Origin of the sequence: Streptomyces sp. NPDC006476 (assembly GCF_040612015.1) — a bacterium.
GTDB classification, from domain to species: Bacteria; Actinomycetota; Actinomycetes; order Streptomycetales; family Streptomycetaceae; genus Streptomyces; species Streptomyces griseorubiginosus_B.
Genome location: NZ_JBEXPK010000002.1, coordinates 224,291 through 337,381, shown reverse-complemented (window position 1 = coordinate 337,381; position 113,091 = coordinate 224,291). Strand labels below are relative to the sequence as shown.

At 70.9% G+C, this 113,091-nt stretch carries 102 protein-coding genes, 1 tRNA gene and 5 pseudogenes (2 of these 108 only partly in view); 63 read left to right on the top strand and 45 right to left on the bottom strand.

Features of this window, described 5'->3' with window-relative positions; genetic code table 11:
* Together ABZZ74_RS03640 and ABZZ74_RS03635 are read left to right on the top strand one after the other, a co-directional pair.
* A protein-coding gene (locus tag ABZZ74_RS03640; protein ID WP_133042783.1) for a TetR/AcrR family transcriptional regulator crosses the window boundary here: on the top strand, positions 1–438 show its 3' portion. 174 nt of this gene lie to the left of the window's left edge; 438 of the gene's 612 nt are visible here — the last part of the coding sequence; its start codon lies off the left edge, out of view; its stop codon occupies positions 436–438.
* Between the two features lie 17 nt (positions 439–455).
* Complete coding sequence (locus ABZZ74_RS03635; RefSeq protein ID WP_356761553.1) at positions 456–1,613, top strand: acetyl-CoA C-acetyltransferase; 1,158 nt, start codon at positions 456–458, stop codon at positions 1,611–1,613.
* Positions 1,614–1,913: 300 nt separating this feature from the next.
* Here the strand turns inward: ABZZ74_RS03635 and ABZZ74_RS03630 are convergent, their stop codons facing one another.
* From ABZZ74_RS03630 to ABZZ74_RS03610, 5 genes are read right to left on the bottom strand one after another with little or no spacing between them, the layout of a single operon-like run.
* A complete protein-coding gene (locus ABZZ74_RS03630; protein WP_356761552.1) occupies positions 1,914–2,555 on the bottom strand; it encodes an SIMPL domain-containing protein in 642 nt (213 codons plus the stop codon).
* Positions 2,552–3,616, bottom strand: coding sequence for a nitronate monooxygenase (locus tag ABZZ74_RS03625; RefSeq protein WP_356761715.1), 1,065 nt, complete (start codon positions 3,614–3,616; stop codon positions 2,552–2,554). Before ABZZ74_RS03625 ends, ABZZ74_RS03630 begins: the two co-directional genes overlap by 4 nt.
* Complete coding sequence (locus ABZZ74_RS03620) at positions 3,616–4,371, bottom strand: CoA-transferase (protein ID WP_356761550.1); 756 nt, start codon at positions 4,369–4,371, stop codon at positions 3,616–3,618. Before ABZZ74_RS03620 ends, ABZZ74_RS03625 begins: the two co-directional genes overlap by 1 nt.
* A complete protein-coding gene (locus ABZZ74_RS03615; RefSeq protein WP_356761548.1) occupies positions 4,368–5,204 on the bottom strand; it encodes a CoA-transferase in 837 nt (278 codons plus the stop codon). Before ABZZ74_RS03615 ends, ABZZ74_RS03620 begins: the two co-directional genes overlap by 4 nt.
* 2 nt (positions 5,205–5,206) lie before the next feature.
* Positions 5,207–5,956 carry an enoyl-CoA hydratase family protein gene (locus ABZZ74_RS03610; protein ID WP_356761546.1) on the bottom strand — a complete coding sequence of 250 codons (750 nt, stop codon included), beginning with the start codon at positions 5,954–5,956 and terminating at the stop codon, positions 5,207–5,209.
* Positions 5,957–6,055: 99 nt separating this feature from the next.
* Here ABZZ74_RS03610 and ABZZ74_RS03605 point away from each other — a divergent pair, with 99 nt between their 5' ends.
* Positions 6,056–6,802, top strand: a complete 747-nt coding sequence (locus ABZZ74_RS03605; protein ID WP_356761544.1) for an SDR family oxidoreductase — start codon at positions 6,056–6,058, stop codon at positions 6,800–6,802.
* A gap of 1 nt (position 6,803) precedes the next feature.
* Positions 6,804–7,709 (top strand): SDR family oxidoreductase, encoded by a 906-nt coding sequence (locus tag ABZZ74_RS03600; protein ID WP_356761542.1) that lies wholly within the window; start codon positions 6,804–6,806, stop codon positions 7,707–7,709.
* Between the two features lie 508 nt (positions 7,710–8,217).
* Here the strand turns inward: ABZZ74_RS03600 and ABZZ74_RS03595 are convergent.
* Together ABZZ74_RS03595 and ABZZ74_RS03590 are read right to left on the bottom strand one after the other, a co-directional pair.
* The gene (locus ABZZ74_RS03595; protein WP_356761540.1) at positions 8,218–9,114 is read right to left on the bottom strand and encodes a hypothetical protein; all 897 of its coding nucleotides are present in this window, start codon (positions 9,112–9,114) and stop codon (positions 8,218–8,220) included.
* Positions 9,115–9,202: 88 nt separating this feature from the next.
* Complete coding sequence (locus tag ABZZ74_RS03590; RefSeq protein ID WP_356761538.1) at positions 9,203–10,951, bottom strand: beta-galactosidase family protein; 1,749 nt, start codon at positions 10,949–10,951, stop codon at positions 9,203–9,205.
* 106 nt (positions 10,952–11,057) lie between these two features.
* Here ABZZ74_RS03590 and ABZZ74_RS03585 point away from each other — a divergent pair, with 106 nt between their 5' ends.
* From ABZZ74_RS03585 to ABZZ74_RS03555, 7 genes are all read left to right on the top strand, one after another.
* Positions 11,058–11,948, top strand: a complete 891-nt coding sequence (locus ABZZ74_RS03585) for an AraC family transcriptional regulator (protein ID WP_356761536.1) — start codon at positions 11,058–11,060, stop codon at positions 11,946–11,948.
* An 11-nt stretch (positions 11,949–11,959) separates the two neighbouring features.
* Positions 11,960–12,310 carry a chorismate mutase gene (locus tag ABZZ74_RS03580; protein ID WP_356761535.1) on the top strand — a complete coding sequence of 117 codons (351 nt, stop codon included), beginning with the start codon at positions 11,960–11,962 and terminating at the stop codon, positions 12,308–12,310.
* Between the two features lie 140 nt (positions 12,311–12,450).
* Positions 12,451–12,990, top strand: a complete 540-nt coding sequence (locus tag ABZZ74_RS03575) for a response regulator (protein WP_356761534.1) — start codon at positions 12,451–12,453, stop codon at positions 12,988–12,990.
* 56 nt (positions 12,991–13,046) lie between these two features.
* A complete protein-coding gene (pepN, locus tag ABZZ74_RS03570; RefSeq protein WP_356761532.1) occupies positions 13,047–15,533 on the top strand; it encodes an aminopeptidase N in 2,487 nt (828 codons plus the stop codon).
* Positions 15,534–16,836: 1,303 nt separating this feature from the next.
* Entirely contained in the window at positions 16,837–18,246 is a 1,410-nt protein-coding gene (locus ABZZ74_RS03565) for an aminotransferase class V-fold PLP-dependent enzyme (RefSeq protein WP_356761531.1), read from the top strand.
* Positions 18,243–19,673 carry a SidA/IucD/PvdA family monooxygenase gene (locus ABZZ74_RS03560; RefSeq protein ID WP_356761530.1) on the top strand — a complete coding sequence of 477 codons (1,431 nt, stop codon included), beginning with the start codon at positions 18,243–18,245 and terminating at the stop codon, positions 19,671–19,673. Before ABZZ74_RS03565 ends, ABZZ74_RS03560 begins: the two co-directional genes overlap by 4 nt.
* 52 nt (positions 19,674–19,725) lie before the next feature.
* Positions 19,726–20,874 (top strand): GDSL-type esterase/lipase family protein, encoded by a 1,149-nt coding sequence (locus tag ABZZ74_RS03555; protein ID WP_356761529.1) that lies wholly within the window; start codon positions 19,726–19,728, stop codon positions 20,872–20,874.
* A gap of 38 nt (positions 20,875–20,912) precedes the next feature.
* Here ABZZ74_RS03555 and ABZZ74_RS03550 read toward each other — a convergent pair whose 3' ends face one another.
* Positions 20,913–22,706 carry a 5'-nucleotidase C-terminal domain-containing protein gene (locus ABZZ74_RS03550; RefSeq protein ID WP_356761527.1) on the bottom strand — a complete coding sequence of 598 codons (1,794 nt, stop codon included), beginning with the start codon at positions 22,704–22,706 and terminating at the stop codon, positions 20,913–20,915.
* Between the two features lie 149 nt (positions 22,707–22,855).
* Here ABZZ74_RS03550 and ABZZ74_RS03545 point away from each other — a divergent pair, with 149 nt between their 5' ends.
* Both ABZZ74_RS03545 and pyk read left to right on the top strand, forming a co-directional pair.
* Positions 22,856–23,575 carry an SIMPL domain-containing protein gene (locus tag ABZZ74_RS03545; protein ID WP_356761525.1) on the top strand — a complete coding sequence of 240 codons (720 nt, stop codon included), beginning with the start codon at positions 22,856–22,858 and terminating at the stop codon, positions 23,573–23,575.
* A gap of 163 nt (positions 23,576–23,738) precedes the next feature.
* Entirely contained in the window at positions 23,739–25,175 is a 1,437-nt protein-coding gene (gene pyk / locus ABZZ74_RS03540; RefSeq protein ID WP_356761523.1) for a pyruvate kinase, read from the top strand.
* Between the two features lie 8 nt (positions 25,176–25,183).
* Here the strand turns inward: pyk and ABZZ74_RS03535 are convergent, their stop codons facing one another.
* Positions 25,184–25,963: a helix-turn-helix domain-containing protein gene (locus ABZZ74_RS03535; protein WP_356761521.1), complete on the bottom strand. Its 780-nt coding sequence runs from the start codon at positions 25,961–25,963 to the stop codon at positions 25,184–25,186.
* 107 nt (positions 25,964–26,070) lie between these two features.
* A tRNA-Leu gene (locus ABZZ74_RS03530) sits at positions 26,071–26,145 on the bottom strand.
* A gap of 100 nt (positions 26,146–26,245) precedes the next feature.
* On the opposite strand from ABZZ74_RS03530, the gene ABZZ74_RS03525 reads away from it, so the two are divergent.
* Positions 26,246–26,902, top strand: a complete 657-nt coding sequence (locus ABZZ74_RS03525) for a response regulator (protein ID WP_240863162.1) — start codon at positions 26,246–26,248, stop codon at positions 26,900–26,902.
* A gap of 73 nt (positions 26,903–26,975) precedes the next feature.
* On the opposite strand, the gene ABZZ74_RS03520 is transcribed toward ABZZ74_RS03525, so the two are convergent.
* From ABZZ74_RS03520 to ABZZ74_RS03485, 8 genes are all read right to left on the bottom strand, one after another.
* Entirely contained in the window at positions 26,976–27,692 is a 717-nt protein-coding gene (locus tag ABZZ74_RS03520) for an ABC transporter ATP-binding protein (RefSeq protein ID WP_133042762.1), read from the bottom strand.
* Positions 27,689–28,507 (bottom strand): ABC transporter ATP-binding protein, encoded by an 819-nt coding sequence (locus tag ABZZ74_RS03515; RefSeq protein ID WP_356761518.1) that lies wholly within the window; start codon positions 28,505–28,507, stop codon positions 27,689–27,691. The genes ABZZ74_RS03520 and ABZZ74_RS03515 overlap by 4 nt, the downstream gene beginning before the upstream one ends.
* A gap of 6 nt (positions 28,508–28,513) precedes the next feature.
* The gene (locus tag ABZZ74_RS03510) at positions 28,514–30,322 is read right to left on the bottom strand and encodes a branched-chain amino acid ABC transporter permease (RefSeq protein WP_356761516.1); all 1,809 of its coding nucleotides are present in this window, start codon (positions 30,320–30,322) and stop codon (positions 28,514–28,516) included.
* Positions 30,323–30,326: 4 nt separating this feature from the next.
* A complete protein-coding gene (locus tag ABZZ74_RS03505) occupies positions 30,327–31,256 on the bottom strand; it encodes a branched-chain amino acid ABC transporter permease (protein WP_356761514.1) in 930 nt (309 codons plus the stop codon).
* Positions 31,257–31,397: 141 nt separating this feature from the next.
* Positions 31,398–32,618 carry a branched-chain amino acid ABC transporter substrate-binding protein gene (locus ABZZ74_RS03500; protein WP_356761713.1) on the bottom strand — a complete coding sequence of 407 codons (1,221 nt, stop codon included), beginning with the start codon at positions 32,616–32,618 and terminating at the stop codon, positions 31,398–31,400.
* A 229-nt stretch (positions 32,619–32,847) separates the two neighbouring features.
* Positions 32,848–33,522 (bottom strand): hypothetical protein, encoded by a 675-nt coding sequence (locus ABZZ74_RS03495; RefSeq protein ID WP_356761512.1) that lies wholly within the window; start codon positions 33,520–33,522, stop codon positions 32,848–32,850.
* 93 nt (positions 33,523–33,615) lie between these two features.
* A complete protein-coding gene (locus ABZZ74_RS03490) occupies positions 33,616–34,104 on the bottom strand; it encodes a hotdog fold thioesterase (protein WP_356761510.1) in 489 nt (162 codons plus the stop codon).
* Between the two features lie 52 nt (positions 34,105–34,156).
* Positions 34,157–36,436, bottom strand: a complete 2,280-nt coding sequence (locus ABZZ74_RS03485) for an FdhF/YdeP family oxidoreductase (protein WP_356761508.1) — start codon at positions 36,434–36,436, stop codon at positions 34,157–34,159.
* A gap of 197 nt (positions 36,437–36,633) precedes the next feature.
* On the opposite strand from ABZZ74_RS03485, the gene polA reads away from it, so the two are divergent.
* Together polA and ABZZ74_RS03475 are read left to right on the top strand one after the other, a co-directional pair.
* Entirely contained in the window at positions 36,634–39,360 is a 2,727-nt protein-coding gene (gene polA / locus ABZZ74_RS03480) for a DNA polymerase I (RefSeq protein WP_356761506.1), read from the top strand.
* 312 nt (positions 39,361–39,672) lie between these two features.
* A complete protein-coding gene (locus ABZZ74_RS03475; protein ID WP_356761504.1) occupies positions 39,673–40,053 on the top strand; it encodes a hypothetical protein in 381 nt (126 codons plus the stop codon).
* Positions 40,054–40,210: 157 nt separating this feature from the next.
* Here the strand turns inward: ABZZ74_RS03475 and ABZZ74_RS03470 are convergent, their stop codons facing one another.
* Entirely contained in the window at positions 40,211–41,068 is an 858-nt protein-coding gene (locus ABZZ74_RS03470) for a DUF4184 family protein (protein WP_356761502.1), read from the bottom strand.
* Between the two features lie 244 nt (positions 41,069–41,312).
* Between ABZZ74_RS03470 and ABZZ74_RS03465 the strand changes: the two genes are divergently transcribed.
* The 3 genes from ABZZ74_RS03465 (at position 41,313) to ABZZ74_RS03455 (ending at position 44,323) form a co-directional block, all read left to right on the top strand.
* Positions 41,313–43,040, top strand: a complete 1,728-nt coding sequence (locus tag ABZZ74_RS03465; RefSeq protein WP_356761500.1) for a lytic transglycosylase domain-containing protein — start codon at positions 41,313–41,315, stop codon at positions 43,038–43,040.
* Positions 43,041–43,174: 134 nt separating this feature from the next.
* Positions 43,175–43,309 carry an SPW_0924 family protein gene (locus tag ABZZ74_RS03460; protein WP_107416174.1) on the top strand — a complete coding sequence of 45 codons (135 nt, stop codon included), beginning with the start codon at positions 43,175–43,177 and terminating at the stop codon, positions 43,307–43,309.
* A gap of 21 nt (positions 43,310–43,330) precedes the next feature.
* Positions 43,331–44,323 carry a DUF3068 domain-containing protein gene (locus tag ABZZ74_RS03455; RefSeq protein ID WP_356761498.1) on the top strand — a complete coding sequence of 331 codons (993 nt, stop codon included), beginning with the start codon at positions 43,331–43,333 and terminating at the stop codon, positions 44,321–44,323.
* On the opposite strand, the gene hrpB is transcribed toward ABZZ74_RS03455, so the two are convergent.
* On the bottom strand, positions 44,313–46,829 hold the full coding sequence (hrpB, locus tag ABZZ74_RS03450) for an ATP-dependent helicase HrpB (protein WP_356761496.1): 2,517 nt from the start codon (positions 46,827–46,829) through the stop codon (positions 44,313–44,315). The two genes, ABZZ74_RS03455 and hrpB, sit on opposite strands and share 11 nt — an antisense overlap.
* Before the next feature lie 87 nt (positions 46,830–46,916).
* On the bottom strand, positions 46,917–47,738 hold the full coding sequence (locus tag ABZZ74_RS03445; protein WP_356761712.1) for a class I SAM-dependent methyltransferase: 822 nt from the start codon (positions 47,736–47,738) through the stop codon (positions 46,917–46,919).
* A gap of 377 nt (positions 47,739–48,115) precedes the next feature.
* Between ABZZ74_RS03445 and rpsA the strand changes: the two genes are divergently transcribed.
* From rpsA to ABZZ74_RS03425, 4 genes are all read left to right on the top strand, one after another.
* Positions 48,116–49,612 carry a 30S ribosomal protein S1 gene (gene rpsA / locus ABZZ74_RS03440; RefSeq protein ID WP_133042749.1) on the top strand — a complete coding sequence of 499 codons (1,497 nt, stop codon included), beginning with the start codon at positions 48,116–48,118 and terminating at the stop codon, positions 49,610–49,612.
* A gap of 190 nt (positions 49,613–49,802) precedes the next feature.
* On the top strand, positions 49,803–50,741 hold the full coding sequence (locus ABZZ74_RS03435) for a PAC2 family protein (RefSeq protein WP_356761493.1): 939 nt from the start codon (positions 49,803–49,805) through the stop codon (positions 50,739–50,741).
* Between the two features lie 45 nt (positions 50,742–50,786).
* Complete coding sequence (gene coaE, locus ABZZ74_RS03430) at positions 50,787–51,416, top strand: dephospho-CoA kinase (protein ID WP_356761491.1); 630 nt, start codon at positions 50,787–50,789, stop codon at positions 51,414–51,416.
* A gap of 50 nt (positions 51,417–51,466) precedes the next feature.
* A complete protein-coding gene (locus tag ABZZ74_RS03425; protein ID WP_133042746.1) occupies positions 51,467–51,853 on the top strand; it encodes a tetratricopeptide repeat protein in 387 nt (128 codons plus the stop codon).
* Positions 51,854–51,905: 52 nt separating this feature from the next.
* Here the strand turns inward: ABZZ74_RS03425 and ABZZ74_RS03420 are convergent, their stop codons facing one another.
* A complete protein-coding gene (locus tag ABZZ74_RS03420; RefSeq protein WP_356761488.1) occupies positions 51,906–52,172 on the bottom strand; it encodes a DUF6343 family protein in 267 nt (88 codons plus the stop codon).
* A 64-nt stretch (positions 52,173–52,236) separates the two neighbouring features.
* Between ABZZ74_RS03420 and ABZZ74_RS03415 the strand changes: the two genes are divergently transcribed.
* A complete protein-coding gene (locus tag ABZZ74_RS03415; protein ID WP_356761486.1) occupies positions 52,237–53,136 on the top strand; it encodes an acyltransferase domain-containing protein in 900 nt (299 codons plus the stop codon).
* 87 nt (positions 53,137–53,223) lie between these two features.
* Complete coding sequence (locus ABZZ74_RS03410) at positions 53,224–53,664, top strand: DoxX family protein (RefSeq protein WP_356761484.1); 441 nt, start codon at positions 53,224–53,226, stop codon at positions 53,662–53,664.
* A 58-nt stretch (positions 53,665–53,722) separates the two neighbouring features.
* Here the strand turns inward: ABZZ74_RS03410 and ABZZ74_RS03405 are convergent, their stop codons facing one another.
* Complete coding sequence (locus ABZZ74_RS03405) at positions 53,723–54,259, bottom strand: RNA-binding S4 domain-containing protein (RefSeq protein WP_356761482.1); 537 nt, start codon at positions 54,257–54,259, stop codon at positions 53,723–53,725.
* Between the two features lie 327 nt (positions 54,260–54,586).
* On the opposite strand from ABZZ74_RS03405, the gene ABZZ74_RS03400 reads away from it, so the two are divergent.
* Together ABZZ74_RS03400 and pip are read left to right on the top strand one after the other, a co-directional pair.
* On the top strand, positions 54,587–55,279 hold the full coding sequence (locus ABZZ74_RS03400) for a uracil-DNA glycosylase (RefSeq protein ID WP_356761480.1): 693 nt from the start codon (positions 54,587–54,589) through the stop codon (positions 55,277–55,279).
* A gap of 37 nt (positions 55,280–55,316) precedes the next feature.
* Positions 55,317–56,279, top strand: coding sequence for a prolyl aminopeptidase (pip, locus tag ABZZ74_RS03395; protein ID WP_356761478.1), 963 nt, complete (start codon positions 55,317–55,319; stop codon positions 56,277–56,279).
* A gap of 18 nt (positions 56,280–56,297) precedes the next feature.
* On the opposite strand, the gene ABZZ74_RS03390 is transcribed toward pip, so the two are convergent.
* Positions 56,298–56,963, bottom strand: coding sequence for a GntR family transcriptional regulator (locus ABZZ74_RS03390; RefSeq protein ID WP_356761476.1), 666 nt, complete (start codon positions 56,961–56,963; stop codon positions 56,298–56,300).
* Between the two features lie 144 nt (positions 56,964–57,107).
* Between ABZZ74_RS03390 and ABZZ74_RS03385 the strand changes: the two genes are divergently transcribed.
* The 5 genes and pseudogenes from ABZZ74_RS03385 to acs all read left to right on the top strand — a co-directional run bounded on the left by ABZZ74_RS03385 (position 57,108) and on the right by acs (position 63,308).
* On the top strand, positions 57,108–58,586 hold the full coding sequence (locus tag ABZZ74_RS03385) for an NCS1 family nucleobase:cation symporter-1 (protein ID WP_356761474.1): 1,479 nt from the start codon (positions 57,108–57,110) through the stop codon (positions 58,584–58,586).
* 5 nt (positions 58,587–58,591) lie between these two features.
* On the top strand, positions 58,592–59,308 hold the full coding sequence (locus tag ABZZ74_RS03380) for an aspartate/glutamate racemase family protein (protein ID WP_356761472.1): 717 nt from the start codon (positions 58,592–58,594) through the stop codon (positions 59,306–59,308).
* A 224-nt stretch (positions 59,309–59,532) separates the two neighbouring features.
* A complete protein-coding gene (locus ABZZ74_RS03375) occupies positions 59,533–60,492 on the top strand; it encodes an MBL fold metallo-hydrolase (protein ID WP_356761470.1) in 960 nt (319 codons plus the stop codon).
* A 6-nt stretch (positions 60,493–60,498) separates the two neighbouring features.
* Positions 60,499–61,305 (top strand): annotated as a pseudogene (locus ABZZ74_RS03370) (acetate uptake transporter).
* A complete protein-coding gene (gene acs, locus ABZZ74_RS03365; RefSeq protein WP_356761468.1) occupies positions 61,302–63,308 on the top strand; it encodes an acetate--CoA ligase in 2,007 nt (668 codons plus the stop codon). The pseudogene ABZZ74_RS03370 and the gene acs overlap by 4 nt, the downstream one beginning before the upstream one ends.
* Positions 63,309–63,357: 49 nt before the next feature.
* Here acs and ABZZ74_RS03360 read toward each other — a convergent pair whose 3' ends face one another.
* Together ABZZ74_RS03360 and ABZZ74_RS03355 are read right to left on the bottom strand one after the other, a co-directional pair.
* Positions 63,358–63,843 (bottom strand): GNAT family N-acetyltransferase, encoded by a 486-nt coding sequence (locus ABZZ74_RS03360; RefSeq protein WP_356761466.1) that lies wholly within the window; start codon positions 63,841–63,843, stop codon positions 63,358–63,360.
* The gene (locus tag ABZZ74_RS03355; protein WP_356761464.1) at positions 63,840–64,256 is read right to left on the bottom strand and encodes a RidA family protein; all 417 of its coding nucleotides are present in this window, start codon (positions 64,254–64,256) and stop codon (positions 63,840–63,842) included. The genes ABZZ74_RS03360 and ABZZ74_RS03355 overlap by 4 nt, the downstream gene beginning before the upstream one ends.
* 246 nt (positions 64,257–64,502) lie before the next feature.
* Here ABZZ74_RS03355 and ABZZ74_RS03350 point away from each other — a divergent pair, with 246 nt between their 5' ends.
* The 4 genes from ABZZ74_RS03350 (at position 64,503) to ABZZ74_RS03335 (ending at position 70,249) form a co-directional block, all read left to right on the top strand.
* Entirely contained in the window at positions 64,503–65,261 is a 759-nt protein-coding gene (locus ABZZ74_RS03350) for a nucleotidyltransferase domain-containing protein (protein ID WP_356761462.1), read from the top strand.
* A 649-nt stretch (positions 65,262–65,910) separates the two neighbouring features.
* Positions 65,911–66,642, top strand: a complete 732-nt coding sequence (locus ABZZ74_RS03345; protein ID WP_356761710.1) for a hypothetical protein — start codon at positions 65,911–65,913, stop codon at positions 66,640–66,642.
* A 577-nt stretch (positions 66,643–67,219) separates the two neighbouring features.
* Positions 67,220–69,097 carry an FUSC family protein gene (locus ABZZ74_RS03340; RefSeq protein WP_356761460.1) on the top strand — a complete coding sequence of 626 codons (1,878 nt, stop codon included), beginning with the start codon at positions 67,220–67,222 and terminating at the stop codon, positions 69,095–69,097.
* A 177-nt stretch (positions 69,098–69,274) separates the two neighbouring features.
* Positions 69,275–70,249 (top strand): hypothetical protein, encoded by a 975-nt coding sequence (locus tag ABZZ74_RS03335; protein WP_356761458.1) that lies wholly within the window; start codon positions 69,275–69,277, stop codon positions 70,247–70,249.
* Between the two features lie 26 nt (positions 70,250–70,275).
* On the opposite strand, the gene ABZZ74_RS03330 is transcribed toward ABZZ74_RS03335, so the two are convergent.
* The gene (locus ABZZ74_RS03330; RefSeq protein WP_356761456.1) at positions 70,276–71,229 is read right to left on the bottom strand and encodes an endonuclease/exonuclease/phosphatase family protein; all 954 of its coding nucleotides are present in this window, start codon (positions 71,227–71,229) and stop codon (positions 70,276–70,278) included.
* Between the two features lie 132 nt (positions 71,230–71,361).
* On the opposite strand from ABZZ74_RS03330, the gene ABZZ74_RS03325 reads away from it, so the two are divergent.
* The 4 genes from ABZZ74_RS03325 (at position 71,362) to ABZZ74_RS03310 (ending at position 75,112) form a co-directional block, all read left to right on the top strand.
* Positions 71,362–72,714, top strand: coding sequence for an amidohydrolase (locus ABZZ74_RS03325; protein ID WP_356761454.1), 1,353 nt, complete (start codon positions 71,362–71,364; stop codon positions 72,712–72,714).
* Positions 72,715–72,875: 161 nt separating this feature from the next.
* Positions 72,876–74,057, top strand: coding sequence for a cytochrome P450 (locus ABZZ74_RS03320; RefSeq protein WP_356761453.1), 1,182 nt, complete (start codon positions 72,876–72,878; stop codon positions 74,055–74,057).
* Positions 74,058–74,136: 79 nt separating this feature from the next.
* A complete protein-coding gene (locus ABZZ74_RS03315) occupies positions 74,137–74,772 on the top strand; it encodes a DUF899 domain-containing protein (protein WP_356761452.1) in 636 nt (211 codons plus the stop codon).
* A 154-nt stretch (positions 74,773–74,926) separates the two neighbouring features.
* The gene (locus tag ABZZ74_RS03310; protein WP_207929725.1) at positions 74,927–75,112 is read left to right on the top strand and encodes a hypothetical protein; all 186 of its coding nucleotides are present in this window, start codon (positions 74,927–74,929) and stop codon (positions 75,110–75,112) included.
* Positions 75,113–75,118: 6 nt separating this feature from the next.
* Here ABZZ74_RS03310 and ABZZ74_RS03305 read toward each other — a convergent pair whose 3' ends face one another.
* The 3 genes from ABZZ74_RS03305 to ABZZ74_RS03295 form a co-directional block, all read right to left on the bottom strand.
* Entirely contained in the window at positions 75,119–76,981 is a 1,863-nt protein-coding gene (locus tag ABZZ74_RS03305; RefSeq protein WP_356761708.1) for an ABC transporter ATP-binding protein, read from the bottom strand.
* Between the two features lie 235 nt (positions 76,982–77,216).
* The gene (locus tag ABZZ74_RS03300; RefSeq protein WP_356761450.1) at positions 77,217–77,657 is read right to left on the bottom strand and encodes a hypothetical protein; all 441 of its coding nucleotides are present in this window, start codon (positions 77,655–77,657) and stop codon (positions 77,217–77,219) included.
* The gene (locus tag ABZZ74_RS03295) at positions 77,648–78,313 is read right to left on the bottom strand and encodes an ATP-binding protein (RefSeq protein ID WP_356761448.1); all 666 of its coding nucleotides are present in this window, start codon (positions 78,311–78,313) and stop codon (positions 77,648–77,650) included. The genes ABZZ74_RS03300 and ABZZ74_RS03295 overlap by 10 nt, the downstream gene beginning before the upstream one ends.
* 227 nt (positions 78,314–78,540) lie before the next feature.
* On the opposite strand from ABZZ74_RS03295, the gene ABZZ74_RS03290 reads away from it, so the two are divergent.
* The gene (locus ABZZ74_RS03290) at positions 78,541–79,401 is read left to right on the top strand and encodes a helix-turn-helix transcriptional regulator (RefSeq protein ID WP_356761446.1); all 861 of its coding nucleotides are present in this window, start codon (positions 78,541–78,543) and stop codon (positions 79,399–79,401) included.
* Positions 79,402–79,656 carry a DUF397 domain-containing protein gene (locus ABZZ74_RS03285; RefSeq protein WP_266678966.1) on the top strand — a complete coding sequence of 85 codons (255 nt, stop codon included), beginning with the start codon at positions 79,402–79,404 and terminating at the stop codon, positions 79,654–79,656. It abuts the gene before it with no gap.
* A 125-nt stretch (positions 79,657–79,781) separates the two neighbouring features.
* Here the strand turns inward: ABZZ74_RS03285 and ABZZ74_RS03280 are convergent, their stop codons facing one another.
* Positions 79,782–81,359, bottom strand: a complete 1,578-nt coding sequence (locus tag ABZZ74_RS03280) for a PLP-dependent aminotransferase family protein (RefSeq protein ID WP_356761444.1) — start codon at positions 81,357–81,359, stop codon at positions 79,782–79,784.
* A gap of 47 nt (positions 81,360–81,406) precedes the next feature.
* Here ABZZ74_RS03280 and ABZZ74_RS03275 point away from each other — a divergent pair, with 47 nt between their 5' ends.
* Positions 81,407–81,907, top strand: a complete 501-nt coding sequence (locus ABZZ74_RS03275) for a carboxymuconolactone decarboxylase family protein (RefSeq protein WP_356761442.1) — start codon at positions 81,407–81,409, stop codon at positions 81,905–81,907.
* 24 nt (positions 81,908–81,931) lie between these two features.
* On the opposite strand, the gene ABZZ74_RS03270 is transcribed toward ABZZ74_RS03275, so the two are convergent.
* From ABZZ74_RS03270 to ABZZ74_RS03260, 3 genes are all read right to left on the bottom strand, one after another.
* A complete protein-coding gene (locus tag ABZZ74_RS03270; protein WP_356761440.1) occupies positions 81,932–83,419 on the bottom strand; it encodes a glutamate synthase subunit beta in 1,488 nt (495 codons plus the stop codon).
* A gap of 129 nt (positions 83,420–83,548) precedes the next feature.
* The gene (locus tag ABZZ74_RS03265) at positions 83,549–84,028 is read right to left on the bottom strand and encodes an anthrone oxygenase family protein (RefSeq protein WP_208785833.1); all 480 of its coding nucleotides are present in this window, start codon (positions 84,026–84,028) and stop codon (positions 83,549–83,551) included.
* A gap of 274 nt (positions 84,029–84,302) precedes the next feature.
* The gene (locus ABZZ74_RS03260; protein ID WP_356761438.1) at positions 84,303–85,010 is read right to left on the bottom strand and encodes a DUF2293 domain-containing protein; all 708 of its coding nucleotides are present in this window, start codon (positions 85,008–85,010) and stop codon (positions 84,303–84,305) included.
* A 141-nt stretch (positions 85,011–85,151) separates the two neighbouring features.
* On the opposite strand from ABZZ74_RS03260, the gene ABZZ74_RS03255 reads away from it, so the two are divergent.
* The 3 genes from ABZZ74_RS03255 (at position 85,152) to ABZZ74_RS03245 (ending at position 86,856) form a co-directional block, all read left to right on the top strand.
* A complete protein-coding gene (locus tag ABZZ74_RS03255; protein WP_356761437.1) occupies positions 85,152–85,793 on the top strand; it encodes a uridine kinase in 642 nt (213 codons plus the stop codon).
* Between the two features lie 67 nt (positions 85,794–85,860).
* Positions 85,861–86,274 carry a PPOX class F420-dependent oxidoreductase gene (locus ABZZ74_RS03250; RefSeq protein ID WP_356761435.1) on the top strand — a complete coding sequence of 138 codons (414 nt, stop codon included), beginning with the start codon at positions 85,861–85,863 and terminating at the stop codon, positions 86,272–86,274.
* A 153-nt stretch (positions 86,275–86,427) separates the two neighbouring features.
* Positions 86,428–86,856 carry a CBS domain-containing protein gene (locus ABZZ74_RS03245; RefSeq protein ID WP_356761433.1) on the top strand — a complete coding sequence of 143 codons (429 nt, stop codon included), beginning with the start codon at positions 86,428–86,430 and terminating at the stop codon, positions 86,854–86,856.
* 18 nt (positions 86,857–86,874) lie between these two features.
* On the opposite strand, the gene ABZZ74_RS03240 is transcribed toward ABZZ74_RS03245, so the two are convergent.
* Positions 86,875–88,002, bottom strand: a complete 1,128-nt coding sequence (locus tag ABZZ74_RS03240) for a magnesium and cobalt transport protein CorA (protein WP_133042708.1) — start codon at positions 88,000–88,002, stop codon at positions 86,875–86,877.
* A 242-nt stretch (positions 88,003–88,244) separates the two neighbouring features.
* Here ABZZ74_RS03240 and ABZZ74_RS03235 point away from each other — a divergent pair, with 242 nt between their 5' ends.
* Positions 88,245–89,039 carry a methyltransferase gene (locus tag ABZZ74_RS03235; protein ID WP_356761431.1) on the top strand — a complete coding sequence of 265 codons (795 nt, stop codon included), beginning with the start codon at positions 88,245–88,247 and terminating at the stop codon, positions 89,037–89,039.
* Positions 89,040–89,149: 110 nt separating this feature from the next.
* Here the strand turns inward: ABZZ74_RS03235 and ABZZ74_RS03230 are convergent, their stop codons facing one another.
* Together ABZZ74_RS03230 and ABZZ74_RS03225 are read right to left on the bottom strand one after the other, a co-directional pair.
* Complete coding sequence (locus tag ABZZ74_RS03230; protein WP_356761430.1) at positions 89,150–90,103, bottom strand: sugar kinase; 954 nt, start codon at positions 90,101–90,103, stop codon at positions 89,150–89,152.
* Positions 90,100–91,008 carry a pseudouridine-5'-phosphate glycosidase gene (locus ABZZ74_RS03225; RefSeq protein ID WP_356761428.1) on the bottom strand — a complete coding sequence of 303 codons (909 nt, stop codon included), beginning with the start codon at positions 91,006–91,008 and terminating at the stop codon, positions 90,100–90,102. Before ABZZ74_RS03225 ends, ABZZ74_RS03230 begins: the two co-directional genes overlap by 4 nt.
* A 99-nt stretch (positions 91,009–91,107) precedes the next feature.
* Between ABZZ74_RS03225 and ABZZ74_RS03220 the strand changes: the two genes are divergently transcribed.
* On the top strand, positions 91,108–91,536 hold the full coding sequence (locus ABZZ74_RS03220; protein ID WP_356761426.1) for a VOC family protein: 429 nt from the start codon (positions 91,108–91,110) through the stop codon (positions 91,534–91,536).
* A 45-nt stretch (positions 91,537–91,581) separates the two neighbouring features.
* On the opposite strand, the gene ABZZ74_RS03215 is transcribed toward ABZZ74_RS03220, so the two are convergent.
* The gene (locus ABZZ74_RS03215; RefSeq protein ID WP_356761425.1) at positions 91,582–92,136 is read right to left on the bottom strand and encodes a methylated-DNA--[protein]-cysteine S-methyltransferase; all 555 of its coding nucleotides are present in this window, start codon (positions 92,134–92,136) and stop codon (positions 91,582–91,584) included.
* Between the two features lie 50 nt (positions 92,137–92,186).
* On the bottom strand, positions 92,187–93,068 hold the full coding sequence (locus ABZZ74_RS03210) for a glycerophosphodiester phosphodiesterase family protein (protein ID WP_356761424.1): 882 nt from the start codon (positions 93,066–93,068) through the stop codon (positions 92,187–92,189).
* A 280-nt stretch (positions 93,069–93,348) separates the two neighbouring features.
* Between ABZZ74_RS03210 and ABZZ74_RS03205 the strand changes: the two genes are divergently transcribed.
* The 8 genes and pseudogenes from ABZZ74_RS03205 to aroQ all read left to right on the top strand — a co-directional run bounded on the left by ABZZ74_RS03205 (position 93,349) and on the right by aroQ (position 102,454).
* The gene (locus ABZZ74_RS03205) at positions 93,349–94,215 is read left to right on the top strand and encodes an MHYT domain-containing protein (RefSeq protein ID WP_356761423.1); all 867 of its coding nucleotides are present in this window, start codon (positions 93,349–93,351) and stop codon (positions 94,213–94,215) included.
* Positions 94,216–94,255: 40 nt separating this feature from the next.
* Positions 94,256–96,394, top strand: coding sequence for an excinuclease ABC subunit UvrB (gene uvrB / locus ABZZ74_RS03200; protein ID WP_356761421.1), 2,139 nt, complete (start codon positions 94,256–94,258; stop codon positions 96,392–96,394).
* A gap of 158 nt (positions 96,395–96,552) precedes the next feature.
* Positions 96,553–97,131: a TerD family protein gene (locus tag ABZZ74_RS03195; RefSeq protein ID WP_133042700.1), complete on the top strand. Its 579-nt coding sequence runs from the start codon at positions 96,553–96,555 to the stop codon at positions 97,129–97,131.
* Between the two features lie 56 nt (positions 97,132–97,187).
* Positions 97,188–99,221: a TerD family protein gene (locus ABZZ74_RS03190; protein WP_356761419.1), complete on the top strand. Its 2,034-nt coding sequence runs from the start codon at positions 97,188–97,190 to the stop codon at positions 99,219–99,221.
* Positions 99,222–99,450: 229 nt separating this feature from the next.
* Positions 99,451–100,452 carry a TerC/Alx family metal homeostasis membrane protein gene (locus ABZZ74_RS03185; protein WP_356761417.1) on the top strand — a complete coding sequence of 334 codons (1,002 nt, stop codon included), beginning with the start codon at positions 99,451–99,453 and terminating at the stop codon, positions 100,450–100,452.
* Between the two features lie 128 nt (positions 100,453–100,580).
* Positions 100,581–100,895 carry a hypothetical protein gene (locus tag ABZZ74_RS03180; protein WP_356761416.1) on the top strand — a complete coding sequence of 105 codons (315 nt, stop codon included), beginning with the start codon at positions 100,581–100,583 and terminating at the stop codon, positions 100,893–100,895.
* A gap of 62 nt (positions 100,896–100,957) precedes the next feature.
* Positions 100,958–101,925, top strand: a pseudogene (locus ABZZ74_RS03175) (ionic transporter y4hA).
* Between the two features lie 55 nt (positions 101,926–101,980).
* Positions 101,981–102,454, top strand: a complete 474-nt coding sequence (gene aroQ, locus ABZZ74_RS03170) for a type II 3-dehydroquinate dehydratase (protein WP_356761415.1) — start codon at positions 101,981–101,983, stop codon at positions 102,452–102,454.
* Between the two features lie 63 nt (positions 102,455–102,517).
* Here aroQ and ABZZ74_RS03165 read toward each other — a convergent pair whose 3' ends face one another.
* The 5 genes and pseudogenes from ABZZ74_RS03165 to ABZZ74_RS03145 all read right to left on the bottom strand — a co-directional run bounded on the left by ABZZ74_RS03165 (position 102,518) and on the right by ABZZ74_RS03145 (position 106,463).
* On the bottom strand, positions 102,518–103,270 hold the full coding sequence (locus ABZZ74_RS03165) for an amino acid ABC transporter ATP-binding protein (RefSeq protein WP_356761414.1): 753 nt from the start codon (positions 103,268–103,270) through the stop codon (positions 102,518–102,520).
* Entirely contained in the window at positions 103,267–104,169 is a 903-nt protein-coding gene (locus ABZZ74_RS03160) for an amino acid ABC transporter permease (RefSeq protein ID WP_356761413.1), read from the bottom strand. The genes ABZZ74_RS03165 and ABZZ74_RS03160 overlap by 4 nt, the downstream gene beginning before the upstream one ends.
* Complete coding sequence (locus ABZZ74_RS03155; protein WP_356761412.1) at positions 104,166–105,050, bottom strand: ABC transporter substrate-binding protein; 885 nt, start codon at positions 105,048–105,050, stop codon at positions 104,166–104,168. The genes ABZZ74_RS03160 and ABZZ74_RS03155 overlap by 4 nt, the downstream gene beginning before the upstream one ends.
* Before the next feature lie 480 nt (positions 105,051–105,530).
* Positions 105,531–105,719, bottom strand: a pseudogene (locus ABZZ74_RS03150) (MBL fold metallo-hydrolase); the annotation flags it as partial.
* Between the two features lie 120 nt (positions 105,720–105,839).
* The gene (locus ABZZ74_RS03145) at positions 105,840–106,463 is read right to left on the bottom strand and encodes a TetR/AcrR family transcriptional regulator (protein ID WP_356761411.1); all 624 of its coding nucleotides are present in this window, start codon (positions 106,461–106,463) and stop codon (positions 105,840–105,842) included.
* A gap of 200 nt (positions 106,464–106,663) precedes the next feature.
* Here ABZZ74_RS03145 and ABZZ74_RS03140 point away from each other — a divergent pair, with 200 nt between their 5' ends.
* The 5 genes and pseudogenes from ABZZ74_RS03140 to ABZZ74_RS03120 all read left to right on the top strand — a co-directional run.
* Positions 106,664–107,479, top strand: coding sequence for an oxidoreductase (locus ABZZ74_RS03140; RefSeq protein ID WP_356761409.1), 816 nt, complete (start codon positions 106,664–106,666; stop codon positions 107,477–107,479).
* A 90-nt stretch (positions 107,480–107,569) separates the two neighbouring features.
* A pseudogene (locus tag ABZZ74_RS03135) lies at positions 107,570–107,701 on the top strand (VOC family protein); the annotation flags it as partial.
* Positions 107,702–107,798: 97 nt separating this feature from the next.
* Positions 107,799–109,475 (top strand): FAD-dependent oxidoreductase, encoded by a 1,677-nt coding sequence (locus tag ABZZ74_RS03130; protein WP_356761408.1) that lies wholly within the window; start codon positions 107,799–107,801, stop codon positions 109,473–109,475.
* Positions 109,472–110,932 (top strand): ATP-binding protein, encoded by a 1,461-nt coding sequence (locus tag ABZZ74_RS03125; protein ID WP_356761407.1) that lies wholly within the window; start codon positions 109,472–109,474, stop codon positions 110,930–110,932. Before ABZZ74_RS03130 ends, ABZZ74_RS03125 begins: the two co-directional genes overlap by 4 nt.
* Positions 110,929–111,206: pseudogene (locus ABZZ74_RS03120) on the top strand (UBP-type zinc finger domain-containing protein); the annotation flags it as partial. The gene ABZZ74_RS03125 and the pseudogene ABZZ74_RS03120, both read left to right, overlap by 4 nt.
* Before the next feature lie 282 nt (positions 111,207–111,488).
* Here the strand turns inward: ABZZ74_RS03120 and ABZZ74_RS03115 are convergent.
* On the bottom strand, positions 111,489–111,701 hold the full coding sequence (locus ABZZ74_RS03115) for a hypothetical protein (protein ID WP_356761406.1): 213 nt from the start codon (positions 111,699–111,701) through the stop codon (positions 111,489–111,491).
* 105 nt (positions 111,702–111,806) lie between these two features.
* Here ABZZ74_RS03115 and ABZZ74_RS03110 point away from each other — a divergent pair, with 105 nt between their 5' ends.
* Entirely contained in the window at positions 111,807–111,971 is a 165-nt protein-coding gene (locus tag ABZZ74_RS03110) for a hypothetical protein (RefSeq protein ID WP_356761404.1), read from the top strand.
* A 479-nt stretch (positions 111,972–112,450) separates the two neighbouring features.
* Positions 112,451–113,091, top strand: partial view of an NAD(P)/FAD-dependent oxidoreductase gene (locus tag ABZZ74_RS03105; protein ID WP_356761706.1) — the 5' portion only. Its footprint extends 376 nt past the window's final position; the window shows 641 of its 1,017 coding nt (coding positions 1–641); the start codon lies at positions 112,451–112,453; the stop codon falls past the right edge of the window.

Below are 113,091 nucleotides of genomic sequence, written 5' to 3'. Positions count from 1 at the left end.
GAATCGATGCTGGAGGAAATCCTGCGCACCTTCCTCGACGAGCTGTGGAGCGGCTACGACACCGTCCTGGACGCCGAGTTGGACCCGCGCGAGACCCTGGAGGCCCTGGTCACCGAGTCGTTCCGGGAGATCGACCGGCACCGCGCCGCCGTCGCGATCTACCAGAAGGAGAGCAGGCAGCTGGTGGCGCAGGAGCGGTTCGCGTTCCTCGCCGAGTCGCAGCGCAAGTTTGAGAAGGCGTGGCTGTCCACGCTGGAGCGCGGGGTCGCCGCCCGGGTCTTCCGGGCCGACCTCGATGTCCGTCTCACCTACCGGTTCGTGCGCGACACCGTGTGGGTGGCCGCGTCCTGGTACCGGCCCGGCGGACAGCACAGCCCGGAGGAGATCGCCCGGCAGTACCTGTCGATGGTGCTGGACGGGATCGCCGTACGTACGTGACCCATTGGGGAGTCGCCATGGCCGAGGCCTACATCGTCGAAGCGGTCCGAACGCCCGTGGGGCGGCGGGGAGGTGGGCTGAGCGGGGTCCATCCGGCCGACCTGGGCGCGCATGTGCTGAAGGAGCTGGTCACGCGCGCGGGCGTCGATCCGGCCGCCGTCGAGGACGTCGTCTTCGGCTGTCTGGACGCGGTGGGACCGCAGGCCGGGGACATCGCACGCACCTGCTGGCTGGCTGCCGGACTGCCCGAGGAGGTGCCCGGAGTGACGATCGACCGGCAGTGCGGCTCCTCGCAGCAGGCCGTGCACTTCGCGGCGCAGGGAGTGCTGTCCGGCACGCAGGACCTGGTGGTCGCGGGCGGTGTGCAGAACATGTCGCAGATCCCGATCGCCTTCGCCACCCGCCAGGCCGCCGAGCCGCTGGGCTTCACGGCCGGACCCTTCGCGGGCAGCGAGGGCTGGCGGGCCCGGTACGGGGACCAGCCCGTCAACCAGTTCGTGGGCGCCGAGATGATCGCCGCGAAGTGGGGGATCAGCCGGGAGGACCAGGAGGAGTTCGCGTTGCGGTCGCACCGGCGGGCGCTGCGGGCGATCGACGAGGGCCGGTTCGAGCGGGAGATCGTGGCCCTCGGCGAGGTCGCGGTCGACGAGGGGCCGCGCCGGGACACCTCGCTGGAGAAGATGGCCGGGCTGAAACCGGTCCTCGACGGTGGCACCGTCACCGCCGCCTGCTCCTCCCAGGTCTCCGACGGGGCGGCGGCGATGCTGCTGGCCTCGGAGCGGGCGGTGCGCGAGCACGGGCTGCGGCCCCGCGCTCGCGTCCACCACCTCTCCGTACGCGGCGAGGACCCCATCCGCATGCTCTCCGCCCCCATCCCGGCCACCGCCCATGCCCTGAAGAAGACCGGCCTGACCATCGACGACATCGACCTCGTCGAGATCAACGAGGCCTTCGCCCCGGTCGTCCTCGCCTGGCTCAAGGAGACCGGCGCCGACCCCGAGAAGGTCAACGTCAACGGCGGCGCGATCGCCCTCGGCCACCCCCTCGGCGCGACCGGCGTCAAACTCATGACGACCCTGCTGCACGAACTGGAGCGCACGGCCGGCCACTTCGGCCTCCAGACGATGTGCGAGGGCGGCGGCCAGGCGAACGTGACGATCATTGAGAGGGTCTGAGGACGGTAGGTGAGTAGGGGGCGGGAGCCATGCGGTGGTGGGCGGTGGAGCGGCGGTAGGCGTGCTGCCTGGGTGGTGAGCTGCGGCGGGTAGTAGTCGGCGCGCGGCCGGCGAGCAGTGGTGGGTGACGGCGCGGTGATCGGGGGCGTGGGCGTGCGCGGTAGCCAGTGGGCCGCCAGCCGCCAGCCGCCAGCCGCCAGCCGCCACCGGCCAACGCGCGGTGATGCGCGGCGGCGGGCGGTGCGCGGGCGGCCGGTGGGGGGCGTGGCTGGGCCGGCGTGGGTAAGCGGGCCGGGTGGGTCAGTGGGTGAGGGAGAAGCCCAGGACCACGCCCGCGGACACCTCCACCATGCCGGGTGCGAGGTCGCCCGCCGAGGTGCCGCCCCCGCCGCCGTGGCCCCGGTACTGGCGGAACTCGTAGGACTCCGAGTCCACGTCCTGGATGTGCACCACCGGGCCCAGCCGCACGCCCGCCGCCTCCGCGTACACCTCGGCCTTGCGGCGGGCGGCGGCCACCGCCTTGCGCCGTGCCTCGTCCCGCAGCGCCGGCTTGTCGTGCACGTCGAACTCGACGCTGTCGATGTGGTGCGCCCCGGCGTCGACCGCGTCCACGATCAGCTGCTGGAGATCGTCGAGCACCTCGGTCTCGATGACGTACGAGGCCCGGCAGCGGTAGCCGAGGAACTTCCGTTCGCCGCCGTACCCGTCGTAGTCAGAGCTGAGCTTGAGCCGGGAGCCCGACACCGACGCGTCCGGTATCCCGTGCCCGCGCAGTACTTCACGCAGCCGCGCCACGGCAGCGCCCGCCTCCTGGAACGCCTTGTCCGGCAGGGGCTCCAGCACATCCACCGACAACCTCACCCGGACGAGCTGCGGCTCGACCCGCACGCTCCCCGCACCGAAAACACTCGATCCCCACGGCTCTCTGATCGTCTCCGTCATGTGCGCATTGAAGCACCGCCCCGCGCCAACTCGCCGATGATTTCCTCCGCTTGAGCCATCACCCCCGCCACCAGCTCCGCGCACGAGGGCAGGTCCTCGATCACCCCGGCGACCTGCCCGGACGCCATCACCCCGAGATCCGTACGGCCGTCCACCATCGCCGACTTCAGCAGCATCGGCGTGTTCGCGGCGAGCAGTACCTGGCTCCAGGACAGCTCCTTGCCGTGCTTCATCGCCAGCCCGTCGCGCGCCATCTGCCGCCAGCTCAGCCCGGACAGCCTGCGGAAGCCGGCCGCGTGGCGCAGGGCGTGCAGCAGGGCCCGCGCGCGGCCGGAGTCCTCCAGGGAGTCCACCAGCTCCGTGCGCAGCATCCGGTGCGGCAGACCGTCCACCGCCCGGGTCACGGTGACGTCCCGGACCGTCGCCGCCAGATACCGCGCCTTCACCGTGTCCGGCACCGTCGAGTCCGAGGTGAGCAGGAACCGCGTGCCCATCGCGACCCCCGCCGCCCCGTACGCCAGTGCCGCGACCAGGCCCCGTCCGTCGAAGAAGCCGCCCGCCGCCACGACCGGTATCCGCACCGCGTCGACCACCTGCGGCAGCAGCACCGTCGTCGCCACCTCGCCGGTGTGCCCGCCGCCCTCGCCGCCCTGCACGATCACGGCGTCCGCGCCCCACGCCGCGACCTTCTCCGCGTGCCGTCGCGCGCCGACGGAGGGGATGACCACCACACCCGCCCCCTTCAGCTCCGCGATCAACTCGGGGGAGGGAGCGAGGGCGAAGGAGGCGACCCGGACACCCTCCTCGATCATGATGCTCACCCGGTCGCCGGCGTCCGCCGCGTCGGCCCGCAGATTCACCCCGAACGGCGCGTCCGTACGGGACTTCACCTCCCGTATCGCCTCGCGCAGCCGGTCGGTCGGCATCGTCGCGGAGGCCAGGATGCCGAGCGCGCCCGCGTTCGCCGTCGCGGAGACGAGACGGGGGCCCGCCACCCAGCCCATGCCGGTCTGGACGATCGGGTGCCGGATGCCGATGAGGCGGGTGAGCGCCGTCTCCATCACGAACCGACCTCCCTGGCCCGGCTGCCGGTCGGGTCGAGCACCTCGCGGATCAGCCGCAGTTCCTCGGCCGTGGGCTCGCGGGTCGTCGGCACCTCGTCCGGGACCGCCGGCTCGAAGGCGGTGGCCTCGCGCACCTCCTCCACAGTGACCCCCGGGTGCAGTGAGGCCAGGCGCATCGAGTGGTCCGGGGTCGCGAAGTCGAAGACGCCCAGGTCGGAGACGACACGCGGGATGCGGTGGTAGCGAGCCGTTTCCGGGTGGGCGGCCGCGTGGTCGTAGCCCACCCCGCAGACCATGTCGACCTTCTCGACGAAGACCCGCCGTGAGTGCTTCGGGACCCAGTAACTCGTCGGGTTGTTCAGCGTGTTGACCGGTGCCCCGCGCACCCCGAGCAGCTGTCGCCGGGGCCGCTCCCAGTCGCCGATGCAGGAGATGTTCTGGTTGCCGAACCGGTCGATCTGACTCGCGCCCATCATCACGTGCCGCCGACCGCCGGTGACGAGGGCCAGGTGCTGACGGTAGGGGAGCCAGCCCTCGACCGTGCCGTCCGGGCGGACGAGCATCGCCTCGCCGTCCGTCAGCAGCAGGTCCGGTGAGAACGTGAGCCGGGCGAGCCGGGCGCCGATGGAGGGGATCAGCCCCATCGGGCTGGCGAGCACCTCGCCCTCGCCCCGCCAGGCCTCGGCGCAGGCGATCACGCAGTACTCGGCGCGGGTGACGGGAACGACGGACGTGCCGGTGACCTCGGTCATGACTCCTCCCTCACCGCCGTCTGGTACGTCTGCTCGTCCCCGGCCAGGAACCGTGCCGCGAACTCCGGCCAGGGCGTGGTCGCGTAGGTCCGCTGGAAGGCCTCGTCCCGGCCGTAGTCGGGGGCGCAGGACGTGAAGTGCGCGCCGTTCGGGGCCTCCACGACACCCGTCACCCGGTGCCGCTTGACCAGCAGCGACTGGGGGGCCGCCTCCTTCGTCAACTCGGCCGTGTCCACGATCCGTTCGCACGACACATAAGCCGTGTCCGCCGCCTCGCAGAACAGGTCGTCGAAGTAGGGGTCCGGGCCGAGGTACTGCCCGTTGCCCAGCCGGTCCGCGCGGCCCACGTGCACCAGGGCCGCGTCCATCCGCAGGGCCGGCATCGCCACGAACGTCTCCCCGTCCTCGTACGGCGAAGTGACCGTCCGCAGACCGGGGTTGATCCGCATCACGTCCGAGCCGATCCCGGCCCGCACCGGAAGGAACGGCAGCCGGTTCGCCGCCGCGCGCAGCCCCCACATGAACATCGCCTCGTCGATCTCCATCAGCTCGAAGGCACCGCGCTCCCGGGCCGCGCGGTAGTGCGGTTCCAGCGGGATGGAGTCGAGGGTGACGAACGCGGCGACCAGCCTGCGGATCCGTCCGGCCGCCGCCAGCATGCCCACGTCCGGGCCGCCGTAGGAGACGACCGTCAGGTCGGTGACGTCCGAGCGCAGCAGCGCTCTGACCAGGGCCATCGGTTTGCGGCGGGAACCCCATCCGCCGATGCCGAGGGTCATGCCGCTCTCCAGGCGGGAGACCACCTCCTCGGCGGTCATCGTCTTGTCGCCCACGCCTACGCACCCTCCTTCTGCTTGCCGAAGGTGTCCCGGACCCGGTCGGCCACCCCGACCGCGCTCGCCTCATATGTGAAGCCCTGCTCGAAGCGGTAGCTGCGGCGCACGTCGACCGGGTCGATGCCGTTGATGGCGGCCTTGGCCAGACGCAGCAGCTCTCCGTCCTTGGCGGCGATGTCGCGCGCCAACTCCAGGGCCGTTTCTCGCAGTTCGTCCCGTGGTACCACCCGCCACACCGAGCCGTAGCCGTGCAGCTCCTGCGCGGTGACCGTCTGCGAGGTGTAGTAGAGGGCACGCATCCGGTGCTGCGGGACCAGCCGGGCCAGATGCGTGGCCGCGCCCAGGGCGCCCCGGTCCAGCTCGGGCAGGCCGAAGACGGCGTCCTCGCTCGCCACGATCACGTCCGCGTTCCCCGCCAGTCCGATGCCGCCGCCCAGGCAGAAGCCGTGCACCGCCGCCACCACGGGCACCTCGCACTCGTACACCGCGGCGAACGCCTCGAAGCAGCCGCGGTTGGCGCCCACCAGCGCGCTCGAGCCCTGCGCCTGTATCTCCTTGATGTCCACGCCCGCGTTGAAGCCCCGTCCCTCGGCGGCCAGGACGACACAACGCACCCCTTGGTCGCGGCCCGCGGCACGCAGCGCGTCGGCCAGCTCGAACCAGCCGCGCACCGGCAGCGCGTTCACCGGGGGGAAGTCGACGGTGAGGAGTCGGATCCCCTTTTCCGGGGACGAGGTGGAGACACCCATGGGCGCATCAGCTACCTTTCCAACCAACGCCTTTCCACCAAACATTTGTTAGGTGTGAGGCTTCGAAGCTAGCAGTCCGCGGATCGGAGCGGGAGACCTGTGGATAACTCGCTGCGCGGCAGGACGGTCGTGGTCACCGGGGGCACCCGGGGGGTGGGAGCGGGGATCGCCAAGGCCTTCGTGGAGGCCGGGGCGCAGGTCGTCGCCTGTGCGCGACGGCCGCCCGAAGTGCCGGTCGAGGGCGTGGAGTTCAGCCCGCTCGACCTGCGCGACCCGCCCGCCGTACGTGCCTTCTTCGCCGCGCTGCCCCGGCTCGACGTCCTCGTCAACAACGCGGGCGGCGCCCCCTACCGCAAGCTGGCCGACGCGGACGCCGAGCGACACGCACGGGTCATCGAGCTCAACCTCCTCGCCCCGCTCACCGCATCCCTCGCCGCGTACGAGCACCTGCGGCGGGCCCGGGGAGCCGTCGTGATGATCGGCAGCGTCAGCGGCAGCCGGCCCTCGCCCGGCTCGGCGGCGTACGGGGCGGCCAAGGCCGGGCTGGACAACCTCGCCCGCTCGATGGCCGTGGAGTGGGCACCGGAGGTCCGGGTCAACACCCTCGTCGTCGGCATGGTCCGCACCGAGCTGTCCCATCTGCACTACGGCGGCGAGGAGGGCGTCGACGCGGTCTCCCGCACGGTGCCGCTCGGCCGCCTGGCCACCCCGGCCGACGTCGGCGCGGCCGCCGTCTTCCTCGCCTCCGACGCGGCCGCCTACATCAGCGGGGCGAGCCTGCTGGTGCACGGGGGCGGGGAGCGGCCGGCGTTCCTGGATGCCGCAACTGCCAACAAGGAGACGTGAGATGAGCGGAATCTGCGACGGACGGGTCGTCGTCGTCACCGGGGCGGGCCGGGGCCTCGGGCGGGCCCACGCGCTCGCGTTCGCGGCGGAGGGCGCGCGGGTCGTGGTGAACGACCTGGGCGTGGGGCTGGACGGGACGCCGGGCGCCGACAGTCCGGCCCGGCAGGTCGTCGAGGAGATCCGGGCGGCGGGTGGTGAGGCGGTCACCCACGGCGGCGACATCGCGAGCACCGAGGGAGCGGCCTCGCTGATCGCGGCGGCTCTGGAGACGTACGGGCGGCTCGACACGCTCGTCAACAACGCCGGGTTCCTGCGCGACCGGATGCTGGTCAACCTCGACGAGGGTGACTGGGACGCCGTGATGCGCGTGCATCTCAAGGGGCACTTCCTGCCGCTCAAGCACGCCGCCGCGCACTGGCGGGCCGAGGCCAAGGCGGGACGCACGCCGGTCGCCCGGATCGTCAACACCAGTAGCGGGGCCGGGCTGTTGGGGTCGGTCGGGCAGGGGAACTACAGCGCGGCGAAGGCCGGCATCGTCGGGCTGACGCTGGTCGCGGCGGCCGAACTGGCCCGCTACGGCGTCCAGGTCAACGCGATCGCGCCCGCGGCCCGCACGCGCATGACGGAACGGACCTTCGCGGAGACCATGGCCGCCCCGGACACCGGCTTCGACGCCATGGCCCCGGAGAACGTCTCGCCCCTCGTCGTCTGGCTCGGCTCTGCCGCGAGCGAAGGCGTGACCGGCCGCGTCTTCGAGGCGGAGGGCGGCCGGATCACCGTCATGGAGGGCTGGCGCCCGGGCCCGAGCGCCGACAAGGGGGCCCGGTGGAGCCCGACGGAGGCGGGGGACACGGCACTCAAGCTGCTGGGGGAGGCGGAGGAGCCGGGGGCGGTGTACGGCGCGTAGCCGCGTCCGGCTGGGTGTGGTCCTCGGGCAGGCTCGGCCTCGCGTCCGCATCCGGCTGGGGCCCGGAGCAGGGTGGCTTCGTGTCTGCGTCGGGCTGACTGCGGGCCTCGGACGGGGTTGGCCTCGCGCCCTCAGCCCCGGCCGGCGTGGCCCTCCGCCAGAGCCCTTGCGCCCGCGCCGCGCTGCCGGTCGCGCTCCGGCACGCTTTGCCCCGCGTCCGTGCCGCGCCGGCCCAGTCGCGCCGGCCGTGCTCCGGCAGCATTCGTCCCGCCCCCGTCTCGCTGGGGCGCCGCACTTCGGGAGGGTTGGTCTTTTGTCCGCGCCGTGTTCCCGGTCCGGAGTTCGTCAGGGGGTGGTCCTGCGTCCCCGGCGTGCCCCAGGTCGTGCTCCGGCACGGTTTGCGCGCCGTGCGCCCGGTCGTGCTCGGGCACGGTTTGACCGGCGTCCGCGCCGCGCTCCGGTGCGGCTCGTGCCGCGCTCCGGTACGGCTCGCCCGCGCCCCATCCCCCTACGTGTCGCACTCCAGTACCGTCCGGCACAGGCCGCACCTCGCTCGTACCCGTCCCTTCACCGGGACCCTGATGCGCTGGTGGCAGGTCGGGCAGGGGAAGGACACGCGGAGGGGGCCGTGGCCGTCCGGGGTGAAGGAGTACGGCGTGCCGGCGTGGGGGAGGGGCGTGTGGGTGTCCTGGGCGTGGCGGCGGTCGCGGGCGTAGCGGCGGCGGCCCGCCCAGCCGGCCGCGGTCAGCGGGGGCTGCTGCTCGTCGCGGCGGGCCTGGGCCATGCCCTCGGTGTAGGCCTCGTACGCCTGCGGGCTGGTGAACCAGATCGCGGGGTCCTCGCCGAAGACCAGGGCACGCTTGGCCAGGACGTAGCCGAACTCCTCGGGCGTGAGATAGCCGAGCTTCTGGGAGGACGCCGAGTCCTCCCGGTAGGCGTCGAGCAGCAGCCAGCCCGCGCCCAGGTACGTCGTCGCGGTGTCCGTGAGGATCTCGTTGTCCCGGGTGCCGGGGAAGGACAGCCCCAGCCGGTGCAGATAGACGTGCATGACCTCGTGGGCGAGGGCGGCGCCGATGTCCCGCCGGTGCTTGCGGAACCGGTCGTTCAGCTCCACGAAGTACTCCGGGCCCGCCGCCAGCTCGACGTTCGCCGCGTGCGTCATCTCCCGGAAGCTGACGATCAGCCGGGCGTCCGGCAGCCGGTAGTGCCGCACCAGCTCCCGGGCCACGCGCTGGGCGCCCAGATAGAGGTCGTCGGTGTCGCAGAAGGCAACGTCCGCGGGGGCCACGCTGGTGGAGAAGGTCTGGACGGTGTCGTACGACAGCCGCTTCCAGAGCGCGGTGATGGCGGCCCGCACCGTCTCCAGGTGTGGGTAGCCGTGCTCGACCGGTCCGCCGTTCGCCACGCCTGAACCCCCAAGACGCCCAGAACCCGACTCCACTCTACGGGGAGGACAGCGGATTTTCCCTGGTCGGGTTCCGGGCGCAGGACGCTCACACGGAACGCAGCCGCACGGCCTGCGGGGCCGCCTCCTCCAGCTCCAGGAGCCACACCTCGTTGTCGCCCTCACGCAGCACCGGACCGGGCACGTACAGGGAGCGCTGGGGGCCCGCAGTCCAGTAACGGCCCAGGTTGAAGCCGTTGACCCAGACGAACCCCCGGGTCCAGCCCGGCAGTTCGAGCCGTGCGTCCCCGGCGCCGCGCACCGTCGCCGTCCCCCGGTACAGCCCCGGGGCGCCGTCCTGTCCGAGCGGCTGGAAAACGACGTCCCCGATGTCGTCCAGCGCGTCCAGCCGCAGCCCACGCGCGCGTACCCCGTGCAGATACTGCCGCTCGTGCAGCAGCCCCCCGGTGATGCCCTTGGTCTCGCCGCTGCGGGGCCCGTAGTTCACCCGCCCCAGGGACTCCACCCACAGCTCCACGCGCGCGTTCCCGGCGACCGGCTTGGCCAGCTGCTCGTCGCCCTCGGTGAGCACACCGGCCCGCTCCCCGTCGACGTACACCACGGCCAGGTCCCGCAGACCGCGCGCGGTCAGCGGGTACGCCGGCCGGGGGCCCGGCACCGTCACCTCGTACCGCACCACGCCCCGGTCCACGTTCAGCTCCTCGAAGGTGGGCGGGACCGGTGCCGCGACCTCCTGGCCGCCCCGGCTCTCCAGGACGGCGTCGAGCGGCGCCCAGCCGGTCAGCCGCACCTCCGCCTCCGCGGCCAGCCGCGCGGGCGCCGGCGGCGGCTCGGGCAGCGGGCCGTCCGCATACGCGGCGAGCACCTCCCTGAAGCGCCAGAACTTGTCCGTCGGGTTGCCGGACTCGTCGATCGGGGCGTCGTAGTCGTACGACGTCACGTCCGCCTCCAGCGGCCCCGTGTGCAGCTCGCCGCCGGGGCGGTTGGCGCCCGCCCAGCCGGCGAAGTTGGTGCCGCCGTGCGCCATGTAGACGTTGACCGAGGCGCCCGCCTGAAGGATCTCGCGCAGCGCGGCCGCCGCGTCCTCGGCGTCCCGGGTGATGTGCTCGCCGCCCCAGTGGTCGAACCAGCCGCACCAGAACTCCATGCACATCAGCGGCCCCTCCGGCTGGTGCCGGCGCAGCGTCTCGAAGGCCTCGCGCGCGTGGGAGCCGAAGTTCACCGTGGCGAGCACCCCGGGGATGGAGCCGCCGGACAGCATGTGGTCCTCGGGGCCGTCCGAGGTGACCAGCGGGACCGTCACGCCCCGAGCCCGCAGCAGCTCGGCCAGCCGGCGCAGGTACTCCTCGTCCGAGCCGTAGCTGCCGTACTCGTTCTCCGCCTGCACCATGATCACCGGGCCGCCCCGGTCGATCTGCCGGTCCACGACCTGCGGCAGCAGCACCCCGAACCAGCGCTCCAGGTGCTCCATGAACCGCTCGTCACGGGTACGCGCGCGCGTGCCCAGCTCACCGGTCAGCCAGTGCGGCAGCCCGCCGTTCTCCCACTCGGCGCAGATGTACGGACCCGGCCGCACGATGGCCGGCAGCCCCGCGCGGTGGGCTGCGTCCAGGAAGCGGCCGAGGGCCGCCACGTCCTCGCACTCGCCCGGCCTCGGCTCGTGCAGGTTCCACGGGACGTACGTCTCCACGCAGTTGAGGCCCATCGCCCGCAGCATCGCCAGCCGGTGTTCCCAGTGCTCCTCGTGCACCCTGAAGTAGTGCAGCGCGCCGGACAGCAGCCGCACCGGGCGCCCGTCCAGCAGGAAGTCCTTTTCCCCCACCCTGAAATCGGTCATGCGCCCCAGCCTCACCCCTGGCGGTGATCACCGTCCATGGACAAAGATCAGCGCTGCTTGGACGAAAAAACCGGGCGGCCGGGACGACGCGGGAAGGAGCGCGCGGATGTACCACACCTGGATGCGGTTCTTCACCCCCGGACCGGCCCACCACCGGCTCGGCCTGGTCTGCCTCGGCGTCGGACTGCAGTACGGCGCGCTGCCCACCGTCGGCCCCCGCACCCTCGACCACCACGTCGCCATCGTCGTCAGCGCGGGCAGCGGCTGGTTCCTCGACGCCGAAGGCCGCCGCACCACCGTCACCGCGCCCGCCCTGCTGTGGCTCACGCCCGGAGTGCCCCACCACTACGGGGCCGGCGCCGAGGGCGGCTGGGACGAGGGGTTCGTGGTCTTCGACGGGCCCGCCACCGCCACGTACACAGAACTCGGCTACATCGAGCCGGACCGGCCCGTGGTGCCGCTCTCCGACGCCACGGGCGCGCGTGCCGTGATCGGCCGCATCGCGCGGGCCGCCCGCCGCGGCAACCCGCTGCTGGAGGTGGAGACCGGCGCCGCCGTCCACGAGCTGCTGGTCGCCCTGCGCCGTGCCCGGGCCGACCTCGCGCCCGACGGCGACCCCGTCCTCAAGGCCCTCGCCCGCGACGCCTGTCTGCCGCTGAGCGTTGCCGACCACGCCGCCCGGCACGGCATGACCCCCGCCGAACTGCGCACCGCCGTACGCCGAGGCGCCGGCTGCAGCCCCAAGGACTACCTGCTCGGCATCCGGCTGGGCCGCGCCAAGGAACTCCTCGCCGCCACCGAACTGCCCGTCGCCGCCGTCGCCCGCCGCGTCGGCTACGACGATCCGGCCTACTTCTCCCGGCTGTTCACCCGCCGCGTCGGGATGGCGCCGGTCCGCTTCCGCGCCCAGCAGTTCCGCACCGTCCCCGGGGGCTGGAGCAACCAGGTGCCCGATCCCGACGATCCGCCCATGATCGAGCACACCCCCGCCCCGTAGGCTGTGCGCCCATGACCACCAGCAACAACGCGTCCGGCGAGATCGACCCCGCCGTCCGCGAGGAACTCGCCCGGCTGCGCGACAGCATCGACAACATCGACGCGGCCGTCGTCCACATGCTCGCCGAGCGCTTCAAGTGCACCCAGCAGGTCGGCCACCTCAAGGCCGTCCACCAGCTGCCGCCCGCCGACCCGGCCCGCGAGGCCCGCCAGATCGAGCGCCTGCGCGGCCTGGCCGAAAGCGCCAAACTCGACCCGGCGTTCGCTGAGAAGTTCCTGAATTTCATCATCGCCGAGGTGATCCGCCACCACGAACGCATCGCGGAGGACACCGTGAACGGCTCCGCGAAAACGGCGAATTGACCTCGGTCGACACCGCGGGGGACGTGACAGCGGAGCCCGCAGGAGGCATGCTGCGCTGTGCACTCCTTGTCAGCTGACGGGCACACCGTGTCAGCGCTCCGGTCACAAGCTGGTTGTCCACGCGGGAGGGACGTCGGGCCATGCCGGATGCCAAGATCCTCATCGTCGACGACCACGAGGACACGCTGTACGCGCTGGAGAGCGCCCTGGCCCCGCTGGGCTATCTGCTGGGCCGCGCCACCAGCGGCGACGAGGCGCTCAAGCAGGTGCTCCGCGGGCAGGTCGGCCTCCTGCTGCTCGACGTCCGCATGCCCGGCGTCGGCGGTCTGGAAGTGGTGCGCTACATGCGCCGCGTCGAGCAGACCCAGCACATACCGGTCATCCTGCTCACCGGATTCGGGCTCGACCACGAACTGACCGCCAACGCCTTCGGCCTCGGCGTCGCCGACCTGATCACGAAGCCCATCGACCCCTGGTCGCTGCGCACCAAGGTCCGCTACCTCTACGACGCCCACCGCCGCAGCCTCGCCCTGGAACAGGAGATCCGCGACCTGCGCGCCCTGGTCAAGGGCAACGGCATGCCGGGCCCCGCCGCCCGCCCGGCCCTGCCCCACCCGGACGCCAGAGTTCCGCTGCAGCGCGACACGGGTGATGCCGCCCCGGCTCAGGAGCGGACATAGGGCGCGTACCGGCCCGCCCCTGTGCCTTGTCAGTGGCATCGGGCAGCATTACCAGCATGTCCGTACTGACGCGCGACGAAGCGCAGACCCGTGCCAGTCTCCTCGACGTCCACCGCTACACGATCGACCTCGATCTGACCGCAGGGGACGAGATCTTCGTGTCCCGTACCGTGATCCGCTTCACGGCCCGCGCGGACGCGGACACCTTCGTCGAGCTCAAGCCGGCCGAACTGCGCAAGGCGCTCCTCGACGGCCACGCCCTCGACCTGGACACCTTCGAGGGCAACCGGCTGCCCCTCACCGGCCTCGCCGCCGGCGAACACGAACTGCTCGTCGACGCCACCATGCGCTACTCCCGCACCGGCGAGGGCATGCACCGATTCACCGACCCCACCGACGGCGAGACCTACCTCTACACCCAGCTGTTCATGGACGACGTCCAGCGCGTTTTCGCCGCCTTCGACCAGCCCGACCTCAAGGCCGTCTTCGACCTCACCGTCAAGGCCCCCGACGGCTGGAGCGTCCTGGCCAACGGCATCACCGAGCACCTCGGCGAGGGCCGTTGGAAGGCCGCGTCCACCCCGCTGATCTCCACCTACCTCGTCGCCGTCGCCGCCGGCCCCTGGCACTCGGTGCGCACCGAACACCGCGGCCTTCCCTTCGGCATCCACTGCCGCCGCTCGCTCGCCCCCTACCTCGACACGGACGCCGACGAACTGTTCGAGATCACCCGGCAGTGCTACGACCGCTACCACGAGAAGTTCGCCGAGCCCTACCCCTTCGACTCCTACGACCAGGCGTTCGTCCCCGAGTTCAACGCCGGCGCCATGGAGAACCCCGGCCTCGTCACCTTCCGCGACGAGTTCGTCTACCGCTCCGCCGTCACCGACACCGAGCGCCAGACCCGTGCCATGGTCATCGCCCACGAGATGGCCCACATGTGGTTCGGCGACCTGGTCACCCTGCGCTGGTGGGACGACATCTGGCTGAACGAGTCCTTCGCCGAGTACATGGGCTACCAGACCCTCACCGAGGCGACCCGCTTCACCGACACCTGGACCGACTTCGGCGTGGCCCGCAAGGCCTGGGGCTACGACGCCGACCAGCGTCCCTCCACCCACCCCGTGGCCCCCGAGGCCGTCGAGGACACCGCCTCCGCGCTGCTCAACTTCGACGGCATCTCCTACGCCAAGGGCGCCTCCGCACTGCGCCAGCTCGTCGCCTGGCTCGGCGAGAAGGACTTCCTGGCCGGCATCAACACCCACTTCGCCCGTCACCGGTTCGCCAACGCCACCCTCGCCGACTTCATCGACTCCCTCGCCTCCGCCACCGAGCGCGACGTCCACGCCTGGGCCGACGCCTGGCTGCGCACCACCGGAGTCGACACCCTCACGCCCGTGGTCACCGCCGCGGACGACGGCACCCGCACCCTCACCGTCGAGCACAACGGCAGCCGCCCGCACCGCATCGCCGTCGGCCTCTACGACCTGGACGTCGCCGACGAGAGCCGCCACCTGGTGCTGCGCGAGCGCCTCGACCTCGACATCCCGCAGAGCGAGCCCCACCCCCTCGGCAAGCGCCCCGCCCTGCTCCTGCTGAACGACGGCGACCTCACCTACGCCAAGGTCCGCTTCGACGCCGAGTCCTTCGACACGGTCACCGCGAACCTCTGCGGCCTGCCCGAGCCGCTCACCCGCGCGGTCGTGTGGAACGCCCTGCGCGACGCGGTGCGCGACGGTGAACTCCCGCCCGCCGCCTACCTCCAGGCCGCCCGCACCCACCTCCCGCACGAGACCGACCTCGCCGTCGTCCAGGGCGTCCTCGCCTTCGCCACCGCCCAGATCGCCGGCCGCTACGTCGACCCCGAGGGCCGCGCCGCCGCCCTCGCCACCCTCACCTCCCTCTGCCGCGACCTCATCCGCCGCACCGAGGACGGTGACAACCCCGGCCTGCGCCTGGTCGCCGTGCGCCACTTCATCGACGTCGCCGCCCAGCCCGACACCATCGCCGCCTGGCTCGCCGACGGCACCGTGCCCGGGGGACCGGAACTGGACCCCGAGCTGCGCTGGCGCGTGCTGGGGCGGCTCGCCGTCCTCGGCGCCACCGACGAGGCCGCGATCGCCGCCGAACTGGAGCGGGACCCCTCCGCCGCCGGCCAGGAGGGTGCCGCCCGCTGCCGGGCCGCGCTGCCGGACCCCGAGGCCAAGGCGCGGGCCTGGGAGGGGATGTTCGGGCGCGACGACCTCTCCAACTACCTGTTCATCGCCACCGCCCAGGGCTTCTGGCAGCCCGAACAGGCCGATCTGGTACGGCAGTACGTGCCGCGCTATTACGCCGACGCGGTCGCCGTCGCCGCCCGCCGCGGCCCCGCCATGGCCGACGCCGCCGGCCGCTGGGCGTTCCCGGCCCACGCGGTCGACGAGGAAACCCTCCGCCTCGGCGAGGCCTGCCTGACCGACGCAAACCCGATCCCGGCCCTGCGCCGCAAACTGGTGGACCAACTGGACGACCTGGGACGCGCGCTGCGCGTCCGCCAGGGCTAGGGGATGCCCCCTCCGAGGTCGGGAGCGCATGCATGGTCGCGGGGCGCATCCCTTGCCGGGTGCCCGCCCCAGGTCCAGGCGACGGACGCATCGTGACCGGGGCGCCGGCAGGGCTGAGGGACGCGGACTCCGGGTCGGGGCGCGTCCAGGACCTGACGGCGCGCGCTTCGTGGCCGGAGCGCCAGCGGGGCTGAGGGAGGCGTACTCCGGGGTGGCGAGTGCATGCCGGGCCTGGCGACGGTCGCTTCGTGGCCGGGGGCCCAGGGCTGAGAGACGCATACACCCGAGCTGGAGGCCCGTCCTGGTCCGGCAACACACTTCGGGCCGAAGCGCTGGCGGGGCTGAGGGACGCATACTCCGGAGTCGGGGGCGCATCTAGGGTCAAGAGACGCGTGCTCCTGGGCCGGAGGCGCGCCCAGGGCAAGGCGACGCGCGCCTCCGGGCCGGAGCGCGTCCCGGGCTGGGTGCGCATCCAAGCCCAGGCAGCGCGCACTCCTGAGTCGAGGTGGGTTCAGGGTTAGGTGGCGCGGGGCCCTGGGCCGGAGGCGCGTTCAGGGCTGGGCGGGGTGTATCTCCGGGCCGGGGTGCGTCCTGGGCCGGGGCTCATCGCAGGCCTGGCGGCGCGCGTTCACGAGTCGAGGTGCATTCAGGGCGGGGCGGCGCGTACCTCCGGGCCGGGGCTCATCGCAGGCCTGGCGGCGCGCATTCACGAGTCGAGGTGCGTTCAGGTCAGGTGGAGCGTGTTCCGGGGCTGGGGGCGCGTCCCGGGTTAGGTGGCGCGGGGCCCGGGGGCGGAGGCGCGTTGAGGGCTGGGCGGGGTGTATCTCCGGGCCGGGGTGCGTCCTGGGCCGGGGCTCATCGCGGGCCTGGCGGCGCGCGTTCACGAGTCGAGGTGCGTTCAGGGTCAGGTGGCGCCTGTTGCGGGCCTGAGGGCGCGTCCCGGGTCAATGGCGCGGGGCCCCCGGGGCTGGGAGCGCGTCCTGGGGCAGGTGGCGCGGGGCCCGGTGCTGGGAGCGTGTCCCGGGTCAGATGGCGCGGGGACGGGGGTGGGAGCGCGTCCCGGGGCGAGTGGCGCATGGTCTGAGGATGGAGCGCATCACGGGGTGGGCGGGGTGCGTTCCGGTGTCAAGGGGGTGGCCGTGGCGGTGGGTTTCGTAGCGGGCGCCACCGCCACCCCGCGCCACCCCTCGGTCGCCTCCCGCCGGGACACCCTTTCGGGTTTCGCTCGTTGAACCTTTCGGGTACGCGCGCTCATCCAGGTACAAGCTGGAACTCCCTCTGCACGCGTGCCCGGGAGGAACCCATGAGCACACCGAGCCTCGCCTCGGGCCCGGAGGGCCCCGACGCGCTGCGGCCGTTGCTCGACACCGTGCTCGGCGCGCTCGCCGACGGCACACGGGCGCGCGGAGGACCCCTCCCCGCCGGCGGGCCCGACGCGGTCGCCGAGCGGGTGCGGGCCGCCGTGGGCGACGTACTGCCGCGGCACGGCGACCCCGACGCCCTGCGCGCCCTCGTCCACGCCCTCGCCGAAGGCTCCGCCGACCCGGCCGACCCCTTGTGCGCCGCCCACCTGCACTGCCCGCCCCTCGCGCTCGCCACCGCCGCCGACCTCGCCGCGAGCGCCCTCAACCCGTCCCTGGACTCCTGGGACCAGGCCCCGGCCGCTTCCGAACTGGAAGCGCTGGTGACCCGCGCGCTGGCAGCCGAGGTCTACGCGAAGGCGCCCGCCACCGGAACACCCACGCCACCCCCGCCCGACGCCCTGGTCACCACCGGCGGCACCGAATCCAACCAACTCGCCCTGCTGCTCGCCCGGGAGATTCTCGGCGCCGGTGTCCGGCTCGTCGTCGGGGCCAACGCCCATCACTCGCTGCCCCGCGCCGCCTGGCTGCTCGGGCTGCCCGAGCCCCTGACCGTCCCCACCCCCGCGGGCGTCCTCGACCCCGCCGCCCTGGACGCGGCCCTCGCCGCCCTCCCCGGACCGCACCTCGTCGCCGCCACCGCCGGCACCACCGACGCGGGCCTCATCGACCCCCTGCCCGAGATCGCCGACGTGTGCCGAGCCCACCGCGCCCGGCTGCACATCGACGCCGCCTACGGCGGAGGCCTGCTGTTCAGCGACCGGCACCGCGACAAGCTCACCGGCCTGGACGCCGCCCACACCGTCACCCTCGACCTGCACAAACTCGGCTGGCAGCCGGTCGCCGCCGGCTTCCTCGCCGTCCGCGAGCCCGACGACCTCGCCGCCCTGCACCAGCGCGCCGACTACCTCAACGCCGACGACGACACCGAGGCCGGCCTGCCCGACCTCCTCGGCCGCTCCCTGCGCACCAGCCGCCGCCCCGACGTCCTCAAGACCGCCGTCACGCTCAAGACCCTCGGCCGCGCGGGCCTCGGCGCGCTGGTCGACCAGGTCTGCGCCACCGCACACGAGTTCGCGGACCTCGTGGCCGACCGTCCCGGCTTCGAGCTGTACGACCGGCCCGTCATCAGCACGGTCCTGTTCCGGCCCGCACACGCAACCGACGCCGCCGTCGCCGCCGTACGCCGAGAACTCCTCCACCGCGGCCGCGCGGTCCTCGGCCGGGCGCGTCCCGACGACGGCCGGCTGTGGCTCAAAGCGACGGTCCTCAACCCCCACACCCGGCCCACCGATCTGGCCGACCTGCTCAAAGCCGTCGAAGAACTCGTGGAAGGACGCCCCCACCGATGAGCAGCACCCCCCACCCCCACCCCCCACACCGCGAGCCCGACGCCCCCCGCGACCTGGTCGGCATCGGCATCGGCCCCTTCAACCTCTCCCTCGCCGCCCTCGCCCACCCCCTCGCCGAACTCGACACCGTCTTCTACGAACAGCGCCCCGGCTTCGACTGGCACCCCGGTCTCCTCATCGACGGCGCCCGCATCCAGGTCCCCTTCCTCGCCGACCTGGTGACCCTCGCCGACCCCGCGAGCCCCTGGACCTTCCTCAACCACCTCAGGGCCCGCGACCGGCTCTTCCCCTTCTACTTCGCCGAGCGCTTCCACATCCAGCGCGCCGAGTACGACGCCTACTGCCGCTGGGTCGCCGACCACCTCCCGGGCCTGCACTTCCGCCACCAGGTCGACGCCGTCCGCTGGAACCCCGAACGCGACGTCTTCGAGGTCGACTTCACCCAGCTCGACGCGGACGGCGAGGCCGAGGCCCTGGGCCGTACCTACACGCGGAACGTCGTCCTCGGCATCGGCAGCGAACCCTACGTCCCCGAACCCCTCAAGCCGCTCGTCGAGGCACCCGCCGTGCCCGTCGTGCACGCCGCCGACTACCTCGCCCACCGCGACCGTCTGCTAGCCGCCGGGCACGTCACCGTCATCGGCTCGGGACAGTCCGGCGCCGAGGTCTTCCTCGACCTGCTGCGCGCCCGCCCCGTCGGCCGCGAGTGCCTGCACTGGCTCGGCCGCACCGAGGCCTTCGCGCCCATGGAGTACTCCAAGCTCGGCCTCGAACACTTCACCCCCGACTACACCCGCTACTTCCACGCCCTGCCCGAAGGCGTCCGCGACCGCCTCGTCCCCACCCAGTGGCAGCTCCACAAGGGCATCGACGCCGACACCATCGCCGCCATCCACGACGAGCTCTACCGCCGCACCCTGCACGGCGGCTGGCCCGACACCGTCCTCACCCCGGGCGTCCGCGTCCGTACCGCGGGCCGCATCGCGACGACCAAGGTCGAGCTCCACCTGGAGCACGTCCAACAGAACACCCGCTCCCGCCTCACCACCGACGCCGTCGTCCTCGCCACCGGCTACCGCGAACGCCCCCTCGACCGCCTCCTGGCCGGTCTCGACCCCTACATGCGCCGCGACAGCCGCGAGCGCCCCCGCGTCGACGACCGCTTCCGCCTCGTCCTCGACCCCGCGGTGACCGGCGCGATCCACGTCCAGAACGCCGAACGCCACACCCACGGCGTCGGCACCCCCGACCTCGGCCTCGCCGCCTGGCGCAGCGCCACCATCCTCAACTCCCTCACCGGGAAGGAGACCTATCCGCTGCCGGCCCGCACGGCCTTCACCACCTTCGGGCTCGAACCGCACCAGCCGCAGATCCCGCAGGCCCGGCAGGCGGCCCAGGTCCTCACCCCGCTGGTCGAGGGAAGGTAAACAACCGGCCCGGGAAGGAAGACCTCCGACGGCGGCGGTGTTGGCTCCGCACATGACCACCACCTGGATCGCAGCCCACCGCTCCGCCGTCATCAACCCGTACGAGGCCTTCCACCTGTTCGAACCCCGCGGCTTCAGCGGCCAGACCGTCCGGCAGTCGGTGCGCCTCGCGGGAGGAGGCGAGGCGCTGCGGGTGCGGCTCAGCAACCGCTACGGCAAGGAGCCCCTGCGCATCGGCGGCGCCCACCTCGCCGTCCGCACCCGGGGCAGCGGCATCGACCCCGCCAGCGACACCCCACTGCGTTTCTCCGGCGCCGGGACGGTCGACGTCCCCGTGGGCGAGGAGATCGTCAGCGATGCGGTCGAACTGCCCGTCAGCGCGGGGGAGGAGCTGACCGTCAGTCTCCATCTGCCGGGCGAGACCGGGCTGAGCACCTACAGCGCGGTGCCCTACGACATCGGTTACGCCGTCCCCGGTGACCAACTGTCCGCCGAAACCCTGGAGGGCGCGGAGGAGTTGCCCCTCGGCCACTACCTCACCGGCGTCGACGTCCTCGCCCCCGAGGGCACCCGGATCGCCGTCGCGTTCGGCGACTCCTGGATCGAGGGCGCCGCCACCACACCCGGCGCCGACAACAGCTTCCCCTCCCAGCTCGGCCGCCGCCTCACCCGAGGCTGGATCGTCAACCAGGGCGTCTCCGGCAACCGTCTGCTCACCGACGAGATCGGCGACCACCTGCTGTCCCGCATCGACCACGACGTCCTTGCCGTCCCGGGCGTCAGCCACGTCCTGATCCACGTCGGCCTCAACGACCTCGGCCTGCCCGGCACCATCGCCTACCCCGACCCCGCCGAGGGCCCCAGCGCCGCCGAGTTCACCGCAGGCCTCACCGCCCTCGCCGACCGGCTGCACCGGGCCGGGCTCACCGTCATCGGATCCACCATCGGCCCCTACCGGGGCACCGTCTACGACGGCTACGACACCGAGGCCGGACAGGCCGTGCGCCGCGAGGTCAACGCCTGGCTGCTCGGCGACGGCCACAGCTTCGACGCGGTCGTCGACGTCGCCGCCGCCGTCGCCGACCCGGACGAACCCGACCGGATCCGCGCCGAGTTCAACGCCGGCGACGGCCTCCACGTCAACGACGCCGGCGCCAAAGCCATTGCCGACGCCATCGACGTAAGCCTGCTGGACCTCTAGAACTGGACCTCTAGAACACGGCGTTCTGAAGACGGGCGTCAGAAGACCGGCGTTCCGGCCCGGGTCAGCTTCCAGTCCACCGACGCGAAGTCCTTCGGGTCCAGCACGCCCTTCGCCGTCACCCACTCCGCGATCCGCGTACGGATCTCCGTCGACTCCGACCACAGCTCCTGCGCGGACGCCACATGCGGGAACGCGCCGCCGCCGTTGGCACGGTAGTTGTTCACCGCCAACACGAACTGCTGCGTGTCCTCCAGCGGGGCACCGGCGTAGCTGAGGTTCCCGATCCGCGAACCGGCCGGCCGGGAGATGTCGATGTCGTACGAAAGGCCTGACACGTAGTCGTAGTTGTAGTCCGGGCGGCCGCCGGCGTTGGTCAGCTTCTCCACGTCCACCACCGCGTCGGCCGCCGTCTGCACGAAGTACTCCGCCGAGTACTCCAGGTACGCCCGCAGCTGAGCACCCGTCAGCAGCTTGGCGACCAGCGTGTTGTCGTACACGTACAGGCTCGACAGATCCCGGATCGTCACCTTGCCGGCCGGGATCTCCGAGGTGCGGGAGAAGGGGGAGGCCTGCGCGACGACGGGCAGCGAGGCGTACGACGTGCCCGCCAGCGCCGCCTTCACCACGTCCTCCTGGACCTTGGTGATCAGGTCGATGATCGGCGCGTCCTCGTAGCGGGCCTCGACCGTCGTGAGCGTCTCGGTCGCCGTGCCGACGACCTGGTTGACGTACTCGACGACCTTCGCGTGCTCGTCCGACAGCAGCTTGGTGATCTTCGGGTCGTCGGCCACGGTGTTGGAGTTCAGCACCTTCGACGAGACCGACTCGACGGTCCAGCGCCCCTTCGCGAAGACCAGCTCGACGTCGAAGACGGACAGCCGCTCCGCGAACGCCAGCGGCTCCGAGAGCACCACCGTCCTGCCCGTGGTGGCGTTGGTGACCTTCAACTCCGGGATCTCCACGTGCGCGTGGCCCACCAGGATCGCGTCGATGTCCGGCACCTGCTGCGCCACCAGCGCCGCCGAGTTCTCCACGTACGGCACCTGGTCACCGTAGGAGGAGGTGCCGGAGGAGCCGCTGTGCGCGGACACGACCACCACGTCGGCGCCCATCGACTTCAGCCTCGGCACCCACTTCGCGGCCTGTTCCTCAAGACCCGGGAACTCCAGCTTCCCCTGCACATACGCCTTGTCCCAGATCGCGATACCGGGATTGGTGAGCCCGAGGACCGCGACCTTCACCGGCGGAAGACCCGGCACAGGGAACTTCTTGATGACGTACGGCGGGAAGGCCGGCCTTTGCGTCCTCGCGTCCAGCGCGTTCGCCCCCAGCAGGGGGAAACGCAGCTGCTTCTCGAAGGCGCGCAGCGTCTCCAGACCGTAGTTGAACTCGTGGTTGCCCAGCGCCGCCGCGTCGTACCCGATCGCGTTCATCGCCTGCGCCATCGGGTGCACCGGGCCGCCCTTCGCGGTGATCGGGTCCACCTTCGCGTAGTAGTACGTCATCGGGGTGCCCTGGATCGTGTCGCCCGCGTCGAGGAGCAGCGTGTTGCAGCGGCCCTTCTCCGCGCGCACCTGGTTCACCAGGGTCGAGACACGGGCCAGGCCCTGGGCGTTGCCGGCCTTGTCGGAGTACTCCGCGTCCTTGAAGTAGTCCCAGTTGAAGACGTGCCCGTGCAGGTCGGTCGTGCCCATGACGGTCAGCGAGTACCGCCGAGGGGCGGGCTTCTGCGCGGCCTCGGCCGCCGGAGCCGCCACCGCGCTCGCCAGCGCCACCCCCGCTCCGGTCGCGGCGGACTTCTTCAGGAACTTCCGGCGGTTCAAGGGCATGTCTGGATCTCCTGGGGAAAAGGTCAACGACACGCGTAGATTCTGACCCGGCCATGGCAAGCGGCAACAGGTCCCGCAGGTTGCGATCTGATGACTCAACTCGCCCTTCCCGAGGCCGTTATCGACCCAGAAGTGACAGAGTGGGGCGCATGACCACCCCTTCGCCGGACGCTCCCCAGCCCGCCGTCCCCTACGGCACCCCCGACGCCCCCCGGATCGCCGTCCGCGGCGAGGCCCGCCTCGAGGTGGACCCCGAGATCGCCCGCATCGGCGTCACCGTCGCCTCCCGCGGCCGGGACCGCCGCGCCGCCCTCGACGACCTCACCCAGCGCAACGCCACCGTCCTCGACCTCGTCAAGAGCTACGGCGACGCGGTGGAACACCTGGAGACCGGCGCCTTCTCCATCAGCCCCGAACTGAAGGAGAAGGGCCGCGGCGAACGAGTCCACGCCTACCACGGACGCGTCCACATCACCGCCGAGCTCACCGACTTCACCGCCCTGGGCGAACTCACCACCCGACTGGCCGACCTCGACCTCACCCGCGTCGACGGCCCCTGGTGGGCCCTGCGCCCCGACTCGCCGGCCTACCGCCAGGCCCGGCAACAGGCGGTGCGGGAGGCGGTGCAACGAGCACGGGAGTACGCGGAGGCGCTCGGCACCTCACTCGCGGCGCTGGTGGAACTCGCCGACATCGGAGCGGAGGGCGCCCCGCCGCCGTACCCCCAGGCCCCCGGCGGCCGGATGCGCTCCATGGCCTACGGGGCGGCCGCCGAGGACACCCCCGCGGCGCTCGACCTCGAACCCCAGCGGCAGCGCGTGAACGCCACGGTCAACGCCCGGTTCACCATGGAACCGCCCCGGCTGTAGGCGTCACTGGAGCAAATCGGCGCGGTACGCCCGGGCCGCTCGAATGCTCATCGGAGCGGCCCCCCGCACAATTCAATACTTGTCAACAGCCCGTCACCCAACGGTTGTTGAGTAGTCATGTCCGCCCAGTTCGCTACCCGCCGGTAAGGCCTAGGCTCGAACCATGCGCCGAGCAAAGATCGTCTGCACACTGGGCCCCGCCACCGACTCGTACGACCAGATCAAAGCCCTGGTCGACGCCGGAATGGACGTCGCCCGCTTCAACCTCAGCCACGGCAGCCACGCCGAGCACGAGGAGCGCTACCAGCGCGTTCGCAAGGCCGCCGACGAGAGCGGCCGCAGCGTCGGACTCCTCGCCGACCTTCAGGGCCCGAAGATCCGGCTCGGCCGCTTCACCGAAGGCCCCGTACTCCTTGAACGCGGCGACAGCTTCACCATCACCGTCGAGGAAGGCGCCGAAGGTGACGGCCACACCTGCGGAACCACCTACTCCGGCCTCGCCGCCGACGTCACCCCCGGCGAACGGATCCTCGTCGACGACGGCAAGGTCTGCCTGGAGGTCACCAAGGTCGACGGACCGCGCGTCCACACCACCGTCGTCGAAGGCGGCATGGTCTCCGACCACAAGGGCCTCAACCTCCCCGGCGTCGCCGTCTCCGTCCCCGCCCTCTCCGACAAGGACGAGGCGGACCTGCGCTGGGCGCTGCGCACGGGCTTCGACGTCATCGCCCTGTCCTTCGTCCGCAGCGGCCGGGACGTCGAGGACGTGCACCGCATCATGGCCGAGGAGGGGCGCCGGCTCCCCGTCATCGCCAAGGTGGAGAAGCCGCAGGCCGTCGACGCGATCGACGACATCGTCGCCGCCTTCGACGGCATCATGGTCGCCCGAGGAGACCTGGGCGTGGAGATGCCCCTCGAACAGGTCCCCATCGTCCAGAAGCGCGCGATCAAGCTGGCGAAGCGCAACGCCAAGCCGGTGATCGTGGCGACGCAGATGCTCGACTCGATGATCGACAACTCCCGCCCGACCCGCGCGGAGGCCTCCGACGTCGCGAACGCGGTGATCGACGGCACGGACGCGGTGATGCTGTCCGGCGAGACGAGCGTCGGCAAGTACCCGATCGAGACCGTCCGCACCATGGCGAAAATCGTCGAAGCGGCCGAGGAGGACATCCTCGCCAAGGGGCTGCCGCCGCTGACCGAGAGCAACAAGCCCCGCACCCAGGGCGGCGCTGTCGCTCGCGCGGCGGCCGAGATGGGCGACTTCCTCGGCGCGAAGTTCCTGGTCGCCTTCACCCAGTCCGGCGACACGGCCCGCCGCCTCTCCCGCTACCGCTCTCCGATCCCCCTCCTGGCCTTCACCCCGGAACCCTCCACCCGCTCCCAGCTCAGCCTCACCTGGGGCGCGGAGACCTTCCTGGGCCCGCACGTCGACTCCACGGACGCGATGGTCGAACAGGTGGACGAGCTGCTGCTGAAGTACGGCCGCTGCGAGCAGGGCGACGTGGTCGTCATCACGGCAGGCTCACCCCCCGGGGTCTCGGGCTCGACGAACATGGTCCGGGTGCACCACATCGGCGAGGACGACAGCCCGAAGTAGGGGGCGGGTCAGTACTTGGGGCCCACGTGGGCGTCCATGAGCGCTACGGATGCCTTGCGGGCGACGGAGACGTTGAAGGGGTCGCTGTCGCGGGCGAGGGTGGTCCATTCGACGCCGACCTTGTCGAGCGTGTCGGTAAAGAGCCTCCGGATGTCGTCGGACTTGTTGGTGAAGAAGTATCGGGGGTATTCGTAGCGCTTGCGTACTCCGGCCACGAGACGGGTCGTCCAGTTGGTGATCCGGCAGCCGTCGGAGTGGATGAGACCGCGGATGAATTCCCAGGGGTACGCGTCGACGATCTCCTGTTGCCAAGCCTCCAGGGCGATCTGACGCTCGTGCTTCTTGCCGGGGCCGTGCTGGGGGAAGAGACAAGGCCAGTGCTTGCTGGCGCTGGCGACGGCGAAGCAGCCCTGCTTCTTCACCCGGAACACGCTGTTGTTCGGGCGCACGCTGCTGAGGGCCCGCTCGCACGCGTCGATGACACCCGGCCAGGCTTGGTCGAGCACAATGCGCATGTAATACACGCCTCGCCGGTGCGCGCTGATGTACCCGTCACCGAGGTACAGACCGAGGAGATAGGCGTACGCGGCCTGGTTGCCCGGTAGGTGCGGTACGTCTTCGCAGCGGGGGCATGGTTGGTGCTTGTGCTGCCGGGGCCGAGGTTCGATACGGCGTTGCCAACTGCGCAAAGTGGCACGGGAGATGCCCGTCTCCTTGCTGGCGGAATTCAGGCTGCGTCCCTGGGTGACGAGAGCGAGAGCTCGTTTGCGTGTGCCCATGTCGTACATGGGGCCACTCTGTGAGAGTGATCGCGGCGACACACAGCAAAAAGCGGATGTTCACGAGAACGGGAACATCCGCTTCTGACTGGCGGACCTTGGAATTGAAGGAAAAGTGCCCCGGGTCGGACTCGAACCGACACTGTACGGGTTTTGAATCCGTTGCCTGCTGCCAATTGGGCTACCGGGGCTCGCAGAATCAAAGGTTGCTCCTGACCCTCCGCGCGTCCACCTTACCGCAGCTAGGTACGCTCTTGTCAGCACCACCCCTGCCCTGACCAAGGAGCCCCCGTGACCTCCCCCGAGTCGCCCCAGCCCGTAGACGCGGCCGATGACGACAAGTCGCACGTGCCTCCGCTGACGACCCGTGTCGTCATCGCCGAGGACGAGGCCCTGATCCGGCTCGACCTCAAAGAGATGCTGGAGGAGGAGGGCTACAGCGTCGTCGGTGAGGCCGGCGACGGTGAGCAGGCCGTCGAGCTCGCCCGTGAGCACAAGCCGGACCTCGTCATCCTCGATGTGAAGATGCCCAAGCTGGACGGCATCTCCGCCGCCGAGAAGATCGCCGAGGAGCGGATCGCCCCGGTGCTGATGCTCACCGCCTTCTCGCAGCGGGATCTCGTGGAGCGCGCCCGTGACGCCGGTGCGATGGCCTATCTCGTGAAGCCGTTCAGCAAGAGCGACGTGGTGCCGGCCATCGAGATGGCGGTGTCGCGGTTCACCGAGCTGAAGGAGCTGGAGAGGGAGGTCGCCGACCTCACGCTCCGGCTGGAGACCCGCAAGCTCGTGGACCGGGCGAAGTCGATCCTGCAGACCGAGTACGGGCTGACCGAGCCAGCCGCGTTCCGGTGGATCCAGAAGACCTCCATGGACCGCCGGATGTCGATGCAGCAGGTGGCGGAGGCGGTCATTCAGGACGCGGACGAGAAGAAGGCGTCCAAGGGCTGACGGCCCAGGAGAGGAGAAGGCCCGCGGCCCTGAGGGATCAGGGGCGCGGGCCTTCGCGTATGCCGCAGAGTGCCTAGTCCTCGCCGAGGTACGCCTTGCGGACCGACTCGTCGTGCAGGAGGTCCTGGCCGGTGCCGGACAGGACGATGTTGCCGACCTCCATGACGTGTCCGTGGTCGGCGAGCGAGAGGGCCGCCTGGGCGTTCTGTTCGACCAGCAGGATCGTCGTGCCCTGGGACTTCAGCTCGACGATGGTCGCCATGATCTTCTGCATCATGATCGGGGAGAGACCCATGGAGGGTTCGTCGAGCATCAGCAGCTTTGGCTGGGACATCAGGGCGCGGCCCATGGCCAGCATCTGCTGCTCGCCGCCGGAGAGGGTGCCGGCGGCCTGCCTGCGGCGCTCTCCGAGGATGGGGAAGAGGTCGTAGGCGCGCTGTATGTCCTTCTCGATGCCCTCCTTGTCCTTGCGGAGGAAGGCGCCGAGCTGGAGGTTCTCCTCGATGGTGAGCCGGGGGAAGATGTGCCGGCCCTCGGGGGAGTGGGCGAGGCCCAGGGCGACGATCTTGTGCGCGGCGACGCCGGTGAGTGGCTTGCCGTCGAACGTGATCTTGCCGGCGCTGGGCTTCAGCAGTCCGGAGAGGGTGCGCAGGGTCGTGGTCTTGCCGGCGCCGTTGGTGCCGATGAGGGTGACGACCTGGCCCGCCTCGACCGAGAAGGAGATGCCCTTGACGGCTTCGATCTTGCCGTAGGCGACGTGGAGGTCCTCGACCTCCAGGAGTGCGGTCACTGGGGGTCTCCCTTGGTGGTGCCGGCGGCCTCGGTCTCCCCGGGGTCGCCGTCGAACGGTTCGCCCAGGTAGGCGGCGATGACGCGTTCGTCGGCCTGGACCACCTCGGAGGTGCCCTCGACGAGCTTTTCGCCCTGGACGAGCACGGCGACGCGGTCGCAGAGGTTGAAGATGAAGCGCATGTCGTGCTCGATGACGAGGACGGCGATGCCCATGTCCCGGATGGCGAAGACGAGTTCTTCGGTGGCCCGGGTCTCCTGCGGGTTCATGCCGGCGGTGGGCTCGTCGAGCAGGAGGAGTCCGGGCTCGGAGGCCAGGGCCCGCGCGATCTCGAGCTTGCGCTGCTCGCCGTAGGGGAGGTTGCGCGCGAGGTGGTCGCGTTTGTGGGCGAGGCCGATGAACTCGAGGAGTTCCATGGCCCGTGCCTCGCTGGCCTTCTCCGCCTTTTTGAAGCCGGGGCCGCGCAGCAGGGCGGACCAGAGGCCTTCCTTGGTGCGGGTGTGGCGGCCGACGAGGACGTTCTCGAGGACCGTCATGTTGGCGAAGAGGCGGATGTTCTGGAAGGTGCGGGCGATGCCGGCCTTGGTGACCAGGTGTGGCTTGGGCGGCAGGACGGTGCCCTGGTAGGAGACGCTGCCCTCGGTGGGGACGTAGAGCCCGGTGAGGCAGTTGAAGAAGGTGGTCTTGCCGGCGCCGTTGGGGCCGATGAGGCCGACGATTTCGCCGCTGTTGACCGTGAAGTCGACCGAGCGGACGGCGGTGAGGCCGCCGAAGCGCATGGTGACGTCGCGGGCTTCGAGTACAGGTGTCGTCATGGTTCGTTACGCCCCTGCCTTGGTGACGGCCGGTTCGTCGGACAGCGTCGTGGTCTCTGGTACGTCGAGTTGGCCGGTCTCGTGGAATTCGAGTTGGCGGCGGCGGTTGGCGATGATGCCCTCGGGGCGGAAGCGCATCAGCAGGATGAGCGCGATGCCGAACGCGAGCAGTGACTTGTCCTGGAGGAAGACGAGCTTCTCCGGGAGCAGGTAGAGCAGGGCGGCACCGAGGATGGGGCCGGCGACGGTGCCCATGCCGCCGAGGACGACGGCGGCCAGCAGGAAGGCCGAGTTGGGCGGGGCGGCGCCGGCGAACTGGTAGGGGTTCGGTACGACGTTGTAGGTGACGTGGGCGCTGACGGTGCCGGCGAGGCCGGCGAGCGAGGCGCCGAGGGCGAAGGCGATGAGTTTGACGCGGAAGCCGTTGATGCCCATGGCGGTGGCGGCGGTCTCGTCCTCGCGGATGGCGATCCAGGAGCGGCCGATGCGGGAGTCGGCGGCGCGCCGGTAGACGGTCACGACGAGGGCCATCACCAGGACCATCAGCAGGTAGTAGTTGGCGAACCGGCCGATGGTGAAGCTGCCGAGGTCGTGGGCCTCGCCGAAGTTGAAGCCGAAGAGCTTCAGGTCGGGGATGGAGGGGATGCCGTTGGGGCCGTTGGTGATGTCGGGGCCGGAGACGCCGTCCATGTTGTTGACGGCGAGGCGGAAGATCTCTCCGAAGCCGAGGGTCACGATGGCCAGGTAGTCGCCGCGCAGCCGCAGGGTGGGCGCGCCGATGAGCACGCCGAAGATGAGGGAGGCGGCGGCGCCGGCGAGGGCGGCGGCCCAGAAGGGGAACTGGACGCCGGAGAAGCGGGAGAACTCGGAGCCGGAGACCAGGGCCGCGGTGTAGGCGCCGACTCCGAGGAAGGCGACGTAACCGAGGTCGAGGAGGCCGGCGAGGCCGACGACGATGTTGAGACCGAGGGCGACGGTGCCGAAGATCAGGATGTTGACGCCGATGTTGGCGTAGTGGTCGTCGGTCTGGGTGAGCGGGAAGGCGATCGCGGCGGCGAAGCCCATGGCGAGGCTGAAGCTGCGGTTCTCGGCGACCATGGCGGAGAAGCGGTCGAGGAGACCGGCGGTGTGCAGCGCCCAGACGGTGAAGATCAGGACGATGAGGAAGCCGATGAAGATCTCGCCGTACTGGGTGTCGATGCCGTAGGCGAAGACGCCGAGGCCGAGGGCGGCCACGATGGTGATGATCAGGCGCTGGATCCAGGGGGAGACGGGCTGCGGCGCGGGGATCGCGTCGGGCTTGGCGATGTACGCCTTGAGGGTCTCCTTGGTCGTCTCGCCGGCTTCCTGGGGGAGGGCGAAGGCGCCGATGACGGGGATGAGTGAGGCGACGATGGCGATGTAGGTGCCGGGTTCCCAGTTGGCGAGGCCGCCGAGTTTGGTGGCGATCTCGATGGCGGTGAACCAGGTGACGCCGAAGCCGCCGAGGGCGGTCAGGACGAGGGGCGCGTTGTTGCGGGCGGGCAGCAGCCAGCCCAGGCCGCGGACGCCGTAGGAGGCGAGCGCGAAGACGGCGGTGAGGACGCCGGCGACGAAGGTCATCCACTGCAGGCCGCCGGGGTAGCCGTAGACGGTGAGGTCGCCGGGGAAGTCGCTGGTCCAGGTCCAGGCGAGGAAGGCGGAGGCCGCGGTGGCGATGCCGCCGAGCAGGAGCAGGGCGCGGGCGGCCGGCAGGGGTAGGCCGATGAGGCCGCGGGTCGCGGTCGCGGGGGTGGCGTCCGAGGGCGGGGTGGCGGGGGTCTTGGTCTCGGTCATGTCATCACGCCCTGTCCGCGACGCGCTCGCCCAGCAGGCCTTGTGGCCTGAACAGGAGCACGAGGATGAGGAGTACGAAGGCCCAGACGTTGGCCCAGCTCTGGCCGCCGAGCTGCTGCATGCCGGGGATGTCGCTGATGTAGGCGGAGGCCAGGGTCTCGGCGATGCCGAGGACGACGCCGCCGAGCATGGCGCCGTAGATGTTGCCGATACCGCCCATGACGGCGGCGGTGAAGGCCTTGAGGCCCATCAGGAAGCCCATGCGGTAGTCGATGTTGCCGTACTTCAGGCCGAACGAGACCGCGGCGACGGCGGCGAAGAAGCCGCCGATGGCGAAGGCGACGACGATGATGCGGTTGGTGTCGATGCCCATGAGTTGCGCGGTGTCCGGGTCCTGGGCGGTGGCCTGCATGGCGCGGCCGGTGCGGGACTTGCGGACGAACCAGGCGAGGGAGGACATGCAGACGATGGCCGCGCAGACCAGGAAGATGTCGGCGTCGGTGATGTCGACGGAGCCGATGCTGTGGGTGGCGTCCAGGCTGGGGAAGGCGCGGGACTTGTCGGCGCCGGGGTAGAAGTTGCGGACCAGTTCCTGGAGGGTCAGGGAGAGGCCGATGGCCGTGATGAGGGGCGCGAGGCGTGGTGCGTGCCGTAGCGGTCGATAGGCGAATCGTTCTGCCCCGACCGCGACGAGGACGGAGACGATGCCACCACCGATCAGCATGAGGGGGACTGCGGCCCACATCGAGGTGCCGTCGGGCAGGATGTAGACGTAGACCGTGAGGGCGCCGAACGCCCCGGTCATGAAGATCTCGCCGTGTGCGAAGTTGATGAGCTGGACGATGCCGTACACCATCGTGTAGCCGATGGCGATCAGCCCGTACATCGAGCCTAGGAGCAGCCCGTTGGCCAGCTGCTGCGGCAGAGTGTGCACCGCATGGCCTCCATGTCGCTGGTGGTCGTATGCACTGGTCGTGTGCCTGGGGTGAATGTGAGAACGGGCCGCGCGGTCGGGGTCCTCCTTCCGCGCGGCCCGTGGTGCGGTGTTTCCGGGGCTGGGGTCAGCCGCTGAAGATCAGCCGTTGAACGTGCCGGTCTTCACGGCGACCCACTTGCCGCCCTTGACCTGGTACACGGTCAGCTGCTTGTTCTGGGTGTCGCCGTACTGGTCGAAGGAGACCTTGCCGGTGATGCCGTCGAAGTCGGACTTCTGGACGGCGTCGACGACCTTGGAACGCAGGTCGTCGCTGGCGGGCAGCTTGCCGCCGTTGGCGTCCTTGACGGCCTTCACGGCCTTGATGATGGCGGTGGCGGCGTCGTAGGAGTAGGCGCCGTAGGCGCCGTAGTCGCCCTTGTAGCCCTTGGACTTGTAGGTGCTGATGAAGCTCTTCGCGGCCGGCAGGGTGTCCGCGGGGACGCCGACGGAGGTGGCGAGGTCACCCTCGGCGGCCTTGCCGGCGGTCTGGATGTAGGTGGTGGCGTACATGCCGTCGCCGCCCATGAGCGGGATGTTGACCTTGGCGCCCTTGAGCTGCTTCGTGATCTTCTCGGACTCGTCGTACTGGCCGCCGTAGTAGACCATGTCGGCGCCGGAGGCCTTGATCTTGGTGACGAGGGAGCCGAAGTCGGTGTCGCCGGTGTTGACGTGGTCGGTGCCGGCGACGCTGCCGCCCAGCTTCTTGAACGCGCCGTTGAAGATGCCCGCGAGGCCGGCGCCGTAGGTCTGCTTGTCGTCGACGATGAAGGCCTTCTTCTTCTTGAGGCCGTTCCAGGCGTAGTCGGCGGCGAAGCTGCCCTGCAGCGCGTCCGTGGTCGCGGTGCGGAAGTACGTCTTGTACGGCCGCGACTTGCTCGTCTGCCAGTCCTTGCCCTGGGTCAGGGTCGGGTTGGTGTTCGAGGGGGAGATCTCGACCATGTTGGCCGAGTTGAACACCTGCTGCATGGACTGGGCGACGCCGGAGTTCAGCGGGCCGACGGCGCCGACGACGGAGGCGTCGCCGACCAGGGCCGTGGCGTTGGACTGGCCGGTGGCGGGCTGGGCCTTGTCGTCCAGGGGCTTGACCTTGAACTTGACGCCCGGGACCCAGTTGTTCTTGTTGGCGTCGTCGACGGCGATCTGGACGCCGTACTGGATGCCCAGACCAGTGGTGGAGTTCTCACCGGACAGCGGCGCGTCGACGCCGATGGTCAGCGTGGTGCCGGAGCTGCTGCCACCGCTTTTGTTGCCGTTGTCCCGGGAGCCGCAGGCGGTGAGGGTCAGAGCTCCGGTGGTCAGGACGGAGGTCAGAATCACCAAGGAACGCTTACGCACAATCAGTCCTTTCCGCAGCACCTCCGCCCCTGTGGGGGGCGTCGGGTGCCGCGCATGTACCGAACTCCCGATGGAGCGGTGACTGGCCGTGACTCTAAGCCCGGTCTGTACGCATGAGCATCGCCGTGCGCTGGCTTGTGACTTTCTTGTTATGACGTGGTGCACACAGGGGTCGGGGGAAGGGGACTCTCAGCCGTTTTGGCGGAATTTCCGTTCAGTCCGCATTCTGAGAACCTGCACTTCCGCTTGGCCGTGAGGGCAGCGGGGCGGGGGAGCGGTCGCAGGCCTTGTGAAGCACCGCGGAAAGGTCTTGGGAGTATGCGCCGTCGAAGATGAAGCTGTGGTGTTGTATTGCGCGCGTGTTACGGAGCGTTACGTCAAGAAATGGTAGGTCCGCATCGAGCGGGAGGCCGGAGCAGTCGGTCACGGAAATCCTCACCGTCACTCGCCTGGTGGTGCCCGCGGGGACGGTGAAGGCGGGTTCCGGAGTGACCCGTGCGTCGAGTCCGGCGAAGGCGGCGTCGACGACGGACAGGGTGACGGGCGGGCAGCTGTCGACCCGGACCGCGAAGCGGAACAGGCCGCTGCGGGGGCCCGGGGGCGTGGCGGGGCCGAGGTAGTGCCAGCCGGTGACGTTCGCCGGGAAGGGGACCGGGGCGGCCGCCGGGACGGCCCGGTCGGGGCCGGCGCCGGGGGCCAGGAGCACGGCGGCGAGGCCGGCCGCGGTGAGGGCGGCGGCCGCGAGTGCGGCTCCCCGGACGCGCGGTGACAGGGCGCGCCAGCGGTCGAGTGCCTGATCGCTGAGGCGGGGCGCGTCGGCGCCGATCACGTCGTGGACGTCGCCCGTCTCGGCCGGCCCGACGGGTTCGACCGGCCCTGTGCCGCTCATGACCGCAGCCTCATGGGAGAACGGTAGGTGAGCGGGGTGGGCCGGGAAAGGTGCCGACGGCGACCGGGCCGGCCGGCACCGGCCCTCGCCCGGTCAGCCGGTGGCGCCCACGGGTGCCCCGTCGCCCCCGCGGACGTCCCGCAGCAAGCAGGTCAGCCGGGCGCTGCACACCCGCCGGCCCTCCTCGTCGCTGATCACGATCTCGTACGTGGCCGTCGAGCGCCCCCGGTGCAGTGGGGTGGCCACGCCGGTGACCAGGCCGGAGCGCACGCCCCGGTGGTGGGTGCAGTTCAGGTCGACGCCGACCGCGAGCTTGGAACTGCCCGCGTGCAGCATCGAGCCGACCGAGCCCAGTGTCTCGGCGAGCACGGCGGACGCGCCGCCGTGCAGCAGGCCGTAGGGCTGGGTGTTGCCCTCGACGGGCATCGTGCCGACGACGCGGTCCGCGGAGGCCTCGACGATCTGGACACCCATCCGGGTGCCGAGGTGCCCGGCGGAGAACAGCGCGGGGAGGTCGACGCCGAGTGCCGCGTACTCGTCGATGACCTCCTGCGGGAACGTCACGTGCTGCTGCTCGCCCATGGGCCAGGCTCCGTTCGTCGTGATCAGTCGTGCAAGCCGACTGAGCAAACGCTCAGTCGGTTGCCGATTGTTCCAGACGTACGACGACGGACTTGCTGGCCGGGGTGTTGCTGGTGTCGGCGGTGTGGTCCAGCGGGACCAGGACGTTGGTCTCCGGGTAGTAGGCGGCCGCACAGCCCCGTGCCGTCGGGTAGTGCACGACCCGGAAACCGGGCGCCCGCCGCTGCACCCCGTCCTTCCACTCGCTGACCAGGTCGACGTACGACCCGTCGGCCACTCCCAGCCGCCGCGCGTCCTCGGGGTTGACCAGCACCACCCGGCGGCCGTTCCTGATGCCCCGGTAGCGGTCGTCGAGGCCGTAGATCGTGGTGTTGTACTGGTCGTGCGAGCGCAGGGTCTGCAGCAGCAGCCGGCCCTCGGGCAGCTCCGGGTGCTCCACGGGAGCCGCGGTGAAGTTGGCCTTGCCGGTCTTCGTCGGGAAGCGGCGTTCGTCGCGCGGGGCGTGCGGGAGGGTGAAGCCGCCGGGGCGGGCCACGCGCGCGTTGAAGTCCTCGAAGCCGGGCACCACTCGCGCGATGCGGTCGCGGATCGTGGCGTAGTCCTTCTCGAACTCCTCCCACGGCACCACGCTGGTCTCGCCCAGCACGCGGCGTGCCAGCCGGCAGACGATGGCCGGCTCGGACAGCAGTTCCCGGCCCGCGGGCTCCAGGCGGCCGCGGGAGGCGTGCACCATGCCCATGGAGTCCTCGACGGTCACGAACTGCTCGCCACTGCCCTGGAGATCGCGCTCGGTGCGGCCCAGGGTCGGCAGGATCAGCGCACGCGCGCCCGTGACGGTGTGCGAGCGGTTCAGCTTGGTCGACACGTGCACGGTGAGGCGGGCGCGGCGCATGGCGGCTTCCGTGACCTCGGTGTCGGGAGTGGCGGCCACGAAGTTGCCGCCCATGGCGAAGAACACCTTCGCCTCGCCGTCCCGCAGCGCGCGGATGGCCCGTACGACGTCGAAGCCGTGCTCGCGCGGGGGCGCGAAGCCGAACTCCTGCTCCAGGGCGTCGAGGAAGGCGGGCGCGGGCCGCTCGAAGATGCCCATGGTGCGGTCGCCCTGCACGTTCGAGTGGCCGCGCACCGGGCACACGCCCGCGCCGGGGCGGCCGATGTTGCCGCGCAGGAGCAGGAAGTTGACCACCTCGCGGATGGTCGGCACGGAGTGCTTGTGCTGGGTCAGGCCCATCGCCCAGCACACGATCGTGCGCTTCGAGGCGAGCACCATGTCCAGGGTCTTTTCGATCTCCGCGCGCGTGAGGCCGGTCGCGGCGAGCGTCTCGTCCCAGTCGGCGGCCTTGGCCGCGGCGGCGAACTCCTCGTAGCCGTGGGTGTGTTCGCGCACGAACTCCTCGTCGACCGCGCCGTCCGTCTCGAGGATCAGCTTGTTCAGGAGGCGGAAGAGGGCCTGGTCGCCGCCGATGCGGATCTGCAGGAACAGGTCGGTGAGGGCGGCGCCCTTGAGCATGCCCTGCGGGGTCTGGGGGTTCTTGAACCGCTCCAGACCCGCCTCGGGCAGCGGGTTGACGCTGACGATCCGCGCCCCGCCCGCCTTGGCCTTCTCCAGGGCGGAGAGCATGCGCGGGTGGTTCGTGCCCGGGTTCTGGCCGGCCACGATGATCAGGTCGGCCTTGTAGAGGTCCTCCAGCAGGACGCTGCCCTTGCCGATGCCGATCGTCTCCGTCAGGGCCGAGCCGGACGACTCGTGGCACATGTTCGAGCAGTCGGGCAGGTTGTTGGTGCCCAGCTCGCGCGCGAACAGCTGGTAGAGGAAGGCCGCTTCGTTGCTGGTGCGCCCGGAGGTGTAGAAGACGGCCTCGTCCGGGGAGGACAGCCGGGCGATCTCCTCGGCGATGATGTCGAAGGCCCGCTCCCAGCTCACCGGCTCGTAGCGGTCGCCTCCCTCGGGGAGGTACATGGGGTGCGTGAGGCGTCCCTGCTGGCCCAGCCAGTAGCCGCTGCGGGTCGCGAGGTCGGCGACGGTGTGCGCGGCGAAGAACTCGGGGGTGACCCGGCGCAGGGTGGCCTCCTCGGCCACCGCCTTGGCGCCGTTCTCGCAGAACTCCGCCGTGTGCCGGTGCTCCGGCTCCGGCCAGGCGCAGCCGGGGCAGTCGAAGCCGTCCTTCTGGTTGACCCGCAGCAGGGTCAGCGCGGTGCGCTTCACGCCCATCTGCTGCTGGGCGATGCGCAGGGTGTGCCCGATGGCGGGCAGGCCGGCCGCCGCGTGCTTCGGCTCGGTGACCTGCGGCGCGTCCTGAACCGGATCGCCCTTGGGCGGCTTTGTTGCCATCGCTGAGTCTCCTTCACCGGCACCCGTGCCCTACACATCCGATCCTCGCACGCACCGGCGACAACGAGGCCGCCGGGTTTGCCGAGGACAGCGGCAATGGTTGCGCATTGAGCAATCGTTGCGGAAGAGGCAACACCGTCCAGGTCGTGACCGTCGATGGCGGCCGACTGTCAGTGGGGCGTGGCAGGATCGGGGACGTGGCAGAGACAGCATCGAAGAAGACCGAGACGTCCCCCGGCGGCGACCGCCCCCGCCTCATGCTCATGGACGGGCACTCGCTGGCGTACCGCGCGTTCTTCGCGCTGCCCGCGGAGAACTTCACGACGGCGACGGGCCAGCCGACGAACGCGATCTACGGCTTCGCGTCGATGCTGGCCAACACCCTGCGTGACGAGGAGCCCACGCACTTCGCGGTGGCCTTCGACGTCTCCCGCAAGACCTGGCGCTCCGAGGAGTTCACGGAGTACAAGGCGAACCGCTCCAAGACCCCGGACGAGTTCAAGGGTCAGGTCGAGCTGATCGGCGAGCTGCTGGACGCGATGCACGTCTCCCGGTTCGCCATCGACGGCTTCGAGGCCGACGACGTCATCGCCACTCTTGCCACCCAGGCCGAGGCCGAGGGCTTCGAGGTGCTGATCGTCACCGGCGACCGCGACTCCTTCCAGCTGGTCTCCGAGCACACCACGGTGCTGTACCCGACGAAGGGCGTCTCCGAGCTGACCCGGTTCACCCCGGAGAAGGTCTTCGAGAAGTACGGGTTGACGCCCGCCCAGTACCCCGACTTCGCGGCCCTGCGCGGCGACCCGTCCGACAACCTGCCGGGCATTCCCGGAGTCGGCGAGAAGACGGCGGCGAAGTGGATCAACCAGTTCGGCTCCTTCGCCGAGCTGGTCGAGCGCGTCGACGAGGTCAAGGGCAAGGCCGGCCAGAACCTCCGCGACCACCTGGAGGCCGTCAAGCTCAACCGCCGGCTGACCGAGCTGGAGCGGCAGGTCCAGCTGCCCAAGGCGGTCACCGACCTGGAGCGCCCCGCGTACGACCGCAAGGCCGTCGCGATGATCCTGGACACCCTGGAGATCCGTAACCCCTCCCTGCGCGAGCGCCTGTTCGCCGTCGACCCGGGGGCCGAGGAGGCCGAGTCGACCCCGATCACGACGGACGGCGTGGAGCTGGACGGCACGGTCCTCGGCACCGGAGAGCTCGCCCCCTGGCTGGCCGAGCACGGCACCGGCACGCTCGGCGTGGCCACCGTCGACACCTGGGCGCTCGGCACCGGCTCGGTGGCCGAGGTCGCGCTCGCCGCACCCGCGGGACCGGCCGCCTGGTTCGACCCCTCCCAGCTGGACGAGGCGGATGAGACGGCCTTCGCCGCGTGGCTGGCCGACGCCGGCCGGCCGAAGGTCTTCCACAACGCCAAGGGCGCGATGCGCGTCTTCGCCGAGCACGGCTGGAGCGTCGACGGTGTCTCCATGGACACCGCCCTCGCCGCCTACCTGGTCAAGCCGGGCCGCCGCTCCTTCGACCTGGACGCCCTCTCGCTCGAGTACCTGCACCGCGAGCTCGCCCCCGCCGCGGCGGCCGACGGCCAGCTGGCGTTCGGCACGGACGACGGCGCCGAGGCCGAGGCCCTGATGGTCCAGGCCCGCGCCGTCCTCGACCTGGGCGAGGCCTTCGAGGGCAGGCTCCAGGAGGTCGGCGCCGCGGACCTGCTGCGGGACATGGAGCTGCCCACCTCCGCCCTGCTGGCCCGGATGGAGCGGCACGGCATCGCCGCCGACCGGGCCCATCTGGAGGCCATGGAGCAGATGTTCGCCGGGGCCGTCCAGCAGGCGGTGAAGGAGGCGCACGCGGCGGCCGGGCACGAGTTCAACCTCGGCTCCCCCAAGCAGCTCCAGGAGGTCCTCTTCGGCGAGCTGGCCCTGCCGAAGACGAAGCGGACCAAGACCGGCTACACCACGGACGCCGACGCGCTGGCCTGGCTGGCCACCCAGACGGACAACGAGCTGCCGGTGATCATGCTCCGCCACCGCGAGCAGGCCAAGCTCCGGGTCACCGTCGAGGGCCTGATCAAGACCGTCGCGACGGACGGCCGGATCCACACCACCTTCAACCAGACCGTCGCCGCGACCGGCCGGCTGTCCTCCACCGACCCGAACCTGCAGAACATCCCGGTCCGCACCGACGAGGGCCGCGCGATCCGCCGCGGCTTCGTGGTGGGCGACGGCTTCGAGTCGCTGATGACCGCCGACTACAGCCAGATCGAGCTGCGGGTGATGGCGCACCTCTCCGAGGACGCGGGCCTCATCGAGGCGTTCACCTCCGGCGAGGACCTGCACACCACGGCCGCCTCGCAGGTGTTCGCCGTCGAGCCCGGCGCGGTCGACGCGGAGATGCGCCGCAAGATCAAGGCGATGTCGTACGGCCTGGCGTACGGGCTGTCGGCCTTCGGCCTGTCCCAGCAGCTGAACATCGACGCGGGTGAGGCGCGGGCCCTGATGGACGCGTACTTCGAGCGCTTCGGCGGCGTCCGGGACTATCTGCGCCGGGCGGTCGACGAGGCGCGGGCGACGGGATACACGGCGACCCTCTTCGGCCGCCGCCGCTATCTGCCCGACCTCAACAGCGACAACCGGCAGCGCCGTGAGGCCGCCGAGCGGATGGCCCTCAACGCGCCGATCCAGGGCACGGCGGCGGACATCGTCAAGATCGCCATGCTGAAGGTGGACGACGCGCTGCGCGAGGCCGGCCTGAAGTCCCGCATGCTCCTGCAGGTCCACGACGAAATCGTCCTGGAGATCGCCCCTGGCGAGCGCGCGGCCACGGAGGAGATCGTCCGCCGCGAGATGTCCGACGCCGTCCACCTGAACGTCCCGTTGGGCGTCTCGGTGGGCGCGGGCCCGGACTGGGAGTCGGCGGCGCACTAGCCTGCGGCGGCGGAGCGGGGGTCCGTCGACGTGAGGTCGCGCTGCGAGGAACCCGCTGCTGCGACGAGCCTCCGGCTCAAGGCTCGGTCACTCACGTGGCTCCCGTTAGCGCGGTCCACCTGAACGTCCCGTTGGGTGTCTCGGTGGGCTCGGGCCCGGACTGGGAGTCGGCGGCGCACTAGCCTGCGGCGGCGGAGCGGGGGTCCGTCGACGTGAGGTCGCGCTGCGACGAGGTCCCCGGCTCATGGGCCGGTCACTCACGTGGCCCCCGTCAGCACGCCCCCCGCCCCCGGGTCCCGTAAGGATGCGGGCATGGGTATACGCATGCTCCACCGCCGCCCGGCGGGAGCGCAGGGTGCCGCACCGGTGCCCGTCGTGCCCCCCGCCCCGGTGCCGGCCCACGCCGCCACCGCGAGCACCGCCCGCATCCCCGCCGACCTGGTCGCGACCCTGCGCCGAACGGCACACCGCACCGCCGCCGGCCTCCGCCGCAGACTCACCACTCCCGGCGAACCGCCTCTGTGGCGGCTGTGGGCCGGCCTGGGCCGCAGTTACGCGGCCGGATGCGCCGTCCGCGCCCGGCACGCCGCCGTCCGCCTCCTCCGCCGCGGCCGCCACGCCCGCACCTTCCCCGTGTTCGTCGTGGCAGCCGGCCCTCTCACCGACCGGCCGGACGGCCCGACTCGGCGCTGAGCCACGCACCGCGGGACCGGACGCCGGCTCGGTTCCGCGGGCGGCCGAGCGGCCGGGCGGCAAGCGAGGCCCGGGCCGTGTCGATCGTGTCGATCGGCACGGCACCTCCCGACCTCCCGCGACGCCACCGGCCGACCGGAGCGCCCCGCTCAACCTCTCACCGACCGGCCGGGCGGCTCCGCTCCGTGTTGGCGAGCTCCGGTTCGCCGAGTTCCGGGGCCGGGCGCCAGACCCGCCCCCCGGCGGCGTACAGCAGCAGGCCCGGCACCAGGCCCGCGCCCGCTCCGAAGCACACCGCCGGGATCAGCTCCCAGGGCTTCGCCGTGGACCCCCAGTACGCCCACCAGCGTGCCGCGCGCTCCACCGCCCCGACCCCGGCGCACCCGCCGACGACCACGAGGGCCCACCACCGGTCCCGCGCCGACAGCACGGGAATCGCGCACGGGGCCCCAGTCGCCGGTGCCCGTCGCAGCGCCCGGACCAGCCACCCGGTGATCACCACCACCGCGAGCACGGAAGAGCCGTACTGCAGGTACCAGAACAGGGGAAAGCCCGCGACCACGTCGTTCAGCGCGGGGAACAGCCGTGTCCCGAACCGGTCGTGATGGGTGAACCCGTCCCACACGACATGCGTCAGTGCGCCCAGCGCCGCCGACCCGTACCACCGCACCAGCACGGACAGCCGTACGCGCGCGCGTGGCGCCCCGCAGCGCAGCAGCGCTGCCGGGCGCGGTTGCCGGGCCCGTGGCAGCAGTGCCACCAGGGGTTCGCGCACCAGCAGCCAGAGCCCCACCAACGCCCAGGCGATCAGTTCGTCGACGGTGAGGACACCTGGCAGGGAATGGGTGACCGTCCCGAACTCCATGCCGCCGGAAACGACACTCGCCGCGAAGTAGGGCATGTCTGGCGCGAAGGAACCGGCCACGAGAACGGCCGGAACCAGTCGTCCTCGCCCGCTTCCGTCGGCGCGCACGGCGGGCAGAACCGCCGCCGCATGGCTCAGGGTGAACGGCAACGGGCCTCCTCGGCGGCGACGTTGATCGGAAGGGTCCAGTATGCGGGCTCCGTTCCGGTCAAACCCCACATGGACAACTGGTGAAAACCGGGCACGAACGGGTGCACCTGGAAAGCAAGTTGTCGTAGGGTCGCCTGGGTCACAGCCCGGAGCGGGCAACCAGCACCGTGGGTCGCTCGTCACAACAGGGCGAGGACACAGACAAAAGACGGGCGCTCGGGCGTCCACGGGAGGGGTTCACTCTATGGCGGCGCAATTCGGCAGGCGGCTGGCCAAGGGCGCGGCGACCACCGCCGTGGCAGCGGTCGCGGTGGCGGCACTGTCCGCGTCCCAGGCTCCGGGGGTGCCGGTCGACGACCACGGCAGACAGACCGCCGCGGATGCGCAGCCGACCCCTGAAGCGACCGCCGACAGTGGTACCGCCACCGGAAACTCGCGGTACTACACGGACCTGCCGCCGCTCGACAGCCCCAACCCCAGCCCCAGCGCCTCGCCGAGCGCCGGCGGCACCCCGGTCGCGCAGGGTGCGGCGGAGGCCGGCATCCCGGCGACCGTCCTCGACGCCTACAAGAAGGCCGAGCAGGCCCTCAAGGAGGCCAAGCCCGGCTGCAACCTGCCCTGGCAACTGCTCGCCGCCATCGGCAAGGTCGAGTCGGGCCAGGCCCGCGGCGGCGAGGTCACGGCCGACGGCACCACCATCACCCCGATCCTCGGCCCGCAGCTCGACGGCAACGGCTTCGCGCTGATCAAGGACACCGACGGCGGCAAGTACGACGGCAACAGCCAGTACGACCAGGCCGTCGGCCCCATGCAGTTCATCCCCTCGACCTGGGCATGGGCGGGCCGGGACGGCAACGGCGACGGGGTCAGGGACCCCAACAACGTCTACGACGCCGCCCTCGCCGCCGCGCACTACCTGTGCCGCAACAACTGGGACCTGTCCCAGCAGTCGAACCTCAACAGCGCGATCCTCAGCTACAACGGCTCGCAGGACTACCTGAACCTGGTCCTGTCGTGGCTGGAGTACTACCGCAAGGGCACCCACGAGATCCCGGACGGCACGGGCACGCTCCCGTCGCACAGCAGCGACGACAAGAAGACGTCCGGCTCCAAGAACTCGCCCTCCAAGCCGGGCAAGTCGACGCCGAGCACGACCCCCAGCACACCGGGCGGAAGCACCAGTCCGAGCAACCCGTCCACGCCGTCCAGCCCGTCGCCCACCCCCACCGACACGGTGGACCGGCTGGCGGACGCCGGCACCGCGAAGCTCACCGCGATGGCCGGGGACGCCTTCACCCAGAAGATCAGCACCAAGGCCGTGACCAAGGCCGGCAAGCCCGTCGCCAAGGTCCGCGTCCGCTTCACCATCGTCGGCACGACCGACTCCGCCTTCACCGGCGGCGAGACGGTCGCCACGGTCGTCACCAACAACTCCGGCGTGGCCGTCGCACCCGCCCTCCAGGCGGGCGAGAAGACGGGCGACTTCACCGTCCGGGCCACCGTCGTGGGCCGCGCGGTCACCGGCGTCGACTACAAGGCGAGCGTCACCGAGCGCGTCGCCGACACCCTCGTTCGCACCAGCGACACCGCGCTGACCTGCACCCCGGGCGGCCAGTTCGCCGACCAGGTCGAGGTGAAGGCCACCTACAAGGGCGCCGTCGCCGACAAGGTCGGTGTCACCGCCACCCTCATCAAGTCGGTGCTCGACCCGACCGAGGACGACAAGGGCCCCTACTTCAAGGACGCCGACGGCAAGACCGTGCGCACCCTGACGGGCCTTCAGACGGATGCCGACGGTCTGCTGAAGCTGCCGCAGCTGTACTCCGACGACACCACCGGCACCTTCATCCTGCGCATCACCACCGCCGGTGGCGCGACGCTCAACGTCCAGCTGAACGTGGCCGCGGCCGACTCCTCGGCGAGCCCCTCGCCGAGCCCGTCCGCGAGCCCGAGCCCGAGCCCGAGCGCGTAGCCCTTCGTACGACGACGGCGTCCCCTCTCGGAGGGGGCGCCGTCGTTGTGTGTGCAACGTGTTCTCATCTCGGCCACCCGTTGCTACGGTGCCGGACCTGACGATGTATCAGTTCCGTCCGTCGGGAGGCAGGCATGCGCGCCCTGATCGCCGCTGCGACCGGTCTCGCCGTCGCGTTCGCGCTGGTCCTCACGATCACCGCGATGGGAACGCCGACGGGAAAGACGTCCCCCAAACCGCTGCTGACGACGGTGCCCGCACACCCGTAGCCGTCCGCCCGGGAGGCCGAGATGCGCCGCAAGGCCAGTCTGGTCCTGCTCGCCTTCGCCGTGTTCTTCGCGGCCCTGTCCCCACTGCTGCGCTGGTACGCCTTCCCGCGCCTGGCCAAGATCCCGGCCAACCAGTACCAGGCCGTGGTGCTGGAGGCGAGGAACGCGACACTGCTCGACTACGGCACCATGAAGGCGCGCACCGTCCCGAAGGTCACCATCGTGCAGACCCTCAAGGGCGATGTGGCGGCCGCCAAGCGGATCGACCGGACGGCAGGGCGGGACGTCGTCGTCTGGGACGGCCTGTCCTACGTCCAGGGACCCGACGGCAAGATGGTCTCCCAGATCCCCGAGCGCTACATCTTCGACGCCCACAGCCAGGCCCCGGTCCACGCGACCGGCGAGATGGTCGACGGCGACCCGGTGAAGCGGACCGGCATCGAGTTCAAGTTCCCGTTTCTGACGCAGAAACGGGACTACGAGTACTTCGACGCCCAGACCCGCACCACCAACCCCATCCACTACAGGGGCACCCAGGACTTCCGCGGCCTGAAGGTCTACTACTTCGAGCAGACCGTTCCCTGGACCCAGGTGAGGTTCCCCAAGGTGATGCCGGTCAAGGGCATCACCCCCCAGTCCGTCGCCAAGACCGGCACCACCCGCTGGTACACCACGGTCCGCAGGTTCTGGGTCGAGCCGGTCACCGGCGCCCCCGTCTACGGCGAGGAGATCCACAAGGAGGAGCTGCGCGGCGGCACCCTGCTCGGCGGCCGCGACAAGGTGACCGCCTTCGCCGGGCACGTGAAGATGCGCGAGGACTACATCAGGCACACCGTCGCCCTGGTCAAGTCCAACCGCACCCTCGTCCTGCTGATGACGTCGTACCTGCCCTGGGGCTTCCTCGTCCTCGGCACCCTGCTGCTGGCCCTCGCCCTGTGGCTGGAGGCCCGCAACCGCCGCCCGGGCGACCCGGAACCGGCCACGGCGCAGGCACCGGAACCGGTCAGCGCCTGAGGCGCGCGTTGGTGTGCCGGGTCGGTTCGGCGGAGGCGGGGTCCTCGGGCCACGGATGCTTCGGATACCGGCCTCGCAGCTCCGCACGTACTCCCTTGTAACCGTCCTTCCAGAAGGAGGCGAGGTCGGAGGTGACGGCGGCGGGCCGGCCGGCGGGGGAGAGCAGGTGCACCAGCAACGGCACCCCCGCGATCGCCGGCGACTCGTGCAGTCCGAACATCTCCTGCAACTTCACGGCGAGCACGGGCCGTTCCGGGTCGGAGTAGTCGATCCGGATTCCGGACCCACTCGGTACGGTGATCCGCTCGGGGGCCAGCTCGTCCAGCCGCCCCGCCTCTCCCGAGGCCCAGGGCAGCAGGCGGCCCAACCCCTGGCCCGCATCGATCCGGGCGAGGTCGGCCCGGCGCCGGACCCGCCCCAACTCCGGCTCCAGCCACTCGTCCACGCGCGCGTGCAGCGCGTCGTCGGACACGTCGGGCCAGGGCTGCCCGAGGTGCAGGTGCAGAAAGGCGAGCCGCTGCCGCAGTACGACGGCGGCGGGCGACCACCGCAACAGGCCGAGCCCTTCCTGCCGCAGCCCTTCCACAAGCGCCTCGCGTACGAGGACGGGGTCGGCGTCCCTGAGCGGCCGCACCGCCAGCTCGATCGCCCCCAGCCGCTCGACGCGCCGGGCCACGACGTCCCCGTCGGCCCAGTGGACCTCCTCGGCCTCGGAGTACAGAGGAGCGGCGGCGCGCCGGGCGACGTCCTCGTCGATCACGGCGGCGAGCCGCACACGCGCGTGCCCCTTGCCGACGGGCCGATCGGCGACCGCGACGGCGATCCAGGCCGCACCCCGCAGAGGACTGCCTTCGCCGAGCTCGGCCCGCGTCCCCGAGGCCATCAGGTACGACCCTCCGTCGGCCTTCGCGACCCGCTCGGGAAACGCGAGAGCGGCGACGGCACCGACGAGCGCGTCGGAGGCGTCGCCCGACGGGGAGGAGGCGGCTTCGTCGTCGGGCCGCGTCGGGTGGGTGAGGCCGGACGACAGGGTTCGCAGTCTGCGCGCCTCCGCACGCCACCTTCCGGCATACGCGTCGCCCCCGCGCCGAGCCGTTCGCAGTGCCGTCGCCAGATCGTCGCCGTACTCCCGCGGTGGCTCCTCCGACAGCAGGGCCACCGCCTCGGCACCTTCGCCGGAGGTGTCCAGCGTCGCCCGCCCCAGCCGCGGATGAACCCCCAGCCGGGCCAGCAGCACGCCCCGATCCGTGGCCCGACCGTCGGTGTCGACCGCCCCGACCGCCGTCAGTACCGCCCGCGCCGCCGCCATCGCCCCGCCCGGCGGCGGATCCAGCAACGCCAGCCCGGACGCGTCCGGGTCTCCCCAGCACGCCGCCTGGAGCGCGAACGCCGTCAGATCGGCCACCTTGATCTCCGGCGCCGGGAAACGCGGCAGACGCGCGTCCTCCGCCTCCGCCCAGCACCGGTACACCGTCCCCGGCGCCTCGCGCCCGGCCCGCCCCGCCCGCTGCCGCCCGGCCGCCTGCGAGGCCCGTACCGTCGTCAGCGCGCTCAACCCGCGCGCGTGGTCCACGCGGGGCTCCCGCGCCAGCCCCGAGTCGACGACCACCCGCACTCCGGGCACCGTCAGGGAGGACTCCGCGACCGAGGTGGCCAGCACCACCCGGCGCCGTTCGCCCGGCGCCAGCACCGCGTCCTGTACGGACGCCGGGGCCCGCCCGTGCACCTGGAGCACCTCGACACCGCCGAGATCCCCCAACTGCCCCGCCACGCGCGCGATCTCGCCCACGCCCGGCAGGAAGCAGAGCACGTCCCCGTCCCGCTCCCGCAGCGCCCGCCGCACCGTCGACGCCACATGCGCCAGCAGCGCGGGATCCACCCGCATACCGTGCGGCGGCCGTACCGGACGGGCCGGCGGCGACCACACCACCTCCACCGGGTACGCGGTGCCGGCGGCCTCGACCACGGGCGCGTCACCCAGCAGCCGCGCCCATCCCTCCGCGTCCGTCGTCGCCGACGCGGCCACCAGCCGCAGCTCGGGCCGCAGCGTCTCCCGTACGTCCCACAGGAACGCCGCCGTGGTGTCCGCGTCCAGATGCCGCTCATGGCACTCGTCGAGCACGACCACGTCCACGCCGGCCAGTTCCTGGTCCCGCTGCAGCCGCTGCAGCAGCACCCCGGTCGTCACGACCTCCACGCGCGTGTGCCGGCCGACGACCCGCTCGCCGCGCACGGTGTAACCGACGCTGGCGCCCACCTTCTCGCCCAGCAGCCACGCCATCCGCCGGGTTGCGGCCCGGGCCGCGATCCGGCGCGGTTCGGCCACGACGACCCGGCGCGCGGGCCCGTCCCCGAGCAGCCCGGCGAGCGCGAGCGGCACGAGGGTCGTCTTGCCGGTGCCGGGAGGCGCCACCAGCACCGCCGTACCGTGCCCGTCCAGGGCGTCACGCAGGGCGGGCAGCGCGCTGCGCACCGGCAGCGCGTCCAGGGCGTCGTAACGGATCACGCCCCCAGTGTCGTACGGCTCCCGGAAACGCCGGCACGCGCGCATGTGTCCCGGCAGTCCCGCTCGTCCGGCAGTCCCGCTTTTCCGTCAGTCCCGCTCGCAGACGAAGATCGCCGTGCCCGGGATCAGGTTTCCGCGCAGCGGTGACCAGCCGCCCCACTCCGCGGTGTTCCAGGCCGGCCACTCCGGCTCGACCAGGTCGACCAGCCGGAAGCCGCCGGCCACCACGTCCCGCACCCGGTCGCCGATCGTCCGGTGGTGCTCCACGTAGACCGCGCGGCCCTCCTCGTCCTGCTCGACGTACGGAGTCCGGTCGAAGTACGAGGCCGACACGCTCAGCCCCTCCGGGCCCGGCTCGTCCGGGAACGCCCAGCGGACAGGATGCGTGACCGAGAAGACGAACCGCCCGCCCGGGCGCAGCACCCGCCGGACCTCCCTCAGGACCAGCACCGGCTCGGCCACGAACGGCAGCGCCCCGTAGGCCGAGCACGCCAGGTCGAAGGAGCCGTCGGCGAAGGGAAGGGCGCTCGCGTCGGCGCACACCAGCGGGAAGGAGCCACCGATGCGCAGGGCGTGCTGGAGCTGGCGGTGGGAGATGTCGAGGGCGACCGGACGCGCCCCCTGCGCGGCGAGCCAGCGTGAGCACTGCGCCGCGCCGGCACCGATCTCCAGTACGTCCCTGCCCTTGAGGTCCTCCGGCGGGCCGAGCAGCTCGGCCTCCACCTCGTCGAGCCCCTCGGGACCCCACACGAACCGGTCGTCGCCGAGGAACGTGCCGTGCTCGACCTGGTACTCGTCCGCGTTCCGGTCCCACCAGCCCCGGTTGGCCCGGGCGCTTTCACTGACGTCGGCCGCGCGCCGGGTGGCCTCCGGCTCGAACTCGGTCTCGGAAGAAACGGGCTCTTGGATGATCGGCTCCCTCGTATTAGTCTGCGGGCTCTTCCCACAGACCGGCGCCCACGGGTGTCACGGAAGGGGTGTCGCTGGCCTGCGTGGCCTCGCGAGACAGTTCTTGTGCCGGGTATGGGACGATCCGCCCCGGGTGTGCGCCTTCGCGCATTGACCCTGCCTGGCCGTCCCCGTATGCTACAAGTTGCGCTGCGGGCCTGCGCACCTCAGACGTAGCAGGCTGCGCTCGCATCTGTTGTATGTCCCCTCGGTTCTCGAGGCGCCACCAGTGGTTTTGTGTGGCGCTTCCTTGGCTGTCCGGCTTCTTCAGAGCGAAACGGGCTCCCGGCGTAAGCAGTACCTACGACTTCAATGTCCGTACCGGAGCCCTTTCCCACATGACGAGCAGCACCGAGACCACCGCCACCACCCCGCAGGTAGCGGTCAACGACATCGGTAACGAGGAAGCCTTCCTCGCAGCGATCGACGAGACGATCAAGTACTTCAACGACGGCGACATCGTCGACGGCGTCATCGTGAAGGTCGACCGGGACGAGGTCCTGCTCGACATCGGTTACAAGACCGAAGGTGTCATCCCGAGCCGCGAGCTCTCGATCAAGCACGACGTCGACCCGAACGAGGTCGTCGCCGTCGGCGACGAGATCGAGGCCCTGGTCCTCCAGAAGGAGGACAAGGAAGGCCGCCTGATCCTCTCGAAGAAGCGCGCCCAGTACGAGCGTGCCTGGGGCACCATCGAGAAGATCAAGGAAGAGGACGGCATCGTCACCGGTACCGTCATCGAGGTCGTCAAGGGTGGTCTCATCCTCGACATCGGCCTCCGTGGCTTCCTCCCGGCCTCCCTGGTCGAGATGCGCCGCGTCCGCGACCTCCAGCCCTACGTGGGCAAGGAGCTCGAGGCGAAGATCATCGAGCTGGACAAGAACCGCAACAACGTGGTCCTGTCCCGCCGCGCCTGGCTGGAGCAGACCCAGTCCGAGGTCCGCCAGACGTTCCTCACGACCCTGCAGAAGGGTCAGGTCCGTTCCGGTGTGGTCTCCTCGATCGTCAACTTCGGTGCCTTCGTGGACCTGGGTGGCGTCGACGGTCTGGTTCACGTCTCCGAGCTGTCCTGGAAGCACATCGACCACCCCTCCGAGGTCGTCGAGGTCGGCCAGGAGGTCACGGTCGAGGTCCTCGACGTCGACATGGACCGCGAGCGCGTCTCCCTGTCGCTGAAGGCGACCCAGGAAGACCCGTGGCAGCAGTTCGCCCGCACGCACCAGATCGGTCAGGTCGTGCCCGGCAAGGTCACCAAGCTGGTTCCGTTCGGTGCGTTCGTCCGCGTCGACGAGGGCATCGAGGGTCTGGTCCACATCTCCGAGCTGGCCGAGCGCCACGTGGAGATCCCGGAGCAGGTCGTCCAGGTCAACGACGAGATCTTCGTCAAGGTCATCGACATCGACCTCGAGCGCCGTCGCATCAGCCTCTCGCTGAAGCAGGCCAACGAGTCCTTCGGTGCCGACCCGGCCTCGGTCGAATTCGACCCGACCCTGTACGGCATGGCCGCGTCCTACGACGACCAGGGCAACTACATCTACCCCGAGGGCTTCGACCCCGAGACCAACGACTGGCTCGAGGGCTACGAGACCCAGCGCGAGGCGTGGGAGACCCAGTACGCCGAGGCGCAGCAGCGCTTCGAGCAGCACCAGCAGCAGGTCATCAAGAGCCGCGAGGCCGACGCCGCCGCTGCCGCCGAGGGCGGCGACACCGCGGGTGCGGCTCCGGCCGCGGGTGGCGGCTCGTACTCCTCCGAGGGCCCGGACAACTCCGGCGCGCTGGCCTCGGACGAGGCGCTTGCCGCTCTGCGCGAGAAGCTGGCGGGTGGGCAGAGCTGACGCCCACTGAGCAGTAGCTCCTGACTGAGGGGCCGTACCTTTCGAGGTGCGGCCCCTCAGCGTTGACCTGGGACATCGCCGTGCGCCCCGTCATGAAAGCCCGGAAGAGAGGGCTGATCAGAGGCGCCGGTGGGAATGTCCCTGGTCCAGGGGGCGTTGAAGCGTATGAACACGAGGAGGAGCGGTCACAGTGCTTGATCCGCAGGGTTTGTACGCATGGGAGCCGAAGGGCCTCGCCGTCGTCGACATGGCGCTCGCCCAGGAGTCGGCCGGCCTTGTCATGCTCTACCACTTCGACGGATACATCGACGCGGGCGAGACCGGCGACCAGATCGTCGACCGGCTGCTCGACTCGCTGCCCCACCAGGTCGTCGCCCGCTTCGACCACGACCGGCTCGTGGACTACCGTGCCCGCCGCCCGCTGCTGACCTTCGAGCGCGACCGGTGGACCGACTACGAGGAGCCCACCATCGACGTGCGGCTCGTGCAGGACACCACCGGAGCGCCCTTCCTGCTGCTGTCCGGGCCCGAGCCGGACGTGGAGTGGGAGCGCTTCGCCGCGGCCGTCCAGCAGATCGTGGAGCGGCTCGGCGTGCGCCTGTCCGTGAACTTCCACGGCATTCCCATGGGCGTCCCGCACACCCGTCCCGTGGGCCTGACCCCGCATGGCAACCGCACCGACCTGGTCCCGGGCCACCGCAGCCCCTTCGACGAGGCGCAGGTACCCGGCAGCGCCGAGGCGCTGGTCGAGTACCGGCTGATGGAGGCAGGCCACGACGTCCTGGGCGTCGCCGCGCACGTGCCCCACTACATCGCCCGCTCCCCGTACCCGGACGCGGCACTGACCGTGCTGGAGGCCGTCACGGCCGCCACCGGGCTGGTGCTGCCCGGCATCGCGCACGCGCTGCGCACGGACGCGCACCGCACCCAGACCGAGATCGACCGCCAGGTCCAGGAGGGCGACGAGGAGCTCACCTCCCTCGTCACCGGCCTGGAGAACCAGTACGACGCGGTCGCGGGCGCCGAGAGCAGGGGCAACATGCTCGCCGAGCCCGTCGACATCCCGTCGGCGGACGAGATCGGGCGGGAGTTCGAGAAGTTCCTGGCGGAGCGCGAGGGAGACAACTGACACCTGAGGGGTGCGTTGTCAGTGGCGGGCCGTAAGCTCTCGGTCATGCTGAAAGTCGGCCTGACCGGGGGCATCGGTGCCGGTAAGAGCGAGGTGTCGCGGCTGCTCGTCGCATGCGGCGCCGTGCTGATCGACGCGGACCGCATCGCGCGCGAGGTCGTCGAGCCGGGGACGCCCGGACTGGCGGCGGTCGTCGAGGCCTTCGGCCAGGACGTGCTCACCGCCGACGGCAGCCTCGACCGCCCCAAACTCGGCTCGATCGTCTTCGCCGACCCGGACAGACTCGCCGTGCTGAACTCGATCGTGCATCCCTTGGTGGGCGCCCGCTCCCGGGAGCTGGAGCAGGCCGCCGCCGAGGACGCGGTGGTCGTGCACGACGTGCCGCTCCTCGCCGAGAACGGTCTCGCCCCGCTGTACGACGTCGTGATCGTCGTCGACGCCAGTCCCGAGACCCAGCTCGACCGGCTGGTACGGCTGCGGGGCATGACGGAGCAGGACGCGCGGGCCCGCATGGCCGCCCAGGCGAGCCGGGAGAAACGCCTGGAGATCGCGGACATCGTCATCGACAACGACGTACCGCTCGAGGAACTGCGGCGCCGGGTGAAGGATGTGTGGGCCGACCTCGTCCGAAGAGCCCGAGCTCAGGGGGGTTCGTCCCGGCAGCCCCAGGAATAGCGGGGCGCTTCCGGCGCGTTGAACCGCTCCAGTGAGGGAAGGACTGTGCCGTGCCCGAGACCAGCGGTTCGACCGGACGTACTCCGGAGACGCATGTCATCGACTTCCGTGCCGCCGAGCAGTTGCTCAACGCACGGGACCCGCGGGGCGCGGTGAAGCTGCTCGACCCGGTGATCGCCGCCCACCCCGAGAACACCGCCGCCCGGCTGCTGCGCGCGAGGGCCTTCTTCGCCGCCGCCCAACTGCGGCCCGCGGAGCTGGAGTTCACCATCGTCCTGGAGCGCGAGCCGGACAACGCGTTCGCGCATTTCGCGCTGGCCCGCACCTACGAACGCCAGGGCCGGGGCGAGCAGGCCAAACGCCACTTCCGTCTGGCGGCCGCCCTGGACCCCAACCCCCAGTTCCTGAAGGCGGCCCGCTTCGACGATCCGGCGTGAGCCGGCCGGCAGTACCCGCCCGGCGGACCATGCCGATGTCGCCGGACAGCCGTCAGCGCGGCCGGCTCTCCGGCGGCCGATACGGCGGGATGTCACGGCCCGGCTGGTAGTGGGGGCCCTGGTGGATGTGTCTGAGGATGATCGTCATGTCGACGGCGATCACCAGCCACAGCGCCCCGCAGGCGGCCGCCCACCCCGGCCGCCCGGCCAGTGCGAACGCCGCCGTGCCGAAGATCGTCCAGACCAGCCCCCACACGCTCAGCCAGAACCGCGCCCGCAGTGCGCTGCGGGCGGTCGTGGGTTCACTGCCGGTACGCATCGCCGATCACTACTCCTCTTTGCAACGTACTCTTCGATGCGGACGTTCACCAAAGGGGGTTCCCGTGCTGCCGGCTGCGGACGAACTGGCCGAGGTACTGCTCGATCTCGCGGTACCCCATGAGGACATCGGCGACCTCGTACGGATGAGCCGCCGCGTGACCGACGACCCGGAGCTGCGGCAGGCGCTTGAGACGTCGGTCGCGGAGCTCGTCGAGGGGCTGGGGGAGATCGGCACCGAACTGGACCTGCCCGACCTCGACTGGCCCTCGGGTCCCCTGCAGCGCTGCTTCCCCGTGTACGTCTTCGTGGCGGCGCTGCCGTACACCCGGGCCTACCACCGCGGGCGGGGCATCCCCGACGACGTCTCCCGGCGCACCCTCGCCGACCTCGGCCGGCACATGGCGGTGCACCGGCGGCGGTACGGCGTGGCGGGCGTGCACGCGGTGTGGTGGTTCGGCCATCACTTCCGGGGCGAGCTGTACCAGCTGGGCAGGCTGCAGTTCGAGCGGGCCCGGCTGGGGCGGCGCACCGGGACGGCGCTCGCGGCGGCCGGGCTCGACGTCGGTCCGGGGACGCCGTGTCTGAGCCTGCACATCCCCGACTTCCTCGGCCCGTTCTCCCCGGCCGCCTGCGACCGCTCGCTGGCGCTGGCGGCGGAGTTCTTCGCCCGGTACTTCCCCGAGGAGAAGTACCGGGTCGCGACGTGTCACTCCTGGCTGCTGGACCCGCAGTTGCGGGACTACTTGCCGGCCGGCTCCAACATCGTCCGCTTCCAGGACCGGTTCCGCCTGGCCCGCGAGGAGCGGGAGCCCTCGGACACCGACCCGGTGGAGTTCGTCTTCGGCGATCCGACGCTGCCCGTGGAGAGCCTGCCCCGGCGCAGCGCCCTGGAGCGGGCCGTCGGGGACCATCTGCGGGCGGGCGGCCACTGGTACACCGGGCACGGCTGGTTCCCGTTGTGAAAAGGGCGCGGGCACCGATGAGTTCGGACGAGGGCCCCGGTCTACCCCTGTGACAGCGAGACGCACCGCTCACCACAGGAGAACACCATGTCCGAGACCACCGTCCCCGTCACCTCCGTCGCCCCCGCCGCCGTCCCCACCCGCGGTCGCCGCGCCCGGATCGCCCTGGGCACCGTGCAGGTGCTGCTCGCCCTCTTCTACGGTGTCGCGAGCGCCCTGCCCAAGCTGATCGGCAACCAGTACGCCGTCGACGCCTTCGACAAGATCGGCTGGGGCAGCGCGGGCATGTACACCATCGGCGCGCTCGAACTGGCCGGCGCGGTGGCCCTGTTGGTCCCGGTGCTGCAGTCGGTGGCCGCCATCGCACTGAGCGCGCTGATGGTCGGCGCGTTCTTCGTCCAGATGATCGTCTTCCACGGCGAGAACGCCGCGACCCCGCTGATCCTGATCGTGCCGCTCGCCCTGATCGCCTGGGCGCGGCGCGGCTCCACCAGGGACCTGCTGGGTCTGGTACGACGACGGGCCTGAGCCCCGGCGACGGAGGTGGCGTCCGGTCAGGGCCGGACGCCACCTCCGTATGCCCGGGTCAGTGGCCGCCCGGCCGCCCGGAGCCGCCCATCAGGCCCCGCAGGCGCTCCAGCTCCCGCCGGTCGCGCTTGGTCGGGCGGCCCGCACCGCGGTCGCGGATGCCGATGGGGGCGACGGCCTCGCGCGGAGGCGGGGGAGGGGAATTGTCGACATAGCACTGAACCGCCACGGGAGCGCCCACCCGCTTGCGGATCAGCCGCTTGACGATCACGATCCGCTCCCGGCCCTCGTGGCGCAGCCGCACCTCGTCGCCGACGCGGAGGGTGTGCGAGGGCTTCACGTTCTGCCCGTTCACACGGACATGCCCGCCCTTGCAGGCGGTGGCGCCGAGGGAGCGGGTCTTGATGAGCCGTACGGCCCAGATCCAGCTGTCGACGCGCACGCTCTCGCCGTTCGCCGGCCCGGCCGCCTCGGCGGCGGCGATCGCGGCGGCGACCTTGGGATCGTCGGCCGCCGCGCTCTCGGCAGTGCCGGCCGCGGGCGCCTCCTCGGGGTCACCCGGCCCGCTCTTCACCTCGTCACCTTCCAAACCCATACCCCCGACCTTAGCCCTCCGCCGCGCGCGCCCCCGGCGGGTTTCCGCCCTGGTGCGGGTGACGGGGCCGCGAAGGGGGCGGCTCCGTCGGCGGGGAGCCGCCCCCTTCCCGGTGGGCCGGCCGATCGGGCGGCCCACGAGGAGAGGAAGGTGGTCGCGGGGAGCGAGCCGTGGGCCTTCCGGGTGCCGTATGCGCTCGTCGCATCCGTCGACCAAGGCCGGCGTGCTCACCGCTGTCCCGGCGCGTAGGGGGTTGGGCGTGATCCTGCGTGGCCCGCCCCCCGGATGCCCTGCCAACCGGTCGGAGACCCCCCGTACCGTTGACGCATGGACAGTCTGGCCGAGCTTGATCAGCGGATCGCCGGATGCGGCGCGTGTCCCCGGCTGGTGGAGTGGCGCGAGGAGGTCGGGCGGGTCCGGCGGGCGGCCTTCCAGGACTGGACGTACTGGGCCCGCCCCGTGCCCGGCTTCGGGCCCGCGGACGCCTCGCTGCTGGTCATCGGGCTCGCCCCGGCGGCCCACGGCGGCAATCGCACCGGCCGCATGTTCACCGGAGACCGCTCGGGCGACGTGCTGTACCAGGCCATGTACGACGTGGGGCTGGCCTCGCAGCCGACCTCCGTCTCGGCGGACGACGGCCTCGCCCTGCACGGCGTGCGCGTCACCGCGCCCGTGCACTGCGCCCCGCCCGAGAACAGGCCCACCCCCGGTGAACGGGACACCTGCCGGCCCTGGCTCGTCCAGGAACTGAAGCTCCTGCGGCCGACGCTGCGCGCGGTCGTGATCCTCGGTGCCTTCGGCTGGCAGGCCGCGCTGCCCGCGTTCGCCGAGGCCGGCTGGACCGTACCCAGGCCCCGACCGGTGTTCGGGCACGGCACACGGGTGCCGCTCGACGGCCTCGACCTCTTCGGCTGCTTCCACGTCAGCCAGCGCAACACCTTCACCGGCAAGCTCACCCCCGAGATGCTGCGAGATGTCCTGCGCACCGCGGGGGAGGCGGCGGGACTGCCCGTGAAATGAGCATGCGGGTCGACCAGGGGAGCGTTACGGTGCCCGGATGCCCCTCTACCCCGAGATCGAACCGTACGACCACGGCCTGCTCGATGTCGGCGACGGCAACCGCGTGTACTGGGAGACCTGCGGAAATCCCCGTGGCAAGCCCGCGGTCGTGCTGCACGGCGGCCCCGGTTCCGGCTGCGGGCCGTATCCCCGGCGCCTGTTCGACCCCGCTCTCTACCGCATCGTGCTCCTCGACCAGCGCGGTGCCGGACGCTCCACACCGCCCGCGAGCGCGTACGACACCGACATGAGCGTCAACACGACCTCCCAGCTCATCGCCGATCTGGAGCTGCTGCGGCGGCACTTGGGGATCGAGCGGTGGCTGGTGTGGGGCGTGTCCTTCGGGTCCGTGCTGGGACTGCGGTACGCGCAGAAGCATCCCGACGCGGTGAGCGAACTGGTGCTGACCGGGGTCGCCACCGGATCCGACGCCGAAGTGGCCCTGCTGACCAGGGGACTCGGCCAGTTCTTCCCCGAGGCCTTCGAACGGTTCCGGGCCGGGGTGCCCGAAGACGAACGGGACGGCAACCTCGCCGCCGCCTACAGCCGGCTCCTCGAGTCGCCCGACCCCGGGACACGGGAGCGGGCCGCGCGCGCCTGGACCGACTGGGAGACGGCGATCATCCCCGCGCCGCCACGGTCCGTCGAGCGGTTCGAGGACCCGGAGTTCCGCATGGGCTTCGCCCGCACTGTCACGCACTACTGGGGCGACGGCCACTTCCTGGGCGAGGGCGGCGACGAGGGCGTGGTCCTGCGGGACGCACCGCAGCTGGCGGGCATCCCCGGCACCCTCGTCCAGGGCAGCCTCGACTTCGGCAACCTGCTGGGCATCGTCTGGCGGCTCCACCACGCCTGGCCCGGCAGCGAGTTGGTGATCGTGGACGACGTCGGCCACACCACGGGCACCCCCGGAATGGCGGAGGCGCTCGTGGCGGCAACGGACAAGTACGCCCGCGGGTGACCGACCAGGCCTCCGCCGCTAAGCCTCCGCCTCTCCGAACAGATGTCTGACCGTGGAGCGGTAATTGGTCCGCACATGGGCCAGTGCGTGCGCCCGCGCGCGCTCCGGGTCGCCGGAGGCGATGGCGTCGTACAACTCCCGGTGCTCGATGAGGAGTTGGGGCCACTCCTCGTTTCTCCGGGTCATCCAGCGCAGCCGTCCGGCGACCGGTTCCAGGGCGGCGACGATCAGGCTGTTGCCCGCCATCGCCACGATCCGGTCGTGCAGTCGGCTGTTGATGTCCGTGATCGCCTCGGCGTCCCCGGCCTCGGTCGCTGCGGCGGCGCGGTCGAGCAGTGACTCGACCTCGGCGAGGTCCTCCGGGGTCGCCTTGGCGGCGGCGAGACCGGCCGCGTACACCTCCAGGGCCTCACGCAGCTCGAACAGTTCCCGGACGTCGTTCGGGGTGAGCCGACGCACGACCGTGCGGCGCGGGGTCTCGAAGTGCACGAACCCCTCGGCGACCAGGGCCCGGATCGCCTCGCGGACCGGTACCCGGGAGACCCCGAGGCGCTCGGCCAGCTCCCGCTCGACCAGGCGGTCGCCCGGGCCCAGCCGGCCGGAGATGATCTCCTGGCGCAGGCTCGCCAGGACCCGCTCGCGGACCGCGCCGAGAGGTTCGATCTTCGTCGTCGTGGAGCTCATGGAGCCATCTTCGCCGACTCCGGGGTGCTTTTACCGAGCGTTAACAAGCGGGACATCGGTCCGAACTCTTGACGACGGGACCATGGCGGCAGTTTGGTATACCAAACGGCTGCCGTCCTCCGTCCCCTTGCCCATGGAGGCCCCGTGTCCCTCGCCGACCGCGCCGAAGCCACCGGCGCCCCAGCGTTCGTCCCCGATCCCCGGCTCACCAACGAAGACCTCGCGCCCGCCGAGAAGCGCAACTGGAAGGTCTTCGACCTCTTCGCCATGTGGATGTCCGACGTCCACAACCTCGGCAACTACACCTTCGCCGCCGGACTGCTGGTCCTCGGCATGAACGTCTGGCAGGTCTTCACCGCCCTGCTCATCGGCTTCGTGCTGATCTACATCGGCATGAACTGGATGGGCCGCATCGGGCAGCGGCACGGCGTGCCCTTCCCGGTCGTCAGCCGCATCAGCTTCGGCGTCTGGGGCGCCAACATCCCGGCCCTGATCCGGGCCGTGATCGCCATCATGTGGTACGGCATCCAGACCTACCTGGCCTCGGTCGCGGTGAACGTGATGCTGCTCGCCGCCTGGCCGGGGCTGGAGTCCTGGACGCACCACTCGTTCCTGGGGCTCGACGCGCTGGGATGGTGCTCGTTCGTCTCCCTGTGGCTGATCCAGGCCGTGATCATCAGCCAGGGCATGGAATCGGTACGGAAGTTCCAGGACTTCTGCGGTCCCGCGATCTGGCTGGTGATGATCGCGCTCGCGGTGTGGGTGCTGTGGAAGGCCGACTGGAGCATCTCGCTGACCTCGACGCCGCATCCCGTGTCGGTGGGGGAGCAGTGGCGGCAGTGGTTCGGCGCGATCGGGCTGATCCTCGCGACCTACGGCACGCTGATGCTCAACTTCTGCGACTTCTCCCGCTTCGCGCCGGACTACAAGACCGTGCGGCGCGGCAACTTCTGGGGCCTGCCCATCAACTCCACCGCCTTCGTGGTGGTTTCGGTGATCGTCACCGCCGGCTCGCTGAAGGTGTTCGGTACGGCCATCACCGACCCGGCGGAACTCGTCGCCAAGATCGGCAACACCTGGGTCCTGGTCATCGCGGCCTTCACCTTCGCCGTGGCCACCATGGGCGTCAACATCGTCGCCAACTTCGTCTCACCCGCGTACGACCTCGCCAACGTCTGGCCGCAGAAGATCACCTTCAAGATCGGCGGCATGATCAGCACGGTCGCCGCGCTCGTCGTGACCCCCTGGAACCTCTTCTCCAACCCCACCGTCGTCAACTACTTCCTCGGCGGCCTCGGCGCCTTCCTGGGCCCGCTGTTCGGTGTGATCATGGTCGACTACTACTGGGTGAAGCGGGGCCGGGTGAACGTCGACGAGCTCTTCGACGCCCGGCCCGGCTCGCGCTACTACTACAGGAAGGGCGTCAACCCCAAGGCGCTGTGGGCCTTCCTGCCCTCCGCCGGGGTCGCCGCGGTGCTCGCGCTGGTGAAGACCTTCAGCGACGTGGCGCCGTACTCGTGGTTCATCGGCACGGCGCTCGCCGCCGGGCTGTACCTGCTGATCTGCCGGGCCGAGCGCGCGTCCCAGCCCGCCGTGTCCGAGCCCGCCGGGGTGGAGGTCTGACGGACGTGCGGATCGTCGTCACCAACTGCAACACCACGCAGGAGATGACCGAGGAGATCGTACGAGGTGCCCGGGCCGCGGCAGGCCCGGGCACCGCCGTGCTCGGTCTCACCCCCGGGTGGGGGCCCGAGTCCGCGGAGGGGTGGCTGGACAGCTATCTGTCGGCCGCCGCTGTCATCGATCTGCTGCGGACGTACGAGGGGCCCGCCTATGACGCGGTCGTCATGGCCGGGTTCGGGGAGCACGGGCGGGAAGGGGTGCGGGAGTTGGTCGACGTGCCCGTTGTCGACATCACCGAGGCCGCGGCGCATCTTGCGTGTCTGCTGGGGCGGCGGTACGGGGTCGTCACCACGCTGGAGCGGTCCTGTGGGCAGATCGAGGACAGCCTGGAGCTGGCGGGCGTCGGACGCAACTGCGCGGCGGTCGTCGGGACCGGGCTCGGGGTGCTCGATCTCGGTGACGCCGAACGTACGGAGGCGGCGTTCCTGTCGGCGGCCGAGCGGGCGCGGGAGGCGGGGGCCGAGGTGCTGGTGCTGGGGTGTGCCGGGATGACGGGGCTGCAGCGGGTGGTGAGCGAGAAGCTGGGGGTGCCGGTGGTCGACGGGGTCGGGGCGGCGGTGAAGTTGGCGGAGTCTCTGGTGGGGCTGGGGCTGACTACCAGTCGGGTGGGGAGTTATGGGGTGCCTGTGCCCAAGCGGAGGCTTTGGGGGGGTGGAGGTTGAGGGGCGAGTGCGGGTGGGGTGGGGACTTCTCGCGCAGTTCCCCGCGCCCCTGGGGTGCGTCGTGGGTCGGGGTCGTGGTGGTACGGCGAGCCCGCCGCCGACGGATTTGACGCCTGCGGGTCAGGTTCGGGGAGTCCAGGACGCGTGAGCGGCGGGCTGCGCCGCACCGCCACGACCCGCTCCCGCGCGTGGGCGGCCGCGGGTGGGTCAGCACAATGATCGGCATGAACCTTCCTGACGGACTCGCCCCGGTGGCCGAGGGGCTGCATCTGTGGGCCCCGGCGCACACCGGGACCTGGGGCTTCGCCAACTGTCTGCTGATTACCTCGGGGGAGGAGGCGGCCCTCGTCGACACCCCGTACGACCGGGTGATGACCGAGGCTCTCGTCGCTGCCGCCGGGCCCCTCCTGGGTGCCGGTGGTGTACGGACGATCGTCAACACCCATGGCAATGGGGACCACACATTCGGGAACGGCTGCTTTCCCGGTGCCGAGATCATCGCCACCAAGGCCGGTGCCGAGCATCTGTGTCATGAGCCGACGCCCCAGCAGATGCACTTCCTGACCCATCAGACGCCGGCGGACCAGCCGCTCGGGTGGTATGCGCGCCGGCACTTCGGGCGCTACCGGTACGAGGGGGTCGAGGCCGTCCCTCCGACCGTCACCTTCTCCGGACGGTACGAGCTGGCCGTGGGGGATGTCCGGGCCGAGCTGATCGAGGTGGGGCCCGCGCATTCGGCCGGTGACCTCGTCGTTCACTTCCCGGGGCGGGGGGTCGTGTGCGCCGGGGATGTTCTGTTCGCGGGTGACCATCCCGTGCACTGGAACGGGCCGCTCGCCCGTGTGGTCGCCGCCTGCGAGGCCATTCTGGCGCTGGAGCCGGAGGTCGTGGTGCCGGGCCACGGGGCGGTGATGACGCCTCGGGACGTCCAGCGCCATGTCACCTACCTTCGGGAACTGGAAGCCTTGATCCACGACCGGTATGCCGCCGGTCGCTCTGCCGGGGAGGCCGCCGCGGACATCCTCGCGGGCGGCTTCTACGATCAGCTGGGCCTGCCTGAGCGGGTCGTCATCCTCACCGCCGTGGAGTACCGCCACCTCGACGGCGACACCGCGGAACCGGACCTCGTGGCGCTCGCCGCGCGGGCGGCGGACTGGGCATACCGGAACCGCGCCGAGGACTAGGGACCCGTGGCCGGGGAACCCGGTGCACCGCCCCCGAGGACGCCGGACGACCGTTCGTCGCACAGTCGGCACCGATCGCCGACTGTGGGTGTGGCGCCTGCACGCCATAGGTGGTTTCTACAACGAATCTCACATTCCTGTGATCTGGATCACAGGAGGAGACGCAATGAGCACTCCGACCACCGAACAGCCAAGATCGCGGGCCCCGGCCCGCTCGGCCTCGCCGCCTTCGCCGCGACGACGTTCGTTCTCAGCACCTTCAACGCGAATCCCATCACCGACAAGACGCTGGTCGCCGTCGTCCTGCCGCTCGCCCTCTTCTACGGCGGGCTCGCCCAACTCCTCGCCGGGATGTGGGAGTTCCGCAAGGGCAACACCTTCGGCGCCACCGCGTTCGGTTCCTTCGGCGCCTTCTGGCTGTCGTACGCGGCCTAAGCGAAGTTCGTCGCACCCGGACTTCCGGCGTCCACCGCGCACCAGGCCAGGGGGCTGTTCCTGGTGGTGTGGGCGGTGTTCACGGTGTACATGACCGTCGCCGCCACGCATACGACGGGGGCGATCCTCGCCGTGTTCGTCACGCTGTCCGCGACCTTCATCGTGCTGTGCGTCGCCGACTTCGCGCAGTCGCCGAACACCGTCAAGGCCGGCGGCTGGCTGGGGCTGGTCACGGCCGCGTGCGCCTGGTACGCGTCCTTCGCGGGCGTCACCAACTCCACGTACCAGCGTGCCGTCATGCCGGTCTTCCCCAACCTCAGTGAGCGCATGCGGCCGCACCGCACGCACCACCGCGGTCCCTTCGGAGCCCACGCATGACCGACTCAAGTGGCGAAACACTCTCCAACCTGCTCCATGAGGAGCGACGGTTCCCGCCGCCCCCGGAGCTGGCCGACGCGGCGAACGCCACCGCGGCGGACTACGAACGTGCCGACACCGACCGTCTCGCCTTCTGGGCCAAGGCGGCCGGCCGGCTGGACTGGGCCCGGCCCTGGGACGAGGTCCTCGACTGGAGCCGCGCCCCGTTCGCCCGCTGGTTCATCGGCGGGCGCCTGAACGCGGCGTACAACTGCCTCGACCGGCATGTGGCCGCGGGCCGCGGGGACCGGGTCGCCTTCCACTGGGAGGGCGAACCCGGCGACACCCGCACGATCACCTACGCCGAACTGACCGCCGAGGTCTGCCGGGCGGCCAACGCCTTGGCGTCGCTGGGCGTCGGCACCGGCGACCGGGTGGCGATCTACATGCCGATGATCCCGGAGACGGTCGTGGCGATGCTGGCCTGTGCCCGCATCGGCGCCCCGCACACCGTGGTCTTCGGCGGCTTCTCCGCCGAGGCGCTGCGCGGCCGGATCATCGACTGCGACGCGCATGTGGTGATCACGGCCGACGGCGGCTACCGCAGGGGCAACCCCTCGGCGCTGAAACCCGCGGTCGACGAGGCACTGCGCGAGTGCCCGGACGTACGCAGTGTGCTGGTCGTCCGGCGCACCGGACAGGATGTCGACTGGACCGACGGCCGGGACGTGTGGTGGCACGACCTGGTGGACGGACAGCCGTCGGAGCACGAGGCGGAGGCGTTCGACAGCGAACACCCCCTGTACATCATGTACACCTCGGGTACGACCGCCCGTCCGAAGGGCATCCTGCACACCACCGGCGGCTATCTCACCCAGGTCGCCTGGTCGCACTGGGCGGTGTTCGACGTCAAGCCGGAACGGGACGTGTTCTGGACGGCGGCGGACATCGGCTGGGTCACCGGCCACTCGTACATCGTCTACGGCCCGCTTGCCAACGGCGTCACGTCCGTGATGTACGAGGGCACGCCGGACACCCCGCACAAGGGCCGCTGGTGGGAGATCGTCGAGAAGTACCGCGTGTCGATCCTGTACTGCGCCCCGACCGCGATCCGCACCTTCATGAAGTGGGGCGCCGACTTCCCGGCCGAGTTCGACCTGTCGTCGCTCCGGCTGCTGGGCTCGGTCGGTGAACCGATCAACCCGGAGGCGTGGATCTGGTACCGCAAGCACATCGGCTCCGACCGCTGTCCGGTCGTGGACACCTGGTGGCAGACGGAGACCGGCGCCCAGATGATCAGCCCGCTGCCGGGCGTGAGCGTCTGCAAGCCGGGCTCGGCCCTGCGCCCCCTGCCGGGCATCGCGGCCGACGTCGTCGACGACAGCGGCAAGCCGGTGCCCGACGGCTCCGGCGGTTACCTGGTCCTGACCGAACCGTGGCCGGCGATGCTGCGCACCATCTGGGGCGACGAGCAGCGGTACATCGACACGTACTGGTCGCGTTTCCCCGGGACCTACTTCGCCGGGGACGGCGCCAAGAAGGACGAGGACGGCGACATCTGGCTGCTCGGCCGGGTCGACGACGTCATGAACGTCTCCGGGCACCGCATCTCCACCACGGAGGTCGAATCGGCCCTCGTCTCCCATCCGACGGTCGCTGAGGCCGCCGTGGTCGGCGCGACCGACGCGACGACCGGGCAGGGCGTCGTGGCCTTCGTCATCCTGCGCGGGGACGCGGGCGGGGCGGGGGCCGGTGCCGGATCCCGGGACGGTGCGGACGAGGTGGCGGCCGAGCTACGCGCCCACGTCGCCAAGGAGATCGGTCCGATCGCCCGGCCGCGGCAGATCCTGGTGGTCGCCGAACTGCCCAAGACCCGCTCCGGCAAGATCATGCGCCGCCTGCTGCGGGACGTCGCCGAGAAACGGGACCTCGGTGACGTCACGACACTGACGGACTCGACGGTGATGGACGAGATCCGGGAGCGGCTGCCCTCGGCCGGCTCGGCGGGAGGTGAGGAGGAGTAGCAGGCTTCGCTTCCGGCGGGGGCCGGGTGCGGGGCTTGCGTGCCTCGGATCAGGGGCGCCACAGGTACCGGACATCCGGCTCCCGCTCCTCGTTGCCGCCGCCGTCCGTGTACTCGACGGCGACGAAGCCATGGCGCTCGTAGAACCGGTGGGCGGGCCTGTTGACCTGGAAGGTCCACAGGGTGAGCCCCAGCGGACTGCGCTCCTTGGCCAGCGCGACGAACCGGTCTCCGAGGCCGCGTCCACGCCAGTCGGGGGCGAGATAGAGCTGGGACAGCTCGTCGTCGGCGAGCACCATGACCCCGACGATCCCGTGCCCGCCCCCGGCGTCCGCGACCCAGGTCTCCCGGAAGGGCACCACGACGTCCCGGAAGTAGCCGCGCACCTCGTCGGCGGACCGAGGGCTGACGACGGTCGGCAGCGCGGCGGCGAAGGAAGACAGCCAGACGTCGGCCGCTGCACGGGCGTCCGGGGCTGCGGCGCGCCGTAGGACGACGTCGGTGTCGAGGGGGCGGGCTGGTTCGGCGCGGGTCACGGGCGGTCGTCCCCGTCCGGTACGACGGCGGTCGCGGTGATCTCCACGAGTTGCCCGGTGTACCCGAGGCAGGCCACGCCGATCAGTGTCGACGAGTGCGGTCCCGTACTGAGCCCGGACGCCTCGACGACGTCCCAGACGGCGGACAGTACGGCGGGTTCGGCGGCGACGACGTACACGTCGGTCGCCACGACCTGCGCCAGGCCGGACCCGACCGCCCGCAGTTGCTCCGCCAGATTCACCAGAACCTGCTCGGCCTGCCGCACGGGGTCCCCCTCACCGATCAACGTCCCCTCCGCATCGAGCGGCACGGCCCCGGCGAGGAACGCGAGCCGCGTGCCTGCCTCGACGACCGAGGCGTGGGAGTAACGGGGCGGCGGAAAGAGTCCGGGGACGGTGACACGACGGATCACGGGGGCGACTCCTGGGGTTGAGGCGGGTGGCGAAGAGGACGCGGGTGGTGGTGCGGCGAGGTGGGACGACTCACCGATGGTCCGGTCCGCGGCCGGGCTCCGCATCTGGTTTTCCGCGCCCTCCTCGGTTTGGCCCCGGCGCGATCCGCGCAAGCACCTGTCGCCCCGGGGCATTGCAGAACCGAGCGGGACACCCGACGGGATAACTGTTCGACACCCCCATCCCCACCCGCCAGCCTTGCTTTCATGCCCGCCCTCACCGACTCCGCCTTCCTCGACTCCGTCGCCGGCCGCCTCGCCGCCCTTCCCACGGTCCGGGCGGTCGCCCTCGGTGGGTCGCGCGCCCAGGGCACCAACGGGCCGGACAGTGACTGGGACTTGGCCGTCTACTACCGCGGCCACTTCGACCCGGCCGACCTCCGCGCCCTCGGCTGGGAGGGCGAGGTCTCGGAGGTCGGCGGCTGGGGTGGCGGTGTGTTCAACGGTGGCGCGTGGCTGACCATCGACGGGCGGCGCGTCGACGTCCACTACCGCGATCTCGACGTGGTGGAACACGAGATGGCCGAGGCGGAGGAGGGGCGGTTCCGGGTGGAGCCGCTGCTGTTCCATCTCGCGGGGATTCCGAGCTACCTGGTCGTCGCGGAACTGGCGATCAACCAGGTGCTCCGCGGTGAACTGCGGCGCCCCGCCGCGTATCCCGACAAGCTCCGCGCCTCCGCCGCCCGCCGCTGGCACGGGACGGCCCGGGCCACCCTCGGCTACGCCAAGGCCAACCACGCCCCGGCGGGCCGCCTGACGGAGGTCGCGGGTGCCATCGCCACCGCCGCCGTACAGACGGGGCATGCCGTACTCGCGGGGCGGGGGGAGTGGGTGACGAACGAGAAGCGGTTGCTGGAGCGGGCCGGGCTGCGGCAGCTCGACGGTGTTCTCGCGGCCCTGAGAGCGGAACCCGAGGCACTGCGCCGGGCGATCGCCGAAACCGAGGCACGCTTCGCAGCCCTGTGACCCGGCCGGGCTCGCATTGCCGTCTCGGTCAGCCGGGAACCTCATACGCCACAAGCGTTTCAGTCGTCGGCGATTCGGCCACTTCCGCTCCGCTCGCAGGCGGCTCCAGCGCGGCGGCCACGTACTCGACCCCTTGCCTCGCAAGGGCCTTGACGCGTCCGAAATCGAGCGCGTTCGATTCCGCCGCCGCGTCGTTATGCCGTGCACCGCCGAGCCATCCAGGTGCGGCACCGACCCCTGCGGAGGGATCCGGGTGACTGTGACTGACGACTCGACCGAAGACGCCGAGACGCCGCCCCCTCCACCACCGGCCACCATCACCTTCGAGGGCAAGCACGGCAAGAACCCGCTGGCGGACGCCGGTTTCGGGGCAATGTGCCGACGTCTTCCCTCCGTGCTCGGGCAGACCGCGCGGATGGCGTGGTCCGTCGACAGGACCGGCGTCCTCCTGCTCGTCGTCTGCCAGTTGTCCACCGGCATCGCCGCCGCCGTCGTCCTCGCCTTCACCGCTCAGGCGATGACCCACCTGCTCGCCGCGGGCGCGGGGGAACAGCACCGCCGTGTCGGTCCGTGTCCTGTTCGCCGGGGCTGCATGGCGGCGCGAATAATCGCTCGAATTACCGGAGTTGCCGCTGCTACCGTCCTCGGCGTGGCGAAACTCAATCAGATCATCGCAGTCGAGAAGGGCATCAAGTCCAAGGCGCACCAGGACCTGACGGCCGCTCACCACGGGCTGCAGAAGCCCGCGTTGCTGGCCGGTATCGCGCGTACCTACCAGCCGAAGGACGAGGAGGGCGAGCAGTTGCCGCCCGAGTCGACGCGCGTTCAGGTGCAGGCCGAGGACGTGCTGCGGGAGACCGCGGCCACCCTGACCCGCCTGTTCGACGTGACCGCCACCAAGGACTGGGCCAACTGCACCGCCCGAGCCGATGTGAAGGTGGACGGGCGGGTACTCGTCGCCGACGTACCCGTGTCGTACCTGCTCTTCCTCGAGAAGCAGCTCGTCGATCTCAACACCTTCGTACGGAAGTTGCCCGTCCTCGACGCCTCGGAGTCGTGGGTGCAGGACCCGTCCACGGACGCCTGGAAGACGGAGCCCGTACGGACCCTTCGCACAAAGAAGGTGCCGCGGAACCACGTCAAGGCCGAGGCGACCGAGAAGCACCCCGCTCAGGTCGAGGTGTATTACGAGGACATTCCCGTCGGGTACTGGACCACCGTGAAATTCTCCGGTGCTCTTCCCGCCCGCCGCGTCAATGAACTCCTCGACCGCGTCGAGAAATTGCAGCAGGCCGTGAAATTCGCCCGCGAGGAGGCGAACGGTGTCGACGTCGTCGACCAGAGGGTCGGTGACTCCGTTTTCGGCTACCTCTTCGGGTAGCCTCACAAGACCCCCCGGTCCTTGGTGACCGGGGTGCGCGAGGAGCGCAAGCTGAAGCTGAGGCTTGTCGTGACTGCGCGGTTCCAGTGGAGGTTCGAATCCTCCCCGCGGCATCCAAGTCCGATGTTCCTGCCGCGGTAGCCCAACCGGCAGAGGCAGACCGCGATCAATCTCAGACTCTCGCTCCAGACTCAGCATTCGCCGTCGATCGCCGGATCGACCGGGCCCAGGCCCCAGGGCGTCGAAATGCCGGTTCAAGTCCGGTCCGCACAGCTCGATGTGCGGTGGTCCAAAGGCAGGACGCGACGACATAACGACTGACCTGGACCCTCAAGCGTGCCGGTGTGCGCAGTTGGACGGCATCACAGGACCCGGGGGCAGGCTACGCCCTCGGGTCCGCTCGCGTTCACCAGGCAATTGCGTTCATAAAGAACGCGGCTCCGGCGCCGACCGTCACCCCTCGGAAACACAATCGTCCCGTTCGCTCCAGCTCGCCGATCTACCGTGGACACCCCACCCCGCCCCCCGGCCACCGTCGCCCGAAGGCGTACCCCGCCCTCGTCCGGACAGGAGCCCTGTGTCCCGTACGTTCGTCGCTCTGCCTCCTTGGCTCGCTCATGCCTTTCGCGCTCAAGGTGGACCCGTGCCGTGGAGTGCGGTGGCCCGGGGTGCGCTGTCCGCCGGGCCGCTGCTTCTGGTCGCCGTACTCGCCGACCGCACCCTGCTCGGTGTCATCGCCGCGATCGCCGCCATGCTCGCCGGCATCAACGACCGTCCGGGCAGCCGGCGGGTGTCCGTCAAGCGGATCGGTGTGCCCGCGCTCGCGGGCGGCGGCGGGCTGCTCGTCGGGACGTACGGCGGGCAGCACCTCGGTGCCGTCGCCCTGACGCTGCTTCTCACCTGCGTCGGGCTCGTCGCCGGTGGCATCAGTGCCGTCGGCCCCGTCGCCTCCGGTGCCGGGACACAACTGCTCGTCGCCTCCGCCATCGGGGCCGGGATGCCGGGGCCCGCGCCCGGGTGGCTCCGGGCCCTCGCCTACCTGGGCGGCGCCGGCTGGCTGCTCGCGCTGCGGCTGGCGCTGCCCACGCCCGGCGCCACCGCCGGTGACTTCCGGTTCGACGGGGAGCGGGACGCCGTCGCCGCCGTGTACGACGCCGTCGCGGACCTGCTCGACGCCGTCGGGAGCGCGGAGGCCGTCGGACGGCGGGAGGCGCTCACCGCAGCCCTCGACCACGCGCAGGACGCCCTCTCCGGGCCCCGGCTGCGGCGGTACGCCTCCTCCGCGGCCGAACGGCGACTGCACGCCCAGTACGCCGCCGCGCTGCCGCTCGCCGAGGCGGCGACCGCGCTCGCGTGGGCCGGGGAGGCGGTCGGCGGGCGGACGTCCGAGGGGCCACGGCGGCTCGCCGTCGCCGTACGGAAGAACACACCCACCGGGCCGCTGCCCGCGCCCCACCGGTCCGCCCCCGCGCTGCGCGCGCTCGACGACGCCCTGCTGCACGCCGCCGACGCCTTCGACCGGGGGAGCGCCGGTGATCCGCCCACCCGTCGGCGGACCGCTGCGAGTGTGCTGCGGCTCGTCCTCGGGGCCGGTGGGCGGGAGTACGGGCTGCGGGTCGCCCTCTGCTTCGGGGCCAGCGCCGCTGTCGCGCAGTATCTGCACCACGCCCGCTGGTACGGGCAGCACTCCCACTGGTACTGGCTCCCGGCCACCGCCGTGTTCCTGGTCAAGCCGGACCTCGGGCCGCTGGTCTCCCGGGTGCTGTGCCGGGCCGCCGGGACCGTGCTCGGCGCGTTGGTCTTCGCCGGGTTCGCCGCCGTGCTGCCCCGGCCGGAGGGGCTGATCCTGCTGGTGGCGGTGAGCGGCGCGCTGATCCCCGTCTCCACCCGGCACTTCGCCGCGCAGACCGCCGTCGTGACCGTGCTCGTCCTCGCCCTCGTCATGGTCGGCGGGGAGCCCCAGGCCTCCGTCAGCCGGATCGGGGAGACGCTGCTGGCCTGCGCGATCGTGCTGGTCGTCGGTCATCTGCCGATGCCGGGGCAGCGGGGCGGGGGAGTACGGTCCAGGCTCGCGGCGGCGGGTGCGGCCGCGCAGGCCTATCTCCGGCATGTGCTGAGCGAGCCCCCATCGAGCGGGCTCGGCGAGGGCATGCCCGACGACCGTGCCGTGCGGTGGGCCCTGCGCCGCGAGGCCTACCGGCGGCTCGCCGAGGCCCGTACCGCGATCGCCCTGGCCGCCGCCGAACTTCCGCCGCTCGCCCGCCACTCGGAGGGCGCGGACACCGTCGTAGCCACCCTCGAACGACTCGTGGACGCCACCACCGCCTGCGCCGTCCACCTGGACGACTCCGGTCGGCTCTCTCCCTGGGACGTGCAGCAACTGACAGATCTGCTCGATGAGTTGGGGCACCAGAGGCTTGGAGTACGGCTGCCCCGACTGCCCTTGGCCGGGTAGCGTCGGGCACGGCGGTCCGGACGTTGCGGCGGACCGGGCCACTGGGGCAAGCGGCCCACAGGGCGTCGGCCGGTCGGGCGATTTCCCGGCCGGGGCAGCCGCCGGTGACGCGCGGCGCCGCGCACGCTGCGTCTGGCGCCGCATCCGGTGCCCTCTGCCTCGTACCAGGAGAGACCCATGCCCCGATTCCCGCATCTGGCCGGTGTCGCCACGGCCGCCCTCGCCCTCGGCGCGCTCGCCGCGGCACCCGTGCCCGGTCCCGAACCGACCCTGTCCCATCCGCGGATCGTCGCCCACTTCGACTTCGCCGCCGGGCAGACCCCCGAGAACATCGCCCTGGAACCCGACGGGTCGGCCGACCTGACCTTCGCCTTCGCCCGGCAGGTCGCCAACGTCACGCGGCACGGCGACACCCGGATCCTTGCCACGCTGCCCGCCGAGGCCCACCCGAACACGCCCCTCATCCAGGCGGCCATCGTGCTGGGCATCGCCCGCGCCCACGACGGCACGCTGTACGTCAACTACGCGACCGGCACCAGCAAGACGGGCATCTGGCGCATCGCCCCCGACGGCAGTCGGCCCGTGCAGATCGCGAGGCTGCCCAAGGACGGGCTGCCCAACGGTCTCGCGCTCGACGAGCGTCGCGGTGTGCTCTACGCCGCCGACTCGGTGCTCGGAACGGTCTGGCGCGTGCCGCAGGAGGGCGGCAGGCCGGTCGCGTGGGCACGCGGGACCGCGCTCGACCCGGTGCCGGGCGGAAGCGGCTTCGGCGTCAACGGCATCAAGGTCCACCACGACGCCGTGTGGGTGTCCAACACCGACTGTGGGACGCTGCTGCGCATCCCCGTCCGCCCGGACGGCTCGGCGGGCCGGATCGAGACACGGGCGACCGGACTCGACGGCATCGACGACTTCGGCTTCGTGGGACGGCGCGGGGACACCGTCCTCGCCGCGCTGAACACCGACAGCGAGGTCGCCCTGGTCCGGCCCGACGGCAGCCACACCATCGTGCTGACGCAGCGGGAGGGGCTGTCCAACCCGACCTCCGTGGCCGTGCGCGACCGGCTGGTCTACGTGCCCAGCGCCGCGTACTTCACCATGAAGGACCCGAACCTGCTCCTGGCCCACCTGAACCAGCACCACGGTCGCTGAGCGCGTCCGTCAGGGACCGTCGGTCGTCAGCCGACCCGCACCCACACCGGCGCGTGGTCCGAACCCGGTTGGCCGCGCCGCCCCGCCGGGTCCGGGCCCACCGACGGCAGGCGCGGGGTGTCCTCGCCGGGCATGCCCGTGCCGGCCGCCGTCACGCGATGGACCAGACGATGGCTGACCAGGATGTGGTCGATCAGCTCGCGCCGCCCCGAGTCGATCCGGGAGTAACGCTGCGCGGCGGGTATCAGCGGTGCCACGTCCCACAGCCGCTCGGCGTCGCCCCGGTCGGGACGGTCGTAACCCGGCGTGCCGATCTCGGAGCCGGGTGGGCCGAGCAGGATCTGGGTGGTCGCGGCCTGCACCTCGTCGTTCATGTCGCCGAGTACGGCCACGTCCCGCTCGCGTCCGTCGCCGGCCAGCAGTTCGTCGGCGAGGGCGCGCAGGGTGGTGGCCTCGGCGGCGCGGCGGTACAGGGCGTAGGCGCCGTAGCGGGCGCGTTCGCCCTCGTCGTGGGGGAAGAAACGATCCCCCGGCGGATAGGACAGCAGTTTCGACTTCAGGTGGGCCACGGCCACCCGCAGCGGACCGGCGTCCGTGGTCACCTCCACGGCCAGGAAACCGCGTCCCGCCGCCGAGACCTCGGTGCCGGAGTCGTCCTCCTGCACGGGACGCAGTTTCGCCGGGAAGGCGTTCGTGTCGGACAGCACCCGCAGCGGCGTACGGCTGACGAAGCCGACCCGGATGCCCCGGTGGTCGGGGTGCTGCGAGAGCTCGGTGTGCCAGTCGCCGCCCACCATGCCGAGCAGGTCCTCCAGCGCCTGTGGATCGCCGACCTCCTGCACGCCGAGCAGCGCCGGGTCGAGGTCGGTGATCACCGCGGCGAGGGCGGCGAGCTTGGTCTCGTAGGCGGCCTTGTCCTTGGGCCCCGAGGGGGTTCCGGGCAGGAAGAGATTCTCGAGATTCCAGGTGCCGAAGAGCATGCCGGGCTCCTTTCCAGAGCCGTCGGGCGAGCTTGGGACCAGGGTGCCGGACCGGGCGTTTCCCGAACACGGCGACGACAGGATGCGCGGTTCGGCTCACGCGGGGCGAGGACCGCGCCATACGTTGGCGGGATGACCGAATCTGCCGCCGATCTCATCATCACCGGATGTACGGTCCTCGTGCACGACGATCAAGAGCGGGTCGGGTTCCGGGAGGACGCGGCCGTGGTCGTCCGTGACGGTGTCGTCCAGGCCGTGACGACGGCCGTGGACGCGGCGGTGCTGTCCGCCGCCGAGCGCATCGACGCGCGCGGACAGGTCGCCATGCCCGGGCTGATCAACTGTCACACGCACGCGCCGATGGTCGCGCTGCGCGGAGTCGCCGAGGACCTGCCGACCGAGGAGTGGTTCAACGACGTCGTCTGGCCGGTCGAGTCCAACCTCACCGAGAGGGACGTGGAGTTGGGGGCGCGGCTCGCCTGCGCGGAGATGATCCGGGCCGGGGTGACCTGCTTCGCCGACCACTACTTCGCCATGGACGCGGTGGCCGCCGTGGTCGAGGAGTGCGGGATGCGGGCGCATCTGGGGGAGGCGTACTTCTCCTCGCAGGGCCCCCAAGGCCGGGAGAAATCACTGGAGTTCGCGCTGCGGAACCGGGGCGGTGGCGATGGCCGCATCACCACGGCGCTCGCCCCGCACGCCCCCTACACCGTCGACGCCGCCGACCTCGCCGCCACCGCCGAACTCGCCCGCGAGCACGGGCTGCCCGTACACCTGCACGCCGCCGAGAACCGTGACCAGACCGAGGTCAGCCTCCAACGCCACGGCGTCACCCCGATCGAGGTCCTCGAACGCACCGGCATCCTCGACACGGACGTCCTGATCGCGCACGGCACCGGCATCACGGAGGGCGACCTGCCCGTCCTGGAACGGGCCCGCGGCCGGGTGTCCGTCGCCACCGCGCCGCGGGGCTACCTCAGGTTCGCCTGGCCCACCACCACGCCCGTCCGCGCCCTGTACGACCTCGGGATTCCCGTGGGACTCGCCACGGACGGCGCCGCCTCCAACAACTCCCTCGACGTGTGGGAGTCGATGGCCCTGACCGCCCTCGTCCAGAAGTCGGCCACGGGCGACCCACGCTGGCTGACATCCCGTCAGGCCCTGCACCACGCGACGCTCCAGAGCGCCCGGGCGATCGGCCAGGGCGACGTCCTCGGCACCCTTGCCCCCGGCCGCCGCGCGGACATCGTCCTCGTCGACCTCACCGGGCCGCACACCCAGCCCGTCCACGACCTGGCAGCCACCCTCGTCCACAGCGCCCGCTCCTCGGACGTCCGCACGACGATCGTCGACGGCCGCGTCCTGATGCGGGACCGGGAACTGCTCACCGTCGATGTCCCGCCAGTGGTACGGGAGTTGGGGGAACGGCTGCCGGCGCTCCTCGACCGCGGCCACGGCCGCCGTATCCAGGACTACAAGACCTGAACTCCGGTCGCGGAGAAGCGGTTTGACGCAACCGGGGTGACAGGGCCGTCGCTTCCGGTGATTTCACGGCCGCCTTCGGGCAGGGCGTGTTCCATCTCGTCGGTCAACTCGCCCAGGGCGTAACGCAGTCCGCCAGTCCGTGATCTCCTAGGCTGGCCCCCATGGACCCCGCCGACGGCCTCCTCGAGCATCCTTACGACGTCTACCGGCGCCTGCGGGAGTCCGCGCCCGTGCATCGGATCACCGGGCCCGACGGGACGCCCGCCTGGCTCGTCACCCGGTACGAGGACGCGCGAGCGGCGCTCGCGGACCCCCGGTTGTCGCTGGACAAGCGGCATGCCACGGCGGGGACGTACCGGGGGTTCTCGTTGCCGCCCGCACTCGACGCGAACCTTCTGAACATGGATCCGCCGGACCACACCCGGGTCCGGCGCCTGGTGGGCCGGGCCTTCACCCCGCGTCGGATCGAGCGGTTGCGGGCCCCGATCCGGGAGACCGCGGACCGTCTTCTCGACGCCCTGGGCGCGGAGGGCACCGCCGATCTCGTCGCCGCCTACGCCGCGCCCCTTCCCATCACCGTCATCTGCGACCTGCTCGGCATCCCGGAGGGCGGCCGGCGGGACTTCCGGGAGTGGACCGACACCCTCGTCGCACCGGACCCCGCGCACCCCGGGGCCGCGAAGGAGGCGGTGGTGGCGATGCTCGGCTTCTTCACCCGGCTGCTCGCCGACAAGCGTGCCGAGCCCGCCGACGACCTGCTGTCCGACCTGATCGCCGTGCGCGAGGAGGGCGACCGGCTCAGCGAGGACGAGCTGATGTCGCTCGCCTTCCTCATCCTCTTCGCCGGGTACGAGAACACGGTCCAGCTCATCGGCAACGCCGTGCTCGCCCTGCTGCAGCACCCGGACCAACTGGCCGCCCTGCGCGAGGACCCCGGTCAAGTCGCCGGCGCGGTCGAGGAGTTCGCCCGGTTCGAGACCCCCGGATCGCTCGCCATCCGGCGTTTCCCCGTCGAGGACGTCACCATCGCCGGCGTCACCGTCCCCGCCGGCGAGACGGTCTGGGTCTCCCTCGCCTCCGCCAACCGCGACCCCGCGCGCTTCCCCGACCCCGACCGTCTCGACCTCGCCCGCGACACCTCCGGCCACCTCGCCCTCGGCCACGGCATCCACTACTGCCTGGGCGCACCCCTGGCCCGTGCCGAGACCGAGATCGCGGTGGCCGCCCTGCTGGAGCGGTTCCCGGTACTCGCCCTCACGGACGCAGACCTCCGGTGGCGCCGCTCGCTGCGAGCCCGCGGCCTGGTCGCGCTCCCGGTGACGTACGCGCGGACGAACTCCTGAGAAAAAATCCCGGGGCGCGATGAGTTCTGCCCTCGCCGTCGGTCACCACTGGCAACGGACCGTTGCAGCTGGAGGGGCCATGTCGCTCCCGGAGGTCGTCTCGCGCGAGGAGTGGCGCGCGGCGCGCGAGGAGCTGCTCGTCAAGGAGGAGGCCGCCACGCGCGCGCGTGACGCCCTCAGCGCCGAGCGACGGCGGCTGCCCATGGTCGAGGTGGACAAGGAGTACGTCTTCGAGGGCGGCGACGGCAAGGCCGTCCTGCCCGACCTGTTCGAGGGGCGGCCGCAACTGGTCGTATACCACTTCATGTTCGCGCCGGAGTGGGACGCGGGCTGCCCCCGCTGCTCGGCCTTCCTGGACCAGATCGGGCATCTGGGGCATCTCAGGGCGCAGGGGACCGCCTTCGCGGCCGTCTCCCGGGCGCCGTTCACGAGGATCCTGCCGTTCAAGGCGCGGATGGGGTGGACGGTGCCCTGGTACTCCTCGTACGGCAGTGACTTCAACCGCGACTTCGAGGCCACCCTGGAGCGCGAGGGGGAGTGGGTGGAGCGGCCTGGCGTCAGCTGCTTCCTTCGGGACGGCGAGAGGGTCTTCCACACCTACTCCACCTTCGAGCGCGGGCTCGACGGGCTCGGTCCGACGACGACGTTCATGGATCTGACCGCGCTGGGCCGGCAGGAGATCCTCGTTCGTTATCACGATGAGTACGATGACTGACACAAAAAGTTAACGAGATTGCCGTAAAGTGACCGGATCCTCACACTCCGCGTTGAACTAGTGTCAACTACGTCTCAGTCCGGCAACTGAGCGAGGCTTTCTCGACCGCCAGGGCGTTAACTCCTACAAGTACAACGCTTTCTGGAGGTGCGAGATGGTGAACGGGCGAACAGTGCTCGAACGCTTTCCCGCAGGTGGGCCGCGAGGCTCGTGGCCGGCGGAGGAGTTCGCGCACGCGCGACGACTGGAAGGACTGCCCGCCGAGGTCGTCATGGACCTCGCGACGGACACGTTCCTGGTGATCGTGCGCGGGGACACGGCCGCCGACGCGGTCGCCTGAGGAGCGTCAGCCCGCCTTCGGGGCGGGCATCGGCGCCCTGAACTGTTCCGCCTGGAGCGAGTACAGCTCCGCGTAGATGCCCCCACCGGCCAGCAGCTCCTCCGGGGTGCCGGACTCCGCGAGCCGGCCCTGGTCCAGGACGTGCACCAGGTCCGCGTGGCGTACGGACGCCAGCCGGTGGGTGATGAGGATCACCGTCTGCCCGGCGGAGGCCAGGGCGCGGATCTTCTCGAAGACCTCCAGCTCGGCCCGTGCGTCCAGTGCCGCCGTCGGCTCGTCCACCACCAGGATCCGGCCACGCCGGTAGGCCGCCCGCGCGATCCCGAGCCGCTGCCACTGACCGCCGGACAGCTCGTGCCCGCCGCTGAAGTTGCGCGCCAGCAGGGTGTCCAGGCCGCGCGGCAGATCGGCCACCACCTCCTCGGCACCGGCCTCGGCGAGCGAGGCCGCCAGGCGTTCCTCGGTCAGCGGGGCCGAGGAGCGGCCGATGGCCACGTTCACCCGTGCGGTGAACGGCCAGCGCTTGAAGTCCTGGGCCACCATTGCGATCCGCTCGGCGAGCTGGTGCCGGTCCGCGGTCGCCGTGTCCACGCCGTCCCACAGGATCCGGCCCGCGTCCGGGGTGTAGAGGCCCGCCAGCAGCTTGACCAGGGTCGTCTTGCCGGAGCCGTTCTCCCCGACCAGCGCCACGATGCGGCCGAGGGGCAGGGTCAGGGTGACGTCGTCGAGGGCGGGACGGGCCGACTCTCCCGGGTACCGGAAGGTGACGTTCTCGAAGCGGATCTCCCGGGGGTCCTCCGGCAGCGGGTCGCCGCCGACCGGGATCGCCCGTTCGGCCGCCTCGATGTACAGCTTCTGCATGTCACCGACGAACAGAGCCTCCTCGTGGAGCGAATTGACCGCCAGGACCATGTTGTCCAGGCTCGCCGACCCGGTCCGGATCGCGATCACCGCGGTGCCCGCCACAGACAACGCCATCGCCCCGCCGAGCAGCAGCCCGACGAGCGTCGCGTACGTCGCGACGGTCGCGAGCCCCGTCCAGGCCGCCGCGATCAGCCCGGTCCGCGCCGCCAGCCGGGCCAGCCGGGCCTGCTCCGTCTCCGCTGTCTCCGACATGGCCCGGAAGTGGCGCAGCAGGAACGGGCCGACGCCGTGCACGCGGATCTCGGGAGCCGCCGCGGGCTCGGTCAGCAGTCCGCTGATCAGCTGTCCGGCCCGGGCGTGCTGCACCCAGGTGTGCCAGGACTCGTAATGGCGCCGCGCGTTCGTCAGCGCCCCCCATGCGCTGGGCAGGGTCATCGTCACCAGCAGCGGAAGCAGCGCCGGATGCAGCACGGTCAGCACGCCCGCCGCCGCGATCAGCGAGATCAGCGCGTTGATCGCGCGGGTGGCGTACGAGATCATCCGCCGTGCTGATCCGGCGCCGTACTGCGCGGTGTCCAGCAGCTTGTGGAAGGCGTGGTCCTCGATCGCGGCCAGCTCCACGGCCGCCGCCCGCTCCAGGTACAGCTCGGTGGCCACCCGCTCCACCTTGGGCTCGAGCCGCCCGGTCGCATACGTCGACGCGGCCCGCAGCAGCGTCCCGACCAGCATGACGGCGGCCATGGCGGTCAGCACCGGTACGGCACCGCGCAGCCGGTCCGCGATCGCCCCGCCGGTGATCAGCCGCCCCAGCACGCTGTTGACGGCGAGCAGGCTCACCGCCTGGGTGGCGCCCCGGCCCGCCTCGGCGGCGAGCACGATCCGCGCCGCCCGGGCGTCGGCCTGCCAGGCCAGCCGGAAGCTGGAGCCGAGCAGGGCCGGCAGCCGCGTCACCATGGCCCGGAAATTCAGCTCCAGGAACGCGTCCCGGTGCTGGTTCCAGCCCATGTCGTAACGCAGCGGGCCGCCGAAGAGCAGTTGCTCCGACTCGGAGACCCCGACATCGGCCGACTCACGTTTCTTCCCCACCGCCGGCCTCCCCCGATCCGCCTGGCACGCCGCCGAACGGCCACTATTGCGGGCTCACGGCCCGGCGGGCAGGGCGCAGGAGGAACAAGGGGAAGCGCGCGGGCGTACGCCACCCGAGCGGCCCGATGTTTACGCAACCACGGTGCCGTCGCGGCTACGCGCTCACCGGGCGTGACCAGGTGGGCGTGGTCCCTGTCACCCGGCACACGGCCAGATACAGCGGGATGGGCGGGGTGTAGGGGAGTGTGCCGTCCGGCTTGTGGATCAGGCCGGGGACCGCCGGGGCGTCCGGAACAACCGCCCCGGCGGCGTACTGGGCGGGGGCGGGCCACTCCAGGGCGTAGTCGGAGTCGGACGGGACGAGCCACCACCAGTGCGCCTCATCGGCGTAGACGCACCCCACTCGTGGCAGCCGGGGCAGCACCAGCGGGCCGAAACAGGCCGGCACCGCCACCGCGTCGCATCCCAGGGGAGCCGTCATCCCGTCCGGTACGGGCAGTCGCCGGGGCGTGCCCGAGGCGTGCTGCCCGCGTTCGAGGCGGACCAGCGTGTCCAGGTTCAGCACCCGGCGGCCGGACGCGGTCCTCAGCCCCATGTGATCCCCGTCCCCTGCGTACCGTGGCGCGCGTCCGGCTCGTCCTCGTCCCCCGAGCCGCCGGCCGGTCCCGGCTTGGGGCGGGCTCCCCAGCCCAGGTCGTTCACGGGCTCGAGCGTCTCGCGGCTCTGACGTGTGCACGGCCCGCAGTCGTGCCGCGGTTCGTCCGCCTGGCGAGGCAGCTCCGCCCAGACCAGCAGGCCGGGTCCGTGTTCGTGTGCTCCCCATGCGTGACAGAGGGCGTCGATGAGAAGCAATCCCCTCCCGTGCTCCTCCTCGGGCCGAGCCCGCGACGGGTGGGGCGCACCCGGCGCACAGCCCTCGTCACGCACGGCTATCCGCACCAGGTCCGTCCCGTCGTGCAGCTCGCACACGATGTGACTGCTCGCGGTGTGGACCAGTGCGTTGGTGACCAGCTCGGTGACCACCAGGGCGGCCGTGTCACAGATGTCCTCGCACACCGACCAGCCGTTCAGCCGGGCCTTGGTCAGGTGTCTGGCCTGCGCGGGAGAGCCCGGATGCGCGGCCAGCTCGAACCGGAACCGGCGCTCGGCAGCGGCCCCGGCGGGGCCTGCCCCTGCGGCGGCACCGAGGCTGTGGGGGCGGCCTTCGGCGGCGTCTGTTCCTAAGGGCGCGGACGGAATCACGCTTGCCACTATCGCCCCGCCGTGAACACTTGGCAAGTGTCACTCTGAAAATTGCAGAGTGCGGTGTGACGTTGTGGAAGGGCGTGGCACACTGCTCGCAACAGCACGTCGAGCGGCGCCACTTGAGATCAACGAAGATCGGTACCGAACCGTACGGATCTTCGAATAGGTCTTCGAATGGCGCCGCATGGCTGTCAGCATGCTTTTCGGATCCCGGCGACCTGTGGAGGTGGAGCGTGAGCGAACCTCGGTCCGCGCCGACGGTCGGTCAGGTCGTCCTCGGCCGACGCCTGTTGGACCTGCGGGAACGCGCGGGGCTCAAGCGTGAGGAAGCCGCCAAGGTGCTGCGCGTCGCCCCCGCCACGGTCCGCCGTATGGAGATGGCCGAGGTCGCCCTCAAAATCCCCTACCTCCAACTGCTGCTGAAGTCCTACGGCGTCTCCGACGAGGAGGCGGAGACCTTCGTACAACTGGCCGAGGAGGCCAACCGGCCGGGCTGGTGGCAGCGGTTCCACGACATCCTGCCGGGCTGGTTCTCGATGTACGTCAGCCTGGAGGGCGCGGCCAGCCTCATCCGCTCCTACGACCCGCACTTCCTCCCCGGCCTGCTGCAGACCGAGGACTACGCGCGCGGGGTTCTCAAGTCGGGCGCCATCGGCCAGGCCAGGCCCGAGGACATCGAGCGCCATGTCGCGCTGCGCATACAACGCCAGGAACTGCTCACCCGTCCGGGCGCGCCCCGATTCTGGGCCGTGTTCGACGAGACCGCGCTGCGCCGCCCCGTCGGCGGCCCGGAGGTGATGCGTGCTCAGATCGACCGACTGCTCGAGGCCACGAAGCTGCCCAATGTGACGCTGCAGGTCGCGCCGTTCCTCAACGGCCCGCACCCCGGAACGTTCGGGCCCTTCGTGCTGTTCCGATTTGCCATGTCAGAACTGCCAGACATGGTCTACAGCGAGTACCTGACCGGCGCCGTCTACCTGGACGTGCGTGCCGAGGTGGCCACCCATCTCGAGGTCATGGACCGCATGGCGGCGCAGGCCGCTACGGCACATCGCACGAAGGAGATCCTCCTGGATCTCCGCAAGGAGCTGTGAATGGATCGCATCAAGCCGCGCAAACACGTCTACAACGGCATGCCTGCACGGGAGTTGGGCAGCGAGGGCTGGCACAAGCCCTGGAGCGGCGGCAACGGCGGCAACTGCCTGGAGGCGATGAAGCTCGCCGACGGCCGGATCGCCGTCCGCCAGTCCACCGACCCGGACGGCCCGGCGCTGATCTACACCACCGACGAGATGACGGCGTTCATCCAGGGCGCCAAGGCGGGGGAGGCCGACTTCTTGCTGTCGTGAGCCACTGAACCGACGTGGTGCTGCGTTGTTGGTGCTGAATTGATGGGTGCGTTAATCATGGTTGAGATCGACACAGGCAAGCCGTATCCGACCCGGACGGGTCGCAGACCCTAGCTTTTCGAGGGTCAGGTGCCGGGCGCGTGCGGTGGCAGCGCCCGGCACAGTGCTTCCAGGGCCACCGTGTACGCGTGTTCCGGGGGCGTCGCATAGCCCACGACCAGTCCGTCCCCGGCGTCCATGTCCGTCTCCGGGTGCCGGAACGCGGCCAGTCCGTCGAGGGCGACGCCCTGCCGGGCGGCGGCCTCGACGGCGGAGCGCTCGGTGCCGGGCGGCAGCCGCAGCACCGCGTGCAGGCCCGCCGCGACACCGGTGACGCCGACCCGCGGCGCGTGTGCGGCGAGCGCCGCCACCAGACGGTCCCGGCGGCCGCGGTACCGCTGCCTCATCCGCCGTACGTGACGGTCGTACGCCCCGCTGGAGATGAACTCGGCAAGAGTCAACTGGTCGAGGACGCTCGCCCAGGCCTCGCGCTCTCCCTTGGCCGCGAGCACACCGTCGACGTACCGCTCCGGGAGCACCATCCAGCCGAGCCGCACGGCCGGTGACAGGCTCTTGCTGACCGAGCCGAGCAGGATCACCCGCTCCGGGTCCAGGCCCTGCACGGCCCCCACGGGCTTGCGGTCGTAACGGAACTCCCCGTCGTAGTCGTCCTCCAGCACCACACCCCCACGCGCGCGTGCCCAGTCGACCACGGCCGCGCGCCGCTCCGGACGCAGCGGCCCACCGGTCGGGAACTGGTGCGCCGGCGTGAGCAGCACGGCCCGCTCACGCCCCAACCCGTCCACGCGCGCCCCGTCCTCGTCCAGGGGCAGCGGTACGGTCCGAACGCCGGCCGCCGTGAGCAGTTCCCGGTGGAAGGGGAGCCCGTACGCCTCCACGGCGAGCGGTCCGCGCAGCACACGGCCGCCGAAGAGCAGCCGCAGGGCGTGCGCGAACCCGCAGCAGATCACGATGCGCCCCGGCTCGGTCCGCACCCCACGCGCGCGTGCCAGATACTCGGCGAGCGCCTCCCGCAACTCGATCCGCCCGGCGGGATCTCCCGGCCCGAACGCCTCGTTGGGCGCCTGCTGGAGGGCCCGCCGACTGCACGCCAGCCAGGCCGAGCGGGGGAACGACGAGGCGTCGGGGGTGCCTTGACGGAGGTCGTGGTGGGGTGTGGGCGGGGGTGCTTTCGTGGCGCGCGGGTGTGGTGGCTGCGTTGAGGCACGCGCGCGTGATAGCTGCGTTGATGCGCGCGAGTTCGGTGGCTGCGTCGATGCACGCTCGTGTGATGGCTGCGTTGATGCGCCCGACTGTGGGGGTGATGACGTACGCGCGCGTGGAGGTGCGTCAACGGGCCTTTTCCCGGCGTGTCGCAGCGGTTTCGCCCGCTCCGCGACCCGCGTCCCCGAGCCCTGCCGCGCGGTGAGCCAGCCCTCCGCGACGAGTTCGGCGTACGCCTCGGCGACGGTGTTGCGGGCGACACCGAGGTCCGCGGCGAGCGAGCGGTACGGCGGCAGCCGGGTGCCGGGAGCGAGCCGCCCGTCGCGCACCGCCTCGCGCAGCGCGGTGATGAGCGCGGCCCGCCGCCCGCCCGTCGCGGGCAGCTCCAGATGGAGGTCGGCCCCGATCCGCTCAGCCGAATTGACCCATGAATTCGCCACGGAAATGCACCCTACAGGGGGTCTTTCCGCTCCGTAGGGTGAAGGACATGACGACGAACACGACGGTTTCCCCCACCACGCCGGCCCAGCCCGAGCAGCCCCGCCTCGACTTCGCGAAGACCGCCCCGAAGGCGTTCCGCGCGCTCATCGGCTTCGACGCCGCGGCCCGCGAGGGCCTCGATCCAGCCCTGGTCGAACTCATCCAGATCCGCGCCTCGCACCTCAACCACTGCGCGTACTGCCTCCACATGCACACGAACGACGCCCGCAAGGCCGGCGAGAGCGAGGACCGGCTGCACATGGTCCCCGTCTGGCGCGAGGCCCGCCACTTCTTCACGGAGCGGGAACAGGCCGCCCTCGCGCTGACGGAGGCGGTGACCCTGGTCGCCGACGCCGGTGTCCCCGCCGACGTCTACGCGCAGGCGGCCGCGCAGTTCGACGAGACCGAACTGGCCCATGTGCTGGCCCTGATCCTCACGATCAACACGTGGAACCGGGTGGCCCTGGCGACGGGCAAGGTGGCGGGGACGGACGAACGCCGCCGCTGAGCCGCACAGGTGCCGTCCAGCCCGCTACACGGTCATCGGGCGGTCGTATGGCCCGATCGGCGCCGGCAGTCGCGAACTCCCCGTCAGATAGCGGTCGACCGCCGCCGCCACGGCCCGCCCCTCGGCGATCGCCCACACGATCAGCGACTGACCCCGGGCGGCGTCCCCCGCGGCGAACACACCTGGCACGCTCGTCCCGAAGTCCGCACCTCGGGCGATCGTCCCGCGCGCCTCCATCGCCAGCCCCAACTGGTCGATCAGCCCGTCGCTCCGGTCCGGCCCGGAGAAACCTAGCGCGAGCAGCACAAGGTCCGCGGGCAGCGTCCGCCCGGTCCCCGGCAACGGGCGCCGTCCCGCGTCCACCTCGACCAGGTGCAACGACCGCACATGCCCGCTGTCGTCCCCCGTGAAGCGGAGCGTGGACGCCGCGAACAACCGCACGTCCGCGTCCGCCTCCGGCGCCGTCTCCAGATCCCGCGCCTCCTCGTGCGCGGCCGACAGCCGGTAGATCTTCGGGTACGTCGGCCACGGTTCGGTGTCGTCGTCCCGCTCGGCGCCCGGCTGCGCGTAGATGTCCAACTGGGTCACGGACGCGGCCTCCTGGCGCACCGCCGTGCCCAGACAGTCCGCTCCCGTGTCACCGCCGCCGACGATGACGACATGCTTCCCGGCGGCGGACACGGGGGAGCACTCCAGGTCTCCCTCGCACACCCGGTTGGCCAGCGGCAGATACTCCATCGCCTGATAGATGCCGTCCAACTCCCGTCCGGGTATGGGCAGTTCACGCCATGCCGTCGCCCCGGTCGCGATCACCACCGCGTCGTACCGCGTCCGCAGCTCCGCCGCCCCGACATCCCGCCCGACCGCCGTCGACGTACGGAACTTCGTCCCCTCGGCCCGCATCTGCTCGATCCGGCGCTCCAGATGGTGCTTCTCCATCTTGAACTCGGGAATGCCGTATCGCATCAGCCCGCCGAGCCGGTCGTCCTTCTCGTACACGGCGACGGTGTGACCCGCTCGCGTCAGTTGCTGCGCCGCGGCCAGCCCGGTCGGCCCCGAACCGATCACCGCGACGGTCCGCCCGGAGAGCCGGTCCGGCGGACTCGGCGGCGCGAAGCCCAGCTCCCAGGCCCGGTCGGCGATGGCCACCTCGACGTTCTTGATGGTCACCGCGGGCTGGTTGATGGCGAGCACACACCCCGCCTCGCACGGCGCCGGGCACAACCGCCCCGTGAACTCGGGGAAGTTGTTGGTGGCGTGCAGCCGGTCCGCCGCGGCCCGCCAGTCGTCCCGGCTGACCAGGTCGTTCCACTCCGGGATCAGATTGCCGAGCGGACAGGCCTCGTGGCAGAACGGTATGCCGCAGTCCATGCAGCGGTCCGCCTGCTTGTCGATGATGGGCAGCAGAGCCCCGGGGACATAGACCTCGTTCCAGTCCCGGACCCGCTCCGCGACCGGTCGGCGGGGCCAGTCCCGGCGAGGCGTGGTCATGAATCCCTTGGGATCGGCCATGGCCGTCTTCCTTGCAGTACGCGTGCGACAGGCCGTGCGTCTTCGGGCGGCACTCTTTCGGCCACGATACGACGTGTCGGCCCCGGTCGCAGAGGGGACGGAAAGTGCTTTCCGCCCGCACTCTCCGGTTCAGGTCAGCGCCAGTACGTACGCCACCGCGGCGCCCGCCGAGGCCACCGTCCGGACGTGGTTCCACATGGTCCACTCGCGCACGTACGACGGCCAGTACGCCGCCGCCTCCGGGGTGCCCGGGTCGAGCCTGAGCAGCGCCTCGTTGCGCGGCACGTTCGCGACCATGGTCACCCCGAACGACCCGAACAGATACAGCGCGCTGCCCACCAGCAGCTCCACCTTCCCGTCGTCCGGCCACAGCACGAAGGTCACCACGCCCAGCACCGCGCACAGCACGGCCGACCCCACGAACACGACCATGAACGCCGGCATCACCGCCGTCACATTGATCGCGTTCATCGCCGCCACACCCTGCGCCGGCGGCAACGCGGCCAGCCCACGCATCACGAACGTCGAGAACCCACAGAACACCCCCGCCACCAGCCCGGTCCCGAGCACACCCAGCACCGTCAGCCAGAGGTACGGTCCGTCGATCACGTCAGCGTCATCTCCCCGCGTCGAGCCGAGCCCAGCCCCGGCACCTCCTGTCCCTCCAGTGAATGCCCATGCGTCGCCGGTGACCATGACCGAGAGACGCGGACACATACGCGAACGTCCAGAGCCGAAGAGGACGCGATCGTATGAACATCCGGGGCCCGTCGCGGCCCGTCCGCGCCGCCGGGTTCCGCTGTGTTCCGTCGCCACGACGAGCAACTCGCGCACCGGACACCGACGTTGTCCGGCGGCCGCGCCCCACACCTCACCCGACAGGTCACCCCGCGCCCACTCCCGCCTCCATCCCCTCGTCCCGCCATCCCCGCAGCACCGTCTCCACCCCCGCCCGGATCCGCCGTCGAGCCTCGTGCCGCGGCACGCCGCTCATCAGCAACTGGTCGTACGGCGTCTCCACATGCCGTACCGACGCCACGACCGCCGACACCACCGCCCCCTCCGACAACGCCCGCCCCGCAGCACTCCGCCCCACCCGGCCACTGCCCCGCACGGACGCGTGCGCCGCGATCTCCCGCGCCCGCTCCTCGGGGCACCCCGGAAACAGCCGCCGTATCTCCGCCGCGAACGCCTCCGCGAACCGCACATCCTCCGCGGCCCGCCGTCTGGCGTCCCGTGCCCGGCGCCGACGCCGCGCCTCCGCGTCCGCCAGACACCGCTCCTCCGCCCGGACGAGCCCCGCCTCCTCGACCAGGACGCCCTGCCGCTCGTACCGCGCCTTGCGCCGGTTGAAGCGCACGACCACCGCCGACAGCGCGCTCTCCTCCCGCGACCGACGCGTCAGCGCCGTGTCACCGCGCGGCAGGAACACCAGATGTCCGAGATCGGCGCAGTCCAGACACCGCGGTGCCCCCTCCTCGAGCACCAACAGCGACAACGGTCCCGCATGACACTCCCCGCACTGCCGCCGCCTCAGCGGCTGAATGACGAGAAGTCCGGTACGGCTCGCAGGAGTTGCCAGGTGCGCCATATCTGTTCCCTTCCCCGTCACACGACCCGGGCCTACCCCGATCCGGTCCCCCTTCCTCACCGTCCACGTTCCTCGACACTCCCGTGCCGGACCCTGGCGGCGCGCCCGCCGTGACGCGTCCCGGTCGGTGCCTGACGCATCATGGGCCCTGTGCGACTCGAAGCGATCACCTGGGACCGGCTCGGCGACCTCCTGGCCGAGCGGCTGCTCGACCTCGAGCCCGCCGACGGCAGCTCCTGGCCCCGCATCGCCTTCGACGGCGCGCCCGCGGCCCGCCCCGGAGACCTCGCCGAGCGCGTGTCCGAGGCGCTGCGTGTACGCGGCCGCCCCTCGCTCACCGTCGGCACCCAGGGCTTCCTGCGCCCCGCCTCGCTCCGCCTGGAGTACGGCCGTCAGGACGTGGAGGCCTACTACGACGGCTGGTTCGACACCGCCGCCCTGTGGCGCGAGGTCTTCGGCCCTCTCGAACCCGGCGGCGACGGACGCGTCCTGCCCGATCTGTGGGACCCGGCCACCGACCGCGCCACCCGCAGCTCCTACGTCCAACTCCCGCCCGGCGGCTTCCTGTTGCTGCACGGCCCCCTCCTGCTGCGGCATTGGTTCCCCTTCGACCTGACCGTCCACGTCCTCCTGTCGCCCGGTGCCCTGCGCCGCCGCACGCCCGATGCCGACCACTGGACGCTCCCCGCCTACGAGCGCTACGTGTCCGAGACCGACCCGGCCGGCACCGCCGACGTCCTGGTACGGGCCGACGATCCACGGCATCCCGCGTGGAGCGGCTGACCGACGGAGGGCAGACCCGATCCGTCATCCACTTTTCAATGCGCGTGCATGTAATTAGTCTCTCCCCATGACAACCTCCTCGATCGACCCCGTCCGCTTCACCGCCCCTGTCCGCGCCCTCCTCGACGGCAGGAACTTCGCCGGCGTCGCCACGCTCGGCCCCGACGGCTCCCCGCAGAACTCGGTGGTCTGGATCAAACGGGAGGGCGACACCGTGCTCTTCTCCTCCATCGACGGCCGACAGAAGGTGCGCAACCTCCGCCGCGACCCCCGCGTCAGCCTCTCGGTCTTCGACCTCGCCGACCCGTACACCTCGGTCGAGATCCGCGGCACCGCAGAGATCCTCCCCGACGAGGGCAAACGGCTCCCGTACGAGCTCTCCCACAAGTACCTCGGCATCGACCCGCCCGCGGAGAAGGACGACGAGGTCCGCGTGATCGTCCGCGTCGTGCCACGAAAGATCATCGGCTTCTCCGCCTGACCGTCACCCGTTCCCGGCGCCACGGACCCGTTCGCCCTCCTGCTACCGCCGGGTTCCGGGTGCATCCGGCATCCGGCGCGGCGAGAATGTAGGGCGCCGGTTTCAGCGGTGCGTCCCGTGCCGCACCGGCCGCCCGGCACCGGGAGGTACTCCATGACCACCGCCGGAGACATCATGCATCGTGGCGCGCAGTGGATCCCCGCCCACGAGACGCTGGACCGCGCCGCCCAGCTGATGCGCGATCTGAACGTCGGAGCCCTGCCCATCAGCGATGAGAACGAGCGGCTCTGCGGCATCCTCACCGACCGCGACATCGTCGTCGGCTGTGTGGCCATGGGCCACGACCCGGCCAGGGTGACCGCCGGTGAGATGGCCCAGGGCACCCCGCGCTGGATCGACGCGAGCGCCGACGTCGACGACGTGCTCAGGGAGATGCGGGACCACCAGATCCGCCGGCTCCCCGTCATCGAGAACAAGCGGCTGGTCGGCATGATCAGCGAGGCCGACCTGGCCCGGAACCTGACGGAGGACCAGATCGCCGACTTCACCCACAGCGTCTACGCCAAGGCCATGACCCACTGACCGGCCGCGCCCCGGAAGTCACAGCCAGCCGTTGCGCCGGAAGCCGCGGTACAGCGCCAGGCACGCCACGGATATGACGCCGATGACCAGGGGGTAGCCGAACCTCCAGTGCAGCTCCGGCATGTGATCGAAGTTCATGCCGTACACCCCGCAGACCATCGTCGGCACGGCGATCACCGCGGCCCAGGCGGTGATCTTCCGCATGTCCTCGTTCTGAGCGACCGTCACCTGCGCGAGATGGGCCTGCAGGATCGAGTTGAGCAGTTCGTCGAAGGCGGCGATCTGCTCCTTGGCGCGCATCAGGTGGTCCAGGACGTCCCTGAAGTAGGCCTGTATCTCCGGGTCGACCACCCGGATCGGCCGGGTCGCGAGATCCTCGACCGGGCGGGCGAGCGGCACCACGGCCCGCTTCAGTTCGAGCAGTTCACGCTTCATCTGGTAGATCCGGCCCGGGTCGGCCCGTGCGCCGTTCTCCGCGAACACGTCCGTCTCGACCTGGTCGATGTCCTCCTGGACCGAGTCGGTGACGCTCAGATAGTCGTCGACGACGTGGTCGGCGATCGCGTGCAGAACCGCGGCCGGGCCCTTGGCGAGCTGCTGGGGGTGCGACTCCAGCTCCTCGCGCAGCGGTCCCAGCGAGCCGTGCATGCCATGGCGGACAGTGATCACGAAGTCCTCGCCGACGAACACCATGATCTCGCCGGTGTTCACCACCTCGCTGGTCGCGGTCAGCTTCTCGTGCTCGACGTAGCAGACCGTCTTGAACACCGCGAACAACGTCTCGCCGTACCGCTCCAGCTTCGGGCGCTGATGGGCCTCGACCGCGTCCTCCACCGCCAGCGGATGCAGGTCGAAGAGCTCCGCGATCCCCGCGAACTCCTGGTCCGTCGGCTCGTGCAGCCCGAGCCACACGAAGCCGTGTCCGCTCTTGCGTACCCGCTGCACCGTGTCGACCAGGTCACCGCCCGCGGGCACCCGTACGCCGTCGCGATAGGTCACGCAGTTGACCACCGAGGAGCCCAGCGGGGACCTGGCCGGGTGGCTCAGGTCGACGCGGGGGCGTCGACGGGCCAGCCGTGCCACCTTGCGCAGGCCACCGACCCTGCTGAGGCTCGTGACCTTCCGCAGATTCCCTGCCATGGACATCTGGATCTCCTTGCGTGGATCTCCCCGGACTCGGCGCCGGGCGGCTGTGACGAGCCGCTTTCCCGTGCCTTGGCCGGCCAGTCTGCCAGGTTCGGGTAAGCGGTGGTTGAGGCTGTGGGAACAGGAGATTCCGCTTTGTTCCCGTCTGTGGAAAAGCATTTTGCTTGAGTTGGGCGGGTCATCTGGTCCCGGGGGTCGCGTCGGCCACACCGCACAAGCCCGGCAACTGGGATGATCGCGGCATGACGCGATCCGACGGGTACCTCCTCGACAACCGGCGGTCGGAGGCGGCCGAGCGCTTCGACGCCTTCGCCACCCTCTTCGACCCCACGACCTTCCGGCACATCGAAGGATTCGGCATCGGGCCCGGCTGGCGCTGCTGGGAGGTCGGCGCGGGCGGCACCTCGGTGGTGTCCTGGCTGGCCAAGAAGGTCGGCCCGACCGGCAAGGTCGTGGCGACCGACATCGACACGACCCGGCTCGCCCCCGCAGGCCGGCCGCCGGTGGAGGTACGGGTCCACGACGTGGGCACCGAGGAACCGCCGGGGGAGGGCTTCGACCTGGTGCACGCCCGGCTCGTCCTCGTGCATGTCCCCGACCGCGAGCGGGCGTTGCGGTCGATGGTCGAGTCCCTGCGTCCCGGTGGCCGCATCCTCGTCGAGGACGCCGACCCCGCCCTGCAGCCGCTGCTCTGCCCCGACGAGCACGGCCCGGAGCAGCGCCTCGCCAACCGGCTGCGGCACGGTTTCCGCCAGCTCCTCGCCGAGCGCGGCGCCGATCTCTCCTACGGCCGACGCCTGCCGCGCCTGCTGCGCGAGGCCGGACTGCGCCGTGTCGAGGCCGACGCGTACTTCCCGCTCACCTCACCGGCCTGCGTGGCCCTCGAATCGGCCACCGTCCGCCAGATCCGCGCCCAGCTCGTCGAAGCCGGCCTCGCGACGGACGAGGAGATCGACCGCCACCTGACCAACGTCGAGACCGGCAGCATGGACCTGGCGACAGCTCCGATGATCTCGGCGTGGGGGAGGAAGGGGTAGCCGGGTGGGGGAGGCGTGGGGGAGGAAGGGGTAGCCGGGTGGGGGAGGCGTGGGGGAGTCTGGGGGGGCCAGGGAGGGTTGGTTGCCGGTCTCGTCCGTGCCGCTCGCCGTCACTCCCGCCCCGGCGGTCTCGCACCCACCCGTTCGACGGCCAGTGCCCCCGCTCGGCAGCCTTCCTCCGCTGCCGTTTCCGGGGTGGCGCCCGAGATCAGCGCGGCCAGGAACGTGCCGGTGAAGGCGTCGCCGGCCCCCGTGGTGTCCGTGGCGTGCGCCGGGACCGCGGGGACGTCCGCGGTCACCGTTCCCGCGCGGGCGACCAGCGCGCCGTCCGCTCCCTGCTTGGCGACAACCAGCGGGATGTGCCGGCTCAGCTTGGCCGCCGCGTCCGCCGGATCGGGCAGCCCCGTGAGTAGACACGCCTCGTCCCGGCTGGGCAGCAGCAGATCCACTCCGTCGACGAGTTCGAGGAACTGGTCGACCCCCAGGTCCCGCAGGAAACCGGCCGACGCGGGGTCCAGACTCACCGGCACCCCACGTGCGCGTGCCGACTCCAGCGCCACCCTCACCAGCGCGCGGCTCGGCTCGGAGAACAGCAGATAGCCCGAGAGGTGCAGCCGGCCCACCCCGTCGAGCATCCCGTCCGACCAGTCACCCGGCTCCAGCCGTAGAGACGCCCCGCTGTCGGTCAGAAACGTCCGCTCACCCGAAGCGCCCGTGTCGACGAGGCAGATCACCGTCCCGGTCGGCGCCTCGGGATCGACGACGAGCAGGGGCCGTACCCCGCACGCGGCGAGCGCGCGCTCGTGCCAGTCCGCCGCGTCCGCTCCCACCCGTCCGAGCAGCCGTACCTCCGGACAGCCCCGATGGGCCGCCCAGCACGCCACGTTGGCACCCGCGCCTCCCGGCAGCGTGCGGATCACGGAGGCCGTGTCGGTTCCCGTGGCGAGCGGCCCCCGGTGCCGGGCGACCACGTCCGTGATCACGTCCCCGACGACCAGTAGCGCACCGGTCCGCGAACCGAGCGAGCCCGCTTGCCCGGCCGAGCCGCCCGGCTCCGTCGTCATGCCGCTGTCCAGGCCGCCGCGATCCGCGCCGCCAGGCGTACGTTTCCGCGCACCGCCGCGAGGTTCGCGGTCAGCGAGGCCCCGTCGGTGTGCCGTACCAGGTAGTCCAGCAGGAACGGCGTCACGGCCTGCCCGGTGACGCCCTCCGCCTCGCACGCGTGCAGCGCGTCGGCGAGCACACGCGCGTGCAACTCGGGATCCAGCTGTTCCTCCGGGGGCACGGGGTTGGCGACGATCAGCGCCGACTCGGGTCCGTCGAGGGAGTCCTGCGCCCGCATGACGTCGGCGACCTGCGCGGGGCTGTCCAGCGTCCAGTCCACCGGGTGTCCCGAGTCCGACAGATAGAAGCCGGGGAAGCGGTCCGTGCCGTATCCGGCCACGGCGACCCCGAGCGTCTCCAGCCGTTGCAGCGTCGCCGGCACGTCCAGGATCGACTTCACGCCCGCGCACACCACCGTGATCCGCGTCCGGGCCAGCAACCCCAGGTCGGCCGACTCGTCCTGCGTGACGGTCCACTCCCGGTGCACCCCGCCGAGCCCGCCCGTCGCGAACACCCGCACGCCTGCCAGCGCCGCCAGCAGCGCCGTCGCCGACACCGTGGTCGCCCCGCTCGCCCCCGACGCCACCGCGAGCGGCAGGTCCCGGTGGCCCAGCTTGCGGATCCCGTCCTCGTTGGCGACCCGCTCGAGCTGCTCCTTGTCCAGCCCCACATGAGGCCGCCCGTCCAGCACCGCGATCGTCGCGGGAACGGCGCCCTCCCGTCGTACGACCTCCTCCAGCTCCAGCGCGACCTGCAGGTTGCGCGGGCGCGGCAGCCCGTGCGCGATGATCGTGGACTCGAGAGCCACTACGGGTCGACGCGCGTCGATCGCCTCGCGTACTTCCTCCGACACCATGAGCACCACGCGCCTGCCTCCTGTCGTTCGGTCCTCCCTCATCTCTGGCGGGAGGTGTGCCCGGTCAAACCCTTGCGGCCTGTGGTGGACGACACCAGCCTGGGGTGCATGACCGACAACACGACACGTCTCGACCACGTCGTCCTGTGGGTGCGCGACCCGGTCGCCTCGGCGGACTTCTACGAGAAGACGGTCGGCCTCCGGCCCCTCCGAGTCACCGAGTTCGCCGAGGGGAAGGTCTCCTTTCCTTCCGTGCGGTTGAACGACGAGACCATCCTCGACCTCATGCCCCATTCCATCGCGCCGAGCATGAAGATGCTCCCCGGCGCCGCCGACAGCGCGGGCCACCCGGTCAACCACGTCTGCATAGCCGTGCCCGGCGACGACTTCGACACCCTCCACAGCCGTCTTGAGGAGCGCGCCGTCCCCGTCTCCGAGTTCTCGTACGACTCCTTCGGCGCCCGCGGGAACGCCCGGCGCAGCTTCTATTTCCGCGACCCGGACGGCAACGTCCTGGAGGCGCGGCACTACGACTGACCGGCGTAGGGGCCGCCCATGCGCGCGGCCGCCCCTGGGACGACGTCAGAACAGCGGCTCGGGCAGCACTCCCTCCAGGGCCAGCAGCTTCCGCTTGGTCTCCAGACCACCCCCGAACCCGCCGATGCCGCCGTCGCTCTCGACCACCCGATGGCAGGGCACCACGACCGGCAGCGGGTTGGATCCCATCGCCACGCCCACCGCCTGTGCCGCCCCGGGCTGTCCCACCCGCCCGGCCAGCTCGCCGTAGCCCACCACCGCCCCGTACGGCACCCCGGACGCCAGCTCGCGCAGCACCTGACGGTTGAACCCCGAGATCAGCGACCAGTCCAACGGCAGCTCGAAGTCGCGCCGCTCACCCGCGAAGTACGCCTGGACCTGCCGTATCGCCTCGGCCAGCAAAGGTGAGTCCGGTGCCTCGACCAGCTCGCGGCCCAGCCGCGCCGCGAGCCGCTCCAACGCCTTCTCGCGCACCGCGTCCGTGGCATGGAACACGACGTTGACCAGGCCCTCGCGGGTCGCGGCGAGCAGCAGCGGACCGATGCCGGTGCCCACCACCGCCCACACGACCTGCTGTTCGTACTCCCCATGGCTGTCCATGCGCCCACCGTACGACCCGCCACTGACAACGCCCGGCCCGGTGGACCGGCTCAGGGTGCCTGCAGCGCCGCCCGGACCACGTCGGCCTTGTTGGTGATGACGCCGTCGACGCCGTACCGCTCCACGCGCTGGGCGACGGCCGCGTCGTCCACGGTCCAGGCGAACACCGTCAGCGGCCTGCCGTGCGGCCCCTTGAACGCGTGCACCGAGGTGACATATCCCGTCGAGATCGTGCCGTAGGACGGGTTGATCCCGTCGGTGAAGGCCGCGTACTGGTGCAGGTCCGCCACCAGCGGTGTGCCGAGCAGAGCGGTCCTGACGGCCGGCGCGAGGTCGTGGACGATCCGCAGGCTGTCCGCGCTGAAGCTCTGCACGATCAGCCGGCCGGCGAGATGCCGCCGGTCCAGCCAGCCCTCGTTGCCGAGGACCTTCAGGGTCTCCCGCTCGATGCCGGGGTACAGCTGCGGGTTCTTGATCTCCAGGAGCAGCTTCTGGTGGTTGTGCTCCACCTCCCGCATGTACTGCGTCAACGTCGGCACGCGCGTGCCCGCGTACTGGTGACCGAACCAGCTGCCCGCGTCCAGGCGCGCGATCTCGGCGGCGGTGAAGTCCTTCACCTTCCAGGGGGACCGGCCGGGGAAGAGTTGCTTGACGTTCGTCGTGCGCCGCAGGCTGTCGTCGTGGATGACGACGAGTTCGCCGTCCTTGGTGCGCTGGACGTCGTTCTCGACCCAGGAGACGCCCATCGCGGCCGCCTTGTCGATGGAGGCCAGGGTGTTCTCGGGCGCGTAGGCGGCCGCGCCCCGGTGGCCGATGACCAGCGGCGCCGGGCCCTTGGCGACATCGCCCGCCCGGGCGTCGTTGTGCGGCAGCAGGAAGGCGGCGGCCCCCAGCAGCGCGGTGCAGACGACGGCGACTACGCGCGCGTACATGCGTACTCCTAGCATCGGGCGATCACGTACTGCTCAACTGTGACAGCAGAGCGTCAACGATGTCGGGGTACAGAATGGCCACACAATGAATGGCGTTGCCCGAGTCCGCTCACTGGTGCCGCACAACTGGGGCAACGACGTGTTTCTTTGCCGGAAAATCGTTCGACCATTCCGGCGGGGGCCATACTCTCTGCCTCAACCCTGACCGCTGGGGCGGTTCTGGGAGGGGGTGCATTTCAGAAGGTTCCGGGACGTAAAAGGGCGGGAAGGGCAGCCGCACATGCAAGGCACGGTCGACGGATTCAGCTACGGACTCGTCACACCGGTGGTGGCTTTTCTCATGGCCTCCCTCGGTGGCGCCCTCGGCCTGCGCTGCACCACCAGATCCATGGTCGTAGCCCACTCCTGGCGCCCTGGCTGGCTCGCCCTCGGTTCGGTGGCCATCGCGTCCGGCATATGGACCATGCACTTCGTCGCCATGATGGGGTTCAAGGTCAGGCAGGCGCCGATCCACTACGACAAGGCGATGACGTTCGCCAGCCTCGGCGTCGCGATCGTCATGGTGGGCATCGGGATCTTCATCGTCGGCTACCGGGGCGCGAGGGGAACCGCTCTGTTCACCGGCGGCACCATCACGGGTCTGGGCATCGCCTCGATGCACTACCTGGGCATGGCGGCGATGCGCCTGAACGGACGACTGGAGTACAACACCCTCACCGTCGCCGCCTCCGTCGTCATCGCGATGGTCGCCGCCACCGCCGCCCTGTGGGCGGCCGGACAGATCCGCGGGTTCCTGTGGAGCGTGGGCGCCAGCCTCGTCATGGGGCTCGCCGTGAGCGGCATGCACTACACCGGGATGGCCGCCCTGAGCGTCCACCTCCACGGCACGGCGGCCCCGACCGACGGTGAGTCGGCCGCGGCGCTGCTGTGGCCCCTGCTGATCGGCCCGCTCGCCTTCCTGCTGATCGCGGCCGTGGTCGTGGTGGTCGACCCGATGATGGTCATGGGCAAGCCCGACTGGACCCCCGTCGAGCACAAGCCCGGCGTCCCGGCCCGTCCCGCCGTCCACCACCCGGCGCACCGTCCCCCGCTCCGCCCGGTCCGGCAGGCCGTCCAACGAGGCTCACACACCCCGCAGAACCGCTGACGCGACCGCATTGTCAGTGGGGGGTCGTACGGTGGATCCCATGCGGCCCGTTTCCAACATCGAACGCACGGTGGCGCCCTTCGAGGTCGTCAGCTCCTACCAGCCCAGCGGCGACCAGCCGGCGGCCATCGCCGAGCTGGCCAAGCGCGTCGAGGCCGGTGAGAAGGACGTCGTCCTGCTGGGCGCGACCGGCACCGGCAAGTCCGCCACCACCGCGTGGATGATCGAGAAGCTCCAGCGCCCCACACTCGTGATGGCGCCGAACAAGACCCTGGCCGCCCAGCTGGCGAACGAGTTCCGCGAACTGCTGCCCAACAACGCGGTCGAGTACTTCGTCTCGTACTACGACTACTACCAGCCCGAGGCGTACGTCCCGCAGTCGGACACGTACATCGAGAAGGACTCCTCGATCAACGAGGAGGTCGAGCGGCTGCGCCACTCCGCGACCAACTCGCTGCTGACCCGCCGCGACGTCGTGGTGGTCGCCTCCGTCTCTTGCATCTACGGCCTCGGTACACCCCAGGAGTACGTGGACCGCATGGTCCCTCTGAGGGTCGGCGACGAGATGGACCGGGACCAGCTGCTGCGCCGCTTCGTGGACATCCAGTACACGCGCAACGACCTGGCCTTCACCCGGGGCACCTTCCGCGTCCGCGGCGACACCATCGAGATCTTCCCGGTCTACGAGGAGCTCGCGGTCCGCATCGAGATGTTCGGCGACGAGATCGAGGCACTCTCCACCCTGCACCCGATCACCGGCGAGATCATCAGCGACGACGAGCAGCTGTACGTTTTCCCCGCCTCCCACTACGTCGCCGGGCCCGAGCGCATGGAGCGGGCCATCAACGACATCGAGAAGGAGCTCGGCGAGCGCCTGGGCGAGCTGGAGAAGCAGGGCAAGCTCCTGGAGGCGCAGCGCCTGCGGATGCGGACGACGTACGACCTCGAGATGCTCCGCCAGATCGGCTCCTGCTCCGGCGTCGAGAACTACTCGATGCACTTCGACGGCCGCTTGCCCGGCTCCCCGCCCAACACCCTGCTGGACTACTTCCCGGACGACTTCCTCCTGGTCATCGACGAGTCACACAACACGGTCCCGCAGATCGGCGCCATGTACGAGGGCGACGCCTCCCGCAAGCGCACCCTCGTCGACCACGGCTTCCGCCTGCCCTCCGCCCTCGACAACCGCCCGCTGAAGTGGGAGGAGTTCCAGGAGCGCATCGGGCAGACGGTGTATCTGTCGGCCACCCCGGGCAAGTACGAGCTCTCGCGCGCGGACGGCGTCGTCGAGCAGATCATCCGCCCCACCGGCCTCGTCGACCCGGAGGTCGTCGTCAAGCCCACCGAGGGCCAGATCGACGACCTGGTGCACGAGATCCGCACCCGCACCGAGAAGGACGAGCGCGTCCTGGTCACCACCCTCACCAAGAAGATGGCCGAGGACCTCACCGACTACTTCCTGGAGCTCGGCATCCAGGTGCGCTACCTGCACAGCGACGTGGACACCCTGCGCCGCGTGGAGCTGCTGCGCGAGCTGCGCTCCGGTGAGTTCGACGTGCTGGTCGGCATCAACCTCCTGCGTGAGGGTCTCGACCTGCCCGAGGTGTCCCTCGTGGCGATCCTCGACGCCGACAAGGAAGGCTTCCTGCGCTCGGGCACTTCGCTGATCCAGACCATCGGCCGCGCGGCGCGCAATGTCTCCGGCCAGGTCCACATGTACGCCGACAAGATCACCCCGGCGATGGAGAAGGCCATCGAGGAGACCAATCGGCGCCGGGAGAAGCAGGTCGCGTACAACAAGGAGCGGGGCATCGACCCGCAGCCGCTGCGCAAGAAGATCAACGACATCGTGGCCCAGATCGCCCGCGAGGACGTCGACACCGAACAGTTGCTCGGCTCGGGTTACCGCAAGTCGAAGGACGGCAAGGGCACCAAGGCACCCGTGCCCGCCCTCGGCGGCAAGGCGGCCGCGGGTACCAAGAAAGCCAAGGGCAAGGCCAAGGAGACCGTCCCCACCGACCGTCCGGCGGCCGAACTCGCCGAGCAGATCGAGGAGATGACGGCGCGTATGCGCGCCGCGGCCGCGGACCTCCAGTTCGAGATCGCGGCCCGGCTGCGCGACGAGGTGTCCGAGATGAAGAAGGAGCTGCGTCAGATGAGGGAGGCGGGTCTGGCCTGACCCTCCCGGCAGCCGCCGGACCTCGGTACATGCGCACTGTGTTGCAAGACCGACACAAAGTACGAGCCGGGGTTCGGCACTGTCGGTGCCGCTGCGTAGGGTTCTGGACAACCGCGGACTCCGCGGCAACAGGGGACAGTTCGAGAGGGGAACCAGCCGTGACCGTCAACATGACCAAGGGTCAGGCCATCAGTCTGCAGAAGAACGACGGGGGCAGCCTGACCGCGGTGCGTATGGGTCTCGGGTGGCAGGCGGCTCCCCGGCGCGGTCTGTTCGGCTCGCGCACCCGTGAGATCGACCTGGACGCCTCCGCCGTCCTGTTCGCGGACAAGCAGCCGGTCGACGTCGTCTTCTTCCGCCACCTCGTCAGCGACGACGGCTCGGTCCGCCACACGGGTGACAACCTCGTCGGCGGTGTCGGCCAGGGCGGCGACGACGAGGCGATCCTCGTGGACCTGGCGCGGGTCCCGGTCCACATCGACCAGATCGTCTTCACGGTGAACTCGTTCACCGGGCAGACCTTCCAGGAGGTGCAGAACGCGTTCTGCCGCCTGGTCGACGAGACCAACGGCCAGGAACTGGCGCGCTACACGCTCGCGGGCGGCGGCGCCTACACCGCCCAGATCATGGCCAAGGTGCACCGAGCCGGCGCCGGCTGGACGCTGACCGCTCTCGGCACCCCGGCCAACGGCCGTACCTTCCAGGACCTGATGCCGTCGATCCTGCCGCACCTGTAGGACCACCCGACGACCGCACACGAGAAGACGGCAGCGACACAGGGGGGACGAGGGCGATGACGGCCGAGCTGGTGCGGGGGCAGAACCACCCGCTCTCCCAGGTCCGTCTCGAGATCCGGGTCTCGGCCGGCACGCCGGTCGTCGCCTCGGCCACGCTCGGCGACGAGCACGGCAGGGCGCGCGGCGTGGAAGGGGTCGCCCACCCCGGCGCGCCCACCCTGCCCGGCCTGGAGGTGTCCCGGCAGGCGGCCGCCGACCACCGGCTCGCAGTCGACCTGGGTGCCATGCCCGAGGCCGTGCACCGCGTCCATGTGCTGCTCGCCCTCCCCGACGGGGGGCCGGCGAGCTTCGGTGCCGTCGCCGCCCCGTTCGTCGCCGTCACCGGCCTCGACGGCACCGAGGTCGCCAGCTACACGATCACCGGCCTGGACGCGGAGTCCGCCGTCGTCGCCGTGGAGCTGTACCGCCGGCAGGGCGCCTGGAAGGTGCGCGCCGTCGGCCAGGGGTACGCCGGCGGGCTCGCCGAACTCTTCAGCGATCAGGGCCTGCCCGAGCCGCAGCGACTCGCGGCCCGCATCGACGAGGCGGTCAGCCAGAGCCTGGCCCGAGCGGTACCGGCACCCCCGCAGCACTCGGCGGACGGTGACCGGACCCGCCAGACGGCGGTGCCGGCCCCAGGTCCTGACCAGGCCGGAGGGTCCCACCGCGGCTCCGGCCCGGCCGCACCGCAGCAGCCGGCCAACCCGTACGGCGTCCCGGCACCGCCGACCACTCCCTACGGCGCTCAGAGCACCACCGCGGGTGGCGCGCCGCAGCCCGCAATCCCGCCCGTGGACCCCTCCGCCGCCACCCAGCCCTCGGCGCCCGGCGGTCCGATCAACTACAGCCACCCGGCTCGGCAGACAGCCGCGCCGCCGCCACCGCCGCCGACCGCGCCTCCTGCCGCTCCCGGACAGCCCGCTCAGCCGGTCGCGGGTGACGCCACCGGTTGGTCGATGGACGAGCGGCTCTACAACCAGATCTGGGGCATGTTCGAGGACCTGGCGCGCACCACGGCCGCGTACCGCAGCGCCGTGGACTTCGCCGACTCGCGCCTGGAGAAGGAGCTCGACCAGGCCCTGTCCGACCCGCGCAGCAGGATCGGGGGCCAGGGCGAGGCCGCCCGTGAGACGGCCCGCGCCAAGCACGCCGACCTGGTCGACCAGGCCCGGGCGGCCCTCGACCGCGATCTCGCCCAGCTGTCCGCCGAGTCCGACGTCGTCGAACCCGCGCTGCCGCCCGCCTACGCCCGCTGGGACAACCCGGTGTGGCATGCCTACAGGGTCCCGATGGAGATCCCGATGGCCCTGCGCCTGGGCGACCTCTACCTGCCCGAGAGCGAGCTGCTGCGCATCCCGATGTTGGTACGGCTGCCCCTGGAACGTGGTCTGTGGATCGACGCGGGATTCACCGAGGCGTACGACGAGTTGTTCGCCGACGCCCATGAACTGCGCCACCGCGCGATGGAGACAGCGGTGGCACTCGCCGCCAGGCTGCTCGCGGTCTATCCGGCCGGCGAGTTCACCGTGCAGGTCATCGATCCGACGGGGTCCGGATCCCGGGCGCTCGCGCCGCTGGTGCGGACCGGCGTACTCCCCGCCCCGCCCGCCCAGGGGGCCGCGGGCGTGGCGGACGTCCTGACCCGGCTCACCCAGCGCGTCGACCTGGTTCAGATGGCGGTGCGCGGTGGAGTGGCCGACTCCCTTCCGTCCGGCTTGGACACGGCCGAGCAGCTGCTGATCGTCAACGACTTCCCACACGGTTTCGACGACCGGGCCGTGACCCAGCTGCGCTACCTCGCAGACGAGGGACCGGCGGTCGGCGTCCACCTGATGATGGTCGCGGACCGCGAGGACGCCCAGGCCTACGGTCCTTTGCTCGACCCCCTGTGGCGTTCGCTGCTGCGACTCACCCCCCTGCCCGACGATCACCTCGCCGACCCGTGGGTCGGCCACGCGTGGACCTATGAACCGGCGCTGGTGCCACCCGGCAGCGAGGTGCTCCAGCAGGTGCTCACTCTGGTCGCGGCAGCCCGCACCAAGTACACGTAAAGCGCCCTGAGCAGCTAGTTTGGTCTTTCTTTTACCAATCCCTTTACCTTTCCTTGGTGGTTGGGGTACAGTTTTCCTCACGGAGGGGAGTACTCCCTATCTGCTGCGGCGTACCCGTCAGTACGGATCAACCAGATCCCGGGGCGTCGGCCCAGGGCCCGTGCCTGGGTGGAAGAGACCTCCGGTAGCGACGACGCTGACATTTGCCGTTACGTATGCCGGAGGCGCAGTGGATGTTTCCCCGACCCTGTGGGTCCTGACCATCGTGGGCCTTGCCGCCCTCATCGCGGTCGACTTCTTCATCGGCCGCAAGCCGCACGACGTATCGATCAAGGAAGCCGGGATCTGGACGGTCGTCTGGATCGCCCTCGCCGGGCTCTTCGGACTCGGCCTGCTCGTCTTCGGCGGCGGCGAGGCCGGCGGCGAGTTCTTCGCCGGCTTCATCACTGAGAAGTCGCTGAGCGTCGACAACCTCTTCGTCTTCGTCCTGATCATGGCGAAGTTCGCCGTGCCCTCGCAGTACCAGCAGCGCGTCCTGCTCGTCGGTGTGCTCATAGCCCTGGTCCTGCGGGCGATCTTCATCGCCGCCGGCGCCGCGATCCTCGCCAGCTTCTCCTGGGTGTTCTACCTCTTCGGCGCCTTCCTGATCTGGACCGCCTGGAAGCTCATCCAGGAGGCCAGGGCCGATGAGGAGGACGAGGAGTTCGAGGAGAACAAGCTGCTCAAGGCCGCCGAGCGCAGGTTCGGTGTCGCCGACCGCTACCACGGAACCAAGCTGTGGATCCAGCAGAACGGCAAGCGGGTCATGACCCCGATGCTGGTCGTGATGCTGGCGATCGGCACCACGGACGTCCTCTTCGCGCTCGACTCGATTCCCGCGATCTTCGGCCTGACCCAGGACCCGTACATCGTCTTCACGGCGAACGCCTTCGCGCTGATGGGCCTTCGCCAGCTGTACTTCCTCATCGGCGGTCTGCTGAAGAAGCTCGTCCACCTCAGTTACGGTCTGTCGATCATCCTGGGCTTCATCGGCGTCAAGCTGGTGCTGCACGCGCTGCACGAGTCCGGCGTCCATGTCCCGGAGATCTCCATCCCTGTCTCCCTCGGCGTGATCTGCTCGGTCCTGATCGTCACCACGATCACGAGCCTGCGGGCGTCCAGGAAGCAGGCGGCGGCCGAGGCGGCGCAGTCGGAGAGCGAAGGCGCTCCGAAGGACAGCATCCAAGCCTGACCACGACCGACGTAGGAACAACCAGCACCGGGAGCGCCGCACGATGAATTGCCGACCACCGCTCCCGGTGCTTCGTTGGGAGCCGAGCGTTCCCGCACCGGGAGCGCCGTGGCCGGGTGGAGGAATCCATGGACGCACCCGTCAAGTTCGTACAGATCGTCGACTTCGAGACCGAGCGCATCGAGGAGATGCGCAAGCTGTCCGAGGAGATGGACGAGCGGTTCGCGAGCCGCAGCGGCGGTCCCACGCACCGCCTCGTCCTCAGGGACAGGAACCAGCCGAACCGCTACCTCGTGGTGATCGAGTTCAACTCCTACGAGGAGGCCATGGCCACCAGCAACGCCCCCGAGACGGCTGAGTTCGCGCAGCGCATGGCCGCGCTGTGCACCCGGCCGCCGACCTTCACCGACTGCGATCTGGAAGGGATGACCGAGTTCAAGTGACAGGCAACAGGCCCCGCAATGCCGGAATGCGGGGCCTGTTGCCCCTCTGCGAGGATCGCTCCATGATCGCTCGGTCCAGGTCGCTCACAACCCAGTGGACGCTCCTCGTACCGGTTCTCGCGGTCGTTCTGCTGGTCTTCACCTGGGGGCGCGATCTGCCGGGCGTGGTGGTCGCGCTGGTCACGCTCGTCCTCGCGGGGCCGTCCTGGCCGCTGTGCATCACGCGGAGGTGGTCGCCCACCGGGTCGGGGAGCCGTTCGGCTCCCTCGTTCTCGCCGTCGCCGTCACGATCATCGAGGTGGCGCTGATCGTCACGTTGATGGCGGACGGCGGCGACAAGAGTTCGACGCTGGCCAGGGACACGGTCTTCGCGGCCGTGATGATCACGTGCAACGGCATCGTCGGCCTCTGTCTCCTGGTCGCCTCCCTGCGACACGGCACGGCGGTGTTCAACCCAGAGGGCACCGGCGCCGCCCTCGCCACCGTGGCCACGCTCAGCCTGGTGCTGCCGACGTTCACCACCAGCAAACCCGGCCCGGAGTTCTCCGCCGTACAGCTGACCTTCGCCGCGATCTCCTCGCTGATCCTCTACGGCCTGTTCGTGACGACCCAGACCGTGCGGCACCGCGACTACTTCCTCCCCATTACCCGCCAGGGCGAGGTGATCAGCGCCGACGACCACGCCGACGTCCCCTCCAGGCGCACCGCGTGGATCAGCCTGGGTCTGCTCGGGCTCGCCCTGATCGCCGCTCTGCGTTCGGCCCGCCGTGACCGCGTCCAGACCAGCCTGAACCTGGCGCTCGGCTCCGCCATGGCCAGCATCGGACTGACCATCCCGGCGGTCGCCCTGGCCTCGGTCTGGCTCTCCGGCCCGCTCGTCCTCGGCCTCGGCGCCACGCACATGGTGCTGCTGGCCCTGACGGTGGTGGTCAGCTCGCTGACGGTCGTGCCGGGCCGTGCCACACCACTGCAGGGCGGGGTGCATCTCGTGCTGTTCGCGGCGTACCTGGAGCTGGCGATCAACCCGTAGGCCGCCGCGTGATAGACCGGTCCGAGCAGCCCACCCTCACCGGACCGGAGGAACCGTGCCCCGCACCCTGGCCAACGCCCCGATCATGATCCTCAACGGGCCCAACCTGAACCTCCTCGGCCAGCGCCAGCCGGAGATCTACGGCAAGGACACCCTGGCCGACGTGGAGGCGCTGTGCGCCAAGGCGGCCGCCGCGCACGGCGGCACGGTGGACTTCCGGCAGTCCAACCACGAGGGCGAGTTGGTGGACTGGATCCACGAGGCGCGGCTGAGCCACTGCGGGATCGTGATCAACCCGGGTGCCTACTCCCACACGTCGGTCGCGATCCTGGACGCCCTCAACACCTGCGACGGGCTGCCCGTCCTCGAGGTCCACATCTCCAACATCCACCAACGCGAGTCCTTCCGGCACCACTCGTACGTCTCGCTGCGCGCCGACGGCGTCATCGCGGGATGCGGTGTGCAGGGCTATGTCTTCGGCGTCGAGCGGGTGGTGGCGCTGGTGGGGGCGGCGCAGGCCGAGGCCTGAGGTCTGCCTGCGTACGAACCCGGCCTTCCGCCTGTAAGGGCCGGCCGCCATTGCGTGCGCCCCTTACAACCGCCCCGCCTCCACGATCCGCTTCAGGAAGCGCCGCGTGCGCTCCTGCTGCGGATCGCCGAAGATCTGCTCGGCGGTTCCGCGCTCCAGGACCACGCCCGAGTCCAGAAAACAAACCTGGTCGGCGACATCCCGCGCGAAGCCCATCTCGTGCGTGGCCAGCACCATCGTCATGCCGTCGTCCTTGAGGTCGCGGACGACGGTGAGGACCTCGCCGACGAGCTCCGGGTCGAGCGCGGCCGTGATCTCGTCGAACAGGAGCAGCCGAGGGCGTACGGCGAGGGCGCGCACGATCGCCACACGCTGCTGCTGGCCGCCGCTCAGCCGGTCCGGGTACTCGCTCGCCTTCCCGCCGAGCCCGAGCCGCTCCAGCAGCTCCCTGGCCCGCTCCTCGGCCTCCCCTCGGGACACGCCGTGCACCCGCCGCGGAGCGAGGGTGATGTTGTCCAGGACCGTCATGTGCGGAAAGAGGTTGTACGCCTGGAAGACCACGCCGATACGGCGCCGTACCGCGTCCTGGTCCGCGCGCGGGTCGGTGATCTCCTCGTCGTCCAGCCAGATCGCGCCGTCGTCGACCTCCTCCAGGAGGTTGGCGCACCGCAGCAGCGTCGACTTGCCGGAACCGGACGCGCCGATCAGTGCGGTCACCGTGTGCGGAGCGACCTCCAGATCGACGTCCCGCAGCACCACCGTGCCGCCGAACGTCTTGCGCACGGACTCCATGCGCAGCACGGGCGCGTCGCTCATATCGCTCCTCCCTGGGCCCGCTGCCGGTCCATCCGCGCCGTCACCCAGTCCGTGAACCGGGTCATCGGAATGGTCAGTGCCACGAAGACCAGGCCGGCCACGATGTACGGCGTGTAGTTCAGGCTGCGCTGGGCGATGATGTCGGACGCCCGCACCGCGTCGATGGCACCGCCGATCGACACGAGCCCGGTGTCCTTCTGGAGGGACACGAGGTCGTTCAGCAGGGGCGGCACCTGACGGCGTACGGCCTGCGGCAGCACCACGTGGCGCAGCGCCTGCCGGTTGGTCAGGCCGAGCGAGCGGGCCGCGGCGCGCTGCGAGGGGTGTACGGACTCGATGCCGGCGCGGAACACCTCGGCGACGTACGCCGCGTACGTCAGGGTCAGCGCCGTACCGCCGAGCCACACGGGATCGACGGTCACGCCCTGGAGGCGCAGGGCGGGCACACCGAAGACGACGATCATCAGGTTGATGATCAGCGGCAGCCCGCGGAAGAAGTCCGTGTAGGCGGCCGCGAGTGCCCGCAACGGGAAGAACACCGGTCCGGGCAGGGTGCGCGCGACGGCGATCAGCATGCCCAGGAGGAGCACCAGGACACCGCAGATCACCAGTAGCCGGATGTTCAGCCAGAGCCCTTCCAGGACCTTGGGGAACGCCTCGCGCGCGTAGCCCGCGTCGAAGAAGGTCTCCTTGGTGCGCTCCCAGCCCGGGGCACTGACGACGACCAGGTAGAGGACGACAGCGGTGACGAGGGTCGACACGGCGGCGATGGCCGTTGCGCGACGGGCACGCGCACGCTTGTAGCGCTGGCGCTCCAGCCGCCGTTCGGACGGAATGTACTCGTCGGGCATGTCACCCTTGCCCGCGTCCTCCCCGGACTCCTCCTTGACGACCGTCACTTGAGCACCGGCGCGTCGACGGCGTCGGACAGCCACTGCTTCTCCAGCTTCGCCAGGGTGCCGTCCTTACGGAGGGCGTCCACGGCCGACGACACGCAGGAGGTGAGGGCGCTGCCCTTGTCGAGGACGAGCCCGAACTGTTCGGGTGTGCCGCCCTGGTTCTCGAACTGGCCGACGATCTTGGCATTGGGAACCTGGGCGGCGGTGACGTAGAAGGCGGTCGGCAGGTCGGTGACGATCGCGTCCACCTGACCGTTCTTGAGGGCGGAGATCGCCTGGTCGTTCTTGGAGTACGCGGCCGCCTCCTGCGACGGCTTCACCACGTCGCTGATGTAGTTCAGGCTCGTCGTGCCGACCTGCGCGCCCAGCTTGAGGTTCTTCAGGTCCGCGATGCTGGTCGCCTTCGCGGCCTTGGAACTCTTGAGCGCGATGACGGCCTGGCGCACGTCGTAGTAGCCGGAGGAGAAGTCAACGGCCTTCTTGCGCTCGGCGCTGATCGACACCTGGTTGATGTCGAAGTCGAAGGTCTTCACGCCGGGCGCGAAGGCCTTGTTGAAGGGAACGCGCTGCCAGACGACGGCGCTCTTGTCGTAACCGAGCTGCTGTGCGACGGCGTAGGCGACCGCCGACTCGAAGCCCTTGCCGTTGGCGGGCTTGTCGTCCTTGAACCAGGGCTCGTACGCCGGTTCGTCGGTGGCGATCGTCAGTTTGCCGGAGGCCTTGGTGGCCAGTTCGCCCTTGGCGCAGGTGGTGCCGGTCGAACCGGACGGCGAGGCAGCCGCCTTCTCCTCCGGCTGCGGAGCGCAGCCGACGGCGGTGGCGAGCAGGGCTATCGTGGCCGCGGCTACGGCGCGGCGCAGTGCGCGAGGGGCGAGGTGCATGGCGGGAGATTGACAGTCGATCGCCCGTTTGTCGAGGTCACGACCGTAATTGTCCGCATAGTGGGAACGAGTGTTGCGGTCCTGTGAACAGCTTCCGGGCAGAGGCCGGGGCCGCCGGCCGAGGGCGGGGATTCGAAAGACCGGCGGCCCGTACCGCGCAGGAGCCGTCATCCTGTGCGGGGCTGCCTCCAGTTGACTGCGCAACGAAGTGCGCCGGGAGCGCGCGCATGAGACCGGCGCGTGCGAACGGTTCACACGGGGCGCGCGTCTTCGGGCGTGCGCCGCGCGGGTGTTGGGAGTTCGCGCCGGGGATGTGACGCATCCGGCGCTCCGTGCGCTGTAGGGGTGACTCCCATGGGTCACCGGCCCGCCCTCACGAGGCGGCAAGCGGGCCGAGATGCGCGGGGGCGGCGGGTCGTGGCGGCCGGCCGCCCCTGTGCGGCGTCCCCGGCGGGCACCGGCCCGCCGTACCGGGCGAGTTCACCACCCGCGCGCGTGCCACTCCGGCAGGTGCGGGCGCTCCGCCCCCAGGGTGGTGTCGTTGCCGTGGCCCGGGTAGACCCAGGTCTCGTCCGGGAGCACGTCGAAGATCTTCGTCTCGACGTCGTGGATGAGACTGGCGAACGCCTCCGGATCCTTACGGGTGTTGCCGACGCCCCCCGGGAACACCACAGCACGCGCCAACACGCGAGGTCACGGCGGCGCGTAAACCTACGGGCTGTGCCTCCGCGGCGTCGAAGTGGGCCAGCCGCATCAGATGCCTGTGCAATGAGGCCGGCCGTGCCCTTGTCAGTGGTGGCGCGGCCGGGGCAGCAGGGCGAACGCGCTCTCCGCGATCGAGGTCAGGCGGTCGGGACTGTGGCCGTACGCGCCTACGACATCGCTCCCGCGGATGACGGTCAGCAGAAGGTACGCAAGGTCGTCGGGATCCGCGTCGGGGTCGATGTCGCCGTTGCGCTGCGCCGCTCGCACACACTCGGCCACCGCCGTCCGGACCACGGAGAAGCACTCGTTGGCCAGGCGTTTCACCTCGGGGTCGGAGGCGCCGATCTCCAGGGCCATCTTGGCGGCGAAGCAGGCAGCCCCCGCCCGGTCAGAGGCGGGGGGTACGTCGGCGGCGAGTGGCACCCCGTGGACGGCGCGCAGCAGGTAGGCGTGCAGTCGCTCCAGGGCGCCCTCGTCCGGTCCGGCGAGCATCTTCCGCGGACCCTGCGCCAGCCGGGCGAAGTAGCCGCTCATCGCCTGCAGCAGCACGCCGTGCTTGCCGTCGAACGCGGCGTAGAGGCTGCCGCGGCCCAGGCCGGTGGCGGCGCTGATGTCGTCGACGCTCGTGCCGTTGTAGCCCGAAGCGCGGAACTGCCGCTCGGCGGCATGCAGGACGTGGTCGCGGTCAAAGCTTCGTGGTCTGGCCATGCAAAGAAGGTAAATCCAACCCATCCTTCTTGACAACTCAGTACAGAACTGCCTAGGTTTCGGACTGTTCAGTAAACAACCCTCCTGAGCTCACCGGACCGGCTTGGTCCGGGCTTGCAGGACCGGTGCGGACCTGTCGGCCAGCACAGGCGACCCCGCGCAGCGCACGACGAAGTCATGCCACAACCGAAGGAACCGACATGCAGACAGCTCACCGAGTGGCCCTCGTGACGGGCGCCTCCTCCGGGATCGGGCGGGCGGCGGCACTCGCCCTCGTGGGCGCCGGCTTCGCGGTGATCGGCACGAGCCGCAACGCGGCCAACGCCGAGCCGCTCGCCGGGGTGACGTTCCTCGATCTCGACGTGGCCAGCGACGAATCGGTCCGCTCCCTGGTCGAGGAGGTGATCGAGCGGTTCGGCCGGATCGACGTCCTGGTCAACAACGCAGGCGTAGGCGCGGTCGGCGCCGGCGAGGAGAGCTCGATCAACCAGGCCAAGGAGGTCTTCGACATCAACGTCTTCGGCCTGATGCGGATGACAAACGCAGTCATGCCCCACATGCGCGCCCAGGGCGGTGGCCGCGTGGTCAATGTCTCCTCGGTACTCGGTCTGATCCCAGCCCCCTTCATGGCCGTCTACGCCGCCACCAAGCATGCGGTCGAGGGCTACTCCGAGTCCGTCGATCACGAGCTTCGCGAGCACGGCGTCCGGATGCTGCTGGTCGAGCCGGCCTACACCAGCACGAGTTTCGAGGCGAGCAGCCTGGCACCCGACTCGCCCCTGCCGATCTACGCCGCGCAGCGGGAGGTCTCCCGGGACGTGCTGGCCACGGCCGTGCGCAACGCCGACGCCCCGGACGTTGTCGCGAAGGTGATCGTCGCGGCCGCCACCGATTCCAAGCCCAAGCTCCGGTACACCGCCGGCTCGATGGCCGCACGCGTCAGCGTCCTGCGCCGGACGGTGCCCTCGCGCGCCTTCGACAGACAAATCCGCAAGCTCAACCGACTGGCCGGCTGACCCCGCAGTACACCCGGCGCCTGAGCAGACGCACATGTCCAAAACCCGAGATACCGAAGCCAGCATCGTGGGCGGCGCGGGGCCGACCGGCAGGCCGAGGTCGACCGGCTGCCGGGCCTCGGGGCTCGGCACGCGGACATCGGCCAGGAAGAGCAGTCCCGGACCACACTGATGGACCCGGAGGGCCACGAGTTCTGCCTGCTCGGCTCGCGGCGAAGCTGACCGGAGCGAAGCAGGGCGACCGAAAATACGATGGCTGAAAGGCGGCGCGGCACCGAGCCGGCGCCGACCGTAATCCGATCACTCGGGGTGTAGACGTATGGCACAGGCCGCAGACGCTGCGCGGACCGTCATCATGACCGTGGACGACGATCCCGGGGTGTCCCGGGCCGTCGCCCGTGACCTGCGACGGCGCTACGGCAAGTCGTACCGGATCGTGCGCGCGGAGTCCGGCGAGTCCGCACTGGAGGCGCTGCGGGAGCTGAAGCTGCGCGGCGACCTGGTCGCGGTGATCCTGGCCGACTACCGGATGCCGCAGATGAACGGCATCGAGTTCCTCGAACAGGCCCTGGACCTCTATCCGGGCGCCCGGCGCGTGCTGCTGACCGCGTACGCGGACACCAGCGCGGCGATCGACGCGATCAACGTCGTCGACCTCGACCACTACCTGCTCAAGCCGTGGGACCCGCCCGAGGAGAAGCTCTACCCAGTCCTCGACGACCTGCTGGAGGCGTGGCGGTGCAGTGACTTCCGGCCGGTGCCCTCGACCAAGGTGATCGGGCACCGCTGGTCGGCGCGCTCCTCGGACGTGCGGGAGTTCCTGGCCCGCAACCAGGTGCCGTACCGCTGGTACTCCACGGACGAGCCCGAGGGCCAGCGCCTGCTGGCCGCCGCGGGGCAGGACGGGCAGCGGCTGCCGGTGGTGATCACGGCGGACGGTACGGCGCTCGTCGAGCCGGAGGTGCCCGAACTGGCCGCGCACGTGGGGCTGGCGACGACGCCCACGGCCGACTTCTACGACCTGGTCGTCATCGGCGGCGGGCCGGCCGGGCTGGGCGCGGCCGTGTACGGGGCCTCGGAGGGGCTGCGTACGGTGCTGGTGGAGCGGTCGGCGACCGGCGGGCAGGCCGGACAGAGCTCCCGGATCGAGAACTACCTGGGCTTCCCCGACGGCGTTTCCGGCGGCCAGCTCACCGACCGGGCCCGCCGGCAGGCCACGAAGTTCGGCGCCGAGATCCTCACCGCCCGTGAGGTGGCCGGCCTGGAGGTCAACGGCGCGGCCCGCACCGTGCGCTTCTCGGACGGGTCGCAGATTGCGGCGCACAGCGTGATCCTGGCGACCGGTGTGTGGTACCGGCAGCTGGAGGCGCCGGGTGCCGACGAGTTGTCGGGCCGCGGGGTGTTCTACGGGTCCGCGCTCACCGAGGCCGCCGCCTGCCAGGGCCACGACGTGTACATCGTCGGCGGCGCCAACTCGGCCGGGCAGGCGGCGATGTACCTGTCCAGGGGCGCAAAGTCGGTCACCCTGCTGGTGCGCGGAGCGGACCTCACCGCGTCGATGTCGCACTATCTGATCCAGCAGATCGCCCAGTCGCCGAACATCTTTGTACGGGCCCACACGGTCGTCGAGGCCGCGCACGGCGACGGCCACCTGGAACAGCTGACGTTGCGCGACACGACGAGCGGTCAGACCGAACTGGTCGACGCGCAGTGGCTGTTCGTGTTCATCGGCGCGGCCCCGCTGACCGACTGGCTGGAGGGTACGGTGTTGCGGGACGAGCGCGGGTTCATCCTCGCCGGGCCCGATCTGACCGCCGACGGGCGGCCACCGGCCAACTGGGAGCTGGACCGGCCGCCGTACCACCTGGAGACCAACATCCCCGGCGTGTTCGTCGCCGGGGACGCGCGCGCGGAGTCCGCCAAGCGGGTCGCGTCCGCCGTCGGAGAGGGAGCCATGGCCGTGATGCTCGTCCACCGGTATCTGGAGCAGTCGTGAGCGGGCGGCTGATGCCGTGCAGCGCGGCGGAGATCAGCTCGCTGTTCCTCTTCGAGAAGCTCAGCGCCGAGCAGCTCGACAGGCTGTGCAGCGAGGGACGGGTCGAACTGTTCGACCCCGGGCCGGTGTTCACCGAAGGTGATCCGGCGACCTGCTTCTACGTGATGATCGAGGGCACGGTCGTCATGTCGCGCCGGGTGGGCGGCGACGACATCGAGGTGAGCCGCACGTCCCAGCCAGGGGTGTACGCGGGGGCCGTGATGGCGTTCGTCGGGGACGGGAAACCGCAGCGGTACATGAACTCGCTGCGGGTGACCGAGCCGACGCGGTTCTTCGTCCTGCCCGCCGAATCGTTCGCGAACTTCATCCGCGAGTGGTTTCCGATGGCGGTCCATCTCCTGGAGGGGCTCGCCCTCGGTTCGCAGACCTTCCAGCGGGCCGTCGGGCAGCGCGAACGGCTGCTCGCGCTGGGCTCGTTGTCCGCGGGCCTCACCCATGAGCTCAACAACCCGGCCGCGGCCGCCGCACGGGCCACCTCGTCGCTCAGGGACCGGGTCGCGCACATGCGCAACAAGCTCGGCGTCATCGCCTCGGGCCCCCGCCAGGGCGACGCCCTGAAGGCCCTGGTCGACCTCCAGGAACGTACGGCCGAGCGGGTCTCCAAGGCGCCGGCACTGAGCCCGCTCGAAGCGTCCGACCGGGAGGACGAACTCGCCGACTGGCTCGACGACCACGGCGTCCAGAACGGCTGGCAGATCGCGCCGACCTTCGTGCAGGGCGGTCTCGACGTCGACTGGCTGGAGCAGATCGCGGCGGCCGTCGACGACGGAGAGATCCTGCAGAGTGCCATCGGGTGGCTCAACTACACGGTCGAGACCGAGCTGTTGATGTCCGAGATCGAGGACTCCACCACCCGTATCTCGCACCTCGTCGACGCCGCCAAGCAGTACTCGCAGCTGGACCGCGCGCCCTACCAGGTCGCCGATGTCCATGAACTCCTCGACAGCACGCTGCTGATGCTGTCGGGCAAGATCGGTCCCCAGGTCAAGGTCGTGAAGGAGTACGACCGTTCGGTCCCGAGGATTCCGGCCTACCCGGCCGAACTGAACCAGGTGTGGACCAACCTGATCGACAACGCCGTCTCCGCCATCAAGGACGCGGGCGGCGAAGGGACGTTGACCGTACGCACGGCTCTGGTGCACGACCGGCTGCTGGTGGAGTTCCGCGACACGGGCCCGGGAGTGCCGGCCGAGATCCGCGGCCGGATCTTCGACCCGTTCTTCACCACCAAACCGGTGGGCGAGGGCACCGGGCTGGGGCTCGACATCTCCTGGCGGATCGTCGTCAACAAGCACCACGGTGACCTGAAAGTCGAGTCCGTACCCGGCGACACCCGCTTCCAGGTGCTGCTCCCCCTCACCGCCACCGACCCCGACCCGGCCCAGGAGTCCTCATGACCCAGGACACCGGCATCGACCCCAGGGTCCCGCCCAGCGGGCCGCCTGCGTCGAGTGCGACGCCGACGGCGGCTGGTGGTTCCATCTGCTGCGCTGCGCCCAGTGCGGCCACATCGGCTGCTGCGACGACTCACCCGCCAAGCACGCCACCGGCCACTTCCGGGACACCGGCCATCCGGTGATCCGCAGTTACGAGCCGGGGGAGGCCTGGTTTTGGAACGTCGAGACGTCCGAGCTCTACGATTCCGGTCCAGCCCTGGCTCCCCCGACATCGGTTCGCCGCCCCGCACGCGCTGGAGGTCGTCCCCGACGTCGGTCACTTCCTGCACCTCGAGGCCCCCGAGGCGATCGCGGAACAGATCGCGGCATGGGCCGACTGGCGGATCACTCGACCCTCGCGGCGAGACCACCGGGATGGGTGGCGCGGGGCGGACTCTGATGTGGCGTTGTTGTGGACGGCGGGACGGGGCGATCTCCGCCCGGTGACCAGCGTGCAACCTTCAACCCGGTCGGTCAGAACCGTCAGGTGAACGCTGCTCGTCGATGAAGGCGACCATCAGCCGTTGCGGGGGCCGAGCTCCCAGACGACGAAAGTTGTGGCCGCCATCAGGATCGCCACGTCCTCACACAGCCGACGGTTCTCCGCCCGCAGCCGGCGGATCTCCTCGTTGTCCTCGATCGCGACCCCGGGCGCCTCGACGCCGTCAATCTCGGCCTGGGCGACCCAGCGCCACAACGAACTTCTGCCTACCCCCACCTGCTTGGACACACCGTCAGCACCGCCGCGGCATTTGGTCGGGTGGTACCCGGCACAGTGCTACAGGGCCAGCCGGACGGCTCGGGCCCTCAGTCCACGTTGAGTCTCGATCAGAGCGTGGCACTGCGGTCTTCTGCTGTTCGCCTCGGCGAGGACTTCGCCGGCATCTACGGGCCCGAAACCATCGAGCGGTTCGGGTTGCTGCTCGGCGGGATGCTCACCGAATGGGCGTCGTGGCGATGGGTGATGTACGTGAACGTCGCCTTCGCGGCCCCGTCCTGATTGGTGCCTTGCTACTGCTGGCCAAGCCCGGGATCACCAAGGAGCCCAAACTCAACATTCCGGGCACCGTCGTGGTGAGCGAGGGCCGGCCTGCCGCACTTGACAACTCAGTACAGAACCGCCTAGGTTCCTGACTGTTCAGTACACAACGTCCTGAGCTCACCGGACAGGCTGCGTGCACGCCTGGCGCGATTGAGGGCAACCCATGCCTTTGAACTCCTGCGCGCCGCCCGGCGTTGCAACGCCTTCCAGGCCGGCAAGGCCCGGTCCGATCCTCGCGATCCTGGCGACGGCGAGTTACCTCGCCGTACTGGATCTGTACATCACGAACGCCCCAAGCAAACCGGGGCCGGACTCTCCATAACAGCCCAAGACGGTCGCCGACCACTTCCCGGGCTTTCTGAACAGCTGACGCTCCTCCAACCACCCAGAACTCGAAGGCCGACCGAACCATGACTGACAAGGAAAGGCAGGAGGCCATGGCTGTGGCGACTCCTCAGTACGCGAGCGACGCACTGGCCGAGGGGACCGTCGACGCGGTGGTGATCGGCGGGGGCGCCGCAGGGCTGAACGGTGCACTGATCCTCGCCCGCTCCCGCCGCTCGGTCGTCGTGATCGACAGCGGCTCCCCGCGCAACGCGCCCGCGGAGGCCGTGCACGGCTTCATCGTCTTCGACGGCACCCCGCCGTCCGAGATCCTTCGACGGGGCCGGGAGCAGGTGCGCCAGTACGGTGGACGCGTCGTGTTCGGCGAGGTGGTCTCGGCCGAGTCCGCCGCCCCGTCGGCGGACGGGGACCTGCGGTTCACCGTCACCCTGGCCGACGGCCGCGCCATCACCGCCCGTCGCATCCTGGTCGCCACCGGCGTGAAGGATGTGCTGCCGGAGGTGCCCGGGCTCGCCGAGCACTGGGGGCACAGTGTGGTGCACTGCCCGTACTGCCACGGCTGGGAGGTGCGCGACGAGCCCATCGGCATCCTCGCCACCGGCCCGGCCTCCATCGGCCACGCGTTCTTGTTCCGGCAGCTGACCGAGGACCTGACCTACTTCACCCACGGCACCGATCTGGACGAGGGCTGCCGCGCCCGCTTCGCCGCCCGCGGCATCCGCGTCATCGACAC

Coding starts and splice junctions, on each gene's coding strand:
- ABZZ74_RS03590 (WP_356761538.1), bottom strand. CDS start 10,951: ATGACCGATTTCAGGGTGGGGGAAAAGGACTTCCTGCTGGACGGGCGC.
- ABZZ74_RS03575 (WP_356761534.1), top strand. CDS start 12,451: ATGCCGGATGCCAAGATCCTCATCGTCGACGACCACGAGGACACGCTG.
- ABZZ74_RS03155 (WP_356761412.1), bottom strand. CDS start 105,050: ATGCACCTCGCCCCTCGCGCACTGCGCCGCGCCGTAGCCGCGGCCACG.
- ABZZ74_RS03230 (WP_356761430.1), bottom strand. CDS start 90,103: ATGACGACGGAGCCGGGCGGCTCGGCCGGGCAAGCGGGCTCGCTCGGT.
- ABZZ74_RS03585 (WP_356761536.1), top strand. CDS start 11,058: ATGTACCACACCTGGATGCGGTTCTTCACCCCCGGACCGGCCCACCAC.
- uvrB (WP_356761421.1), top strand. CDS start 94,256: ATGCGGCCCGTTTCCAACATCGAACGCACGGTGGCGCCCTTCGAGGTC.
- ABZZ74_RS03350 (WP_356761462.1), top strand. CDS start 64,503: ATGCCCGCCCTCACCGACTCCGCCTTCCTCGACTCCGTCGCCGGCCGC.
- ABZZ74_RS03130 (WP_356761408.1), top strand. CDS start 107,799: ATGGCACAGGCCGCAGACGCTGCGCGGACCGTCATCATGACCGTGGAC.
- ABZZ74_RS03320 (WP_356761453.1), top strand. CDS start 72,876: ATGGACCCCGCCGACGGCCTCCTCGAGCATCCTTACGACGTCTACCGG.
- ABZZ74_RS03610 (WP_356761546.1), bottom strand. CDS start 5,956: ATGGGTGTCTCCACCTCGTCCCCGGAAAAGGGGATCCGACTCCTCACC.
- ABZZ74_RS03250 (WP_356761435.1), top strand. CDS start 85,861: ATGACAACCTCCTCGATCGACCCCGTCCGCTTCACCGCCCCTGTCCGC.
- ABZZ74_RS03555 (WP_356761529.1), top strand. CDS start 19,726: ATGACCACCACCTGGATCGCAGCCCACCGCTCCGCCGTCATCAACCCG.
- ABZZ74_RS03235 (WP_356761431.1), top strand. CDS start 88,245: ATGACGCGATCCGACGGGTACCTCCTCGACAACCGGCGGTCGGAGGCG.
- ABZZ74_RS03335 (WP_356761458.1), top strand. CDS start 69,275: ATGCCCCGATTCCCGCATCTGGCCGGTGTCGCCACGGCCGCCCTCGCC.
- ABZZ74_RS03210 (WP_356761424.1), bottom strand. CDS start 93,068: ATGTACGCGCGCGTAGTCGCCGTCGTCTGCACCGCGCTGCTGGGGGCC.
- ABZZ74_RS03485 (WP_356761508.1), bottom strand. CDS start 36,436: ATGGCAACAAAGCCGCCCAAGGGCGATCCGGTTCAGGACGCGCCGCAG.
- ABZZ74_RS03300 (WP_356761450.1), bottom strand. CDS start 77,657: ATGGGGCTGAGGACCGCGTCCGGCCGCCGGGTGCTGAACCTGGACACG.
- ABZZ74_RS03420 (WP_356761488.1), bottom strand. CDS start 52,172: ATGCGTACCGGCAGTGAACCCACGACCGCCCGCAGCGCACTGCGGGCG.
- ABZZ74_RS03490 (WP_356761510.1), bottom strand. CDS start 34,104: ATGGGCGAGCAGCAGCACGTGACGTTCCCGCAGGAGGTCATCGACGAG.
- rpsA (WP_133042749.1), top strand. CDS start 48,116: ATGACGAGCAGCACCGAGACCACCGCCACCACCCCGCAGGTAGCGGTC.
- ABZZ74_RS03465 (WP_356761500.1), top strand. CDS start 41,313: ATGGCGGCGCAATTCGGCAGGCGGCTGGCCAAGGGCGCGGCGACCACC.
- pyk (WP_356761523.1), top strand. CDS start 23,739: ATGCGCCGAGCAAAGATCGTCTGCACACTGGGCCCCGCCACCGACTCG.
- ABZZ74_RS03515 (WP_356761518.1), bottom strand. CDS start 28,507: ATGACGACACCTGTACTCGAAGCCCGCGACGTCACCATGCGCTTCGGC.
- ABZZ74_RS03240 (WP_133042708.1), bottom strand. CDS start 88,002: ATGTCCATGGCAGGGAATCTGCGGAAGGTCACGAGCCTCAGCAGGGTC.
- ABZZ74_RS03310 (WP_207929725.1), top strand. CDS start 74,927: ATGGTGAACGGGCGAACAGTGCTCGAACGCTTTCCCGCAGGTGGGCCG.
- ABZZ74_RS03180 (WP_356761416.1), top strand. CDS start 100,581: ATGGACGCACCCGTCAAGTTCGTACAGATCGTCGACTTCGAGACCGAG.
- ABZZ74_RS03245 (WP_356761433.1), top strand. CDS start 86,428: ATGACCACCGCCGGAGACATCATGCATCGTGGCGCGCAGTGGATCCCC.
- ABZZ74_RS03550 (WP_356761527.1), bottom strand. CDS start 22,706: ATGCCCTTGAACCGCCGGAAGTTCCTGAAGAAGTCCGCCGCGACCGGA.
- ABZZ74_RS03140 (WP_356761409.1), top strand. CDS start 106,664: ATGCAGACAGCTCACCGAGTGGCCCTCGTGACGGGCGCCTCCTCCGGG.
- ABZZ74_RS03375 (WP_356761470.1), top strand. CDS start 59,533: ATGAACCTTCCTGACGGACTCGCCCCGGTGGCCGAGGGGCTGCATCTG.
- ABZZ74_RS03545 (WP_356761525.1), top strand. CDS start 22,856: ATGACCACCCCTTCGCCGGACGCTCCCCAGCCCGCCGTCCCCTACGGC.
- ABZZ74_RS03305 (WP_356761708.1), bottom strand. CDS start 76,981: ATGGGCTGGAACCAGCACCGGGACGCGTTCCTGGAGCTGAATTTCCGG.
- ABZZ74_RS03495 (WP_356761512.1), bottom strand. CDS start 33,522: ATGAGCGGCACAGGGCCGGTCGAACCCGTCGGGCCGGCCGAGACGGGC.
- ABZZ74_RS03330 (WP_356761456.1), bottom strand. CDS start 71,229: ATGCTCTTCGGCACCTGGAATCTCGAGAATCTCTTCCTGCCCGGAACC.
- ABZZ74_RS03535 (WP_356761521.1), bottom strand. CDS start 25,963: ATGTACGACATGGGCACACGCAAACGAGCTCTCGCTCTCGTCACCCAG.
- ABZZ74_RS03580 (WP_356761535.1), top strand. CDS start 11,960: ATGACCACCAGCAACAACGCGTCCGGCGAGATCGACCCCGCCGTCCGC.
- pip (WP_356761478.1), top strand. CDS start 55,317: ATGCCCCTCTACCCCGAGATCGAACCGTACGACCACGGCCTGCTCGAT.
- ABZZ74_RS03620 (WP_356761550.1), bottom strand. CDS start 4,371: ATGACCGAGGTCACCGGCACGTCCGTCGTTCCCGTCACCCGCGCCGAG.
- ABZZ74_RS03405 (WP_356761482.1), bottom strand. CDS start 54,259: ATGGGTTTGGAAGGTGACGAGGTGAAGAGCGGGCCGGGTGACCCCGAG.
- ABZZ74_RS03400 (WP_356761480.1), top strand. CDS start 54,587: ATGGACAGTCTGGCCGAGCTTGATCAGCGGATCGCCGGATGCGGCGCG.
- ABZZ74_RS03215 (WP_356761425.1), bottom strand. CDS start 92,136: ATGGACAGCCATGGGGAGTACGAACAGCAGGTCGTGTGGGCGGTGGTG.
- ABZZ74_RS03260 (WP_356761438.1), bottom strand. CDS start 85,010: ATGGCGCACCTGGCAACTCCTGCGAGCCGTACCGGACTTCTCGTCATT.
- ABZZ74_RS03270 (WP_356761440.1), bottom strand. CDS start 83,419: ATGGCCGATCCCAAGGGATTCATGACCACGCCTCGCCGGGACTGGCCC.
- ABZZ74_RS03145 (WP_356761411.1), bottom strand. CDS start 106,463: ATGGCCAGACCACGAAGCTTTGACCGCGACCACGTCCTGCATGCCGCC.
- ABZZ74_RS03565 (WP_356761531.1), top strand. CDS start 16,837: ATGAGCACACCGAGCCTCGCCTCGGGCCCGGAGGGCCCCGACGCGCTG.
- ABZZ74_RS03635 (WP_356761553.1), top strand. CDS start 456: ATGGCCGAGGCCTACATCGTCGAAGCGGTCCGAACGCCCGTGGGGCGG.
- ABZZ74_RS03560 (WP_356761530.1), top strand. CDS start 18,243: ATGAGCAGCACCCCCCACCCCCACCCCCCACACCGCGAGCCCGACGCC.
- ABZZ74_RS03625 (WP_356761715.1), bottom strand. CDS start 3,616: ATGGAGACGGCGCTCACCCGCCTCATCGGCATCCGGCACCCGATCGTC.
- ABZZ74_RS03455 (WP_356761498.1), top strand. CDS start 43,331: ATGCGCCGCAAGGCCAGTCTGGTCCTGCTCGCCTTCGCCGTGTTCTTC.
- coaE (WP_356761491.1), top strand. CDS start 50,787: ATGCTGAAAGTCGGCCTGACCGGGGGCATCGGTGCCGGTAAGAGCGAG.
- ABZZ74_RS03165 (WP_356761414.1), bottom strand. CDS start 103,270: ATGAGCGACGCGCCCGTGCTGCGCATGGAGTCCGTGCGCAAGACGTTC.
- ABZZ74_RS03325 (WP_356761454.1), top strand. CDS start 71,362: ATGACCGAATCTGCCGCCGATCTCATCATCACCGGATGTACGGTCCTC.
- ABZZ74_RS03510 (WP_356761516.1), bottom strand. CDS start 30,322: ATGACCGAGACCAAGACCCCCGCCACCCCGCCCTCGGACGCCACCCCC.
- ABZZ74_RS03390 (WP_356761476.1), bottom strand. CDS start 56,963: ATGAGCTCCACGACGACGAAGATCGAACCTCTCGGCGCGGTCCGCGAG.
- ABZZ74_RS03220 (WP_356761426.1), top strand. CDS start 91,108: ATGACCGACAACACGACACGTCTCGACCACGTCGTCCTGTGGGTGCGC.
- ABZZ74_RS03630 (WP_356761552.1), bottom strand. CDS start 2,555: ATGACGGAGACGATCAGAGAGCCGTGGGGATCGAGTGTTTTCGGTGCG.
- ABZZ74_RS03285 (WP_266678966.1), top strand. CDS start 79,402: ATGGATCGCATCAAGCCGCGCAAACACGTCTACAACGGCATGCCTGCA.
- ABZZ74_RS03255 (WP_356761437.1), top strand. CDS start 85,152: ATGGGCCCTGTGCGACTCGAAGCGATCACCTGGGACCGGCTCGGCGAC.
- ABZZ74_RS03275 (WP_356761442.1), top strand. CDS start 81,407: ATGACGACGAACACGACGGTTTCCCCCACCACGCCGGCCCAGCCCGAG.
- ABZZ74_RS03600 (WP_356761542.1), top strand. CDS start 6,804: ATGAGCGGAATCTGCGACGGACGGGTCGTCGTCGTCACCGGGGCGGGC.
- ABZZ74_RS03205 (WP_356761423.1), top strand. CDS start 93,349: ATGCAAGGCACGGTCGACGGATTCAGCTACGGACTCGTCACACCGGTG.
- ABZZ74_RS03190 (WP_356761419.1), top strand. CDS start 97,188: ATGACGGCCGAGCTGGTGCGGGGGCAGAACCACCCGCTCTCCCAGGTC.
- ABZZ74_RS03410 (WP_356761484.1), top strand. CDS start 53,224: ATGTCCGAGACCACCGTCCCCGTCACCTCCGTCGCCCCCGCCGCCGTC.
- ABZZ74_RS03475 (WP_356761504.1), top strand. CDS start 39,673: ATGGGTATACGCATGCTCCACCGCCGCCCGGCGGGAGCGCAGGGTGCC.
- pepN (WP_356761532.1), top strand. CDS start 13,047: ATGTCCGTACTGACGCGCGACGAAGCGCAGACCCGTGCCAGTCTCCTC.
- ABZZ74_RS03460 (WP_107416174.1), top strand. CDS start 43,175: ATGCGCGCCCTGATCGCCGCTGCGACCGGTCTCGCCGTCGCGTTCGCG.
- ABZZ74_RS03315 (WP_356761452.1), top strand. CDS start 74,137: ATGTCGCTCCCGGAGGTCGTCTCGCGCGAGGAGTGGCGCGCGGCGCGC.
- acs (WP_356761468.1), top strand. CDS start 61,302: ATGACCGACTCAAGTGGCGAAACACTCTCCAACCTGCTCCATGAGGAG.